This is a genomic window from Rhodanobacter lycopersici, assembly GCF_040812335.1.
Lineage (GTDB): Bacteria > Pseudomonadota > Gammaproteobacteria > Xanthomonadales > Rhodanobacteraceae > Rhodanobacter_A > Rhodanobacter_A lycopersici.
This window is the reverse complement of record NZ_JBFOHK010000001.1, coordinates 682,929-795,148: the sequence shown is the minus strand read 5'-3', so window position 1 is coordinate 795,148 and position 112,220 is coordinate 682,929. Positions and strand designations below refer to the sequence as shown.

The window sequence follows — 112,220 nt, the reverse complement described above, 5'->3', positions numbered from 1 at the left end:
CGCGACGTGCGCGACGTGGTCGTGCGCCAGGCCGAAGGGCAGGGCGTGCGCCTGCTGTTCGATCCCGAGCACAACCTGGAGCAGCGCATCCTCGACGAGCAGTTCGCCGCGGACTGACCCGCCTTTTCTCCCTCTCCCCTGCAGGCAAGACTGGGTGAGGGGCGGCTTTTCGTAGGAGCGCACCCTGTGCGCGATTGATTTTGCTCCGATCGGAACAAAAAGCCATCGCGCACAGGGTGCGCTCCTACACAAAACCAATCTCACGCTGTGCGCGTGCCTTGCGCTAGATTGCCCCCATGTCCGAATCCACCGTCCACGCCCCCGCCTCCGCCACCGACAACCGCCTCGTCGTGGCGATCTCCTCGCGCGCGCTGTTCGACCTCGGCAACAGCCACGCGCTGTTCGAGCGCGAGGGACTGGACGCCTACCGCAGCTTCCAGATCGAGCACGAGGACGAGATCCTGAAGCCGGGCGTGGCCTTCCCGCTGGTGCAGAAACTGCTCGACCTCAACAAGCTGGCGGGTGACGTGCCGCCAGTGGAGGTGATCCTGCTCTCGCGCAACTCAGGTGACACCGGCCTGCGCATCTTCAACGCGATCCAGCACTACGGCCTGGAGATCAGCCGCGCCGCCTTCACCAGTGGTGCGCCCACTTCCGACTACATCGCGCCGTTCAAGGCCGACCTGTTCCTCTCCGCCAACGCCGAGGACGTGGGCCGCGCGCTCAAGGCCGGTGTGGCGGCGGCCACCATCCTGCCGAGCGTCGCGCCGCCGCGGATGAGCGAACAGCTGCGCATCGCCTTCGACGGCGACGCGGTGATCTTCGGCGACGAAGGCGAGCGCGTCTCGCGCGAGGAGGGGTTGGAGGCCTTCCACCGCAGCGAGACCGAGCATGCCGCCGAGCCGCTGTCGGTCGGTCCGTTCCGCGGCTTCCTCACCGCGCTGCACCGGTTGCAGGCTGCGTTTCCCGCGGAGAACTCGCCGATCCGCACCGCCCTGGTCACCGCGCGTTCCGCGCCCGCGCACAAGCGCGTTATCCTCACCCTGCGCCGCTGGGGCGTGCGCATCGACGAAGCGCTGTTCCTCGGCGGCCGCGACAAGGGCCCCTTCCTCGACGCCTTCGGCGCCGACATCTTCTTCGATGACTCGCCGGCCAACGTGGAATCCGCGCGCAAGCACGTGGCCACAGGACATGTGCCGCACGGGGTGAGCAACCACTGACTTCAGGGCACCGGATGGCCTTTGCTGGCCGTCCAGATCGCGTACCAGTCTTCGGTATCCAGCGAAACGTTCAGTGCGGCGACTGCCTCGCGCAAGCCGTCAATGCGGCCCGTGCCGGTGATCGGGCGTGGTCGCGAAGGATGGCGCAGCACCCAGGCGTAGGCCAGGGTGGCGAGGCTGGTGCCGAGGCGTGCGGCGATGGCCTCCATTTCGGCGCGCACGCGCACGGCCTGTTCGTCCTCGCCGGTGAACAGGCGGCCGCCGGCCAGCGGTGACCAGATCATCGGACGCAGGCCGAGTTGCTGCGCCTGGTCCAGCGTGCCGTCGTCCAGCGCATCCATCTGCAGGGGCGAGAGTTCGAGCTGGTTGGTCGCGAGCAGGTGGTACTGGTTGAGCAGGGCGAACTGGCTGGTCGAATGATTGGACACGCCCCAGTGTGCCACCTTGCCTTCATGGGTGAGCGCCGCGAACGTTTCCGCCAGCGCGGCGGCATCCATCAGGTAATCGGGGCGGTGGATCAGCACCAGGTCCAGCTGTTCGGTGCGCAGCTTGCGCAGCGACTGCTCGACCTGCGCGCGCACGTAGGCCGCCGAGGTGTCGTAGTGATTCACCCGGTAAGGGCGTTGCGCCGAACGCAGGCGGATGCCGCACTTGCTCACCAGTTGCATGCGTTGGCGCAGCGCCGGGGCTGCCTGCAGTGCCTCGCCGAACAGGGCCTCGGCCTGGTAGTCACCGTAGATGTCCGCGTGGTCGAAGCTGGTGATGCCCAGTTCCAGCGCCTGCTCGATCCATCGCACGCGCGCCTGCACGGACAGGTTCCAGCTGGCGATGCGCCACAGGCCGGCGATGATGGGGGAGAGTTCCAGTGCGGATGAGGCGCGGGCGATCGTCATGCTTGGCTCGTTCGGGGATATGGCCCGGCCATCATGCAGCATCGAAACAAAGCGCGGAATGGGCGTGGGTCGGTGAGTCCGAAGGGGTGATTCGCTCAGTCGTTTCGGGTGACGCCTGTCACTGGTTGCGCCACGGGCCGTGTCCTACCGTAACGCCATCTTGGGGAGGATAACGACGATGACGGACAACGAAACGAATACCGGAACGAACACTGTTGCGCGGCATAGCCATCGCATCATCCCGGCACTGCTGGTGGTTGGAGTGGGCGTGATCTTCCTGTGCGGCAACCTGGGCGTGCAGTTTCCCTTCCTCAACTGGGCTAACTGGTGGGCGTGGTTCATCCTGCTCGGCGCGGTGTGGCCGCTGTCCGAGGCCTGGGAGCGCTACCGCACCGTCGGTACGGTGGATGGCGCGGTGGCGCACTCGCTGCTGAACGCACTCGCCATCGTGATGGTGGCGGTGATCTTCATCCTCGACCTGTCCTGGGGCACGTGGTGGCCGCTGTTCGTGATCTACGGCGGCGTGTGCATGCTGGTGCGCGAGCCCCGGCGCCGGGACAGGAACGAGGTGCGGTAATCTCGCTGTCTCCCTCGTTCCATGCCACTGGAGTGCCGGTGCTGATTGCCGTCCTGACGATACTGTTCATCGCCAGCTTCATCCGTTCGGCTTTCGGTTTCGGCGAGGCTCTGATCGCGGTGCCGCTGCTGGCGTTTGCGATGCCGGTGGATACGGCGGCGCCGATTGCCGCACTGGTTTCGATCACGGTGGCGATCGTGGCCATCGCGCAGGACTGGCGGCACATCCATTTCCGCAGCGCGGGCCGCTTGTTCCTTGCCACCGCGGTAGGCACGCCGCTCGGCCTGTGGGCACTGCACGCGCTGGACGAGCATCTGGTGAAGATGGTGCTCGGTGCGGTGGTGATGGCGTTCTCGGTGTTTGCCCTGATGCGCCATCGGCAGGCGGCATTGCACGACGACCGTCATGCGTGGATCTTCGGTTTCGGCGCGGGCGTGCTTGGCGGTGCGTACGGCATGAACGGGCCGCCGCTGGTGGTGTACGGCGCGTTGCGCGGCTGGTCGCCGCGGCATTTCCGCGCCACGCTGCAGGGCTATTTCCTGCCGGCCAGCGTGATGACCATGGCCGGCTACGGCCTGACCGGCCTGTGGACGCCCACCGTGACCCGCGACTACCTGCTGGCCTTGCCGGCGGTGCTGGCCGCCACGCTGCTGGGCCGCATGCTCAACAGGCGGCTGAGCGGCCAGGTCTTCGTGCGTTGCCTGCACGCCGGCCTGGTGCTGATCGGTGCGATGCTGCTGTTGCAGTCGCGGGGCTGGCTGGGCGGTTAGCGTCTGGCTCCGGCCTGCGGTGCGGCGCTCAGCTGATCCGCCGACCAGCCACCGCCCAGGTCGCCGATCAGCGACACCGTGTCGAGCAGGCGCTGCTGGCGCACGTTCAATGCATCCTGCTGGGTGCTCAGCTGGGTGGCGCGGGCGGTGGCCGCGGTGGTGTAGTCGACGGTGCCGGCCTGGTATTCGTTGAGCGCGATCTCGGCACCGCGGGTGGCGTCGCGCACGGCGTCGTCGAGCACGCCGGCCTGCCGGGTGAGGATATGCAGACCGGAGAGGTCGTCCTCCACGCCTTGCAGCGCAGTCAGTACGGTACCTCGGTAGTTGGCCACCGCGGCCTCGTAATTGGCCTTGGCCGCGGCGACCTCGCCATGGCGTTCACCGCCATCGAACAGCGTTTCGCCGACGTCGGCGCCCAGCGACCAGACATGGTTGGCCACATGCAGCAGGCCTGCCAGCGGCGATTGCGAGAAACCGTCCGCGGCCGACAGCGAGAGGCTAGGGTAGTAGGCCGCCACGGCGACGCCGATCGCGGCGTTCTGGGCGGCCATCTGGCGCTCGGCGACGGCGATGTCGGGCCGGCGCTGCAGCAGGGTCGAAGGCATGCCCAGCGGCACCCCGGGCAGCGTCGGCAGCGTGCCGTCGTGCGGAATCTGCAGATCCTCCGGATTCTTGCCGACCAGCACCGCGATGGCATGGACGTACTGCGCGCGGGCAATGCCCAGCGCGAGCAGGCTGGACTGGGCGTTCTCCAGCTGGGTGCGTGCGCTGATCAGGTCGGAAGGCGGCACGGTGCCGGCTGCCGCCTGGTTGCCCACCACGCGCAGGTACTCCTTGAAGGCGTCGACGGTCTGCTGCAGCAGGTCGATGCTGGCGTCGGTCACCCGCAGCTCGATCACCGCGCTGGCCAGCGCGGTCTGTTCGGACAGCGTGGCATTGGCCAGGGTGGCCGCGCTGGCCTGCGCGTTCGCCTTGTTCTCCTGCAGGGTACGGCGCACCTTGCCCCACAGGTCCGGCGCCCAGCTCACGTTGCCTTCCAGCGAACCGGAGGTGCTTATCGGGCTCAAGCGGCTTGCGCCGCTGCTGGTGGTGCTGGTGGCGCCGATGGCCGAGCGCTGCCTGTTGCCCGAGCCGCTGATGCCGATGGTGGGGAACAGCGCGCTGCGCGCCACCTGCACCTGGGCCAGTGCCGCCTGGTAGTTGGCGTAGCTCTGGCGCACGGTCTGGTTGGAAACCGACACCTGCGGTTCCAACTGGTTCAGCAGCGGATCGTTGAACATCGTCCACCAGTCGCCCTTGGGCGCGGCCGCGGCCGGCGCGGCCGCCGTCCAGCCGGGCAGGGGCTGGTACTGCGCGGGCATCGCCACCGCCGGGCGGTGGTAGTCCGGGCCGACCATGCAGCCGCCGAGCAGCAGGGTCAGCGTGGCGGCCAGCATGCCGCGGGGATGGGTCACGCGGGAGAGCAGCTTGGTGTTCATGCGCTTGCGTCCGATCGGTTCCACGGCAGGGTGGCGGACCACGCGGCGAGCCTGACGCGCACGCGGTCGAAGTAGAGGTAGATCACTGGCGTGGTGTACAGGGTGAAGACCTGGCTGAGGATCAGGCCGCCCGCCACGGTGATGCCCAGCGGCTGGCGCAGCGAGGCGCCCTGGCCGATGCCGATGGCCAATGGAACGGCGCCCAGCACGGCGGCGGCGGTGGTCATCATGATCGGGCGCAGGCGCACCACGGCGGCGTCGTGAATCGCCTTGCGCGGCTCGTAGCCTTCGTCGCGCTGCAGGTGGATGGCCACGTCGATCATCATGATCGCGTTCTTCTTGACGATGCCGATCAGCAGGATGATGCCGATCATCGCGATCACCGAGAACGGCGTGCCGAAGATCAGCAGCGCCAGGGTGGCGCCGATGCCCGCGGAGGGCAGGGTGGAGAGGATGGTGACGGGGTGCACGGTGTTCTCGTAGAGCATGCCCAGCACGATGTACACCGCCACCAGCGCGGCGAGGATCAGCAGCGGCATGGTGGACATCGACTGCGAGTAGACCTGCGCCGCGCCCGCGGTGGCGCCGCGGATGGACGCCGGCATGTGGATGGCCTGCTCGGCCTGGTCGATGGCCAGCAGCGCCTTGCTCAGCGAACCGCCTGGCGGCAGGTTGAACGAGATGGTGGTGGCGACCAGCCCGCTCTGGTGGTTGACCTGGGTGGGCGTGTGGTCGCTGGTGTAGGTGGCCAGCGCCGGGAACGGCACCATCGTCTCGGTCGCCGTGCTGTCCGCGCTGCCGCTGGAGGCGCCGCCCCTGGCGTTGGCGATGGCGTTGGTGAGCAGGTTGGCTTCGGCGTTGGCATTGTTCGCGTTGGTGCTGGAGGCCGCACCCGACGAGGCGGTGACCGCCGACACGGTTTGCGTCGCCTTGACCAGGTTGCCGGACATCTGCGTCTGCTCGGTACCGCTGGCGACGCCGGCCGTGCCGCTGAAGCGCATGCGGTCGAGCATCTGCGGGTACTGCCAGTACGGCGGCGCCACTTCCATCACCACGTAGTACTGGTTCAGCTCGTTGTACACGGTGGAGACGGTGCGCTGGCCGAACGCGTCGTACAGCACGCTGTCGAGCTGGGTCGGCGTGAAGCCGTAGCGCATCATGGTGGCGCGGTCGAAGTTGATGTCGATCTGCAGGCCATGCTGCTGCAGGTCCGAGTTCACGCTGGTGAGCTGGTCGCGGTACTTGCCCAGTTCGTCCACCAGCTTGGGCACCCACTGGTACAACTGGTCGGCGTCGTCGCCGGTCAGCGTGTACTGGTATTCGGCGGCGGACTGCCGGCCGCCGATGTGCAGATCCTGCGCGGCCTGCAGGAACAGGCGCGCACCGGTGATCCGGCTGAGCTTGGGCCGCAGGCGTTCGACCACCTGCGCGGCGGAGATCTTGCGCTCTGCCAGCGGCTTCAGTTCCACGAACACGCTGGCGCTGTTCAGCGAACGGCCGCCGGTGAAGCCCGCCACCGAGGCTACCGCCGGGTCCTTCCCCACGATGGATTGCAGTTGCTCCAGCTTCTGTTCCATCGCCTGGAACGAGATGCTCTGGTCGGCGATGACCGAGCCCATCAGGATGCCGTTGTCCTGCTCCGGGAAGAAGGTCGAGGGCAGCAGCTTGAACAGCACGACGTTCAGCGCGATCAGGCCGATCAGGGTGAGGCCGACCAGCAGCGCATGGTCGAGCACGGCGGTGAGCGAACGCGAGTAGGCCTGCTTGAAGCGCTCGAATTGCCGCTCGTACCACAGCGCCCAGCGTGCCTTGGAATGCAGGGCCTTGCGGTTGAGCACGAACGCGGCCAGGGTCGGCGTGATGGTGAGCGAGATCACCATCGAGAACAGGATCGCCACCGACAGCGTCACCGCGAACTCGTGGAACAGCAGGCCGATGATGCCGGGCATCAGCAGGATCGGGGTGAACACCGCGATCAGCGACAGGCTCATCGAGATCACCGTGAAACTGACCTCGGCACTGCCGCGCATGGCCGCCTCGCGTACCTCCATGCCCGCTTCCACGTGGCGCACGATGTTCTCCAGCACCACCACCGCGTCGTCCACCACGAAGCCGGTGCCTATGGTCAGCGCCATCAGCGACAGGTTGTCGATGCTGTAGCCCATCAGGTACATCGGCCCGAACGTGCCGACGATCGACAGTGGCAGCGCCACCGCGGGAATCAGGATCGCCCGCGGCGACTGCAGGAACACGAACACCACGCCGATCACCAGCAGCACCGCGATGAACAGCGTGCGTTCGGTGTCGTTGACCGCGCCGTGCACCGACACGGAACGATCCAGCGCGACGTCGGCGTGGATGCCTGCCGGCAGCGCCGCCTCGATGGACGGAAGCACATCCCTGATCTCGCCCACCGTCTTGACGATGTTGCCGCCGGGGCGCGGGAACACGATGACCAGCACCGCCGGCTTGCCGTTGTAGAGGCCCATGTTGCGGATGTTCTCCGCCGAATCCTGCACGTCGGCCACGTCGCGCAGCAGCACCGGCGCGTTGTTGCGGTAGGCCACCACCAGGTCGCGATAGGGAGCGGCCTTGCTGATCTGGTCGTTGGAGGTGACCTCGTAGCGCAGGCCGTTCTGGTCGATGTGACCCTTGGCGCTGTTCGCGTTCGCGGCGCTGATCGCCGCGCGCACGTCCTCCAGGCCGATGCCGTAGCTGTTGAGCTTGTCCGGCTGCAGCTCCACGCGCACCGAGGGCAGGGCGCTGCCGCCCAGGGTGATCTCGCCCACGCCGTCGATCTGCGACAGCTGCTGCTGGATCACCGAGTCGGCCGAATCGTAGAGCTGGGCGCGGGTCAGCGTGTCCGAGGTCAGCGCCAGGATCATGATCGGCGTGTCGGCCGGGTTGTACTCGCGATACGTCGGATTGCCACGCAAGGTGGAAGGCAGGTCCGCACGTGAGGCCTGGATCGCCGCCTGCACGTCTCGCGCGGCGCCGTTGATGTCGCGGTCCAGGCCGAACTGGATGACGATCCTGGCCGAACCGACCGAGCTGGTCGAAGTCATCTCGTTGACGTCGGCGATGGTGCCGAGGCGCCGCTCCAGCGGCGCGGTCACGGTGGAGGCCATGATGTCCGGGCTGGCGCCCGCCATGGTGGCCTGCACCACCACTACCGGATAGGTCACGTTCGGCAGCGGTGCCACCGGCAGGTGGAAATACGCCAGCAGGCCGGACAGCAGGATGGCGACCGCCAGCAGGGTGGTCGCCACCGGTCGCCGGATGAACAGGCCGGGGATGCTCATACGCGTTCACCCGCTGCTTTACCCCCTCTACCCTCCGGGGAGAGGGTCGGGGTGAGGGGCCGGTCTTGCGCAGATGCCTGTACGCAGCGTCGACGCATCGGCCATGAACCTGCATTTAAGCCATGCGGGGCATGGCCAGCCCGGCCCCTCACCCCAGCCCTCTCCTCGCTCCTCAAGGCTGCGGCCATCCATGGCCGCTCCCCGCGTGCCCCAAAGGGGAGAGGGGGATGATCATGGCGGGTGGGGGCGCGCGCGATCACGCTTCACCACCTTCCGCTTCCAGCGCCGGCGCGGGCCGCAGGCGCTGCGCCAGCCGGTCGAAGAACAGGTAGATCACCGGCGTGGTGAACAGGGTCAGCAACTGGCTGAGCGCGAGGCCGCCGATGATCGCCAGGCCCAGCGGGCGACGCAGCTCCGAACCGGTGCCGGTGCCCAGCAGCATCGGCAGCGCGCCGAGCATCGCCGCCAGTGTGGTCATCAGGATCGGCCGGAAGCGCAGCAGCGAGGCCTCGAAGATCGCCTCCGCCGGCGGCTTGCCGTGCTCACGTTCCGCCACGAGGGCGAAGTCCACGATCATGATCGCGTTCTTCTTCACGATGCCGATCAAGAGCACGATGCCGATGATGCCGATCACGTCCAGGTCGGCGCGGGCGACCATCAGCGCCAGCAGCGCACCGATGCCGGCCGAGGGCAGGGTGGAAAGAATCGTCACTGGGTGGATGAAACTCTCGTACAGCACGCCGAGCACGATGTAGACGGCCACCAGCGCGGCGATCAGCAGATAGACCTCGCTGGACAGCGAATCCTGGAAGGCTGCTGCCGCGCCCTGGAACGAGGATTCGATCGAGGACGGCAGGTGCGCCGCCTGTTCGGCTTGCGTGATCTCGTCCACCGCCGTGCTCAGCGAGGCGCCCTGCGCGAGGTTGAACGAGATGGTGGTGGACGGGAACTGCGCGAGGTGGCTGACTACCAGCGGCGACTTGCTCACCTGGATCTGCGCGATGGCGCCCAGCGGCACCTGGCCGCTGCTGCTGGTCTGGCTTGGCAGGTACAGGTTGCCCAGCGATTGCAACGTGGGCAGGCTCTCCGGCTTGGCCACCAGGATCACGCGGTACTGGCTGGACTCGTCGAAGATCGTCGAGACGATGCGCTGGCCCAGCGCGTCGTACAGCGCGTTGTCGATGGTCGCCGCGGTGATGCCGTAGCGCGCCGCCAGCTGGCGGTTCACTTCCACGTTCACGCTGAGGCCGTTGTTGTTGAGGTCGCTGGTGACGTCGACAATGGACTTGATGTTCTTCATGCGCGAGAGCAGGGCCGGCACGTATTGCTGCAGGGCGGCCTGGTTCGGGCCACGCAACACGAACTGGTACTGGTTCGGCGACACCGTGGTGTCCAGCGTCAGGTTCTGCTCCGGTTGCAGGAACAGCTTGATGCCGGGCACGTTCGCGGTTTCCTGCTGGATGCGGCGCGCGATCTGCTGGGCGGTTTCCGAGCGATCGTCGCGCGGCTTCAGGTTGATCAGGAAACGGCCGTTGTTGAGCGTGATGTTGGTGCCGTCGATGCCGACGTAGGAAGTGAGGCTGGTGACCTCGGGATCCTTGAGGATGGCCTCGGCCAGCGCCTGCTGGCGCTCCACCATGGTGTCGTAGGACACCGAGTTGTCGGCGGTGCTGATGCCCTGCAGCACGCCCACGTCCTGCACCGGGAACAGGCCCTTGGGGATCACCACATACAGCACGATGGTCAGCGCCAGCGTGGCCAGGAACACCAGCAGCGTGGTGGTCTGGTGCCTCATCACCACGACGAGGCCGCGGCGGTAGGCGTCCAGCAGCTTGTCGAACAGGCCTTCGCTGATCCGCTCGAAGCGGCTGGGGTGGCGGTCGTGCTGTGCCTTGAGGATACGCGCGCACATCATCGGCACCAGGGTCAGCGACACCACGGCGGAGAGCACGATGGTGACTGCGAGCGTGACCGCGAACTCGCTGAACAGGCGCCCGATCACGCCGCCCATGAACAGCAGCGGGATCAGCACCGCGATCAGCGACACGGTCAGCGACAGGATGGTGAAGCCGATCTGGCCGGCGCCTTCCAGCGCGGCTTCCAGCGGCGTCCTGCCTTCCTCCAGGTAGCGCACGATGTTCTCGATCATCACGATCGAATCGTCCACCACGAAACCGGTGGCGATGATCAGCGCCATCAGCGAGAGGTTGTCGATGGAATAGCCGAGCTTGTACATCACCGCCAGCGTGCCGATCAGCGATACCGGCACGGAGATGCTCGGGATGATGGTGGCGGGCAGGTTGCGCAGGAACACGAAGATCACCAGCACCACCAGCGCGATCGCCAGCACCAGCTCGAACGCGGCGTCGGACACCGAGGAGCGGATCACGCCGGTACTGTCGTTGACGATGCTGATCTTCATGCCGGCAGGCAGGGTGGCTTCCAGCGCGGGCAGTTCCTGCGTGATGCGATCCACCGTCTCGATCACGTTGGCGCCCGGCTGGCGCTGCACGTTGAGCACGATGGCCTGCGTGGTGTTGTACCAGGCGCCCAGTTCCTTGTTCTGTGCGGCCTGCGTCACGTGGGCGACGTCGCGCAGGAACACCGGCGCGCCGTTCTGGTAAGAGACCACCGTGTCGAGGTAGCCCTGCGGGTTCTGGATCTGGTCGTTGCCGTTGATCGTGTAGTCCAGCTTCGGGCCGTCGAAATTGCCCTTGGGCTGGCTGACGTTGACGTTGGCGATCAGCGAACGCAGGTCGTCGATGTTGAGGCCGTAGGCGGCCAGCTTGTGCGGATCCGCCTCGACGCGAACCGCCGGCACGTTGCCGCCGGCGGCGCTGACCAGGCCCACGCCGGGCACTTCGGAGATCTTGGTGGCGAGGCGGTTGTTGGCGGCGTCCTGCAACTGGGGCAGCGACATCGAGTTCGAGGTCACCGCCAGCGTGAGGATGGGCTGGTCGGCCGGGTTCACCTTGGCGTAGGTGGGTGGCGCGGGCAGGCCGCTGGGCAGCAGGCTGTTGGCGGCATTGATCGCCTCCTGCACGTTCTGCTCGGCCACGTCGAGGTTGAGCGAGAGATCGAACTGCAGCGTGATGACCGACGCGCCGGCGGAACTGCTCGACGTCATCTGCTGCAGGCCGGGGATCTCGCCCAGCTGCACTTCCAGCGGCGCGGTCACCGTGGTCGCCATCACCATGGGGCTGGCGCCGGGGTAGAAGGTCTGCACCTGGATCGTCGGGTAGTCCACGTCAGGCAACGAGGACACCGGCAGGAAGCGCACCGCGACCAGGCCCACCAGCACCATGGCGATCATCAGCAGCGCCGTCGCCACCGGACGGAGCACGAACGGTCGAGAAATGTTCATCGCTTGTGCGCCCGCCGCTTACGAAGCCGAACTGTCGGCGGACGCGTGCTTCTTCTTCCAGCCGGAGTGCCGTTTGCCCGCCGTGGACGACGGCGCTGCCGGTGCGCTGCCCGCGGCGGCCGGCTGCGCGCCGGCGAGCTTGATCCTGGCGCCATCGCTGAGGCGGTCCGTGCCGTCGGTGACCACGGTCTGGCCGGCGGCGAGGCCGGACAGGATGACGGTGTTCTTGCCGTCGCTGGGGCCGAGGGTGACCTTGTGCACGGAGACGGTATTGTCGGCATTGACCAGATAGACGAAATCGCCCGGCGCGCCGTTCTGCACGGCCGGGGTCGGCACCAGCACCGCGTTCTTCAGCGTATCCACCAGCAGCTGCACGTTGACGAATTCGTTGGGGAACAGCGCCTCGTCGTCATTGGGCACCGTGGCGCGCAGCGGCACCGTGCCGGTGCCGGTGGCCATCTGGTTGCCGATGGCATACACCGTGCCGGTGGTGATCTGCTTGCTGTTGTCGCTGTTGTAGATCGCCACCGGCAGCTTGGCGCCGGCGCCGAAGCGCTGCAGCACCCGCGACAGCGCGTTCTGCGGCACGGAGAACTGCACCGTGGTCGGCTTCATCGTGGTGATGGTCACGATCCCCGGCGAACTGGACGCGGTGACGTAGTTGCCGGGATCGACCAGGCGCAGGCCCACGCGGCCCGCGACGGGGGCGGTGATGTGGCAGTAGGCAATGTTCAGCGCGTCCTGCGCGATGGCGGCCTGGTCGGCCTTCACCGCCGCCTCGTCCTGCTGCACGGTGAACTGCTGGTCGATGAAGGTCTGCTCGGCGATCGATTTCTGCTGGTGCAGCTGCGCATAGCGGGCCAGGTCGGCCCGGGCCTGCGCCAGGCTGGCCTGGTCCTTGGCGAGCTGCGCCTCGGCCTGCTGCTTGTCGATCTCGTACTGGCGCGGGTCGATCTGGGCGAGGAACTGGCCCTTGGTGACATCCTGGCCTTCCTGGTAGCCCACCGCGGTGAGGTAACCGCTCAGCTGCGGCAGCACGTTGACCGTAGCCGTCGGCGTCACCGTGCCCAGCTCGTCGAGGTTCTCCGGCATGTCGCCGAGGGTGGCGGTGGCCGTGCCCACCACCTGCGCGGCAAAGCCGCCCCGGGTTTTCTTGCCGCCGAGCAGGTGGAGCACGATCAGGGCGATCACCACCGCCAGCACGATGCCGACGATCAACAGGTGGCGTTTCGGGCGGCGGGGTGGGGTGGAGCGCGAAACATTGGCATTCATGTGCCATCTCCAAACGATTCATGCCGTCGTTCATACGACGGGCCGACCGCGCCTCATCAATTTCTTGCGATGCGGGTGTCGACCAGGCCATGCCGGTCGCGGTCGGGGCAAAAGTCAGATCGCCTTGAACGATTCACTGGCGGCAGGGTTGACCTGTCGGGGCGTGACTTCCGGCAGGGCGGCGTCGGCTGCGGTTCAGCATGACGCGTCTGTCGTGTGGATGCCATTGCAACCGGATGACACATGTCGCGTCACGGGATGGTGATGGCCGCGCCTGCACCGGCGCTCAGATGATACGCATCCGCTTCCACCAGTTCGTGACCTGCTCCTCCCGCACCAGCGTGAACAGCCCTGCACCCAGGATCAGCACGATGCCGACCAGCATCGGCCAGTCGAGGTGGTCGCCGAACAGCCAGTAGCCGAAGCCGATCGCCCACAGCATCTGGCTGTACTGGGTGGGCGCCACGCGGTTGGCATGCGCGAGCCGGGTGGCGTACATCAGCAGCACGCCGGCCAGCGCGGCGAGCAGGCCGTAGCCGGCCAGCAGGCCCCATTGTGAAAGATCCGGCCACACGAAATGGGGCAGCATCAGCACGCCGCCGGCCACCAGCGGACCGATCACGCCGGCGCCGTACAGGCTGATGCGTTTCTCGTCGCCGCCTGCCATGCGCAGCGCCACCATCGACAGCGCCGCCGCGATGCCGCACAGGATCGCCGCCAGGTGCCCCAGTCCAAGCACGCGAAAGCCGGGGCGCAGCACCACCAGCACGCCGGCGAAGCCCACGAGCACCGCGGTCCAGCGCCGCCAGCCCACGTGCTCCTTCAGCAGCAGCACCGAGAGGATGGTCACGAAGATCGGCATCAGGAAGATCATCGAGAACACCTCGGCCATCGGCAGCAGGGTGAACGCGGTGACCGAGCAGATGTTGCCCACCGCGCCGGCCAGCGCCCGCGCCCACCACAGCTTCGGGCGGCGCGCGGCGAAAACGTCGTGCCAGCGGTCGTCCTTGTCCATGATGAAGGGCAGCGCGGCCAGGCCCAGCGCCGCGCCGATGCACACCGATTCGTACGGTGGCACGCTGCCGTGCAGGGTTTTCACGAAGGCGTCGCTGATCGCGTAGGCCGCGAAGCTGGCGAAGCCCAGCAGCACACCCTTGATCATGGGTTTTCCGTGGTGGGGAAGGGACGGGGCCGCATGATCGCACGGCGCGGCTGCTGCGCCCGGCCATGACCGGCACGGGGTACCCCGGGTAGAATACGGGGTTTCCCCGTCCGCCACTGGAACGCACATGGCTGCTGCCCGCCTGAACCCGCTCGACCTGTACGACGTCCGCTCGCTGCTTTCCGACGAGGAGCGCATGGTGCAGGACACTGTCGGCCGCTTCGTCGATGAAAAGGTGTTGCCGATCATCGGCGACTGCTTCGACCAGGCACGTTTCCCGACCGAGCTGATTCCGGAAATCGCCAGCCTCGGCCTGCTGGGCGCCACCATCCCCGAGAAGTACGGCTGTGCGGGCATGAGCGGGGTGAGCTACGGCCTGATCTGCCAGGAGCTGGAGCGCGGCGACTCGGGCCTGCGCAGCTTCGCCTCGGTGCAGAGTTCGCTGGTGATGTACCCGATCTACGCCTACGGCAGCGAAGAGCAGAAGATGGAATACCTGCCGCAGATGGCGGCGGGCGAGATCATCGGCTGCTTCGGCCTCACCGAGCCGCACGGCGGTTCCGACCCGGCAAACATGAAGACCCACGCGAAGAAGGACGGCGGCGACTGGGTCATCAACGGCGCCAAGATGTGGATCACCAATGGCAACCTGGCCCACATCGCGGTGGTCTGGGCGCAGACCGACGACGGCATCCAGGGCTTCATCGTGCCGACGGACAGCAGGGGGTTCACCGCGCAGCAGATCCACAAGAAGATGAGCCTGCGCGCCTCGGTCACCAGCGCGCTGTTCTTCGACAATGTGCGTGTGCCGGATGCGAACCGCCTGCCGAACGTGAAGGGCCTGAAGGGGCCGCTCGGCTGCCTCACCCAGGCGCGCTACGGCATCACCTGGGGTCCGATCGGCGCCGCGCAGGCCTGCCTCAAGGAAGTGCTGGACTACAGCGCCGAGCGCATCCTGTTCGGGCGTCCGCTTTCATCGAACCAGGCCATCCAGCTCAAGCTCGCCGACATGGCCCGCCGCATCACCACGGCGCAGTTGCTCTCGCTGCAGTTGGGCCGCCTGAAGGACGCCGGCGCCATGCAGCCCACCCAGGTCTCGCTGGCGAAGTGGAACAACTGCCGCATGGCGATCGACATTGCGCGCCAGTGCCGCGACATCCTCGGCGGCGCCGGCATCACCACCGAGCACGGCGCGATTCGCCATGCGCTGAACCTGGAATCGGTGATCACCTACGAGGGCACCGAGACCGTGCACGAGCTGGTGGTGGGCCGCGAACTGACCGGCATCAACGCGTTCTGATCGCCACTCCCTCTCCCCTCCGGGGGAGAGGGCTGGGGTGAGGGACGGGTCTCGCGGCAGCCTTCATGCGAAGCATGCTTCGAGCGGGAGTCATCGCAAGAGTGCCCCCTCATCTCGATCCTCTCCCCGAAGGGGAGAGGAGGTAACCCCCAGCTCCGGCCACCGGCAAGGCATTGTGCTTCCCGATATGTCGATCACCGACATCCGCATCGAAACCGACCGCCTGATCCTGCGCCCGACCCGGCCGGAGGATTTCGAGGGTTGGGCCGCGCTGATGGGCGACGAGGAGAACTCCCGCCACATCGGCGGCCCGCAGCCGCGCGCCGTGGCCTGGCGCGGTTTTCTTTCGATGGCCGGCGCCTGGGCGATGCAGGGCTATGGCATGTTCTCGGTGATCGAGAAGACGAGCGGTCGCTGGATCGGCCGGTTGGGGCCATGGTGCCCCGAGGGCTGGCCCGGCACCGAGGTGGGCTGGGGCCTGTTGCGCGAAACCTGGGGCAAAGGCTATGCGACCGAAGGCGCGACCGCCGCGATCGACTGGGCCTTCGCGCAGCTGGGCTGGAGCGAGGTGATCCACACCATCGTGCCGGACAACACCGCTTCGCAGCACGTTGCCCGGCGACTGGGTTCGAGCCTGCTCGGGCCTGGCCGCCTGCCCGAGCCGTTCCAGGAGTTGCCGGTCGAGATATGGGGCCAGAGCCGCGAGGCCTGGTTGCGCCGCCGCGCATGAGCCATATCCCGCCCGCGCTGTTCGTCGCGCTCGCCGAGCTGGTGCCCGAGCTGCACGTGCATTGCGTCGAGCCGTGGTGCCTGATCGGCAGCGCCGCGGCGCGCCTGCTCGGCGCCGAGGTGAGCGTGGCCGACGTCGACGTGCTGGTTTCGCGCGCCGATGCCGAAATGCTGGCGACACTGTGGGCCGATCGCCGCGACGCCACGCATGCCCCGGTCGACGACGGCCGCTTCCGTTCGCACTTCGCCCGCTTCCACTTTCCCGGCATGCCGGTGGAGGTGATGGGTGGCCTGGAACTCGACCAGGGCGACGGCTGGCAGCCGGTGTCGCCGGGCCGGCTGGTGCTGGCCGGCCTGCAGGGCATGGCCGTGCCGGTGCCTGCGCTGGACGACCAGATCCGCATCTTCGAATCCTTCGGCCGCGACAAGGATCGCGACCGCGCCACAGCGCTGCGCCAGTTGCGCCAGCCTTCCGTGCTCTCCATCGTTTCCTCTTCCTGACGGCCACGAGCCGCTCCTACCGAACCGACATCGCCATGACCACCACGCCCGCTCCCATCGCCGCCCGCCACAAGGGCTTCAACCGCGCCGAGATCGTCGATCAGAACTTCACCGAGTTCGTGCAGCAGTGGCAGGGCGAGGCGCGCACCGCGCCGCGCGACGATGCGCCGGTGCTGCCGGGCAGTGCGCTGGATGCGCGCGGTTTCCGCGAACTGCTGGAATCGCAGCTGATCTCGCGCCACCTCGACCTGATGGCGCGCGTGCTGCGCGTGCAGAACAAGGTGTTCTACACCATCGGTTCGAGCGGCCACGAAGGCAACGCGATGGTGGCGCGGCTGACGCGCCATACCGACCCGGCCTTCCTGCACTACCGCAGCGGCGGCTTCATGGCCGAGCGTTTCCGCAAGTTGCCGGGCATGGACCCGGTGATGGATTCGGCACTGAGCTTCGCCGCGTCCAGCGAAGACCCGGCCTCCGGCGGCCGCCACAAGGTGTGGGGCAGCAAGCCGCTCTGGGTGCTGCCGCAGACCTCCACCATCGCCTCGCACCTGCCCAAGGCGCTGGGCACCGCCGTCGCGATCGATCATGCGAAGCGCATCGGCCACACGCTGCCGATTCCCGAGGATTCCATCGCCATCTGCTCGTTCGGCGACGCCTCCAGCAACCACGCCACCGCACAGACCGCGTTCAACGCCGCGGCGTGGACGGCCTACCAGAAGCTGCCCGCGCCGGTGCTGTTCGTGTGCGAGGACAACGGCATCGGCATCTCGGTGAAGACGCCGACCGGCTGGGTGGCGAACAATTTCCAGCATCGCGCCGACCTCGACTACTTCTTCGCCGATGGCCTCGACCTCGCCGAGGGTTACGCGCAGGTGCAGCGCGCGGTGGAGCATTGCCGCGGCACGCGCCGGCCCACCTTCCTGCACGTCAGGACCACCCGCATCATGGGCCACGCCGGCACCGACTTCGAGATCGAATGGCGCAGCATCGAGGAACTGGTGGCGCTGGAAGCCACCGATCCGCTGCTGCGTTCGGCGGCCATCGCGCTGGAGTCGGGCCTGTACACCAAGGCGTCCTTGCTTGAACTCAACGAGGCCATCCGCAAGCGCTGCTTCGCCGCCGCCGAGGAAGCCGACCGCCGCCCGAGGCTGGAGCGCCTGGACGACGTGATGAAGCCGCTGGCGCCGTACACGCCGGCTGCGGTGAAAGCGGAGGCCGAGCGCGCCGACTACGCCGAGGCGCGCCTCAAGGCCTTCGGCGGCGAGGCGAAGCTGCCGGAAAACCAGCCGCCGCGGCACCTGGCCATCCAGATCGGCCAGGCCTTGCACGACGTCATGGCAAAGTACCCCGAGTCATTGCTGTTCGGCGAGGACGTGGCGCAGAAGGGCGGCGTGTACACGGTGACCAAGGGCCTGCACAAGGCGTTCAAGAACACGCGCGTGTTCAATACGCTGCTGGACGAGACGGTGATCCTCGGCCTCGCCCAGGGCTACGCCAACATGGGCATGCTGCCGATCCCGGAGATCCAGTACCTCGCGTATTTCCACAACGCGGGCGACCAGATCCGCGGCGAGGCGGCCAGCCTGCAGTTCTTCTCCAACGACCAGTACCGCAATCCGCTGGTGATGCGCGTGGCCTCGCTGGGTTACCAGCGCGGCTTCGGCGGCCACTTCCACAATGACAACTCGATCGCCGCGCTGCGCGACATCCCGGGCCTCGTGGTCGGTTGTCCTTCGCGCGGCGACGATGCGGCCACCATGCTGCGCACGCTTACCGCGCTGGCCAAGGTGGACGGCCGCGTCTGCGCCTTCCTCGAACCCATCGCGCTGTACATGACTAAGGATCTGTACGAGGCCGGCGACGGGCAATGGCAGTTCGCCTATTCCGCGCCGGGCGAGGCGATGACCTTGGGCGAAGGCCGCGTCTACAACGAGAAGGCGAAGGACCTGGTGGTGTTCACCTTCGGCAACGGCGTGCCGATGGCGCTGCGTGCTGCGCGCACCATCGAGCAGGAACTGAAGTGGAAGGTTCGCGTGGTCGACCTGCGCTGGCTGGCGCCGCTCAACGATGCCTTCATCGCGGCACAGGCGAAGAGCGCCAAGCGCATCATCGTGCTGGACGAAGGCCGCAAGAGCGCGGGCGTGGGCGAGGGCGTGATCACCGCCATCGTCGAGGCCGGGCTCGGCGCCACGCCGCTGGAACGCGTGGTGGGTGCCGACACCTTCACGCCACTGGCCGGCGCGGCGTTCCTGGTGCTGCCGGGAGACGCGGACGTGGTGGCGGCGGCACGCAAGCTCGCCTGACACCTGCCTGCCTGCTGTGGGCCGTAGGAGCGGCTTCAGCCGCGATTCCGCGCGCCTCGGTCGCGGCTGAAGCCGCTCCTACGCTCGTCCGGTAGTCGCCGTCAGCCTGCGAAGCCGCCTTCGTCGAGGAATGCCTGTTCCCCGGCCGTGGTTTCGCGGCCCAGCACGGCATTGCGGTGCGGGAAGCGGCCGAAGCGCACGATCACGTCGCGGTGAGTGCGGGCGTATCGGGCGTAGTCGTCCAGCCCCTCGCACAGCGCCACCGAACGATCCTGGTCGGCCAGCGCCTCGCTGTGCTCGAACGGCAGGTAGAAGAACACGCGCAGCGCCGGATCCACGGCACGGTCGTGGCCGCGCGTCACGGCTTGCCGCGCGAAGCCCAGCGCCAGCGGATCGGTGGCGAACATGTGCGCGGTGCCGCGGAAGGCGTTGCGCGGGAACTGGTCGAGCAGGATCAGCAGCGCCAGCGCGCCTTCGGCCTCGTCCAGCCAGTGGTCGAGTTCGCGCCGCGCAGCGGCCATGTGCGCGTCGTGGAAGCGCGTGATGAAGACACGGTCGAACGCTTCGTCCTTGTCGAACCACTTGTCGGGACCTGCCTCGCGCCAGAAGCGGACGATGTCCTGAGGCTGGCAGCTGGGGGTCATGGCGGGCTCCTCGATGGCGACGATGCTCCATCGTCGCACAGTGCCAGTCGTCATCCTCGCGCCGGCGGCCGGTGGTGTTAAGTTGGGGAAGTCCCCGACCTGCCGCAGGTGCCAGTCATGTCCGTCGCTCCGTCCGTGCGTCCGCAACCCGTCCGCCGCCATGTCACGGCGCGCCTCGCCCTGGCCGTGTCGCTGGCGCTCATGGCCGGTGCCGCCGGCGCGCAGGTGTCGCGCAGTGCGCAGGTGCCGGCGCCGCAGGACACGCCGTATCCGGGCACCATCGCCATCCACGTCGATGCCAGCGACACGCGGCAGGGCATCTTCCGCGTGCACGAGACCATCCCGGTCGAGGCCGGCCAGCTGACCCTGCTGTATCCGGAGTGGATCCCCGGCAACCACTCGCCCAGCGGCCCGGTCGCGATGCTGGCGGGGTTGAAGCTCAGCGCCAACGGCAAGCCGGTGGCGTGGACGCGCGACAAGTACGACGTGTATGCCTTCCACCTCGACGTGCCCGCGGGCGTCGCCAGCCTCGATGCGGATTTCCAGTACCTGTCGCCGCGCCGCGACGGCTACGAGATGACCGACCGCATGCTGATGCTGGAATGGGACAAGGTGTCGCTGTATCCGGCCGGCCATTACTCGCGCGACATCACCTTCGCGCCCAGCGTTACCCTGCCGCAAGGCTGGCAGTTCGGCAGTGCGCTGGAGACCAGCTCGCAGTCCGGCGACAGCACCACCTTCAAGCCGGTGAGCTACAACACGCTGGTCGACTCGCCGATGTACGCGGGCCGCTACTTCAAGCGCGTGGACTTGAATCCCGGCGGCAAGGCGCCGGTGCACCTGGACGTGGTGGCCGACGAGCCGAAGTACCTGGAGATGACGCCCGAACAACTCAGGGAACACCGCGCGCTGGTGACCCAGGCGGTGAAGCTGTTCGGCTCGCACCACTACGACCACTACGACTTCCTGTTCTCGCTGTCCGACGAGCTGGCCGGCAACGGCCTGGAGCACCACCAGTCCAGCGAGGACGGCATGGGTGCCGACTACTTCACGGCGTGGGCCGACAACGCGCCCAACCGCGACCTGCTGGCGCACGAGTACGTGCACTCGTGGAACGGCAAGTTCCGCCGCCCGGCCGACCTGTGGACGCCGAACTTCAACGTGCCGATGGGCGACTCGCTGCTGTGGGTGTACGAGGGCCAGACGCAGTACTGGGGCTTCGTGCTGACCGCACGCGCCGGCCTGTGGACGCCCGAACAGTTCCGCGACGGACTGGCGATGGTCGCGGCGAACTACGACCGCAACCGCCCCGGCTTCCAGTGGCGCACGCTGGAGGACACCACCAACGACGCCACCGCTGCGCACCGTTCGGCGCTGCCGTACCGCAGCTGGCAGATGAGCGAGGACTATTATTCGGGCGGCCAGATGCTGTGGCTGTCGGTAGACGCCAAGCTGCGCGAGCTCACCCATGGCAGGAAGTCGCTGGACGATTTCGCACAGGTCTTCTTCGGCGTGGACAACGGCAGCTTCGTGACGAAGACCTATACCTTCGACGATGTGGTCGCGGCGCTCGACGGCGTGGCGAAATACGACTGGGCCGGCTTCCTGCGCGCCCGCGCCGACGCGCTGGATCCGCCGCTGCTGGACGGCCTTGCCGCCTCGGGCTGGAGGTTGGTCTACACCGACCAGCCCAGCACCTACGAGAAGCAGTACGACAGCCGGCCGGAATCCTCGCGCCACATGTACAACTTCGCTTGGTCGATCGGCCTGACCGTGGACAAGCAGGGCGGGATCAACGACGTGCGCTGGGGCGGTCCCGCCTTCAAGGCCGGCGTCAGCACCGGCGCCACCCTGGTGGCGGTGAACGGGCAGGCCTATTCGCGCGACGTGCTGAAGGAGGCGATCAAGGCTGCCAAAGGCGGCAGCGCGCCGATCCGACTGCTGCTGAAGTACCAGGGCAGCCTGCAGACCGTGCCGGTGGACTACCACGAGGGCCTGCAATACCCGCACCTGGAACGCATTGCGGGGACGCCGGATTACCTCGACCAGATCATCGCGGCGCGGAAGTAGCACTTGCCCCCGCTCTCCCCGCCGGGAGAGCGGAGAGACGCACGCTTGTACATGGATTGGCCGGGACTCCCGCATGGTCGCCACGCTCGCCGCTTCGAACGCCTCGCCCCCACCGCTCGGCCAGTTGCTGCGCGAATGGCGCGCGCTGCGCAAGCAGAGCCAGCTCGACCTGGCGCTGGCGGCGGACATGTCCACGCGTCACCTGAGCTGTATCGAGACCGGCAAGGCCAGGCCCAGCCGCGAGGCGCTGGCGCGCATTGCCGCCACGCTGGACATGCCGCTGCGCGCCCGCAATGCGTTGCTGCTCGCGGCGGGTTACGCGCCGGAATACGCCGAGCATGATTGGGCCGCGCCCGCGCTGGAGCGCATGCGCCACGCGGTGGAGCTGATCCTGGCGCAGCAGGAGCCGTATCCCGCCTTCGTGCTGGATCGCCAGTGGAACGTGCTGCTGGCCAATGGCGCTGCGATGCGCGTGAACCGCCTGCTGATGGACGGCCGCGAAAGCCGCCACGCCAACCTGCTGCACCAGGTGTTCGACCCCGCGGATTTCCGCCCGGTGATCGTCAACTGGCCCGCGGTGGCGGAGAAGTTCCTGCACCACCTGCACGCGCAGATCGCGGCCGCGCCCACCGACCCCGTGCCGCGCCGTCTGCTGGCCGAGATCGCGCGCTATCCCGACGTGCCCGCGCCGGGCGCCCTGCATGAGGGCGCGGCGCCAGAGCCGGTGCTCACGCTGGAGTTCCGCAGCCGAGCGGGCACCCTGCGTTTCTTCGAAACGATCACCACGTTCTCGATGCCGCACGACGTGACCCTGCAGGAACTGCGCATCGAAAGCGCGTTCCCCGCGGATGCACAGACGGCCGGGGTATGCGCACGGCTGGCGCGGGAATACGCGGCGGCTTGACCCGCGAGGTCATGGACGCGGGGCACGGTGCCGCGCAGGCTGGCGCCTCTCCCCCATGCCGGAATGACCCATGCCTCTGCGTCGTTTGTCCTCTTGCCTGCCCATCGCCGTGGCCTTGATGGCCGCCGCGTGCGTTGCGCCTTCCGCCAGTGCGGCGGACGCCACGCCAACCACGTCAACCAGCGCGCCGGCGCATCGCCTCGACTGGCTGGCCGGGCGCTGGAGCGTGCGCCAGTCCTTCTGGGCCGATTCGGCCAAGGCGCCAACCATCGATAGCGGCAGCGCCGTGTTCACCGCGGTGCTCGGTGGCCAGCATCTGCGCCAGGAACTGCAGATCGACTCGGTCAAGCCCTTCCGTGGCCTGGGCTACTTCGGCTACGACGCGGCCGCCGGCCGCTACGACAGCCTGTGGATGGACGTGAATTTCGGTGGTGTGGTGGTGGCGCACGGCGATTGCGAGGCGAACGGGCGCGTCTGCAGCTTCCGCGGCGCGATGTCCGGCCAGCGCGGCGCCACGGTGCCGGTACGCGAGGTGATGGAGATCACCGACGCCGACCATTTCAGCTACGCCTATTACGAACGCCACGATGGCCGCGAGGCACTCACGGTGAAGCTCGAATACACGCGCCTGAAATAGGCGCGTGCGATCACGCCGTCGCGCCGGGCTCCGCGCCCCCGCCGCCACCGGGGTTCCAGTGGAATACCTCGTCCAGCCGCTTGCCGAACACGTCGGCGATCCGGAAGGCCACCTCCAGCGAGGGCGAGTAGCGGCCCTGTTCGATCGCGGCGATGGTCTGGCGCGTGAGGCCCACGCGCCGGCCCAGTTCGGCCTGGGTCATGTCCTGTGCGAGGAAGCGCATCAGGCGCACGTCGTTGGTGAGTGGCTCAGTGGGCAAGGCGGGGCATCCTGCGGTAGCCCGCCACGATCAGCGCATAGCGCACCGTCTCGGCCAGCACGATGGCGAGCAGGGCGGTGTTGGTGAGCTTCCAGCCGCTGTCGCTGAAGGGCATCACCACGCCGACCACGATCATGCCGGTCAGCATCACGAAGTAGGCGGTGCGGGTGGCGCGCCCGTCGATGGCGCGGTCGCGCTCGTCCAGCAGCAGCGGCTCGCCGCGCTCCTGCCGCTTCATCCACAGCAGGCCGGCCACGTAAGCGATGGCGTGCACGCCGGCGACGACGGCGAGGCAGGCGATGCGCTGCTGGAACGTGGTCAGCCAGTTCGGCCAGACGCCTTGGATCAGGAAATAGACGAGGTAAGGCGGGCACTGGCTCCACAAGGTCAGCCAGGCGCGTTTTTCCAGCGACGACATGATGCTTCCCCTTGAGTTCGTTGTGACGAACATAATGTTCTGTATTTTTTACATCATGTCAAGACAAATATTCTTTCACCGCTGATTCGCGGTTGGTGGATGCGGCTTGGAATCGGCTCATGCTCAGGCGTGACGGGCGAGCACCACGTGGGTGGCCGCTGCGGTGGCCGCATGCTCGACCACGCGGAAGCCCAGCGCCGGCAAATCCAGTCCCGCGAACAAGGCCTCGCCCCGGCCCAGCAGCACCGGGGCGATCGCGAAATGCAGCTCGTCCACCAGGCCTGCCTGCAGGTACTGGCGCACCGTGCTCACACGCCGCCGCCGATCTTCACGTCCTTGCCGCCAGCCACGGCACGCGCCTGCGCCAGTGCCGCCTCGATGCCTTCGGTGACGAAATGGAAGGTGGTGCCGCCGGCCATCGGGATCGGTTCGCGCGGGTGCCGGGTGAGCACGAAGGTGGGCGCGTGGTAGGGCGGGTCCTCGCCCCACCAGCCTTTCCAGCCGTCGTCCGGCCACGGCCCGCGCTGGGGGCCGAACATGTTGCGGCCGAGGATGAAGGCGCCGAAGCCGGCCATGGCGCGCACCGCGTAGGCGTCGTCGACGTCCTGCGCGCCGCCGGGCTGGCCGGTCATCGCATGGAACGCGCGGGTGCCGAAGTACCACTGGAACAGCTCCTTACCGCGCTTGCCCAGCGGGTCGTCCAGGCTCTGCTCGACGCCAGCGCCGAAACCGTCGAGGGACAGCGAGAAACCGGCGACGCGAACCTTGCTCATGGGGATACCCGGAGTCGATGGCTGGTGCGCTTTGTATCGCGTACGGCCTTCCGAAGGCAAAAGGGCGGGTTTGCGGAGTGCTCCGCGGCTTGTCGATCCGCCATCACGCCGTTCGTCGTCCAGACGAGCGCCGCATGCCGCGGTGTCGATACCCACAGGAGACGACGTGATGCGATTCCTTTCGATGGTGCGGATCAACGAACGCGCCGGCCAGAAGCCCAGTGCGCAATTGATGGAAGACATGGGCAAGTTGATGGCCGAATTGAGCGCAGCCGGTTCATTGCTGGATACCGCCGGCCTGCAGCCCACGGCCGCAGGCAAGCGCATGCGGCTGTCGCGTGGCCGGCAGACGGTGGTCGACGGCCCCTTTACCGAAACGAAGGAGGTGGTGGCCGGCTATGCGATGTTGCAGGCCGCTTCGATGGACGAAGCGCTGGAAATCACCCGTCGCTTCCTTGCCGTGCATGGGGAGGAATGGGAAATCGAGTGCGAGGTGCGGCAGGTGATGGAGCATTGCGCCGAGGCGGCGTGAGCCGCTGCCATCATCGCTCGACGAGGCGTTTCAGGCGTGCCAGCGCCTGGTCCCATTGCGCCGCGATCGCATCCAGCGCGCGGCGCGCCTCGGCCAGCCGCGACGGTTCCAGTTCCCACTGCCGCTCGCGTCCCTGCCAGCTGTCGCGCACCAACCCGGCATCCGCCAGCACCTGCAGGTGCTTGGTGACGGCCTGGCGGGTGATCGCGGTGCCGGCGGTGAGCTGCGCGATCGACAGCGCGCCGCCGGCACACAGTGCGGCGAGCAGGCGCAGCCGGGTCGGGTCGCCGAGCGCGGCGAACACCGGCGCGCTCTTCTGCCAGGCAGGTTGCTTCGGCATGGCGTGCTCAGTGCAGGGCCAGGTAGTTCTGGATGTTCCGCATCTGCTCGTCCCAGCCGCCGCTGTTCATGCGATACGCCTCGGCACGGCGCGCCAGCGGGATGCGGTCGAAACCGGATTCGACGAGGTGCAGCAGGATGCCATCGGCATGGTCTTCCAGCACGAATTCCACCAGCGTGGTCGGTTCCTGCGAATAGTCCGCCGAAGGGTCGACCGCGTAGGGGTGCCAACGATATGCGAACAGGCGCTCGGGTTCGATCCGCTCGATCTGCATCTCGCACACCAGGTGTTCGTAGCCGGGGTAGGTGATGTGGCCGCAGGCGGTTTCGCCGGCGACGAAGCGCTGACCCTTGAGGTTCACGCCGAACCAGTCGCCGAAACTTTCGGCGTCGACCAGTGCGTGCCATACCTTGCTGCGTGGGGCCTGCAGCAGGATCTGCCGTTCGATGCGGTCGGTGCTCGCGTTCATGTGGGTTCTCCCATGTGCGACAGATTGCAACCAATGAGTTGCATATTGCCGTCGTGTCCGGAGAAATGCAACTTCTTGGTTGCCTGATTGGAACGCGGAATCAGGCCTGAGCCTCCACCGGCCGCACCCGCAGGCCGGCCATGTGGCGCAGTGCCACCAGCATTGCGGCGAGTCCCGCGGCGGCGCCTACACCCAGCGCCCAGCGCGGGCCGAAGTGGTCGGCAATCCAGCCGACGATGGGGGCGCCGAGCGGCGTGCCGCCCATGGCGACGGCGATGCGCAATGCCATCACGCGGCCGCGCATGGCCGGCTCCGTGGTGAGCTGCATCAGGCTGTTGGTGCCGGTGGCGAACACCAGCGCGGCGAGGCCGGTCAGCACCAGCGCGGCAGCGAACAGGCCTTCGTTCGGCGCCAGTGCCGCCAGCGCACAACCTGTGCCGAACACGGCCGAAGCCGTGCACAGCACCGCCATGCCCGGCTGGCTGCGATACGCGGAATAGAGCGCACCGCACACCGATCCGATCGCGAACGCGGAGGTGAGCAGGCCGTATTGCCCAGCGCCGCCATGGAACGCGGTAAGCGACATGGTGGAGATGAAGATAGGGAAGTTCAGGCCGAACGTGCCGATCAGGAACAGCATCACCAGCACGGCCATCAGGTCGGGCCGTCGCCATACGTAGCGGAAGCCTTCGGCGCCGCCACCGGTGGCGCCGAGCGGGCTGCGTTCGTCGTCGTGCAGCTGATCCACGCGCAGCAGTGCCAGCGAGGCCAGTACGCCCGCGAACGAGGCGGCATTGATCAGGAATACCCAGCCGCAACCCACGGCGGCGATCAGCAGGCCGGCCACAGCCGGGCCGATCATGCGCGCCGCATTGAACGAGGTGGAGTTGAGCGACACCGCGTTGGCCAGATAATCGTCGCCCACCAGATCGTTGACGAAAACCTGCCGCACCGGCGCATCGAACGCGGAGACGCAGCCGAGCAGGAAGGCGAACACGTACACCTGCCACAAGGTGACCACGCCGGTGACCGTCACCAGCCCGAGGCCAAGCGCCAGCAGGCCCAGCGAGGCCTGCGTGGCGATCAGCAGCTTGCGGCGGTCGAAGCGGTCGGCGGCATAGCCGCTCCACGGCAACAGCAGCAACTGCGGGCCGAACTGCAGGGCCATCACCACACCCACCGCGCCGGCGTTGTCGTGGGTGAGGATGGTGAGCACCAGCCAGTCCTGTGCCACCCGCTGCATCCACGTGCCGACGTTGGATACCAGTGCGCCGCCGGCCCACACGCGGTAGTTCCATATGCGCAGTGAAGCAAACATGCCGGAGCCGTTCGTGCTCACATGCGCTCCGGCGCATTGCCGCCGTTGAAGCGGCCGAAGTGGCGCGCCGTGCAAAGGCTCAACAGCAACGCGCCGGCAAATGCCGTGGCCATGCATGCGGTGTCGTGCGTGTCGAAGTTGCCGACGTGCGCCAGCAGCCCGTAACCGAGCGCGAGATTGAGGAAGCCCCACCACACGTTCGTCATCGAAGACGAGAGCCCTTCGCCGCGCGGCCTGGCGAAAGGGCTCTGGAACGCGCGTCCCATCAGGCCGCTGACTGCATGGGGCACGGCATTGGCGAGCAGGGCCCCACCGAAGAACCACGACACGAAGTGGAGCCAGGGCATGAGTTGCTTCCTCCTCAGCTTGCGAGCAGGTCGATGACTTCGGCCGTGCTGCCGGTTTCGCCCAGTCGCGGGAAGATGCGCATGACGCTGTTCGCGTGCGCGTCGGCGTTCATGTCGGTCATCGCGTCGGTGGCGAGGCTGACGTTGTAGCCCAGTTCGTAGGCCTGCCGCGCGGTGGATTCCACGCCGATGCTGGTGGCCACGCCGACGATCACCACCTGCGTCACGCCGAGTTTCTGCAGGTGTTCGTGCAGGTCGGTGTGCGCGAACGCGCCCCATGTGCGCTTGGTGACGAGATGGTCACTCGCCTGCGCATCCAGTTCGGGAACCAGTTCGGCCCAGTCCGCCGGCAGGTCGCCCATCCGCTTCGGTTGCTCGATGCGACCCGGCGCGCCGCCGGCCACGTTCACCAGCACCACGGGCGCACTGTGCCGGCGGAAGGCTTGCGTGATCTCCACCACGCGACCGATCACGCCAGCCATGGGATGCGCGCAGGGCAGCTGGACGATGCCTTTCTGGATATCGATGACGATCAGGGCGGTCTTGGGATCGAGCGTGGTCAGTGCCATGGGTGGGACTCGTCGTGTTTGAAAAGGGGAGGCGGTCAGCCTTCGGCCAGCCGTTTGAGCAACTCGACGCCGCGTGCGAGGGCGTCCTGTTCATGGGCGTCGAAGCGCTCGCGGATGGCATGGAACAGCCAGTCCTCGCGCGCAGCCCGGTTGGCGTTGATCTTCTCGTGCGCCAGCCGCGTCAGTGAGAGCAGGATGCGTCGCCCGTCGCCGGGATCGGGCGCGCCGCCGACCAGGCCGAGCGTCTGCAGATCGGCCACCGTCGTGCCCATCGATTGCGGCCTGACGTTCTCGGCGCGCGCCAGCTCGCTGACCGTGGTGGTGCCTTCGCGATCGAGATGGATCAGCACCGCGATCTGCGAAAGCGTGAGTCCTTCGATGCCGACCTTTTCGCGCAGCAGTCGCTTCAGCCTGCCGACCAGTGCCCGCAGTTCGCGGGCGGTTGCCTGGGCCTGGGCGATGCGGGGGTCGGGAAGGGCGGTCTTCATGGTGGCGCATGCTACGCCATGTGCAGGAAAACTGCAAAGGTAAACTTCATATTTGTGCGATCATTGGACATGCGTCGTTACACAGGCCGGTTGATTCCAAAACTTATTGGTTTAGTATTTCCGGCCTTGGCTGCCTCACGGCAACCGGCAACACGCGGGAGACAGGCATGAATGCTGTGGCACAAGCGGCGAGCGACGACATCCTTGTCGTGCGCGGGCTGGACAAGGTGTACCCGGGCGGTTTCCAGGCCCTGAAGCGCATCGACCTCGAGATCCGCCGCGGCGAGATCTTCGCCCTGCTCGGCCCCAACGGCGCCGGCAAGACCACGCTGATCAGCATCATCTGCGGCATCGTCAATCTCGGCGCCGGCAGCATCACGGTGGACGGCTACGACGTGGTGCGCGGCTGGCGCGCCACCCGCTCGCTGATCGGCCTGGTGCCGCAGGAACTGAAGACCGATGCGTTCGAGACGGTGTGGAACACGGTGCGTTTCAGCCGCGGCCTGTTCGGCAAGGCGCCGGACGATGCCTACATCGAGCGGCTGCTGCAGGAGCTGTCGCTGTGGGACAAGCGCGACAACAGGATGCTGATGCTCTCCGGCGGCATGAAGCGGCGCGTGATGATCGCCAAGGCGCTGTCGCACGAGCCGCAGCTGCTGTTCCTCGACGAGCCCACCGCGGGCGTGGACGTGGAGCTGCGCCGCGACATGTGGGCGATGGTGCGGCGCTTGCGCGAGAGCGGCGTCACCATCGTGCTCACCACGCACTACATCGAGGAGGCCGAGGAAATGGCCGACCGCGTGGGCGTGATCAACAGAGGCGAGCTGATCGTGGTGGAGGAGAAGGCCACGCTGATGCACAAGCTGGGCCGCAAGCAGCTGCGCCTGCAACTGCACGATCCGCTGGACGCGCTGCCCGCAGCGTTGGCGCAGTACAAGCTGGAACTGGCCGCGGGCGGCAACGAACTGGTCTACAACTACGACACCCAGGGCGAGCGTACCGGCATCACCGCGCTGCTGGCCGACCTGGCCGGGGCCGGCATCCGCTTCCGCGACCTCAGCACGCGGCAGGACACGCTGGAGCAGATCTTCCTGCAACTGCTGAAGGAGGGCGCATGAACTGGTACGGCATCCGCGCGATCTACCGTTTCGAAATGGCCCGCACCGGGCGCACGCTGATGCAGAGCGTCGCCTCGCCGGTGGTCTCCACCTCGCTGTACTTCGTGGTGTTCGGCTCGGCGATCGGATCGCGTATCACCAGCGTGGACGGGGTCAGCTACGCGGCCTTCATCATCCCCGGCCTGGTGATGCTGTCGCTGCTGATGCAGAGCGTCTCCAACGCCTCCTTCGGCATCTACTTCCCGAAGTTCGTGGGCACCATCTACGAGGTGCATTCCGCGCCGCTGTCCTTCCTGGAGATCGTGCTGGGTTACGTGGGCGCGGCGGCCACCAAGGCGATCATGGTGGGCCTGATCATCCTCGCCACGGCGCGCCTCTTCGTGGACTACTCCATCGCGCATCCGCTGGCGATGGTGACCTTCCTGTTGCTCACCACGGTCACCTTCAGCCTGCTTGGCTTCATCATCGGCATCTGGGCGGACAACTTCGAAAAGCTGCAGGTGGTGCCGTTGATGGTGATCACGCCGCTGACCTTCCTCGGCGGCAGTTTCTATTCCATCCGCATGCTGCCGCCGTTCTGGCAGAAGGTGACGCTGTTCAATCCGGTGGTGTACCTGATCAGCGGCTTCCGCTGGAGCTTCTACGGCCTGGCCGATGTCGGCGTGGGCATCAGCCTCGCCACCACCCTGGGATTCCTCGTGTTGTGCCTGGCTGCTGTATGGTGGATCTTCAAGACCGGGTACCGATTGAAGGTTTGAGTGCGGCCGCTCCGTACTGAACGATTCGGCCGTGTTCGAGTCGAACTTTCATCGAGACGACAGGCGTGGAGGTGGATGGTGAAGTACCGGCGCAAATCGGGCAGCGGCGGCTGGGTGCCGGCGGTGATCGCGGTGGTGGCCATCGTCGCGGTGGGTGCCTACGTGGCGTGGCGCGCCACCCAGCCGAACGCGAACGCCGGGCCGACGCCGGCATCCTCCGCGGCCACTGCCGCAAGCGCGCCGGCGCCAGCCTCGGCGGCCAGCATCCGGCACCCCATCGCGCAGGCCGAGGTGCCGGCATCCGCGTCCACCGCGCCGCTGCCCGCACTGGGCGACAGCGACGCCAGCGTGAGTTCGGCGCTGTACGCGATGGGCGGCGAGGGACTGAAGGGGGTGTTGCTGCCGCAGCAGGTCGTGGGCCGCATCGTGGCTACCGTCGATGCACTGCCACGACACGCGCTGGGCAGCAGCTTCATCCTGCCGCTGCGGACGCCGCGCGGCGCGTTCCGGAGCGGCGAGACCCAGGGCATCCTCACCGCCGACACGCACAACGCCGAGCGCTATGCGCCCTACATGGCCATCGTGCAGCACGCCGACCCGAAGGCGCTGGTGTCGTGGTACGTGCACAGCTACCCGCTGTTCCAGCAGGCCTATCGCGAGCTGGGCTACCCCAAGGGCTATTTCAACGACCGGCTGATCGCGGCGATCGACGACATGCTGGTCGCACCCGAGCCGGCGCAGCCGCCTGCGCTGCAATTGGTGCAAGGGCGTTACCTCTACGTCGATCCCACGCTGGAATCGCTGTCGGTGGGGCAGAAGCTGATGCTGCGACTGGGAGCGGTCAATGAGGCACAGTTCAAGGCGAAGCTGCACGCGATTCGCGCACTGTTGACGGCACACCCGTCATCGACCATGCCGTTGCACTGAAGGAGTGTCTCCCACGCATGTCGCGGATTCAGCCGGTCCTGCACGACTGCGCACGTCGTGCATCCTCGTCGGCGCGCCGGGAATGCGTCCCTGAAATCCAGGACACCAGCACAGGTGCTTCCACGGGAGGGTGCTTCGTGGTCGGCGTAGCGACAGTCTTTCCAGCAAGCATCCATGCGACCCGGCGGACTCCACGTTCCACTGCGGAGCGGGTCAGCGGCATATGCATGCTTCACCCCCTCGACCACCCCTGCGTGGCCGTAGGCAGCACTTTAGCGGTATCCAAGTCGTGCGCGCAAATACTTGCGACGAGGTGAGTTCCGGTTCGCATATTGCGGCGCATCATCATTGCAGCTCGTCACGCTTCAGCCCGCCGCGGAAGGTCGGTGCAAAGAACGGGGATTCCCGCTCCAGGCGCACTCTACACTTCACGGACGCAAGGGGTTTTCTCGTCATGCGTTGCAGCGCGAGTGATCCATCAGCCGGGCCGGCCGAAAGGGTCTGGCGACTGTTTCTTGCTCTTCTGCCCGATGAGGACGTGCGCAGGGCACTGGCGCGGGCAGCGGTCGAGGCAGGTATGCCGCGGGATTCCCGACTGCGCCAAGTGAACCCGCGGCGCTATCACGCCACCATGCACTTTCTTGGCGGACATTCCTCACCGCGGCCCGATCTGGTCGCGGCGGTGGAGCGGGTTGCCGGCAGCGTGCACGGCATGGCGTTCGACTGGAGGCTGGATCGCCTGCGCAGCTTCGGTGGACGCCACCCGCCGCGCGTGTTGTGCTGCAGCGTGCCGCCGGAGGCGTTGCAGCGGCTCTGGCGGCAATGGCGCGAGGGGCTGCTGCAGGAAGTGCCTGGCAGCGAGCTGGACGAGTGCTTCGTGCCGCACGTCACGCTGGCCTATGGTCGCGTGCTGCTGCCGGAAAAGGCGGTGTCGCCAGTGCACTGGCCGGTACGCGAACTGGCGCTGCTCGAGAGCCGGGCAGGGCAGCGCGACTACCGCACGCTGGCCAGCTGGCCGCTGCAGCAAGCCTGAGGCCGGCATGCGTCACTCGTCATGGACGCGGCGCATGGCGAACGGGTGCACAATCGGCGTCCCCTCGCTGAAAACGGAGTTCGTCATGCGTCCGACCGTTCTTGCCGCATTGCTTGTGCTTGCACCCCCCACAGCAGCCTCCGCCATGCCTGCCGTGCAATCCGGCAGCCAGGCCGTACCCGCCTACGTTACCGCCGCGATCAATGATCCTGCCCGCGCCGCCGATACGAAAGATGACGCGCGCCGCCAGATGGCCGCGGTAATGACCTTCGCCCAGGTGAAGCCGGGCGAGAAGGTGCTGGAGCTGGTGCCTGCCAGCGGCTACTGGACGCGGGTCTTCAGCGCCATCGTGGGGCCGCATGGCCACGTCTACACCGTATGGCCGGACGAGATGGCGAAGTACTCGGCCAAGAGCTACGCGAACTGGCAGAAGCTGGTGGCCACGCCGCATTACGCCAACGTCAGCCTGCTCAAGCAGCCTGCAGCCCAGCCCAGTGCACCGGCCAAGGTCGACCTGGTGTTCACCGCGCAGAACTACCACGATTACCATGATCCGTTCATGGGTCCGGTGGACATGGCGAAGTTCGACAAGGCGGTCTTCAACGCGCTGAAGCCCGGTGGCGTGTTCGTGGTGATCGACCACGTGGCTCCGGCCGGCTCGGGCCTGGCCGACACCAACACTTTGCATCGCATCGATCCGGCGGTGGTGAAGCAGGAGGTGGAGGCTGCCGGCTTTGTGTTCGACGGCGAGAGCGATGCCTTGCGCAATCCGGCCGACCCGCACACCGTGAAGGTCTTCGATCCGTCGATACGCGGCCACACCGACCAGTTCATCTATCGCTTCCGCAAGCCGAAGTGATTGGTTGCCGGTGGACGCACGCGGCCCAATCACGGACGTGATTGGCCGGGCCTGGCGAGTCTGGGAAGTGCAGGAAAGCGTTTTCCAGACTTTCAGGGGCAAGCTCTGCTCTGGGGCAGGTGTATGCGGCGAGCTACCATGACCGCATGCTCCCGCTGCACTTCGACAACACTTTCATCCGCGAACTCCCCGGCGATCCATCCGACGCGCCCGGTCCGCGCGAAGTAACCGGCGCCTGTTACTCGCGCGTCATGCCCACGCCGGTGGCCGCGCCGCGGCTGCTTGCCCGTTCGACGGAGATGGCCGCAGCGCTGGGCTTTGACGCGGACGAACCCGCGAGCGACGGTTTCGCGCAGGTATTCGGCGGCAATGCACTGTTGCCGGGCATGCAACCCTGGGCGGCGAACTATGGCGGCCACCAGTTCGGCGTGTGGGCGGGCCAGCTTGGCGACGGCCGCGCGATCTCGCTGGGCGAAGCGGTCACGCCGAGTGGCGAGCGCTGGGAGTTGCAGCTGAAAGGTGCCGGACCGACACCGTATTCGCGCGGCGCGGACGGGCGCGCGGTACTGCGTTCCTCGATCCGCGAATTCCTGTGCAGCGAGGCGATGCATCACCTGGGCATTCCCACCACGCGTGCGCTGTGCCTGGTCGGCACCGGCGAAGAAGTGGTGCGCGACATGCTCTACGACGGTCACCCGCGCGCGGAACCGGGCGCCATCGTCTGCCGCGCGGCGCCTTCCTTCGTCCGCTTCGGCAGCTTCGAGTTGTCCGCTGCGCGCGGCGACACGGCACTGTTGCGGCAATGGGCCGACTTCACGATACGCCGCGATTTTCCCCATCTCGCAGGACAGGGCGAGAGCCTGTACGGCGACTGGTTCGGCGAGATCTGCACGCGCACCGCGCAGATGATCGCCGGGTGGATGCGGGTGGGTTTCGTGCACGGGGTGATGAACACCGACAACATGTCCATCCTCGGCCTCACCCTGGACTACGGTCCCTATGGCTGGATCGACGACTACGATCCGGACTGGACGCCGAACACCACCGACGCGTTGCGCCGCCGCTACCGTTATGGCCAGCAGCCGGACGTGGCGTGGTGGAACCTGTCGCGGCTCGCCGCCGCGCTGGCGCCGCTGTTCGGCGACATCGCGCCGCTGCAGGCCGGACTGGACCGCTATGCCGCCGCCTATGCCGAGGCGGATCGCGCCAACACCGCCGCCAAGCTCGGCCTTGCTGTCTGCCGCGACGGAGACATGGCGCTGATGCAGTCGCTGCAGGCCCTGCTGCACGAGGCCGAGGTGGACATGACGCTGTGGTTCCGCGGCCTCATCGATTTCGATCCGCGGCGCCCTGCACTGCAGCCGCTGCACGAGGCGTTCTACGACGAGGCGAAACGGCACGCGAACGAGCCATCCTGCATGGACTGGTTGGCGCGCTACGCCGCCCGCCTCGCCGATGATCCGCTGCCCACCATGGAACGCCGCGCCCGCATGCGCGCCGCCAATCCGCGCTACGTGTTGCGCAACTACCTCGCGCAGCAGGCAATCGCGCGCGCGGAGCAGGGCGATTGCAGCGGAATCCACGAGTTGCTGGACGTGCTGCGCCATCCATGCGACGAGCAAACCGGCCGTGAGGCCTTTGCGCACAAGCGTCCCGATTGGGCACGGCACCAGCCCGGCTGTTCGATGCTTTCGTGCAGTTCGTGAACGCGGTTCCATCCGGCCGGCTTGTATCGGCGCAGGGATGGGGGGAGGCATCAACCGGGACAAGGCGATGCGCATCGTGAGTGGGGGCACGCGGTCTTTGCGGCGACCATGATCGCCCCCGGCACCCTTGGCGTGGCCAGGGGTGATTTCGCCGCGATATGGCAACCCGTGCCCGCGACCTGCCATGGCCCATTGTGGAGAGACACGGACGACGGCCCATGGTGAATGCGGCAGCTCCTGCCGGTCGCGACGGTCAGGCTGCAGCCTTGCGTCCGCGCACGATCCACACCCACGGAAACATCCGGAACTCGGGCCACGAACGCTGCACGACGAGACCCGCCTCGCGCAGGGTCTGCGCGTAGAGGGCGGTGCAGCGGAAATCGAGCAGGGCGACCTGGCCGCCAGGTTTCAGCACGCGGGCGATCTCGCGCACGGCCTGCTCACGGTCGGTTTCGGTGGGCAGGTTGTGGATGGCGAGGCTGGAGACGACGGTGTCGAAGCTGGCGTCGGCATAAGGCAGCTGGCGCATGTCGCCGGTATCGATGCGCACGCGCCCGGCCACGCCGGTCAGCTCGGCGTTGTGGTGCGTGGCTGCGGCGGCGTTGCCGCTCTGATCGCGCGTGCTCCACAGGTCGATGCCTGTGGCGTTGCCGTGCGGCAGGCGCTGCGCGGCCTCGAGCAACAGCAGGCCGCGTCCGCAGCCTACGTCCAGCACCTGTTCGTCACCACGCAACTGCAGCGATTCGATCATCCCGCGTACCACCCGGCGCTTGCCGTGCAGGCTGCTCAGCGTCATCAGGATCGCCTCGGCGCACAGCACGAGACCGGTGCAGCGCATCGTCCACATCAGGGGCGGAACCAGGGCGAACCAGCCGGTCAGGCTGACGAGCAGCAGCAGTGGGCCGCCGATGGCGAAGCCCAGTACCAGGCCCGGTGCGTCGATACCGAAACGCGGTTGGTCGGACGCGCGGTTTTGCGTGTTTTCCCGGATATTCCCCTGCATGTCGCGTCCTCGCTGCGATGACCCGATCATCTTCCCGGTGCGTGGGCGCAGCGATCCAGTGACAGCTGTCATGCCGATGGGGTGTGCCGCCGCAGCCGGCTCACGAGATCAGGAAACAAGAAACCGCCCACCGCATGAGCGGCGGGCAGCAGAAATGCAGGACATGTCTTCAGGGATGCGGATCAGGCATGCACCGCCGTGCCGTGCGCGTCGTGGCTGTCGTGATGGTCGCCCAAGCTCAGCACGATATGGCCGGTACCGGCATTGATCGTTTCCGCGGCAGAGATGTAGCCACCGATCAACGCAGTGATCAGGCCGAGATAACCACCCAGCATGGTGAAGCCGTTGGCAGCGCTCCAATCGGCGACGGCCAGCGCCAGCAGGCTCAGCCACACACCCAGCATGAACAGGTTGCGCATGGTGCCGGCGTGCATCGAACCCAGCCAGATCCAGAACCCGAACACCGCCCAGACCAGGAAATACCAGCCCATGTAGCCACCGGCGTTGTCGCGCATCATGTCGTTGCCGCTGGCATGGGCGTGCATGGCCCAGGTCCACCAGAACGCGCCGAAGCCGAGGAACATCAGCATCTCGATCGTGCGCCCCCGGAAGAATTCCATCAGGCCGGCCAGCGCCATCACGGCGCCGCCGAAGGTGAAGGCCAGCATCATGTCCATGTGGGCCGGTGCGGCACCGAACCAGCCGGCATTGAGCATGCTCACCATCCATAGCGTGAGCGCGAAGCCGGCGTACCCCAGAGTCGAGGCATTGGCAGTTTTGTCAGTCATGGCGACCTCCATTCGTGGGAAGGAGAACAGTCGCCCCGATGACACGCGCGCCAAGGGAACGGCTGGCGCCAACGGTGTGCTCTCGCGCGTCGGCGCGGATCGCCTGTCGGTAGGCGATCTCTTGGACAACGGCGGTGCAAAATGATTCCCGGAATGAGCTGGATCTGCGTCGATTTCCGTCCCTGCACAAAAGAACGGGACAGTTCACGCGAGTCTGCCAGTCCAGTCCCGCACGCAGACGGGACTGGACAGCGCCGGTCAACCGGGCCGGCGCGCGCCCAGCAGCACCAGCACTTCCTGCGCGCTGCGGATGCGCTCGCTGGCGCCCGGCAGATCGAGGGTGACGCGCAGCTTGTCCTGGCCGTCCAGCTTGTACACGCGCGGCAGGCGCTGGATCAGCTTGATGATCGCCATGGGATCGACCTCCGGCTTGTCGCGGAAGGTGATGCGTCCGCCGTTGGCGCCGAAGTCCAGCTTGCGGATACCCAGCGGGGTGGCCATCAGCTTCAGTCCGGACAGCGCGAACAGGGTCTTGGTGGGCCCGGGCAGCAGGCCGAAGCGGTCGATCATCTCCACCTGCAGGTCACGCAGCGCGTCCTCGTTGCGGGCGCTGGCGATGCGCTTGTAGAGCGTCAGGCGCGTGTGCACGTCGGGCAGGTAGTCGTCGGGGATCAGCGCGGGCAGGTGCAGTTCGACTTCGGTTTCGTGCTCGCTGGACAGGTCGAAGTCGGGCACCTTGCCGCTCTTCAGCGCGCGCACGGCGCGGTCGAGCAGTTCGGTGTAGAGGCCGAAGCCGATCTCCTGGATCTGGCCGGACTGCTCGTCGCCCAGCAGCTCGCCGGCGCCGCGGATTTCCAGGTCGTGCGTGGCGAGCGTGAAGCCGGCGCCGAGTTCCTCCAGCGAGGCCAGCGCTTCGAGGCGCTTCTCTGCATCGGCGGTGATCGCCTTGCGGTCGGGCACGATCAGGTAGGCGTAGGCGCGGTGGTGCGAGCGGCCCACGCGTCCGCGCAGCTGGTGCAACTGGGCCAGGCCGAAGCGGTCGGCGCGGTCGATGATGATGGTGTTGGCCGTCGGGATGTCGATGCCGGTCTCGATGATCGTGGTGCACACCAGCACGTTGAAGCGCTGGCGGTGGAAATCCGCCATCACCCTTTCCAGCTCGCGCTCGGCCATCTGGCCATGGGCCACGCCGATGCGCGCCTCGGGGATCAGCTCCTCCAGCTCGCGTGCGGTGCGCTCGATGCTCTCCACTTCGTTGTGCAGGAAATACACCTGGCCGCCACGCTGCAGCTCGCGCTGGAACGCTTCGCGGATGGTGGCCGGATCCCACGCCGAGATGAAGGTGCGCACGGCCATGCGGTGCGCGGGCGGCGTGGTGATCAGCGACAGGTCGCGCAGCCCGCTCATCGCCATGTTCAGCGTGCGCGGGATCGGCGTGGCGGTCATGGTGAGCAGGTCCACTTCTGCACGCAGCTTCTTCAGCTGTTCCTTCTGGCGCACGCCGAAACGCTGTTCCTCGTCCACCACGACGAGGCCGAGGTTCTTGAACTTGATGTCCGGCTGCAACAGCTTGTGCGTGCCCACGATCACGTCGATCTGACCATCGGCGAGCCGTTTCAGCGCCTCGTTCACTTCCTTGCCGGACTTGAAGCGCGACAGCACGTCCACCTTCACCGGCCAGTCGGCGAAGCGGTCGGCGAAGTTGCGGTAGTGCTGCTGGGCGAGCAGGGTGGTGGGCACCAGCACCGCCACCTGCTTGCCGGCGGTGGCGGCGGCGAAGGCGGCGCGCAGCGCCACTTCGGTCTTGCCGAAGCCCACGTCGCCGCAGATCACGCGATCCATCGCACGCGGCGCGGCGAGGTCGCGCAGCACCGCGTCGATGGCCTGGTCCTGGTCGGGCGTTTCCTCAAACGGGAAGCTGGCGCCGAACTCCTCCACCAGTTGCCGGTCGATGGACAGCGACTCGCCGCCGCGCGCCTCGCGCTGGGCGTAGATCGCCAGCAGCTCGGCGGCCACGTCGCGCACCTTTTCTGCAGCCTTCCTGCGCGCACGCTCCCAGGCATCGCCACCCAGCGAATGCAACGGCGCCAGTTCCGGCGCGGTGCCGGAGTAGCGGCTGACCAGGCCGAGCTGCGCCACCGGTACATAGAGCTTGTCGCCCTTGGCGTACTCGATGACCAGGAATTCGCCCTCCATGCCGCCGAGTTCCATCGACAGTAGGCCCTGGTAGCGGCCCACGCCGTGGTCCACGTGCACGATGGGCGAGCCGACGGAGAGCTCGGTGAGGTCGCGGATGATCGCGTCGGGATCGCGCGCCGCGCCGCGCCGCCGGCGCCGCTCGGTGCGCACGCGCTCGCCGAACAGCTCGCGCTCGGTAAGCACGGTGAGTGCGGGCCTGGTCAGCGCGAAGCCCTGCTCCAGCGGGGCGATGGTGATGGCGAAGCGCGCAGCTTTCGCTGTTGTAGGAGCGGCTTCAGCCGCGATTCGCGGCATGCCGGTCGCGGCTGAAGCCGCTCCTACGGGAGAGGGGGCGTCGGCAAGGAAGGCTTGCCAACCATCGACGTTCTCCGGCTTCAGCCCCGCACTTGCGAGTGTTTCCAGCAGCGCCTCGCGCCGCCCCGCCGAATCGGCGGCGACCAGCACGCGGCCGGGGTAGTTCTCCAGGAAGTGGCGCAGCGAGGTGCCAGGCTCCTCGCCCTTGCGGTTGAGTGGAAGCTCCGGCGCAGGTTGCGTGCCGGTGTCCATCGCGTGTGCATGGCCGGGCTCCACCACCTCCACGCGCAGGCGCCGGTTGAGCTGTTCGCGCAATTGCTCGGGCGACAGGTACAACTCGGCCGGTGGCAGCACCGGGCGCTCGATGTCGTGGGCGCGCTGGTCGTAACGGTCGCCGGTCTGCGTCCAGAAAGCCTCGCTGGCTGCGCCTGCGCCTTCACCGAGCACGAACAGCGCGTCGTCGGCCAGGTAGTCGAACAAGGTGGCTGTGCCCGCAAAAAACAATGGCAGGTAGTACTCGATGCCGCCGGGCGTGACGCCTTCCTTCATGTCCTGGTACAGCGGGCAGCGGCGCACGTCGATGGGGAAGCGCTCGCGCAGAGCGTTGCGGAAGCCCTTCGCCGCGTCGTCGGTGAGCGGGAATTCGCGCGCGGGCAGCAGTTCCACCTTCTCCACCGGCTGGGCGGAGCGCTGCGTCTCCGGATCGAAGCTGCGGATGGAGTCGACCTCGTCGTCGAACAGCTCGATGCGGTAGGGCTGGTCCGCGCCCATCGGGAAGATGTCGATCAGCGCGCCGCGCACGGCGAAGTCGCCGGGCTCGGCCACCTGCGGCACGTTGCGGTAGCCGGTCGCTTCCAGCCGGCGCTGCTCGGTGGCGAGGTCGAATTTCTGCCCCTTCGCCACCACCAGGCCGGAGCCGGTGATGTGCGAACGCGGCGCGATGCGCTGCATCAGCGTGGCCACCGGCACCACCAGCACGCCGCGCTTCACGCCGGGCAACCGGTACAGCGTGGCGATGCGCTGCGAGACGATCTCCGGGTGCGGGCTGAACACGTCGTAGGGCAGGGTTTCCCAGTCGGGGAAGTGCAGCACCGGCAGGTCGCCGGCGTAGATGCGCAATTCGTCCTCCAGCGCCGAGGCGCGCTGGGTGTCGCGCGTCACGGCCACCAGCAGGCCCGCATGCGAACGCGCGGCTTCCGCCAGCAACAAGGCGCGCGACGAGCCGTGCGGTGGCGTCCAGTAGCGACGCTGTTTCGGGGTGGTGGGAAGCGGGGGATGCGGTATCGGGGCGGGCATGGATTCGTCGGCGCTGGTGGCGCGAGCGTCGAACCGCGCCGGGAAAGCGGCCAAGTGTAGCGCGCTGCGCAAGTTTGGCTTTTCTTCCTCTCCCCGCCGGGACGCGGGGAAGGGCCATGGATGGCCCTGCTTTCCTCGCTCCCCAAAGCCGAGCACATCCTTGTGCTCTCTCCGCGTGGAGGAGCGAGGAAGAGGATCGAGGTGAGGGGTGGGTGCTCGCGGAAATGTCACCTGCGAAGCTCGCTCCGGCTTTGCGTCGAGGCAACCATGGCCCTCACCCCCAGCCCTCTCCCCGGCGGGAGAGGGGGCAGTGCGCTACAGCCGCAGCGTGATCTGCGCCGTGCCCGGCTCGTCCATCATCAGGCGCCGGGTGAAGCCCAGCTCGCGGCACAGCTCCAGCATCGGGCGGTTCTCCAGCAGCACATAGCCCCAGATCTCGGCGAGGCCGCGGCGGCGGCAGTCGTCGACCAGGCGCTGCATCAGCAGCGCGCCGAGGCCGATGCGGCTCCAGTCGTGTTCCACGATCACCGAGAACTCGGCGCTGTCGGCGGCCTCGTCCACGTAGATGCGGCCCACGCCGCGGATCTCGGCGGGGCGGACCGATTCGTCCATCAGCACGAGGGCGGTTTCGCGTGCCGGATCGATGTTGCACAGGCGGTGTGCCATCGGTGCGGGCAGTTCGGACATCGCGTGCAGGAAGCGGCGGCGGATGTCCTCCGGCGACAGCCGGGTGAAGCAGCGCTGCAGTGCCGCGACGTCATCGGGCTCGATCTCGCGCAGCCACAGCCCGCGGCCGTCGCGGCTGCGTACGCGCTCACCGTGGGTGGTGTGTACGGCGAGGGCGGAGGCATAGCGTTCGCGGCTGCGCGGGGGCAGCGGCGGATGCGGAGTGGTCGAACGCAGGCTGGCGGAGATCATTTCAATACTTGAGCGTATTGTGTGCGGTGCAGCATGATCCGATTCCAGCCTGGATACAAGTCCTTGCGCCGGTTTGCCGCAGTTGCGCAAACGTCATGGCTCAGGATCCGCCGCCGTCCATTGGCTTGCGCGGCCGCTTCGGGCCGGGCGCGGAATGCGGGCCTTGCGCCGCGTCGATCGCATCGATCCAGCCCGCCCGCGCGGCCGGGAAGGCATCGGCATAAGGCACGTAGGGCTTGATGTCGAGGATGGGCGTGCCGTCCAGCAGGTCCACGCCGCGCACACGCAGTGCGCGCTGCTCCACGGCGATCAATTCCACCGCGGACAATCCGAGCGCATTCGGCCGGTGCGGCGAGCGCGTGGCCAGCACGCCGCGCTTGCCACCGCCGCGCGGCGGCCGCACCTGCGGCTTCCAGCCCTCGCTGCGGTGGAACACGAACAGCAGCCAGATCCGCTCGAAGCCGGCGAGGTCGCGAAACGCCTCGGCCGGCAAGCCGTCCACGAACTCGATGCGCGCCTCCGCCTCGGCGCCCGTCTCGGTGCCCGCCACCACGGTCGACTGATGCGGCGCGTCGATGCGCCGCGCGTACGGCGAGCGCACATGGGCGATGGGGTGGGCGGTGAAGGGTGCGGAGTGCGACGTCGGCATGGTCGGGCATGCGAGCCGTGGTCTGGGAGTGGCAGTCATTGTAGTGGCGCGTGTCCGTTGGCGTGGCTTTCCCCGGTGGACCTTATTTCGCGCGTGCCTTGCGCGTGCGCCGCGTGGCCGTCGCCTTTGCTGCACTTCCGCCGTTCGCCGGCCGCTGGTCCATCACCATCGTTCCCGGTATGTGCTGCCTGCCCCAGCGCACGAACGCGAGCAGCACGTCGCCGAGGGCCTTGCCTTTCGGGGTAAGAGCGTAGGCGTAGCGCACCGGGCGCTTCTGGTAGGGCGTGCCGGTGATGATGCCGGCCGCCTCCAGGCGTCGGAGGCGCTCCGCGAGAATGTTGGTCGGGATGTGTTCCGGCGAGTCTGCGAGTTCGCCGTAGGTGCTCTTGCCGTGCAGCAGGTCGCGCACCACCAGCAACGACCATTTGTCGCCCACGATGTCGAGCGAATTGGCGACTGCGCAGGCAGAGCGTGCGAAAGGCTTGGCGGTGCTCATTCTGGCGGTTCTCCGTGGCAGGACGGCTAGTTACTTGCATTATGCAAGCTATAAGGCTAGGGTGGCTACAAACTTGCAGAATGCAAGTTACTTGAGGAGACGTTCATGTCAGCCACAGTTCTTCCGCGCCCGGCCGGGTCGCAACCCGCGGGGGCTGGCGGCATCCACCCGGGAGTCATTCTCGCCTTGGCCGCATGGTTCGTGCTTGTCGTGTTGCTCGGTGTATCCGGTGCTTTTGTCGGGCGTCCCGGGCAGCCGCCGGTCGCCATCGCCATCGGGGTCGGGGCGCCCCTGCTGCTGTTCTTTGCGTGGCTGCGGTATTCGCCGTCGTTCCGGGCGTTCGTTCTCTCGCTCGATCTGCGCCTTATCACGGCCATGCAGGCCTGGCGATGGGCCGGCCTGGGTTTCCTGTCGCTGTACGCACACGGCGTGTTGCCGGCCATGTTCGCGCTGCCGGCAGGTCTCGGCGACATGGCGGTCGGTTTCGCAGCACCATGGATGATCCTCGCTCTCGTGCGTCGCCGTGACTTTGCCGCGAGCCGGGCATTCGTCCGCTGGAATGTGCTCGGCATGCTCGATCTTGCCATGGCCATCACGCTTGGAACCTTGAGTGCCAGCCCGTCCACGGGAGCCCTGGGCGAGGTCACGACCGCCCCGATGGCAACGTTGCCGCTGCTGGTGATCCCTGCGTTTCTGGTCCCGCTGTTTCTGATGTTGCACACCGCGGCCCTGATGCAGAGCCGGCTCATCGCCCGCAGCCGGGATACGTAGGAAGCGCGGGAGTGGCGGTCAGCACAGGTGTGTGCCAAGCGCATCGGATCGGGCCCGAAGGCTGTACCGGCTTGACTGGCGGTCATGCTGGCGCCGGCCGCAGAGCCGTCACGAACCCGGCGACTCCATTTGGGGTTTCGCGCAGCTCAGCGAATGCCGACGCCCACGCCTACACCGAAGCCGATGTTGGGATGCCCGCTGCGCATTTCTTCGGCGGTCCATACATGCGACTGCGCCACGCTTACCAGCGGGAACACGTAGTCGGCCTCGCCGACCTTGCCGGCGCGACTGCCGTCGAGTTGGCCGTCGACGGTGATGGGGGCGCCGGCGGGATAGTTCATCGGTTCGGCGTAGCCGGGCAGCAGGGCGATAAAGCGGCCGCTGCCGCCGGCGCTGAATTTCGGCCGCTGCGAGGAGTCCAGCGGGTAGGCAAGGATCTCGATCTCACTGTGGTCGGGCAGGTTGCGCACATCCACCACGCGGCCGCCCCAGATCACCTGGCCGTGCATGTATTGCTCCGGCGTCTGTGCCACCTGCATCGGCGTGGCGGCGATGGCGCCGGGCGCGATCTTGTAGATCGGCGCGGGTGCGCAGGCGGCGAGGCCGAGCAGCAGGGCGGGCAGGGCGACGCGGGCGAAAATGGCGGCATGGCGCATGGCGGGCTCCAGGATCGTGTGATGGCCTGTGATCGCAAAAACGAATCGTGAGCTTAGCGGCGGCGTGGCGTCGGGGGGAGGCGAGCCGGTTTGGCCGGAGCGGCAGTGGATTCGGTCGCCAGCCAGTCCAGCTTCCACTCGGCAGGACGCTCCTGTGCGAGCAGGCGTGCCAGCGCACGCAACGGTTCGCGCAGGGTTTCGTCGAGCTGCCAGGGCGCGTTGATGATCGCCATGCCGGAACCGTTGAGGCGCAGCGGCGAGTCGTCGCCGTGCACCAGCAGTTCGGCGTGCAGCACGCGCCTGGCGCCGCAGTGGGTGAGCCAGCGCAGGAAAGGCTGCACCTGGCTGCGTCGCTTGACCGGATACCACACCGCGTAGATACCGGTGGGCCAACGCTGCAGCGCTTCCTTCAATGCCTGCTCGATCAACCTGTACTCGGCCTCCTGCGCCTCGTAGGGCGGGTCGATCAGCACCAGGCCGCGCTTTTCCTTCGGCGGCAGCAGCGCTTTCAGCGCCTCGTAGCCGTCGCGTCCATGCACGTGCATGCGCGCGTCGCGGCGGAACAGTTCGCGCAGCCGCGCGGCTTCCTCCGGATGCAGTTCGCACAATTGCGCGCTGTCGATCTCGCGCATGGCCAGTGCGGCCTGCAGGGGCGAGCCGGGATACAGCTTCAGGCCATGCTCGTTGCCGGGCAGGGCCAGGATGGAGTCCAGCCAATGGCGCAACAGCGGCGGCAGCGCGGCGGCATGGGCATCACCGCCATGCAGGTCGGGAAACAGCAGGCGGGTGATGCCGTCCTTGTATTCGCCGGTCTTGTCAGCCTCGGCACCGTCCAGCGCGTAACAGCCGCTGCCGGCGTGGGTGTCGACCACGCAGAACGGCGCGGGCTTGAGCTTGAGCGCCTCGATCAGCGCCAGCAGCACGGCGTGCTTCAGGACATCGGCGAAGTTGCCCGCGTGGTAGGCGTGGCGGTAGTTCATGGCGGCAGCCGTGGGATGGCGCACAAGTATAGGCTGCACGCGCTGTGCAGGCCGCATGAAGCCAACTTCAGGGTTGAGCGGGCGTGGAGCGCATCGCTATGCTCGTGGCATGAGTCGTTTGCCTCTCCGCCAACTGCGTCGCTGCCGCCTGCTGTTCGTGCTGGCCTTGTGCGCGTGGATGGGCTTGGCCGGTTCCGTGTTCGCCCATGCTGATTGCTGTGCCGGCATGGGTGGCATGACAGGTGCGATGACGATGACTCACCATGGCGGCGCGCCGGCACCGCTACACGCGGATGGTGTGCATATCGATTGCGCCTGCGCACACATGACGGTGGCGCTGCCGGAACTGACTGCGTCCATCGTGCCAGTACGTCTTGTCGTGGCGACGTGGCAGGCATGGCCTGCCGCCGCCTCCAAGCTTCCCCACGCACCACCCCTGCGGCCACCACTGGCCTGAATCCTCCCGCTCATGCCGATTCGTTCGGCTGATCGCCTGCCAGCCGCAGGCCCGTTGCCGCGTGCGCGGCGATACCGAGCGGAGTCCCGTGATTCCGCGCAGGAGTGAAGGATGAACAGGCAGGATCCGCGCGACGTGCAGCTGTCGCGCCGACGTTTCGTGCAGGGCCTCGCGCTGGGCGGCGTGGCCGCCGGGTTGGGCTTGCGCGCCGGCGCCACGCTGGCACAGGGTGCCGCGGTACGCCATGAATTGCGCGGCACGCATTTCGAGCTGTCCATCGGCGAATTGCCGGTGGACTACACCGGGCGCAAGCGCCCAGCCACCGTGGTCAACGGCCAGTTGCCCGCACCGCTGCTGCGCTGGCGCGAGGGCGACACGGTGACGCTCAAGGTGACCAACCGCCTGTGCGTGCCCAGCTCGATCCACTGGCACGGCATCCTGCTGCCGTTCCAGATGGATGGCGTGCCCGGCATCAGCTTCCCTGGCATTGCGCCGGGCGAAACCTATACCTACCGCTTCCCGGTACGGCAGAGCGGTACCTACTGGTACCACAGCCATTCCGGTTTCCAGGAGCAGACCGGCCTGTACGGCCCGCTGGTGATCGAGGCCGCCAGTGGCGAACGCTTCCCCACCGATCGCGACTACGTCGTGATGCTCAATGACTGGTCCGACGACGATCCCGGGCACATCTTCGCGACGCTGAAGCGGCAGGGCGACTACTACAACTTCGCCATGCCCACGGTGCCGGATTTCTTCCGTGACGCGCGCGAGCACGGGCTGGGCCAGGCGCTCGCCCGGCGCAGGATGTGGGAGCGGATGCGCATGAACCCGACCGACTACAGCGACGTGTCGGGGCATGCCTACACCTACCTGATGAACGGCCATGCGCCGGCCGGCAACTGGACCGGGCTGTTCAGGCCCGGGGAAAAAGTGCGGCTGCGTTTCATCAACGGTTCGTCGATGACGTTCTTCGATGTGCGCATTCCTGGCCTGAAGATGACGGTGGTCGGCGCCGACGGCCAGGACGTGGAACCGGTGCGCGTGGACGAGTTCCGCATTGCCGCGGCCGAGACCTACGACGTGATCGTGGAGCCCGGGGAAGACCGTGCCTATACGCTGTTCGCGCAGTCCACCGACCGCAGCGGCTACGCCCGCGGCACGCTGGCGCCGCGACCCGGCATGCAGGCGGAGGTGCCCGCGATGGATCCGCTCGTCTGGCTGGGCATGCGGGACATGATGGGAGCGATGGGAGACTCTTCCCTCTCCTCGCGGGAGAGAGTGCGGGCAGGGCGTGGCGTTGCCGGTTCCACCGAACCCGCACCCCCGGAAGAGGGGGTGCGGCATGCCCGCACGGAATACCGCAACCCGGGCGTGGACATGCACGTGGACATGCCCCGCAGCAACCTCGACGACCCGGGCGCCGGCCTGCGCGGCAACGGCCGTCGCGTGCTCACCTACGCCGACCTGCACACCCTCGGCGGTTCCATCGACCCGCGCGAACCCGGTCGCGAGATCGAGTTGCACCTGACCGGCAACATGGAGCGTTACATGTGGTCCTTCGACGGCGTGAAGTTCGCCGACGCAAAGCCCATCCATTTCCGCGCCGGCGAGCGGCTGCGCATCGTGCTGGTCAACGACACCATGATGAACCACCCCATCCACCTGCACGGCATGTGGAGCGAGCTGGAGAGTCCGGCCGGCGGGTTCCAGGTGCGCAAGCACACCGTCAACGTGCAGCCGGCGCAGCGCGTGGCCTATGGCGTGACGGCCGATGCACCGGGGCGCTGGGCCTACCACTGCCACATGCTCTACCACATGGAAGCGGGAATGATGCGCGAGGTGGTGGTGTCATGACCCGGAACCGATCGGTCACCGCCACCGCCTTGCAACATTCGCTGTGGCTGGCCGCCGGGTTGTTGGCCGCGTCAGGCATGGTCGCCGCCCAGACCACGCCGGCCTCGGCCAGCAGCTCGGCCACGATGGACATGGGCGCGATGCCCGGCATGGGCATGGGCCACGGGAGCGGCATGTCCATGCCGGCTGCGTCCACCAGCGTCCCCCAGCCCGCCACTGCGGCGAAGGTCCGCAGGCACCATCGCACGCCAACCGCGAAACCCGCGCACCACATGCCTGCCATGAGCCCCGGTGCCATGGCGCCCATGGACACCATGCCCGGCATGGCCCATGACGCGATGCCGGAGATGTCGCCGCCGGCCGCAGCCGGCAGCGTGCAGGACGCGAATTCCCGCGCGATGCCGGGCATGAGTCCCGACGCGACAAAGGCGATGGACCATGACGCCATGTCCGGCGTGGGCAGCACGCCGCACGGCACCGATACGATGGGCCACATGTCGATGGGCCCCATGCAAGGCGGCAAGCCGCCGCCCGCGGCGCGCCGCTCCGACTATTCCGACGGTATCGGCTACGGCTCCATGTCCGGCATGGACATGCGCGACAACGCGTCGCTGGGCATGCTGCTGTTCGACCAGCTGGAGGCGTTCGACGGCAGGGACGGCAACGGGCAGGCCTGGAACGTGCAGGGCTGGTATGGCAACGACAGCGACAAGCTGTGGGTGCGCAGCGAGGGCGGGCAAAGCCGCGGCCGCATCGGGGACGGCGATGTCGAGGCGCTCTGGAGCCATGCCGTCGCGACGTTCTGGAACACGCAGTTCGGCGTGCGCCAGGATCTGGGCGATGGCCCCTCGCGCTACTGGGCCGCATTCGGTATCCAGGGGCTGGCGCCGTACTGGCTCGACCTGGAGGCCACCGGCTACGTCGGGCCATCCGGACGAACCGCGGCCTGCCTGCGTGTGGAGTACGAACTGCTCTTCACGCAGCGGCTGATCCTGCAGCCGGAATTCGAAGTCAACGCCTATGGCCAATCCGATCCGGCCCGGCGCCTCGGTGGCGGTTTGTCCGATGCCCAGTTCGGCCTGCGCCTGCGCTACGAGATCCGCCGGCAATTCGCGCCTTACCTTGGCGTGGTGTGGACACGGCGTTTCGGCGGCACGGCCGATTTCGCCCGCGACGACCGCCAGGCCATCTTCGACCGTCAGTGGGTAGCCGGCGTCCGCATCTGGTTCTAGGGGAACCTCGACATGAAACGACACATCAAACACCACGGCCTGACCGTCGCCGCGGTGCTCGCGATCCTGGCCGCGGGCGCTGGGATCTTCGTCTACTCAGGCATCTACGACATCGGCGCGGACGACCATCACACCCGACCGGTTTTCGCCGCCCTGCAGGCCTTGCGCGACCGCTCGATCCGTCTGCGCTCGGAGGCCATCAAGGTTCCCGACCTCGACGATCCGCAGCTGATCCTCAAGGGCGCGGGCCAGTACGCCGCCATGTGTACCGGCTGCCATCTTGCCCCCGGCATGGGCGATTCGGAGTTGCGCATGGGCATGTACCCGCAGCCGCCCGATCTTTCCAGGATGCATGTCGATCCGAAGCAGGCCTTCTGGGTGATCAAGCACGGCATCAAGATGAGCGCGATGCCTACCTGGGGCATGGCCGGCCACGACGACCCCACCATCTGGAGCATGGTGGCCTTCCTTGGGAAGCTGCCGGGCATGACGCCGGCGCAGTACAAGGCCATCGTGGCCAAGGCGCCGCCGGACGACGACATGGACATGGGGCACGATCACGCCGACGCCGGTCATCCCGGCATGGACGACATGCCTGGAATGGCCGGTACGGCAGGATCCCGCCCGTTCAGTAAGCCACGGTGATGCGGCGGCGCGGGGCGTCGTCTTTCTCGATGCGGTCGAGCAGGGCGACGGCATAGTCGGCCACGCTGATGCGGCTGGCACCGTTGGCGTCGGTCAGCAACCGGTCTCCACCGATGCGGTAACGACCGGTGCGTTCGCCGTCCTCGATCAGCGCGGCGGGGCTGATGTAGGTCCAGTCGACGGGCGAGGCACTGGCACGGAAGGTCTCCAGTGCGCGGCCCTGGGCCTCGGCCTCGGGCCTCCATGCCGCCGGAAAGTTCGGGTCGTCGAGCACGCGTACGCCCGGCGAGGTTTCCAGGCTGCCGGCGCCACCCACCCACACGAGGCGCGGGACGGCCGCCCGCGGCAACTGGTCCAGCAGGACGCGCGCGTTGGCGGGCAGGCTGTCCGGGTCGCCGTCGCGTCGTGCGGACAGGCTCGCCACCGCTGCCGCACTGGCGTGCACGACATCCAGCCAGGTTTCCGGCCGCGCCACGTCGCCGGCGACGATCCTGAGCCTGTCGTGGCGGAGGTCGAGGCGGCCCGGATCGCGCACGACGGCGGTCACTTCGTGGCCGCGCGCCAGCGCTTCGTCGAGGATGGCGCGGCCGAGGTGGCCGGTGGCGCCGAACAGTGCGATCTGCATGGAAGGTCTCCGGTGGATGGGGAACGGAGCACAGCATGCGCCAGGCCACCGATCCGATAAATCGACGACGATGCAATTCACTGTAAAGTAGGGATTGACAGTGGAGAGCGCTCGTGGGCGAGGTCAATCTCAACCGGCTGGCGGTGTTCGTGGCGCTGGTGCGCGCGGGCTCGTTCACCGCGGCGGCGGAACAGCTGGGCCAGACCAAGGCGATGGTGAGCCAGCACCTGGCGCGGCTGGAGCGCGAACTGGGCGTGACGCTGATGGTGCGCAGCACGCGGCGGATGGCGCTGACCGAGGCCGGCGCGGTGTTCCACGCCGACTGCGTGCGCATCCTCGGCGAAACCGAGGCGGCGATCGAGCGCGTGGGCGAGAACCGCGAGACGCCGCGCGGCACGTTGCGCCTCACTGCGCCGGTGAACTACGGCGCCATGGTGGTGGCGCCCGCACTGGCAGGCTTTCTGCGCATGCATCCCGAGGTGCGTGTCGAGCTGGTGCTGGACGATGGCATCAGCGACCTGATCGGCGGCCGCTTCGACCTGGCGATCCGTGGCGGCCCGCTACGCGACTCCGGCCTGCGCGCGGTGCGCCTGGCCGGCTTCCGCCAGTTGCTGTTGGCGGCGCCGTCCTACCTCGCCGCGCGAGGCCGGCCACGCCGTCCGCAGGAGCTGGCGCAGCACGATGCCATCCTGCTCTCGGTGCTCAGCTCGCCCGCCCACTGGACCTTCGCCGCACGCAACGGCACCCGGGCCCGTGTGCGCCTGATGCCGCGGGCCCTGGCCGACAGTGCGGCGGCGGTGCACGCCATGGCGCTGGCTGGCGCCGGTGTGGCGGTGCTGCCCGATTTCATGGTGGACGCCGACCTCGCCGCCGGCCGCCTGGAACGCCTGCTGCCCACGCAACGCCTGCCGGAAGGCAGCTTCCACGCGGTCTATGCCGGCCTGCATGCCCCGGCCAAGGTACGCGCCTTCATCCATCATCTGCGCCAGGTCATCGCCGGCAACGCGGACTGAATTTCTGCAGTAGCCAAGGGATAGCCGGTGCCTGAAAGCCGCTGCAGGCGGGCAGGCTGGCGATCCCGCCAGCCGCAGATGCTTACTCCACGATGTTGTGGCTCTCGGTAGTCCCCAGCAATTCCGGCTGCTCGGCCGGACGCTGCCTGCGCCCCAGCAGCGGATGCGCGAACACCGCCACGAGGATCACCGCCACGCCACCATAGAACCAGCCATCGAGCTGCCGCTGCTCACCGAGCAGCAGCATCGCCAGCACGATCGCGTAGACCGGCTCCAGGTTGGTCACCATCTGCGTGCCGAACGCGCTCAAATGGCGCAACGCCACCAGCGCCAGCGCGAACGGCAGCAGGGTGCAGCCGAAGGCCAGCGCGAGCAGTAGCAGCGCGTCGTGCGTGTCCGGCAGCACGAAAGCGGCGCCCGTGTGCGGCAGCAGCGGCGCCAGCAGGGTGAGGAATGCGGTGCCGGTGCCCAGCTCGATGCAGGTGACGGTGAGCGGGTCGCCGTGTTCCACCAGGCGCTTGTTGAGCGAACCGAACAGCGCCACGAACAGCGCCGACAGCACGCCCACTGCGATGCCGAGGCGCATGCCGTGCGGCACGCCGTCCACCACCATCGCCACCCCCGGCACCACGGCCGCGCCGACCAGCAGCTCGCGCGGATCGAACCTGCGCCTGGCGATCCACGGTTCCACGAAGGCCAGGAACACCGGCCCCAGTGCGATGCAGGTGGCGCCCACCGAGGCGTTGGCCAGCTTGATCGCGGCATAGAAGGTGAGCCAGTGCAGCGACACCAGCACGCCGATGCCCGCATAAGCCCAGCGCAGCCGCGCCGGCATCGCGCGCAAGCCGCGCCATACCCGCGGCATCAGCAGTAGCGCGGCGGTCACCAGCAGCATGCGCCACCACACCAGCGGCAGTGCGGGCAGGGTGATCAGCTTGCCGAGGATCGCGGTGAAGCCCCACAACAGCACGCAGAAGTGGATCTGCAGGCGGGCCTGGCTGGTGGCTTGCATGGAGATACATCGATGGGAGACGCGGCATTCTACGTCGCACCCGTCTGAAAAGTGCGGCCAGGGATGGCCGCCCGTTTGATTCTCGCGATCAGGGACGATTGCAAGGATCAATGAGTAGTGCAGCCAGGGACGGCTGCCCCTTTGACTTTCGCGATCATGGACGATCGCAAAGAGAAAGACTCAACGCCGGGCCGGCGTGCGCATCTGCTGCAGGATCGTGGTGCAGGTATTGGCGTTGCCGGTGTCGTGGCTGGGGACGACCAGCGCCAGCAGCGCGGCCGCCGGTGCGGCAAACACGCCCAGCGCCACCGCGCCGGCGCCGCGCGCCAGCAGCGGGCCGGTGTGCACGCCCACGTCGGGTTGCTTGAACGTGCCGCGCACGTACAGCGGCGAGCGCAGCGACAGCACGCGGAAGCCCTTGGTGTGGGGCGTCACATCCAGGTCCATCTTCTCGTCGGCGAAGTTCACCGTGCCCTTGACGTCGATCAGCGCGTCCTGCGTGTCGAACACGAACAGCCGCGTGCGGAACAGGCCGTCCTGCGCCACGAGGTCGCTGGCGGCGCAGTCGATCTTCACCGTCTTGTCGCCGAACAGCTTGCCGAGCACGATGTTGCCCACGTTGAGGCCGGCCATTTCCAGCAGGTTGCGGCTGATCGCGCCGTTGTCCATCAGCAGCTTCAACTGGCCGCTGGCCGTGCCGAGCAGGGTGGCGACGGAATTGCCGCGCGCATCCAGCGCGGCGTCGCCGTTGATCTCGCCGAGGCTGGTGCGCATCGCCGCGAAGCTCTGCGACAGCTGTTCGATGCGCAGGCGGCGCACGCCCAGCTTCAGCGTGCCGCGCATCGATGCGGCACTGCCGTCGAGGCGCAGCATGCCGTTTACCTGGCCGCCGGCCACGCCGAAGTGCAGCGGGTCCAGCGTGAGCACGCCGTCATCCATCACGAGGTGCGTGGACAGCGACTGGATCGGCAGCGACGGGCCGTGTTCGATGCGCCCGGCGGAGAAAGTCACGTCGGCATCCATCGCCTTCCAGCGGTCGGTGCGGAAGGCTTGCGTGGGCAGCACGCGATCCGATGCGGCGGGTGGCGGCGCGGTGGTGCTGGAACCGCCGCCGCCGACCAGCGGCGCGAGATCGGCGAAGCGCAATTGCGTGGCCTGCACCTTGCCACTAAGCCTGGGGCGTGCGCCGCCGGTGACGTAGTCGACGTCGCCGGCGAGGTCGCTGCCGCCCACGTGTGCGCGAAAGCCGTGATAGCCGAAACGGCTGCCGTTGCGTCCCAGCGTGGCGGTAAGGCGGCCGCGGGTGGCATAGGGTGGTGTGTCGGGCAGGGTCACGCCGAGGATGGGGTAGAGCTTCTCCATGCTGGAGCCGGCGAGCCACAGGTGCAGGTTCAGTGCGCCTAGGTGCAAGGGATCGGTGAGCGTGCCGGCCAGGGCGATGTGGGTATCGCCGATGCGCAGCTTCGCCTGCAGCGGGAACGGCTGGTCGGACTGCTGCAAGGCCAGTACGGCACCGATCCTGCCGCTGCCATCCAGTGGCGCGCCCTGGTAGCTGCCCTTCGCGGTCCAGGCGAACTGGTAGCTGGATTTTCGCGTGGCTGCGTCTTCGGACTGGCTTTGCTCGTCGTCCTTGCCCATCGTCCTGCCGGCATCGCGCCCGGCGCTGCTGATCGCCTGTGTGCGCGCATCCGCCGTCGCCTGCGCCATGATCTGGTCGTAGGGAATCGCCTGCTGCAGCGGCTCGATGTGTGCGGCTATCTTCACGCGGCCGACGGCGTCGTCGAGTGCGATCTGGCCGGCATCGAAGCCGATGGCGCCGAGATCCACCGTCCATGCGGAAGGCGTGTTGCCCTGTGGCAGATTGAACGTCCAGTTGGCGCGGCCCCGTGCGTCGCGCTCCAGATCCACGCTGGGATTCACCAGTTGCAGGGTGGGGATGCGCACGCGGTGCTGCAGCAGATCCAGCGGCGAGAGGCTGAAGCGCAACGCATCGAGATGCGCGAATTGCGGCTGCTTCGCCCACGCCGGGTTCGCCACGGAAATGTCCTGCGCCACGATGTGCGGCCATGGCACCCATGCGCGCCAGCCCCGCGATTGCGGCTCGCGCATCCACTGCACGCCGAGGTCGCCGTTGATCGCGAACGGACGGCCGATCGCCGTGCTGGCCTGCGCGTTGATGGTCGGCTTCAGCTTGTTCCAGTTGAACAGGGACAGCGTGATCACCAGCGCCGAAGCCAGCACGATGGCGAGCGTCACGGGCACGCCGATGATCCATGCCAGCAGCTTGTGCCTGCGCCTCATGCGCGTCTCCTGTGATCGGGCCAGTGATGGCGATGTGCCATGGCATAACCGATGGCATGGCAAGGTTTCGTGGTCGCGAAGCCTCGCCGCTCACCGCGCGTTCACTTGCGGCGTCAGGTGGATCAGTCGTCGCCGTCTGTGCCGGCCTTCCAGTAGCCGCTGGCCTTGATCCAGTCCTTCGGCACGCCGTGCTGGTCCAGCCACTGGCGCATGGCGCGGGCGCGGCCCGATTCGGCGGCGATCCAGTAGAAGCTGTCGCCTTCGACGGCGGGCAGCTGGTGCAGGGCGCGTTCCAGGCGGGCGCTGTCCGCGGCCGGTTCGCCGTTGCGTTCGAACCAGCGGATGTCGGCATCGGCGCGCGAATGCAGCGGCTGGCGATCGGCGGTTTCGGGGACCTCGATCAATGCGGTGACGCGTGTATCGGCGGGCATCTCTTCCAGCCAGCGGCCGATCGCGGGCAGGGCGGTTTCGTCGCCCACCAGCACATAGCGGTCGAAGTCGCCAGCCACCACGAACGAGCCGCGCGGGCCGCCGGCGCCGAGACGCTGGCCGGGTGCCGCCTGCGCAGCCCACTCGGAGGCGGGGCCGTCGCCGTGCAGCACGAAATCGACGACCAGCTCGCCGCGCGCGGCATCGTGGCGGCGCGGGGTGTAATCGCGCATCGGCGACGGCTCGCGGCCGGTCGGGAACTCCGGGCCGTTCGCGCCCAGCGCGGGCAGCACCAGTTCGCCCTTGCGATCGGGGAAGAACAGCTTCACGTGGTCGTCGGGTGCTGCGCTGTGGAAACCGCGCAATGCGGGGCCGCCGAGCGTCACCCGACGCATGTGCGGGGTGAGGCGCTCGACGCGCAGCACGTCGAGCGTGCGCAGCACGACCTCGTGGCGCAGGCGCTGGTGGGCATGAGGGGCCATCGTGGTTACCTCGTGGGGAGCGGGCGCTGGCGATGGCTGGCGCGTTGGGGAACCGCCGCGAAGCGGCGGCTTGAGCGGTTCAGTCGTGCGGCTGGCCGGTGGCGACCTCGCTGGCGGCGCGCTGCAGGATCGCGGCCACGCGTTCCGCCTCGGCCTTGTCCCAGCTCGTGCGCATCAGCAACGCATGCTTCAGCGCGTGCATGGCCTTGCGCACCGCCATCGGCGCGGCCATCTTCGCCGCCATGCGCGCGCTGTGCTCGGTGCGCGAGGTCGCGGCGTCCACCGCGGCGCGGTTCTCGTGGAGGAAGGTGCGGCCCGCATCGGTGATCGCGTACAGCTTGCGGTTGCCCGCTTCGCTTTCCACGCGGGCGTAACCCATGTCCTCCAGCATGGCGAGCGTGGGGTAGATCGCGCCGGGGCTGGGCGTGTACTGGCCGTGGAACATCTCCTCGATGGTGCGGATCAGCTCGTAGCCGTGGCGCGGCTGCTGCTCGATCAGCCCCAGCAGCAGCAGCTTGAGGTCGCCGTGGCCGAACATGCGGCCGCCGCCGCGTCGGCTGCCGCCGCGCAGTCCATCCCAGCCGCCGAAGGCGTCGCCGCCGTGATGCTCGCCGAACGGGCCGTGGCGGCCAGCGTAAAAGCCGTGCTCACCTTCGTCCATGACGAAGCCATGGCAGCCGTGGTGACGGTGTTGGGCGAAGCGGTGGAACAGGTGGTGCATGCGCATGACACACTCCGATATATCGAATTGGTGAATTCAAGATATATCGAAAGTATGTCGTTAGCAAGAGCGGGTAATGCCTCGCTCTTGTAGGAGCGCACCCTGTGCGCGAAAGCTTTTGCTCCGATCAGAGCCAGAGCCATCGCGCACAGGGTGCGCTCCTACGGGCGGCGGATGCGCCAGACCCAGGCCGGCGGCAGGTTGAGCCAGGCGCCGCCGATGCGTTCGGCCTCCAGCCCCAGGCGCTGCCGCAGTGCACGCGGTACCGGACAGCGCAGGCCGTAGGTGAACTGGTAGAGCGCGCCACCTTGTTGCAGCTGGCGCTCGAACACGCCTTCGATGATGGCCGCGACCTTGTCGGCCGGGATCGACAGCAGGGGCAGGCCGCTGATCACCGCACTGGCGCGTTCGTCGCCGAACAGTGACGACGACCGCCCCAGCCTGGCCGCATCCATGCGCAGCACGCGTGCATGCCGGTAGCGCTGCGCCAGCGTGCTGGCCAGCACCGGATCGGTTTCCACCAGCACCAGCCGGTGTCCCGGCAGGCCGCGCTCCAGCAGGGCCCGGGTGAACACGCCGGTGCCCGGACCGAGTTCGATCACCGGACCGTGCGCATGATCGACATGGGCAGTCATCAGTCGTGCCAACGCGGGACCGGACGGTGCCAGCGCGCCTACGCTGCGCGGATCGCGCAGCCAGGCTCGCAACAGGTGCATCGTATCGTTCAAAGACATGGGTGACGGACCGGTCGACGCATGGAAACCACCATAACCGGAACGGCCAGGCCGGATGTTCGGATACGGTTACGCCGCGGTGTCCGTCGTCACACACAAGGCGCCACCGGTTTGCTGCCATCGCGCACCGGAATGCCGGCGTCACTTTCGCGGGAATGCAGGGGAGCCCCGTGTCTTGCGAAAACGCGGAGCGCCCACTCCCCCAATGGAGGCAAGCAGATGAGAGATCGTGAGCGGCCTCTTACATTGGTTCTTGTTACAGCGGCTTCCCATCCACCCGCACCGGCGCGTGGATATCGCAGATGCCCAGCTTGCCCACCGGTGTGGGATAGAACGCGTTGTGGCCATGGCGCGCGGCATCGATCAGCGCGACGAAGGTGGGACTGCCGGTGCGCAGCACCTGGATCCGTTCGCGTTGTGCAGGAGGCAGGTCGGCGGCCAGTTTCACCGACGCGAGGGGCGTGCGTTCGCCGGCCTTTTCGTAGAAGCCCATGGGCCCGCTGCCGCGCGGCAGCGCCGACAGATACTGCATGCCCTGCAGCACGCGGCCGGCCACCGCCAGGTTGTGGTCCAGCCGGCGTGGCGCCTGGCCGATGACCGCGTACAGCGCGCTGCCGTTGCCGCTGTCGGGCGGCACGTCGCGCGCCACGCCGACCATGCCGTAGCACTGCACCAGCCATTCCTTGCCATGAGCCGGGTCGCGCGCCACCGGGAAGCCTCCGGAGAAGCCGACCTGCGGTGCATAGATGTCGCCGTCGGGCAGCGGCGTCCACGCCTGCTTCGGATCGATCGGGCGAGTGAATTCCGGCGGCAGGGTAGCCTTGGCCTTGCCCAGCGGATGCATCTTCGCCTTGTCGCCGCCGTCGTCGCCGTTCGGGTCGTCCCACTGGGTCACGAAGTTGTCCTGCACGCGCACGATGCCGAGGCCGTCGAAGTAGCCTTGGCGTACCAGGGTGCGGATGTTCCGCGCATGCAGCGGGGTGAAGTCCGGCGCCAGCTCGATCACCACGCGGCCGGCGGGCAGTTGCATGTAGAGCAGGTTGGCCGGGTCGGGCGTGCGCCATTCGGAAGGCTTCGAGGCCGCCAGCAGTTCCTGTGTGGTGGGCGTGGGCTTGTCCTGCGCGGCGAAGGCCGATGCCGCGGCGAGACCGAGCGCCATCGCGACGGCGGCGGCAAGATGATGGCGCATGGTGGTCTCCCCGGATTGTTGGCGTCGCGGCACGTTAGCAGGAGCTGCCGGGTCGTGCCCGTGCTACTTGCGGAAGCGCACGAAGGCGCGTTTGGCCAGGTACAGAAGATGCCCGGTGAAGCCGGCATCCTGGGCCTGGCGCAGCGCGGTGTTCTCGGCGTAGAGCAGGCGGATGTGCCCGTCGCGCTGTTCGATCAGCTGCCTGATCTCGGCCACGTCGCTGCGCGTCAGCGCATGTCCTTCGTCCAGGTGCGCCGGCAGCTGGCGGTTCACGTAATAGGTGGTGTGGCGCGGTGCCGTCTCCGCGGCGGGGCGATCCTTCGTGTAGAAGTACAACGCGACGGAACGGCGCGTGAGTCCGGCGTGCTCCGGCGGCAGCCCGATCCGGTCGAAGGCGTGCCAGGAGCGCTCCGAGGTCTCGAAGATCACGCAACGGTTGAACGCAGGCGCCACCGAACGCGCGGGTCGCGCGTCGGCGTGCGGGTCGCGGAACAGTTCCAGGCAACCGCCCCACCGTGCATCCCATTCCGGGTTGAGGTAGACGATGAGGTTGAGCCGCCGGTGCCAGCGTTCGCTGGGGTGGTAGTTGAAGTCCACATGCGGGTCCAGGCTCATCCCGTTGCGGTTCTCGTGGGTGCCGCCGCCGAGATACCACGGGTCGTAGATCAGACCGTCGATGCCGGTGAGCCGGCCCACCGCCGCCAGGAATCCGGGGCTCTGGATCGCGTCGTCGAGCTGCTGCCAGACCGGGCCGAGCTGGCGGATCTTCGCCAGCGTGGACTTGCCGCCCGGCTTGCCGTCGTCGCCCACCGCATTGCCGCGCTCGAAGGCGGGGAAGTTGTCCAGCAGCGCCGCGGCGAAATCCGGTGCCAGGAAATCGTCGATCACCACGTGGGGGAACGGCGCTGCCGAGGTAAATTCGGCCCTGCAGTTGTCCGCGGACTCCAGTACGCGCGGATGGATGATCGAAACTCCCGACGAACCCTGCATGTGTCTTCCCGGCGACGAATGGCGCGCCATTCTACTTGGCTTGCAGGTGTGCGTCGGCAGCCGCGGATGGACTTACCCCCTTTCTGGGGCGTGGCTGCCGGGGCGCCGCTTCTTCCACGCGTAGCCGATCCCCAGCAGGACGAACCACACCGGGCTGGCCAGCAGGGCGGCGCGGGTGTCGGACTGCAGGCAGAGCAGCACCAGCACGAACACGAAGAACGCCAGGCACACCCAGCACATGAACACGCCGCCCGGCATCTTGTACGCCGAGTCGGCGTGCTGCTGCGGGCGCCTGCGGCGGTAGGCCATGTAGGCGCACAGGATCAGCGACCACACGAACATGAAGAGCACGGCGGACAGCGTGGTGACCAGGGTGAACGCGGTGACCAGGTTCGGCACGAGGTAGATCAGCGCCGCGCCCAGCAGCAGGCAGAAGCAGGAGAACAGCAGGCCCAGCGAAGGCACCGCCGCCTTCGACAGCCGCGCGAACGGCTTCGGCGCATGGTTCTCGCCGGCCAGGCCGTACAGCATGCGGCTGGTGGAGAAGATGCCGCTGTTGGCCGAGGAGGTGGCCGAGGTCAGCACCACGAAGTTGATCAGGCTGGCCGCCGCCGGTATGCCGGCCAGCACGAACAGCTCCACGAACGGGCTCTTGTCCGCCTCGACCAGCCGCCACGGCGTCACCGCCATGATCGCCGCCAGCGCCAGCACGTAGAAGATGATGATGCGCACCGGGATCGAGTTGATCGCCTTCGGCAGGTTGCGCCGCGGGTCGGCGGTTTCGGCGGCGGTGGTGCCGACCAGCTCGATGCCGACGAAGGCGAACACCGCGATCTGGAAGCCGGCGAAGAAACCCGACAGCCCGTGCGGGAAGAGGCCGCCGTCGTTCCACAGGTTGGCCAGCGAAGCCTTGTTCCCTGCCGGCGAGTGGAAGCCCCACGCCACCAGCGCGAAGCCGACCACCACCAGCGCGATGATCGCGACGATCTTGATCAGCGCGAACCAGAACTCCAGCTCGCCGAACATCTTCACTGTCGTCAGGTTCAGGCCGAGCAGCAGCAGCACGCACAGCAGCGCAGGAATCCACGGCGCCAGGTGCGGCAGCCAGAACTGCACGTAGGCGGCGATCGCGATCACCTCGGCGATCGCGGTGACGATCCAGCAGAACCAGTACGTCCAGCCGCAGAAGAAGCCGGCCCACGGCCCCAGCAGGTCGGTGGAGAAGTCGATGAACGACTTGTACTCCAGGTTCGACAGCAGCAGCTCGCCCATCGCGCGCATCACGAAGAACAGCATCACGCCGATGATCAGATACACCAGCAGGATCGACGGCCCGGCCAGGCTGATCGTCTTGCCCGAGCCCATGAACAGGCCGGTGCCGATCGCGCCACCGAGCGCGATCAGCTGCAGGTGGCGGTTGGAGAGGCTGCGCCTCAGGTGCTCCGGCTGTTGCGTGGATGCGGACATGCGGGCGCCATGGTCGGGAGTGAGCCGCAACCATAGAAGAAACGTCAGGTCGCCGCCAATGGCGCCGGACATGACTTCCGGCGCATGTACTAGTGTGAAGTAAACACTATGCTTCACTCCAAGCTATGAGGCAGTACGGGCAAGCGTATGGACGACATCGCCAGCCAACTGAAGAAATTCCAGAAGGAGCTGTCCACCGGCACCGTGTCGCTGGTGTTGCTGGCGGTGCTGGGGCAGTCGCGCCAGCCGCTCTACGGCTACCAGATCGCCAAGCGGCTGGAGCAGGCGGGCGAGGGCGTGCTGGCCGGCAAGCAGAGCGCGCTGTATCCGGTATTGCGCAACCTGGAGGGCGCGGGCCTGCTGGACAGCGAGGTGGAACCCTCGGTGAGCGGCCCGCCGCGCCGTTACTACCGCATCACGAAATTCGGCCGCGAGGTGTTGCGCGAGTGGACCGCCGCGTGGAACGCCAGTCGCGACAGCGTCGACAAGGTATTGCAGGGAGAACTGTGATGAATGCACCGTCCAGCAGCAGGCCGCCGCGCACGATCGCGGAGTATCTCGAACAATTGCGTGCCGCCTTGCGCGGCGCCGACCCCGCGCTGATCCAGGATGCGCTGTACGACGCCGAGGAACACCTGCGCGCCGAGCTGTACGAGCGTCCCGGCCGCGACGAGGCGGCGATGCTCGAGCACGTGGTGGAAAGCTACGGCGCCCCCGACGAGGTGGCCGAGATCTACCGCGACCAGGAGATCCGGATCCAGCGTGCGATCCGCCCGCCGCCGCCGCCGAAGCGGCGCTCGGCCGCCGGCCGCTTCTTCGGCGTGATCGCCGACCCGCGCGCCTGGGGCGCGCTGTTCTACCTGCTGTTCGGCCTGGTCACCGGCATCGCCTATTTCACCTGGGTGGTGGCTGGCCTCTCGATGTCGGCGGGCTTCTCGGTGCTCATCATCGGCCTTCCGTTCATCGTGCTGTTCTTCGGCAGCGTGCGCGGCTTGGCCCTGTTGGAAGGGCGCCTGGTGGAAACCATGCTGGGTGTGCGCATGCCGCGCCGGCCGCCGTATCCGCCGAAGCACATGTCGCTGTTCCAGCGCATCGGCGCGATGTTCACCGACCCGCGCAGCTGGAGCTCGATGTTGTACGCGCTGCTGCTGCTGCCGCTGGGCATCTTCTACTTCACGCTGATCGTGACCTGGCTCGCCGTCTCGCTGGCTTTCATCGCCGCGCCCGTCATAAAGCTGGTCGCCGTGTTTGGGCATTGGGATACCGGCACCTGCGTCGGCCTGTCGGACGGGTTCTGCGGCGGCATCGAGTGGCTGAGCGGCTGGGGCGGCGCGACCGTGCTGTGCGTACTGGGCCTGCTGCTGTTCTTCGCACTGCTGCACGTGGTGCGCGGTCTCGGTTACCTGCACGGCCAGCTCGCCAAGCATCTGCTGGTGCGTGGCGTCGAGCGGAGGGCGTAGGCGATGGAGAACGCTCTGACCTTGCTGGCCGGCGAGTGGGAGGGCGAGGAGATCATCGCCACCACGCGCTGGGGCGAAGGCGGCCCGGCCCGCGGGCATTTCTCCGCGCGACTGGATTTCGGCGGCCGCGCGCTGCTGCAGGATTACCGCGAGGAGCGCGACGGCCGTCCCGCCTTGCAGGCGCACGCCGTGTTCACCACCGGCCCCGGGCATGACGAGTACGTGCTGCACTGGTTCGACAGCTACGGTTTCGTACCCGCGCAACCGGCGCCGGGGTACTGGGACGGCGAGCGGCTGGTGTTCCTGCGCAGCTCGCCGCGCGGACAGACGCGGCACACGTATGTCTTCCACGACGGCGCCTGCGAACTGGCCCTGGAAAGCTCGTTCGACGGCGGTGTGCACTGGGAGCCGGTGATGCAGGGGCGGTATCGGCGCGTGGCGTAGCGGTCCACATCACGCCAACTGCGGCCGGTTTTCCCGAGATGCTTCCGGCGCCGCCTTGATGTGGTGCGGAAGCCTGCTTCAGCCCGTGGCAAGCCGCAACTCGCGAACCAGCCCGATCAGCGCACGCAGCCGCGCGGGCACGAAGCGCCGCCCCGGGTAGTAGAGGCGCAGGCCGTCGAACGGCGGGCACCACGGCCCCAGCACGGGCACCAGCGCGCCGGCTTTCAGTTCTTCCTCGATGAACCACTCGGAGATGAAGCCGATGCCCAGCCCGAGCAGTACCGCCTGCTTGATCGCGGCGAGTTCGTTGAGCGCCATGCGCACGGGCAGGTCCATCTGCAGCTTGTGGCCGCTCTTCTCCAGCTCCCACTGGTAGATGCCGCCGTGCGACATGTGCATGCCGATGCTCTGGTGGCTGAGCAGGTCGCGCGGGTGCTTCGGCGTGCCGTGGCGCTGCAGGTACCCGGGCGTCGCCACCACCAGCATGCGCAAGTCGCGGGTGAGCGGCACGGCGATCATGTCCTGCGGCACCGATTCGGCGAGGCGGATGCCGGCATCGAAGCCTTCCGCCACGATGTCGATCATGCGCGACTCGCTCACCAGGTCGATGTGCACCCCGGGATAGCGCTGCGCGTAGCGGCCGAACAGCGGTTCAAGCAGCAGCGATGCCACTCCCTGCGGCGCATTGATCCGCAGCGTGCCGCTGGGCGTGTCGGGCCCGCTGCCGGCCTCCTCGCCGGCACTGCGGATTTCGGCGAGCGCCGGGGCGATGCGCTCCACGTAGCGCTGCCCCGCATCGGTGAGCGCCACGCTGCGCGTCGAACGGTTGAACAGGCGCACCTTCAGGCGGGCTTCCAGCCCGGCCACCGCACTGCTCACCGCCGTGGTGGACATGCCCAGCTCCTGCGCCGCGCCACGGAAGCTGTGGCGGCGCGCGACGGCCAGGATCACCTCGAGCTCGGTCATTCCCGTGCGGCGCATGGATTGTCCTGATATACGGGATACGTCATTCGAAATAAAACGGCTTATCGGAACAATGATCCCTCCCTAGACTGTGTTGCGCAACGACCCGGCGGCCAATGCTTCGCGCGTTCCGCGGGCTACGGGTCACATCCCTGGAGGAATCGACATGCAACGCATCGAACACATCTACATCAACGGCGAATTCGTCGCGCCGCACGGCCAGGAATGGTTCGACTTGCACAACCCCAGCACCGAGCAAGTCATCGGCCAGGTCCGGCTGGGCGACGAGCAGGACGCGCAGCGCGCGATCGCGGCGGCCAAGGCGGCGTTCCCCGCATGGTCGCGCACCACGCGCGAGGAACGCATCGACGCGCTGCAGCGCATGCACAAGGCCATCGCCGCGCGCGCGGACGCGCTGATGGAAGCCATCGTCACCGAATACGGTGCGCCGGCGGCGCGTGGTCGCTGGATGGCGGCTTATCCCGCCGATGTCATCGCGCAGGCGATCGACGCGCTGCGATCCTTCGAATTCGAGGAACAGGCTGGCAGCGCGCGCGTGATCCTGACGCCGGTGGGCGTGGCCGGGCTGATCACACCGTGGAACAGTGATGCCGGTTTCATCTGCAACAAGCTGGCGACGGCGCTGGCGGCCGGTTGCACCGCCGTCATCAAGCCCAGCGAGATGAGCGCGATGCAGACGCAGATCGTGGCCGAGGCGCTGCACGAAGCAGCCCTGCCCAAGGGCGTCTGGAACATCGTCAATGGCCGTGGCGAGGTGGTGGGCGAAACCATCGCGCGCCATCCCGATGTCGCCAAGATCTCGTTCACCGGCTCGTCCGCGGTGGGCCGGCACCTGGTCGGCGCCGGCGCCGAGACGATGAAGCGCGTGACACTGGAGCTGGGCGGCAAGTCGCCCACCGTGGTGCTCGACGACGCGGATTTTGCCGCCATCATGCCGCTGGTGCTGCAGGCGGGATTCCTCAACAGTGGCCAGGCCTGCATCGCCGGTACGCGCATCCTGGTGCCGCGGCGGCGGCTCGCGGAGTTCGAACAGGTCGCACAGGCAGCCGTCGCGCAGGTCAAGTCCGGCGATCCGCGTGATGCCGATACCGACATCGGCCCGATGGTCAGCGCGAAGCAGTGGGAACGCGTGCAGGGCTACATCCGCTTCGGCATCGAGGAAGGGGCACGAGTGCTCGCCGGCGGCGAAGGCCGACCGGATGGCCTGCACGCCGGCTGGTTCGTGAAGCCGACGATCTTCACCGGTGCGAACAACCGCATGCGCATCGCACGCGAGGAAATCTTCGGACCCGTGCTCACGATCATTCCCTATGAGGACGAGGCCGATGCGATCGCCATCGCCAACGACACGCGCTACGGCTTGAGTGCCGTCGTGCTCGGCCAGGACATCGAACGCTGCGAGCGTGTGGCGCGCCGGCTCGACTCCGGCCGCGTGCTCGTCAACACGCTGGCCCACGAGCCGCGCGCGCCGTTCGGCGGCTTCAAGCACTCCGGGCTCGGCCGCGAGATGGGCCGCTGGGGCATGAGCGCGTACCTGGAGCCCAAGACCTTGCTGATGGCGGCTGTGCAGTCGTGACGCTGCTTTGTCGATCGGGCGATGGCGGCGTTGCCGGTCACGGCTGGGTGTAGCTGCGAAGCGGCGGAGTCGAGGCTTCTGGTGCGGGGCTTCGACTTCGCCCCTTTGATGCAGGGATCGTCCAGGCGGACTCGAAGGGCCCGGCAGCCACCATGACCCATGGCGGTTGACCCCGCCGGGCCCCCTTCCTACGCTCCCCGGGCGCGCCTGTGCGCTCATCGGGGAACACTATGCGTTTCCGTCGCTGCTGGCTTCCGGCTTTTCTCCTGGCGTCGCTGACGGCCACCGCCGCCGACGCGCCGATCCAGGGCTTTCCGCCCACGCTTGCTCCCGCCGACCTGGTGCTGCGCGACGCCAGCATCGCCACGCTCGATCCGCTGCAGCCGCATGCACAGGCGCTGGCGGTGAAGGACGGCAAGATCGCCGCGCTGGGCAGCGACGAGGCCATCGCACACTACATCGGCCCGCATACGAAGGTGCTGGACCTGCACGGCGCCTTTGTCACGCCCGGTTTCATCGAGGGCCACGGTCACCTGCTGGACACCGGCGACTCGCTGATGCAGCTCAACGTGGGCATGGCGCCGAACTGGGACGCCATCGTGGCGATGGTGAAGGCCGCAGTGGCCAAGGCCAAGCCGGGCGAATGGATCGTCGGCCAGGGCTGGCAGCAGAGCAAATGGGACAAGGTGCCGCAGCCCAACATCGACGGCCTGCCGCTGCCGGCCAGCCTGGACGCGGTCTCGCCGAACAACCCCGTGCTGCTCGCACATACCAGCGGCCACGCGATCTACGCCAATGCCATGGCGCTGAAGCTCGCCGGCATCGGCCACGACACGCCCGACCCCGTCGGCGGCAGCATCGTGCGCGATGCCCAGGGCAACGCCATCGGCGCCCTGCGCGACACTGCGGGTGACGCGGTGTATGCCGCCTACAACCGTTACCTCGCCAGCCTGCCGCCGCAGGAGCTGGCCGCGCGCAAGGAGCAGTCGCTGAAGCTCGCCATGCAGAACGAGGTGAGCAAGGGCATCACCGGCTTCGTCGACATGGGCGAGGACTTCAAGACCATCGACTGGCTCAAGCAGCAGGCCGGCAAGGGCTTCCCGCTGCGCCTGTACGTCAATGTCGGTGTGCTGGACGTCGCCAGCCTCGACAAGAACCTCGCCAAATACCGCACGATCGGTTTTGCCGACGACCACTTCACCGTGCGCGGCGTGGGCGAGGATGTGTCCGACGGCGCGCTGGGCACGCACAGCGCGTGGTTCCTCAAGCCGTACGACGACGCGCCGGGCGTCACCGGCAAGAACGTCACGCCGATGAGCACGCTCGCGCAAATCGCGCGCATCGCCGCGCGCGACGGTTTCCAGGTGTCGATCCACGCGATCGGTGACCGCGCCAACCGCGAAGTGCTCGACATGTATCAGCAGATCTTTGCCGAAGACCCGGCGGCACACGCGCTGCGCTGGCGCATCGAGCACGCGCAGCACCTCGCGCCTGCCGACATCCCGCGCTTCGCGCAGATGGGCGTGATCGCCTCGATGCAGTCCATCCACGCCTGCTCGGACGCGCCCTACGTGGTGCCGCACCTCGGCGAGCAGCGCGCGAAGGAGGGCGCCTACGTGTGGCACACGCTGATCGACAGCGGCGCGATGGTGCTGGACGGCAGCGACACGCCGGTGGAAGACACCAACCCCATCGCCGGCTTCTACTGTGCGGTGACCCGCGACAACGGCCGCGGCCAGCGCTTCTTCCCCGCCCAGGTCAAGACACGGATGCAGGCGCTGCGCTCCTACACCTGGAACAACGCCTACGCGCTGTTCGAGGACCATCAACTCGGCTCGCTAAGCCCCGGCAAACTCGCCGATCTGGTGGTGTTCTCAAGTAACTTGCTGACCATCCCCGACGACCAGATCCTGCGCACGCGGGTGCTGTACACCGTGGTGGGCGGCAAGGTGGTGTATCAGCGGAAGGGTGCCGAGGCGTGGCGCAGCGGGCAGTTGTTCAAGGCCATGCCGGAGTTCGCTCATGTGAATTGAGGGGGTAAGCGGTTTCCCACGGAGGCGCAGGTCGCGGCCACGGCGGCCTTCTTCTATACCCACGTGGTCACCAACCGATCGATTTAGTCGGCCGCTAAGCTCGCGGTCGAGCGGCTGCGCAAGGCCGGCGAGCAGGCCTTTACTGAACTGTGAGATGCAGTGCACACTCGGGGTGCCATACCGACCGGAGGTCGGTGGCCACAGGGGGAGTTAGATGGATCTCGGCACACCACTCACCACGGCTCAAGGCCAAATGAACGCGGTGCTGGCCGCTCAAGCAACCACGGACGCAGCCCCGGCCACGCCACCGCCCGCGCTCAACATCGGCAGCCATATCCTCGGCGACGTTACCATCGAGTACCAGACCACCCACGTTGGTCAGTAACCGTTCCAGGGAGGGAGCCACCATGCCCGATCAACTGTCGTCTCCCCACATCGGCTGCGCATGAGTGCCATGCGTCGAATCAAGCGCGCGCCGCCAGCTATCTGTCCAGCGCCTCTCGCGCAATGTGACGCATTTCGCTGGTTCTGCCGTGTGGATCGCGGGATCGATGTCATCGACGCCTGGCACCAATCACTCTCCATCAAGGCACAGGCCAAATTCGAGCGCGCCCGTGACCAGCTTAGTCAGCTGCCCTATACCCAATGGCACAAGCCGATGCCTGCCTCGTTCATCCAAAATCACATATATGTGATAAGGTTCGCAGACGAGGCTCGCAAGCAATGGCGACTATTCGGCCATGCCGACCAACCGCGGCACGGCTTTGTCCTCTCCGTCATAGCGACCGAAAAAGATGACACTTACGACCCAAGCGATGCCGGCCATCGCGCAGACTCTTTCCGCAAGCGTTGCGTCGTCGCTCCAGAGCAACATTCCTGCCATTGCTTCAAGCACGCTGGCTGACATAGCCCAATCCAAGGCCTTTGCCGCGCGCGCCGACTACCTGGCCGCCACGGCGCCGCTGGTGCAGGCGTGGGTCAGTTCAGTGGATCTATTGCGCGGCAAGACACGCTGGGTAGATCAAGCCTACCGCGAGGCCTACGCTGAGGCGGCGGTGGAGCAAGGCATTGCTTGGCAGGTGCGCATCAACCGAGAGCGCCGTGGCATGAGCCAAGCCGAACTGGCCAAGCGTATGGGCACCAAGCAATCAGCCATAAGCCGGCTGGAAGACCCCGACTACGGCGCACACTCACTCGCACAACTACAAAAAGTCGCGCGGGCCTTCGACTGTGCGCTCATCGTCAAGCTCGCGGCTTACTCTACCCTTGCCCTAGAAAGTCATCACCTATCCGAGGACGACCTGTTTGCCCCCGGCTACCAGCAAGAGTTGCAGGATTGATCATGGCCACCAAGCCCAAAAATACCGTCACGAGCCAGCCCACCGCGTCACGCAAGGTCGAATTGCAACCCACCGACATTACTCAGTCAATAGACAAACTGCAGGCTAGCGCTGCCAACATCTACGCCGATTCATTGCTACAGCTCTCCGTGGGCGGCTTTGTGTCCAAGGCCGTGGTGGGGTCTTTCAGCACCACTTCGGCCAGCGTGGCCAGTATCACCGTGCTTAACATGCCTACACGAGCCATGTTGGACATGGCCGTCAACATCCTCAATATGTTCGCCAGCCAGGGGTTGGAAGATCGCTTGGGGCAAGATCACCAAGCATTGTTTGCCGCTATCAAGCAAGTGCGCGCGGCTAAGAAACCCGCACAAACTCCATAATGCCTGCGGACCCTCTCATCTCTGGTATAGCGAGCGGATCGGTGACTTCGTGCCGTAGAGCGAGCCTCCCTGCCGACATCAAAACCAAAACAGGGCGTATTCACTTCTTGAAATGGTGCCGAGGTGGTAAAGCGAACGCCCCGCCCCTCAATAATCCCGCACATCAAGCACCACAAACCCATGCGCGCTGTAGTTGCCCTCCTGCGGCCACGCCAACGCGCTCACCGCCTCGCTGCTCGCCGCCCACGGCTCGTTGTCGAGCAGCACTTCGCAGCGCGCTTCACCATCGGCGGTACGGCGGTACACCAGGCGCAGCCAGTGCAGTTCGGGAGTCAAGGCCTCGCGCTGCAGCACGGACTCGATGGCCGCCGGCACCTGTTCCAGCACCTCCAGGTCGGTGATGTCCGCGCCGTGCAGCGTGTAAGGGCCGGTGAACACGTCCCAGGTGCGCACGCCGATCTCCCATGCTGTGTACGTCAGCTTGCGTTCGTCGGTAACGTACCAGCAGGCGGCGAGCAGCGGATGGAGCGCGCTCCGCTCGAATGCGCGCAGGGCGGCCATGCAGCCGTCCGTGCCGGTGCCGTGGCCGGCGAAGCTTTCCTCGATGCAGCGTTCCTCGCTCAGCACCACGTCGATGTCGAGGTGGCCCGGCGCGCCGGCCGCGCCTTCGTGCCACTGGGCGCGCACGGTCGGGAAATCGCCGTCGGTGGTCAGCCAGCCATCCTCGTCGACGTCGAGCTGCACGTCGTGCCTCTCGAACAGTCGCAACAGGTATTTCTGCAGTGCTGAGCTATCCATCGTCATTCCCATTCGCATTCGATTGGTTTGGGTGCCCGCGAGTTTCAACCTGAGAGCAGACCTGCAAGGCCGAAGGATGTGGCTGTCCTTCGACTTCGCTGCGCTACGCTCAGGATGAACGGTTGAGGGAGTGTCGGTTTGTCTCTGGCAACTCGCGCCAGGTCAGGTACAGGCGCAGGTCGAATTCCCGCTGGTGGTAATCCGGCAGCATGTGCTGGCACAACTGGTAGAACGCCTTGTTGTGCTCGGTTTCCTTCAGGTGCGCCAGCTCGTGCACCACGATCATCTGCAGGAACTCCGGCGCGGCGGCCTTGAACAGGCTTGCCACGCGGATCTCCTTTTTCGCCTTGAGCCGTGTGCCCTGCACGCGCGAGACTGCGGTGTGCAGGCCCAGCGCCCGTTGCACCACGTCGAGCTTGCTGTCGTACAGCACCTTGTCGATGCCCGGCGCGTTCTTCAGGTGTTGCTGTTTCAGTGCGGCCACATAGGCGTACAGCGCCTTGTCGCTCTGCACGTCATGGTGATTCGGGTAGCGCGTGGCCAGGTGTTCGCCGAGCCGCTGCTGCGCGATCAGCTGGTGCACCTTGTCCTGCAGGGCCGGCGGATACGCCTGGAGATATTTCAGCGGAGTCATCGGCGCATTCTCGCATTGCGCCGGCGCGTAAGTATCGGGTGAACGCAGTCGCGCCGATGCGAAGCCTCACCGGTAGTTGAGGTCCGGCGAAGCCAGCAGGAACGTATTCCATTCCTGCTGCGACTGCGCCTTGGCCAGCGCGCCGCGGGTGGGTTTGGAGAGATGCGGCTCGATGGCGTCGTAGTACAGCCGCGTGGTGAGCATCGGGAAACCGGCCTCGCGCGTAGTGCTTCCTAGTGGCGTGAACAGCTGGGTGTTGCCGTTGCCGATCGCGGCGGCGATGTCGAAGCGCATGGAAAGCTGGCCGGAGCCGGTCCAGCTCGCGCCGTCCAGCGGCCAGCCGTCGGGCGTGATGCGGCTGTACAGCGGTTCGCCCAGCTGGTCCAGCCAGTACACCAGCGGCAGGGCGTTCGCGATCGGCTTGCCGTCGTAGGCCAGGCGCACCGACGACACCACGAAGCGGGTGGGGTCCATGAACTGGCGGCCGCTCGTCAGCAGTTCGCGCGAATCGAACAGGGTGCGCAATACCGCGGCGATGTCGCCGTCCGTGCGCTGGAAGATCTGCGCCATGCGCGCCACCAGCACGGGCGGCGGATTGTCGGCCACGAAGTACTGCGCGAGCTGGCGGGAGATGAACTGCGCGCAGGCCGGCCGGTGCACGATGATGTCCACCGCCTCGCGCACCTCGGCATAGCCGCGGCCCCTGATGCGCTGGCCCAGGAAGACCTTGTCGCTGAAGTCGTGGCGGTACGGGTTGAACTCGAACAGGCCATGCTGCACCACCAGCGGCGCCATCTTTGCGTTGAAGCGTTGCGGCTTGCCGTCCACCCGCGCGATGCCGACGCCGGTAAGGATCAGCGCCAGCTGCTGCACGTCCTGCTGGGTGTAGCCCGAGCCCACGCCCAGCGTGTGCAGCTCCATCAGCTCGCGTGCGTAGTTCTCGTTGACATGGCCCTTGGCGTTCTGCGCGTTGTCCAGGTACTCCAGCATCGCCGGGCTTTCCAGCGTGGCCATCACCAGGTCGCGGAACTTGCCCAGCGCATGCGGGCGGATCACGCGCTGCTCGTAGTCGGCCAGCTCCCAGCGGATGCGTCCTTTGGGCGCGTACACGCTGAAGTGGTTGAGCCAGAACCACACCAGCTGCTCCTTGAGCTGGTTCGGCCCGTACACCGCCTGCAGCAACTCGGCTTGCCGCGCTTCCTGCATCAGCTGGTTGCCGTGCTGCTGCAGCGCCTTGTTGGCGGCGTCCTTGTCCGGCCCGGCGGGCATCGCCTTGAGCTGCTGCTGGGCGGTGTACAGCCCGGCAAGCAGCTGCGCCGGGGGCGTGCGGGTCGCCTCGAAGCCATGGATCAGCGTGGCGACCGGTGGCGGCAGCGAGCCATGCATGCGGTCGGCGAGTTGTGCATCCAGCAAACCTTCGCGCCCCAGCGCGCGGTAGCGCGCCACGTCGGCGCTGTCCACGCCGAAGCCATCGCGGCGCAGCCAGGTGAGGTCGTCGCGGGTGAGGCCGGCGCCCGTGGACGCCGTGCCGGAATGCGCGGGGGCATTCGCGCAGCCGGCAAGCGACAGCATCAGCAGCGCAAGCAGGGCGGCGCTCGCAGGGCGACAGATGTGTAACGGAAGCGGCAGGGAGACGAGGCGGGTCAGCTGCATGCGCCGTCAGCGCCGGGCGGGGGGCGCTTGCGGCCGAACACCGCAAATTCGCCGAGGAGTATCAGCAGCAAGCCGGCCAGCCACGCAGGCACTCGGAAGAACAGGAACACCACGAGCACGAACGACAGGTGGTTGGCATACAGGTCGGGACTGGGCGGCCCCGCAAGCGCCTGGTGGATGAACCATGCGCAATGGATCGCCATGCTGGCGGCCCAAAGGGCCACGGTGACTGTGTAGAGGCGTTGTGGCGTACGGAGAGATCGGGGCATCGGAAAACCCGGCATCCGGATCGCGCCAATCTACACCAGCTGCAAATCCCGCGGCTTCGCCTGTGGGAACACCGTCTGCAACTGACCGGCGTTCAAGCCCCACAGCCGCGCGAACAGGCCGCCAAGCACGTCGCGGTAGTCGTTGAGCACCTGGTAGTCGCGGTTCTGCAGCAGGTTCTGCTGGGCCACGGCGAGCTGTTCGCCGGCGACCCGGCCGCCGGCGACCTGGCCGCCCAGCACCCAGTGCACGGTGCCGTGGCCGTGGTCGGTGCCGTGGTCGCCGTTCTCGCGGAAGGTGCGGCCGAATTCGGAGAGCACCACCACGGTGGTGTCGTTCCAGGCACCGCCCAGCGCGTCGGCGTAGGCGGCCAGGCCTTCGCCGAGGTTCTTCAGGTTGTTGGCGAGGCCGCCCTTGGTGTTGCCCTGGTTGACGTGGGTATCCCAGCCGCCCACGTCGACGAAGCCGAGCCGGTACTGGTCGCGCATCAGGGTGGCGATGCGCTGCGTTTCCGCGGCGAAGTTGTGCGCGCTGGGCGCGCCGCGGCTGGCCGCCACCATCTCGTTGCGCAGGTCGGCGGATATGGTCTTGGGCAGGGCGAGGCCGTCGGCGGTGGCCTGGGCCAGCGACGTGCCCTTGTACATGCCGGACAGGATCGCCGCCTGCCGCTCGTTGAAATGCGCCCTGGGATCGCCCTTCAGCGAGATGTTGGGGATGTCATGCCCCGCACCCTGGAAGGAGAGCGGCAGGTTGTTGGTGAAGGCGATCGCCGGCGTGCCGGTCAGCAGGCCGGAGAGCCGAGCGAGGAAGCCGGAGCGGTAATTCGCCTCGTGACCCAGCGGCTCGCCGCGCTCGATGTGGTCCTGGGTCTCGAAGTGGCTGCGCGAGAGGTCGTTGGTGCCGGCGAACGGGATGAAGGCGAGTTGCTTCTTCTGCCACAGCGGATAGAGCGTATCGCGCACCACGGGATTGAGGCCCCAGTCCGCGTCCAGCGCCATCGCGCTGTCGGGGTTGTCCAGGTCGGGTTTGGCGATGGCGAGGGTGGGGCGCGATTCGTAATAGAAGTCGCTGCCGCAGGGCACCAGCAGGTTGTTGCAGTCATAGCCGCCGCGCAGGAACACCAGCAGGAAGCGCGGCGAGTTCGCGGGTGCGGCGAACAGGCGGCCGGAGAACGACAGCGTGGACGCGGCGGCTGCGCCGGCGGCGGCAAGCAGGAATTCGCGACGGTTCATGGTGGCACCTCAGCGATAGTTGAAGTCAGGCGAAGACAGCAGGAAGGTGTTCCATTCCATCGGCGATTTGGCCTGCACCAGCGCATTGCGGGTGGCGTCGGAGAGGCGTGGCGCGATGGCGTCGCGGTAGAGCGCGGAGCCCTGCAGGTCCGGTGCGCCGGGCGGCGGGTCATTCGCAACTTGCATGTCGCCGTCCGCGAACAGCCGGTTGCGCCCGCTGCCGATCACGCGGGCGAAGTCGAAGCGCTTGCTCATCTGGCCCGAGCCGGTCCAGCTTGCCGAATCCAGCGGCCAGCCGTCCGGTGTGATGCGGCCGTACAGCGGCTCGCCCATCTGGCGCAGCCAGTTCACCAGCGGTACGGCGTTGGGAATCGGCTGGCCATCGTAGGTCAGCCGCATCGCGGAGACCAGGAAGCGCATCGGATCCTTGAACTTGTGCCCACCCACGGCGGCGGCTTCCTTCGACAGCAGCATCGTGCGCAATACCGCCGCGATGTCGCCATCGGTGCGCTGGAAGGTGTGCGCCATCGCGTCCACGAGGGCGGGCCGGGGCTGGTCGGCTATGAAGTATTCGGCCAGCTGCTGCGAGACGAAGTGCGCACAGGCGGGCTGGCGCACGATCAGGTCCACCGCCTGCTCGATCTCCGCGTAGCCGCTGCCCTTGATGGTCTGGCCGAGGAAGTTCTTGTCGCCGAAGTCGTGCTGGTTCGGGTTGAACCGGAACAGGCCGTCGCGCACGAAGCCGGGGCGTCCGCCACCGAAGCGGTCGCCGCGCATCGCCAGCTTCGGCGGCAGCAGGCCGGCGCCGGTGAGCACGCGCATCAGCTGCTGCACGTCGGCCTGCGTGTAGCCCGAGCCCACGCCCAGCGTGTGCAGCTCCATCAGCTCGCGCGCGTAGTTCTCGTTGGTCTTGTCCTTGACGTTGTGCACGTTGTCGAGGAACACCAGCATGGCCGGGCTCTGCAACGTGGCCATCACCAGGTCCTTGAACTTGCCCAGCGCGCGCGGACGGATCACCTGCTCTTCGTAGTCGGCGGCGAACACGCGCACCGGGCCCTTGTCCGCGTACACGCTGAAGTGGTTGAGCCAGAACCACACCATCTGTTCCTTGAGCTGGTCGCCGCCGTAGACCGCATGCAGCAGCTCGGCCTGGGCGGCCTGCTGGTAGAGGTCGCGGCGGTACTGCTGGATCGCCTTTTTCGCCATGTCCTTGGCCGGCCCGGCAGGCGTGTCCTTGTACTGTTTCTGACGGCTGCGGAAATCCGCCAGCAGCTCGGGCAGCGGGGTGCTCACCACGGGAAAGGCGCGGATCTGCGCGGCCACCTGCGGCGGCAGCGCGTCGTCGCCGCCGGCCAGTTGCTCGTCGAGGAAGCGCGTGCGGCCGAGTTCGCGGTAGCGCGCCAGCGTGGCGCTGTCCAGGCCGAAACCGTCGCGGCGCAGCCAGGCGATGTCCGAAAGGCTCAGTCCGTCCACCTTCGCGGTGACGGTGGAGCTGGGCATGCGCGGCGGCATGGCCTGGCCGGCACAGGCCAGCGCCGGCAGGCACCCCAGCAGCAGGCCCAGCGCGACGCTGCGGCGACGTATCGGTGTGGCAGACATGCGTCCGTTCTCCGACGAAGGGGTCGAGGCTTCAACGCCGGAGGTGCCGGAGCGGATGACCGCGGCGTCGTGGCGCGCCGGGCGGATTCGCTGGCGATTCATCTTTCGCGGCCTCATGGCCATGGTGTTGCACCGGTTACCATGCGCATCCCGCCGGAGTGCCGCCATGCCCAAGACCTACGACCGCGCCTATTTCGACAAGTGGTACCGCAACCCCGCGCATGCGGTGGGCTCGCCGGCCGAGCTCAGGCGCAAGGTGGCGATGGTGGTGGCGCAGGCGGAGTACTACCTCGGCCGGCCGTTGCGCAACGTGCTGGACGTGGGCTGCGGCGAGGGCGCGTGGCGCGCGCCGCTGCGTGCGCTCAGGCCTGGCATCGATTATCGCGGGCTGGATGCCAGCGAGTACGTGGTGGCGCGCTACGGCCGCAGCCGCAACATCGGGCTGGCGCGCTTCGGCCAGCTCGAACACCTGCGCTTCGACACGCGCTTCGACCTGATCGTGTGTACCGACGTGCTGCATTACCTGAAGCCGGCGGAAATCCGCGCGGGCCTCGCCGGCATCGGCGAGATGCTGGAAGGCATCGCCTTCCTCGAAGTGTTCACCAGCCGCGACGACGTGGACGGCGACCGCCACGGTTTCGTGGCGCGCGCGCCTGCCTGGTACCTGCGCGAGTTCGGCAGGGTGGGGCTGCTGCCCTGTGGTTCGCACTGCTACCTCGGGCCGCGGCTGGAGCGGCACGTCGCCGCGCTGGAGCGGGCGCAATTGCCGGCCTAGCTAGAACTCCACATGCGCCCGCAACCCGGCAAACATCGCCGGTCCGCGGTCCCGGTTGTAGCCCGGGTTGCGGATCCACTGGAAATCCGGGCTGAGCGTGAGGTGGGCGAACGGCGCGTAGCTGTAGTACAGCTCGGCGATTTCCTCGTGCGCATAGTTCAGCGCGCCATCGCCCAGCACGAAACCGCTGCCACCCATTTCAAGGTATTCGCGGTGCAGGGGCGACAGTGCGTTGAGCGCGAAGCCCACGCCGATGTGATCGTCGCTGCGGCCCCAGTGCACGCCGGAGAGCTGGAAGCCGCCGTTGACCGTGCGGTCCACCTCAGTGAACACGAAGGATTCGGTGTGACCGTCGTTCCAGCCGGCGCGCATGAACAGGCCGGTGTCGCCGCCGTCGGCCAGCGGCAGTTCGCCGTTGATGACGAAGCCGAACTTGTGGCGGCCCGGGGTATCGGTGGCCTGCACGTCGGGCACTGCGCCGGTGGCCAGCGCCTGCGCGATGGCTTCGCTGTAGCTGCCCATGCGCGCGATGTTGCGGAAGGCGAGCAGGCGGAGGACCCAGCCGCCCGGTTGCGGATGAACGCTCAGTTGCACCTGCTCGCCGCGCGCGTCGGAGAGGTTGCTTTCCAGCCGCGGGCCGTTGGCCTGGTACGGCATGCGATAGACGCCGTAGCGCAGCGTCCAGGCCGGGTTGATCCAGGCCAGCATCAGGCCATCGGTGTAGCCGCGCGTGTCGGCGGCGAAGTCCCAGGGCGTGGCGTTGAACAGGTCCCAGTTCATGAACTGGGTACGCGTGCTGTCGGCGTAGCGGTTGGTGTCGAAGTCGTCGTTCACCGCCATCTTGCCGAGCTTCGCCACGAGGCGCCGCGTGGCTTGCGTGCCGGGCAGATGGTCCTGGCTGCGTTCCACGGTTTCGCTTGCGCCGCCCAGCGGCAGCGACCATTGCAGGTAGCGGCGCGCCACGTAGGCGTGGTTGCCCAGCCCGGCCACGCCCGCGCGGATCACGTCGCCGTTGGTGAGGCCGCCCAATCCGGTGGCGCCGCTGACGCCGGCGCCGCGGAACATCTCCACGTCGAAATAGAAGGCCAGGTGCCAGGGCAGCGCCACGCCGAAATAGGCGCCGAAGGTGTCCGAGCGTTTGGTGTCGCCTTGCGGGCGCAGGCTCAGCGGGCCGGAGTAGGGCGAGTGCACGCGATCCTGGCGCTGGTCGACGAAGGTGTATTGCGCACCCAGCCATTGCGGCACGAACAGCGGTGCGGAAGACGGCGCATCGTCGGCGCATGCGTTGCCTGCCAGCGCAAGGGCGCCGGCGAGCAGCAGGTACCGTATTCGTCGCGTGCGTGTCACTTGGCGCTTGTTTCCCTGTCGTGCTGGTTCTGCCACCAGCCGCCGCCCAAGGCCTGGAACAGTGCGGCGGTGTCGCTGTAGCGCGCGGCTTGTGCCTGCACCAGCATGATCTCGGTCTGCTGCCAGGCCTGCTCGGCCTGCAACACGGCGAGACGATTCACGTCGCCCAAGTCGAATTGGCGGCGATTGATGTCCAAGCTGCGCTGGGCAGCCTGCTCGGCGATCTGCGCGGCCCGCAACGCGTCGGCATCGGCCTTCAGGGCGTACAGCGTGTCGGCCACGTTCTGCAGCGCAGCGATCACCGTGCCGCGGTATTGCGCTTTCGCCGCATCCAGGGCGGCCTCGGCGGCGCGCTGCTGGTGCTTGAGGCTGCCGGCATCGAACAAGGGCTGGCTGACGTCGGCGGCGAGATTCCAGAACACCGTGCCGTCCTTGAACAGGTTTCCGATGTCCGTCGGCGCGCTGCCCGCGTTGGCGCTGAGCGTGAATTTCGGCAGGCGGTTGGCTTCGGCCACGCCTACCTGGGCGCTGGCCGCATGCAGCTGCGCCTCGGCGGCGCGCACGTCCGGGCGTTGCGCCACCAGTTGCGAGGGCAGGTTGAGCGGCAGCTGGCCGGGCAGGTGCAGGTCGGCGAGGTCGAAGGCCGGCACCTGCGCGTCGGCCGGTGCGACACCGAGCAGGGCGGCGAGCGCGTCGTTCTGCTGGTCGAGCTGCTTCTGCAGCGGCGGCAGCGTGGCCTGCGTCTGCGCCAGCGTGGCCTGTTGCGCGGCGACGTCCGCCAGCGCGAGCTGGCCCAGCCTGAGCTGGCGCTGGAACGAGTCCAGCGTTTCCTGCTGGCTGGCGATGATCTTCCGTGTGGCTTCGACCTGCGCACGCAGCCCGGCCTGCTGGATCGCCGCGACCGCCACGTTCGAGGTCAGGCTGAGCCTGGCCGCATCCAGTTCGAAGCGCTGCACGTCGGTCTGCGCGCGCAAGGCCTCCAGCTGGCGCCGGTTGCCGCCGAACAGGTCCGGCGCCCACGACACGCTGAGCTGCGCGGTGTGCAGGGTGTAGTAGTCGTAGCCCGAGGCGGCCGGGCTGGCCAGCGTGCCGGCGATGCGCTGGCGCGATACGTTGTAGTCGGCCGTCACGGTCGGGTACAGCGCACCCTTGCCGGCGGCTTCGGCCTCCTGCGCCTGCCGCAGCGCGGCCTGCGCGGCGACCAGTCCGGGGTTGGCCTTGAGCGATTGCTTGACGAGCGCATCGAGTTGCCGCGACTGGAACAGCGTCCACCACTGCGCGGGTACGTCCATGCCGGCGACGAGGTGCTGTGCATCTCCGTCCTGGCCAATGGTGGCCGGCATCGGTTGCACCGTGTAGCGGTTGTTCTTCGGCGCGTCGGGGCGATGGAAGTCGGGGCCGACCATGCAGCCGGCGAGCAGGGTCGCGCCGATCAGGGGCGCTCCGATCAGGGCCGGCAGCGTGCGGAACTTGCGTGGGATGAGTGTCTTCATGCGAACACCTGGTGGCGGCGCGCGCTGCAAGCGGCGCGCCGCGTGGCTGTCAATGGACGATGCCCTGTGCCGGTACCGAGCTGACGGCGCGTGGCGGATGGCGGCGCTCGATCCAGCTTTCCAGCGCGTAGTACAGCGCGGGCAGCAGGTACAGCGTGAGCAGGGTGGCGATGGCGAGGCCGCCCACCACCACGGTGGCGAGGCCGCGCTGCACGTCGGTGCCGATGCCGGTGGCGAGCGCGGCGGGCAGCATGCCCATGCTGGCCACGGTGGCGGTCATCAGCACCGGGCGGAAGCGTTCGGCGGCGCCTTCCACCACGGCTTGCGGCAATACCATGCCCTGCGTGCGCAGGCGGTTGATGTTGGCCACCATGATGATGCCGTTCTGCACCGCCACGCCGAACAGCGCGATGAAGCCCACTGCGGTGGCGATGTTCAGCGTCTCGCCGCGCAGGTGCAGCGCGACGAGGCCGCCCAGGGTCGCCAGCGGCACCACGCCCAGCACCAGCAGTGCCTGGCGCAGCTTGCCGAACTCGCCGAACAGCAGCACGGCCATGATCGCCATCACCATGCCCAGCACCACGATCAGCCGCGCTTGTGCGCGCTCGGCTTCCTGGAAGGTGCCGGCCCACTCGAGGCGATATGCCTGCGGGTCGTAGTGCACCTTTTGCGCGATCAGCGCCTGCGCCTGCGACACCAGTTTTGACAGCGCGAGCCGGTTGTTGTCCACCGTGATCGACAGCTCGCGCTTGCCGCCCTCGTGGGCGATGGTGCCTTCGCCGGTGCGGTAGGCGATGTGCGCCACCAGCGACAGCGGGATTTGCCCGCCGCTGGCGGTGGTGAGCGGCAGCCTGCCGATGGCTTCCACGTTGTTCGCCACCGCGTCGGACACACGCGCGGTGACGTTGTAGATGCGGTCGCCCACGTACACCTGGGTGATCGGCGCGCCGCCGATGGCGGTCTGGATCAGGCTGCTGATGTCGGACACGTTCACGCCATAGCGCGCGGCGGCGTCGCGATCCGCCGCTATCACCAGCTGCGGGATCGGCGGATCCTGGAAGATCGCCGCCTCGGTACCCGGGATGGTCTTCAGCGTGTCCACGATCTTCTCGCTGAGCTTGCGCATCTGCCTGAAGTCGTCGCCGTAGACATACAGCACCAGCGCGCTGTGTGCGCCGCTGACCATGTCGTCCTCGCCGTCGCTGATCGGCTGGCTGATGCCGATGGTCATGCCGGGCAGCTCGCGGTCCAGCCGCGACTGGAAGCGCTGCACGAAGGCGCCCTTGCTTTCATGGCCCGGCCACGTGTCGTAGGGCTTGAGCCCTACCGCCACTTCGACGTGCGAGGGCGTCCACGGGTCCGTGCCGGTATCGTTGCGGCCCAACTGGGTGACCACGTAGGACACCTCGGGGAAGGAACGCACCACGTGGCGCAGCTCGCCGGCCATGCTGCTGGCCTGATCCAGCGACAGGCCGCTGGGCATCTGCACCTGCAGCCACAGCGAGCCCTCGTCCAACGTGGGCAGGAAGGCGCGGCCCAGCGTGGCGCCCAGCACGACCACGGCCATCACCGCGAGCGCGGTGGCGAGATAGGCCACGCGCAGGTGCGCAAGCAGGCGGTCCAGACTGGACTTGAAGCCGGCATGCAGCCGCTCCAGCGGCTTGTTGTGGAACGGCTTGCGCGGCTTGCGCAGCGCGAGGTACGCCAGGCCTGGGATCAGCGTGATCGTGCACAGCAGCGCGGCCAGCAGTGCATAGCCCACGGTGAACGCCATCGGCCGGAACAGCTTGCCTTCGGCATGCTCGAACGCGAACAGCGGCAGGTAGGCGGTGACGATGATCAGCGTGGCGAAGAAGATCGGCTTGCCCACCTGCGCGGTGGCGGCCATCACGTCGGAAGCGGCCAGTTCCTCGTGTGGCCTGGCCTCGCGGCGCAGCAGGATCGCCTCGGTCACCACGATGGCGCCGTCCACGATCACGCCGAAATCGATCGCGCCGATCGAGAACAGGTTCACGCTCATGCCGGTGAGGTGCATCAGGATGAACACCGTCACCAGCGACAGCGGGATCACCGTGGCCGTCACCAGCGCCGCACGCGGGCTGCCCAGGAACAGGATCAGCACGAGGCAGACCAGGCCCACGCCTTCCATCACGGTGTGGAACACCTTGTCGGTGGTGGCGCGCACCAGGTCGTCGCGGTCGAGGTAGGGCACGATCTTCACGCCCTTCAGCGCGAGCTGCCTGTTGAGCTCGTTGACCTTGGCGTGCAGGTCCACCAGTACCGCGGACGGATTCTGGTACTTCAGCAGGTCGACGATACCCTCGACGGTGTCGGGGTTGCTGTCCTTGCCGAGGATGCCCTCGCGCACCTGGTGGCCGTAGCGCAGCTGGCCGAGGTCGCGCACCAGCACGGGCGAGCCGTTCGACTGGCTCACCACGATGTCGCCCATGTCCTTCAGCGAATGCACCATGCCGATGCCGCGCACGATGTAGCTCTGCTCGCCGCGGGTGATGCGGCCGCCACCGGCGTTCGCCGTGTTGGACGTGATCGCCTGCATCACCTGGTTCACGCTCACGCCGTAGCGCAGCAGGCTGGCCGGGTCGAGCACCAGCTGGAACTCCTTGGTGTAACCGCCGAAGTTGTCCACGTTGGCCACGCCGGGCACGGCTTGCAGCGCGGGGATCACCACCCAGTCGTTGAGCTCGGACAACTGCATCAGGTTCTGCGTGTCCGATTCCAGCGTGTAGCGGTAGATCTCGCCGGCCGGGCCGGAGACGGGGTCGAGGCCGGGCGTGATGCCGGGCGGCAGCTGCGCCTGGGCGATGCGCTCCATCACCCGCTGGCGCTCCCAGTAATCCTCGCTGCCGTCCTTGAACACCAGCGTGATCAGCGACAGGCCGAAGGTGCTGCTGGAGCGCATGTGCATCAGGCCCGGCGTGCCGGCCAGCGCGCGTTCCAGCGGCGTGGTGATCTGTTGCTCGATCTCCTCGGCGGCGAGGCCGGGCACTTGGGTGGTGACCTGCGCGGTGACGGCACTGAGTTCGGGATAGGCCTCGATGGAAAGCTGCGTCCACGAGTACCAGCCGAAGATCGCCACCAGCACGCTGACCACGAAGAACAGCGTGCGCTTCTGGAAGCAGAACTCGATGATGCGGTTAATCATTGAGCAGCACTCCGCCGGCCACCACCACGCGATCGCCCGCCTTGAGGCCCTTCAGCACGCGCGCGCCCACGTTCTCGTCGTAGCTCAGTTCCACCGTGCGGCGCTCGAACGTCCACGGCACCACTTCCACGAACACCGTGGTGCTGTCGTTGTTCATCAGCAGCGCGGACTCGGGCACGAACATCTGTGCCGGCTGCGCCACGGCGATGCTGGCGCGGGCGTACATGCCGGGCTTGAGCGCGTGGTCGGCGTTGGCCATGGCGATGCGCACCGGGTCGCGGCGGCTGGCGGGATCGAGCACGGCGCCCACCGAAGTCACGGTGCCGCGGAACACCCGGTCCGGGTATGCCGGCACGCTGGCCGTGGCGGACTGGCCCTGGGCCACCAGGCCGAGCGCGTCTTCCGGCACCTCGGCGGTGATCCACAGCTTGTCGGTGTTGGCGATGGTCATCATCGACGCGGTGGGATCGTTGACGAACGTGCCGGGCGCGATGGACAACGTGGTGATCGTGCCGGCCATGGGCGCGCGTACCTGGATGGGACGCGATCCGTTCCTGGCAGCGGCACTGCCGCCCAGCGCGGCGAGCCGCGTCTGCGCGCGCCGGTATTCCGCCCCGGCCTGGACGTAGCCGCTCTGCGCGGCTTCGAGATCCTTCACCGCCGCGCCGCCGGCCTGCTGCACGCCGCGGGCGCGGTCCAGCGCCTTGCGTGCGAGGTTCAGTGCATCGCGTGCCTTGTCCACGTCGGCATAGGCCTGGGCCATGTCGCCGGAGTCGATCACCGCCAGCAATTGGCCGCGCTGCACCTGCTGGCCCAGGTCGACATGCAGCTCGACCACACGCCCGGTGAGCGCCGGCAGCACGTTGGCCGTGTGCGCGGGATCGGCTTCGACGGTGGCAGGGAAATCCAGCTCGTGCGGCGACTGGCGCAGTTCGACCGGCGCGATCTTCAGGCGCTGGCGCAGCGGCGAATCGGCGGGCACTTCGATGCGCGATCCGTGGTGGACAAAAGCGGGTGCGGCCTCGTGCTCGGCCGCATCGTGCGAACAACCGCCGAGCATGCAGGCGAGGGCAAGGGCGAGCGTGCAGGCAGCGACGCGCGGGCGGGAAACGTGGTTGGACATGGCTTGCATCCGTGGCAGCGGGCGGGCGACGGCGGATGCAAGCGGGCGCTCAGCCGTGCATCACGCCGGGCGCCGTGGCCCGGTGGGAGGTGGATTCGTCGGGAAGGCGCCCGGACGGGGCGCGGGGGGAGGTCGACTGTCGCTCGACATCAGGAACCTCCGTGATCCGTGGCATGGCGGAGTGCATCATGCCGTGCGCAGGTGGCGGTCAGATGGCAGGCGCGCGCGAACGCGCGACGCGTTGGCGTCGCATGCAATGTTCCTGGAACAGGGAAGCGGTGAAGCAACATGGGCTCGCCTCTGCATGCGCCCGCGGCGCATGGAGGCGGCCCGTCTCCTCAGTCGAGGAAGGCGAGGGCCGACCGCAGGCGGTCGCAGGCGTTCATCGGGTTGTGCAACGCCGGCATCCGCAAGGGCTTGCGGTCACCGGCGCATCGACTGGGAATACTGTCCATTTCTCGCTGGAAGTGGCCAAGGAAGCCGACAGCCGGGCTGAAGGCGCGCGCACTGTAGTCGCGGCCCGTGAGGCTGTCAACGCGTCCGGACGGGTCGCCGCGAAGGCTGGCCTGTCGTTGCGGACAGGCACGGCGCAGCATCGCAATCCGGCACGCCATGCCGCGTCGGAAAGTGCGTCTTGCTCCGTGCCCCGCGGTTTGCATCGCCAGGACCGCGGGCCGGCTAGTTGTTGTCGCCGCTCAATATCGAACCGACGACGCCGCCGAGCAGGCCGGCACCGATGCCGGTCGACGCCGCCCGGTTGCCATCGCCCGGCAGGTATTCGGCGATCTGGTGGGCCAGGCGAGAGATCGGCAGGGTCTGCAGCCACACCGTGCCGGGGCCGGTGAGCGATGCCAGGAAGATGCCGTCGCCGCCGAAGATGGCGTTCTTGATGCCGGGCACGGTGGTGATCTGGAAGCTCACCGAGGCCTGGAAGGCACCGACGTGTCCGGGATGCACGCGCAGCGTCTCGCCGGGGGCCAGGTCTTTCTGGATGAGTTCGCCGGACAGCTCCAGCCAGGCCGTGCCGCTGCCGCTGACCCGCTGCAGCAGGAAGCCGGTGCCGCCGAAGATGCCTGCTCCCAGCGACTGCTGGAAACCCACGCCGATGGCGACCTGCGGCGTGGCGCAGAGGAAACCGTGCCGGTGCACCATGTATTCGCTGCCCGGCGCCACCGACACGGGCACGATATGGCCGGGCACCCTGGTGGCGAAGGCCACCACGCCGGGGGACTGGACGGCGCGGTAATCCGTCATGAACAGGCTGCCGCCGCCGACCACGCGCTTGAACATGCCGAACAGGCCGCCACCGCCGCCCATCTGGGTGTGGGTGGTCATCTGCACCGATGCGCTCATCCAGGACAACTCGCCGCTTTCGGCGAAGACGCTTTCGCCGGGATCGAGCTGCACTTCGAGCACCGGCATGGTCGTGCCCTGGATACGTGTCTGCATGGCGAGTTCTCCGGGTGGGGATGGGGCGAGGCGATCCGTCCGCGCGCGCAGCCGCGGTCGCAGGCTTCGATGAAGGCGCGCTGCATCCTACGCTCCCGCATCGCTGCCCGTAACTCCTCCCATCAAGCGAAAGGCCGCCTTGCGGCGGCCCTCGGCTCCCGGTGTCAACGCGTCGATACTGTGGTTATCGCGCCTTCGTGTGCGGCGCGTGGCTGGCCAGCATGGCGGCCATGCGCGTCTGCCAGCCGGCGCCGGTGGCCTTCCACGCATCAAGCACGTCGAGCGGTAAGCGCAGGCTGATCGCCACGCGTGGAGCCGCGGCCTTTGGGCGGCCGCGCAGTTTGGCTTGCAATGTTGCCGGCAACTTGGTGAACGGCTTGGCGCGGGCAAAGTCGGTGTCCGTCCACTCGGGGTTCTCGTGGTCGATCATTTCAGGGTCGGGTCGCTTGCTCATACCGCTTTACCTCACGCTTGTTCGCCTTGCGAAAACTGATGACCCGGATGCCGGTTGCGGTTTCCGCGAATACCAGCATGTGCAGCCGGCCATCCAGAAGACCCGGCGCCTGCCAGCGCACTTCGCCGCAGTCTTGACGGGTGTCTTCGATGAACAGCGCTGTCTCGAAATCGAACTCCACCGCCGCTCGAACGACAGGCCACGTTCGGCGATGTTCCGTTCGCTCTTGGCTGGGTCATAGCTGACATCCACGTGATTTAATGTATATACAAATAATCAAGGGCGCAAGTCGTGCGCAGAAAACCAAAGGCCGCCTCGCGGCGGCCTTTGGTTGCGTTGCATGGGGCAGACTGCTCAGCCGCCGCGCGAGGCGCGCTTGCGGTCGTTCTCGGTGAGGTGCTTCTTGCGCAGGCGGATTTCCTTCGGGGTCACCTCGACCAGCTCGTCGTCGTCGATGAAGTCCAGTGCCTGTTCCAGCGAGAACTTGGTCGCCGGGGTCAGCTGGATCGCATCGTCCTTGCCCGAGGCGCGCATGTTGGTCAGCGGCTTGGGCTTGATCGCGTTGACGGTGAGGTCGTTGTCCTTGGCGTGGATGCCGACCAGCTGGCCTTCGTACACGTTGTCGCCCTCGGCGGCGAACAGCTTGCCGCGTTCCTGCAGCGGGCCCAGCGAGTAGGCGGGCGTGGTGCCGCCGGCGTTGGCGATCATCACGCCGTTGAGGCGCTTGGCGATCTGGCCTTCTTCCTTGGGGCCGTAGTGGTCGAACACGTGGAACAGCAGGCCCGAACCCTGGGTGAGGGTCTTGAACTGGTTCTGGAAGCCGATCAGGCCGCGCGCCGGGATCATGTACTCCAGGCGCACGCGGCCCTTGCCGTCGGGCTCCATGTTCTTCAGCTGGCCCTTGCGCACGCCGAGGCGCTCCATCACCGGGCCCTGGTGGATTTCCTCCACGTCGACCACCAGCTGCTCGATCGGCTCCATCTTCTGGCCGTCGATCTCCTTGATGATCACTTCCGGGCGCGACACGGCCAGCTCGTAGCCCTCGCGGCGCATGTTCTCGATCAGCACCGACAGGTGCAGTTCGCCGCGGCCGGAGACGAGGAACTTGTCGGCGTCGGAACCCTGCTCGACCTTCAGCGCCACGTTGTGCACCTGCTCGCGGTCGAGGCGGTCCTTCAGCTGGCGGCTGGTGAGGAACTTGCCGCCCGACAGATCCTTGTTGCCGGCGAACGGTGAGTTGTTGACCTGGAAGGTCATCGAGATGGTCGGCTCGTCCACGGTCAGCGCCGGCAGCGCCTCGGGCGCGTCCAGCGCGGTCACGGTGTCGGAGATGGTCAGCTCGGCGATGCCGGAGATGGCCACGATGTCACCCGCCTCGGCGCTGTCCTGCTCGATGCGCTCAAGGCCCATGAAGCCGAGCACCTGCAGCACCTTGCCCTGGCGCTTCTTGCCCTCGCGGTTGATCACGGCCACCGGCATGTTCTTCTTCAGCGTGCCGCGCTGAATGCGGCCGATGCCGATCACGCCGACGAAGTTGTTGTAGTCCAGCTGGCTGATGCGCATCTGGAACGGGCCTTCCGGATCGACCTCGGGCTTGGGCGCGTGCTGCATGATCGCCTCGTACAGCGGCGTCATGTCGCCTTCGCGCACGCTCTCGTCGAGGCTGGCATAGCCATTCAGGGCCGAGGCATAGACGATCGGGAACTCCATCTGTTCCGGCGTGGCGCCGAGGCGGTCGAACAGGTCCCACACCTGCTCCACCACCCATTCCGGGCGGGCGCCGGGGCGGTCGATCTTGTTGATCACCACGATCGGCTTGAAGCCCATCGCGAACGCCTTCTGCGTCACGAAGCGGGTCTGCGGCATCGGGCCGTCCATCGCGTCGACCAGGATCAGCACGGTGTCGACCATCGACAGCACGCGCTCCACCTCGCCGCCGAAGTCGGCGTGGCCGGGAGTGTCGACGATGTTGATGCGGTTGCCGTTCCACTTGATGGCGGTGTTCTTGGCCAGGATGGTGATGCCGCGCTCCTTCTCCTGGTCGTTCGAGTCCATCACGCGTTCTGCCAGCACGGTGCGCTCGCTGAGCGTGCCGGACTGCTTCAGCAGCTGGTCGACGAGGGTGGTCTTGCCGTGGTCGACGTGGGCGACGATGGCGATATTGCGCAGGTTTTCGATGGACATGGTCAGGGCTCGGGCGATGCGGGGATCGTCACGCAGGTTTCTGAAAGGCGAATCGGTCGATTATACGCGCTTGCAGGGCGCCGCGCTCGGCTTTCTCGTCGAACGCTGCGCGGGGGCTGCGTTATGCTTGGCCATTCGCGCGTCGACGACGCATCCCCGTGCCAACGCAGAGGAATCCCCATGGCCATCCAAGTCACTCTTCAAACCAACCGCGGCCCGATCCGCCTGCGCCTGCACGATGACAAGGCGCCGCTGACCGTGGCGAACTTCGTGAACCTGGCGAAGCGCGGCTATTACGACGGCCTGTCGTTCCATCGCGTGATCGCCGACTTCATGATCCAGGGCGGCTGCCCGGAAGGCAGCGGTCGCGGCGGCCCGGGCTACAAGTTCGAGGACGAGTTCCATCCCTCGCTGCGCCACGACAAGCCGGGCGTGCTGTCGATGGCGAACGCCGGCCCGCGCACCAATGGCAGCCAGTTCTTCATCACCCATGGCGCCACGCCCTGGCTGGACGGCAAGCACAGCGTGTTCGGCGAAGTGGTGGATGCGGACGACCAGCAAGTGGTCGATGCGATCCGCCAGGGCGACGTGATCGAGAAGGTCATGGTCGAGGGCGACGCGGATGCGCTGCTCGCGTCCAAGGCAGACCGCGTGCAGGAGTGGAACGGCGTGCTCGACCAGCGCGGCTGATCGACGACCTGCATGATCCCCGCAAGCCACCGCCCCCGGGCGGTGGCTTTTTCACGCGCCGGTTACGGCAGTGACCGCATGCGATCCATAGAATCGGCAGGCTGCGCGCGGCATCGAGCGCGCGGCTTCCATCACCCCAAGGAGAGCAGCCATGTCATTACTCGGTAGTTTGCTCGGCGGCGGCGGTCAGGCCGGCGGTACGGATCTGGTGTCGTTGGCCGGCCAATTGGTCCAGCAGGCAGGTGGCGTGCAGGGCCTGGCCAGCATGCTGCACCAGGGCGGCCTCGGCGAGGCAGCGCAGTCATGGGTGGGCAATGGCGCCAACCAGGCCGTATCCGGCGACCAGCTCAACCAGGCGCTGCAGAACGGTGGGCTGGGCTCGGTGCTGCAGGAGGCGGCGGGCAGGTTGGGCATGGACCAGGGGCAGCTGTCCGGCGCGCTGGCGCAGGTGTTGCCGCATGTGGTCGACCATCTCACTCCGGATGGCCAGGTGCCGGCGCAGGGGCAGGGCGGTGGTCTCGATCTTGGTTCGCTGGCGGGGCTGGCCGGCAAGCTGTTCGGCTGAGGGTCGGACGACCCGTCCCTGGTTGAATCGTGCGGGCAGGTCGCGCCCGCCCGCACGACCACGCCTCACGAGGAGGCGCTGGGCTTGAACAGCACGTGGTAGATCGCGAGCAGGATGATCGCGCCCACGATCGAAGCGATGAAATGCACGAATCCGGTTGCGGGCCACCAGCCCACTCTTTCGCCGACCCAGGTGGCGAGGATCGAACCGACGATGCCGATGATGATGGTGACGATGAAGCCCACCGAATCCCTGCCGCCGCGGATGAACTTGGCGATGACGCCGACGATGAAACCGATGATGATGACCCAGAGCCAATGCATATCCGTGTGTCCTCATACGTGGTTGATGAAGTCCCCTGGATAGTGCGGAAGTCGCGCGTCCTGGCGACTCGTCGCGGCGCGCGCCGGCGAGGGCGTGGCAGCGGCGGCATCATGCCATCCGCAGGCAGGGCATGCATCCATGGATCGTGATGGCGCAAACTCTTGCGGAAGCCGGAGCCGCGGCACTGCCGCATGCTAAAATCGCCGGGTTTGCCGCTTCCGTTCCCCTCCCCACGAACACGAGGAAGTCATGCCCCAGCTCGCCCAGCGCGTCGGCCGCGCCAAGCCCAGCGCGATCATGGTCATCGCCGCCAAGGCGAAGCAGCTCAGGGCCGCCGGCCGCGACATCATCAGCTTCTCCATCGGCGTGCCGAACTTCCTGCCCGGCGAGCACGTGTACGCGGCCGCGCGCGAGGCGCTCAGCCATGACAGCGGCCAGTACGGCAGCAACCGTGGCGCCGAGCCGTTGCTGGATGCGTTCCTGAAGCATATCGAGGCGCTGGGCTTCACCGGCTACGGCCACGCCAACCTGTCGGTGGGTATCGGCGCCAAGCAGGTGCTGTACAACCTGGCCGAGGCGCTGCTGGACGAAGGCGACGAGATCGCCTTCGCCGCGCCGTACTGGACCACCTACCGCGACATCGCCGACATCGTGGGCGCGAAGGCCAACGTGCTGCATTGCGGCCCGGAGCAGGCCTACAAGCTCACCCCGGCGCAGCTCGACGCCGCCCTGGCGCGCAAGCCCAGGGTGTTCCTGTTCAACAACCCGTCCAATCCGACGGGCATGGTCTACACGCGCGAGGAAATCGCCGCGCTGGCCGGGGTGCTGGCGAAACACCCGGACACCTGGATCATCACCGACGACATCTACAACTCGATGGTGTTCGACGGCATCGGCTACCACAACTTCGTGTTCGCGAAGCCGGAGCTGAAGGACCGGCTGGTCTTCGTCGACTCGGTGTCCAAGACCTACGGCATGCCGGGCTGGCGCGTGGGCCTGCTGGCCGGCCCCGAATCCGTGGCCAGGGCGGTCACCACGCTCAACTCCAATCACATCACCAGCGTGCCGGAAGTGATCACCGCCGCCGCGGTGGCCGCGTTCACCGGCCCGCAGGACATCCCGCAGGCCAAGTGCGCCGAATTCGCCGCACGGCGCGACACCGTGGTCGCCGCGCTCAACGCGATTCCGGGCGTCACCTGCCCGCGGCCGCAGGGCGCGTTCTACGCGTTCCCCGACATCTCGGTGGCGTTCGGCAAGAGCCACAACGGCACGAAGATTTCCAGCGACGTGGAACTGTGCGCCGCACTGCTGGAAGCCAAGGGCGTGGCCTGTGTGCCGGGTTCGGCCTTCGGCGAGCCGCGTGCCCTGCGCATTTCCTATACCTGCCCGCCGGCTCAATTGCAGCCCGGCCTGCAACGCATCCAGGAGTTCTTCGCCGAACTCGCTTGAGGCGAAGCACGTTTTTCGAATCCCGCACGACCCATCCCGGAGATCCAACGATGAAAGCCCCCGTTCGAGTTGCCGTTACCGGTGCCGCCGGCCAGATCGGCTACGCCTTGCTGTTCCGCATCGCCGCCGGCGACATGCTCGGCCCCGACCAGCCCGTGATCCTGCACCTGCTGGAAATCACTCCGGCGCTGCCCGCGTTGCAGGGCGTGGTGATGGAACTCAACGACTGCGCGTTCCCGACCCTGGCCGGCGTGGTCGCCACCGACGACGTCAACGTCGCCTTCAAGGACGTCGACTACGCGCTGCTGGTCGGCGCCCGTCCGCGCGGCCCGGGCATGGAGCGCAAGGACCTGCTTGAAGCCAACGGCGCGATCTTCGCTCCGCAGGGCAAGGCGCTGAACGACCACGCCAAGCGCGACGTGAAGGTGCTGGTGGTCGGCAACCCGGCCAACACCAATGCGCTGATCGCCCAGCAGAATGCCCCGAGCCTGGATCCGAAGTGCTTCACCGCGATGGTGCGCCTGGACCACAACCGCGCGATGAGCCAGCTGGCCGAGAAGACCGGCAAGCACAACACCGACGTCAGGAAGATGACGATCTGGGGCAACCACAGTTCTACCCAGTATCCGGACCTGCACCACGCCACCGTGGACGGCAAGCCGGCGCTGAGCCTGGTCGACCAGGCGTGGTACGAGAGCGACTTCATCCCTACCGTGCAGCAGCGTGGCGCGGCCATCATCAAGGCGCGCGGCGCTTCGTCCGCCGCCTCGGCCGCTTCCGCCGCGATCGACCACATGCGCACCTGGGCGCAGGGCACGGCCGAGGGCGACTGGGTCTCGATGGGCATCCCGTCCGACGGTTCCTACGGCATTGAGCCGGGCGTGATCTTCGGTTACCCGGTGACGGTGAAGGACGGCAAGTACGCCATCGTGCAGGGCCTGGCGATCAACGCGTTCTCGCAGGCGCGCATCGACGCCACCAACAAGGAACTGCGCGAGGAGCGCGCGGGCGTGGAGCACCTGTTCGCGAAGTGATTTCGCACGGGCGCGTCCTTGCGGGCAGCGAAGGCACGCTAACCAGATGATCCCGCGACACCCGACGGGCCGGCTTTTGCCGGCCCGTCGTTGTTTGGCCGCAAGCAGTTCCAGGCGAAGCGGATGGCGCTGTCACGCCGCTTTTACCCGGTCCCGTGGGCACGGGAATATGCTCATGCGTCGGACGGAGGCTCGGCGGATGGCAGCGACAGTCCTAGTGTGCGGCGCGGTGTTTGACGGTCTCGGCGATGGTCTCTCGGGACCCGCCGAAATCCTCGTCGAGCATGATCGCGTGGCGGAGATCGCGCCGACGGTGGCACGGCCCGCGGGAGCGAAAGTCGTGGATCTGGCCGACCGCACGGTCGCACCGGGTTTCATCGACACGCACGTCCACCTGTGCCTCGACGGTCTGCGCCTGAAAGAGCAGGTGTTGCAGTGCTCGGCGACCAAGGCCCTGACCGGCCTGCATCTGGCGCAGCAGTACATGCGCTACGGCTTCACCACGCTGCGCGACATGGGCACGTTCGATCCGGACTGGCCGACGATCAACCTGCGCGACGCGATCGCCCGCGGCCTGGTGCACGGTCCACGGCTGTTCGTGGCCGCGCACATGATCAGTGCGACCGGAGGCCACGGCGACATGCAGGGCGCGTTTCCCTGTCATTGCCACTCGGGCCTGTCGAAGGTGGCCGACTCGCCGGGCAAGCTTCGCGAGCTGGTGCGCATGGAGCACGCGTTCGGCGGCGACTGGATCAAGACCATGAACACCGGCGGCTACATGAGCTTCGGCGACGATCCGGCACGGGTGACCTGGTTCGAGGACGAGATGCGGTGCCTGGCCGAGGCCGCCCACCAGCTCGGCCTGCCGGTGGCGGTGCATACCGGAGCGGCGGAAGGCTGCAAGCAGGCATTGCGCGCCGGCGTGCGCAGCCTGGAGCACTGCTATCTGATCGACGACGAGGGCGTCCGCATGGCCGAGCAGAATGGCGCCTTCCTGGTGCCGACCATGCAGATGACGCGCGAGGACAAGGACATGCTGCTGGCGAACCAGTTACCGCCGCAGGCGACCTGGAAGTTCAAACGCGATGTGGATGCCATCGAGATCGCCCAGCGGCGCATGGTGAACAGCCGGGCGAAGATCGCCTATGGCACCGATTGCGGCATGTTTCCCTTCAACCGCGGCATCCTCGAATTCCAGGCGATGGTGGCGGCGGGGCTGACGCCCGTGCGTGCGCTCAAGGCCGCCACCAGCGTTGCCGCCGAGCTGCTGCAATGCGCGGACATCGGCGTGCTCGCGCCAGGCCGGCAAGCCGACATCGTGGCGATGCGCGGCGACCCGCTCGCCGACATCGCAGCGACGGCGCAGGTGGATTTCGTGATGCGCGCCGGCTGCATCTACCGGAACGGGTCGTACGACCCGCTGCATTGAATCTGCACGCAGAGCATTGTCGAGGACACATCATGAGTTCACTGGTCGCCGCACTGGATGCTTCCATCGAGGCCTTGCTGCCCGAGTTGGAACGCATCTACCAGGACCTGCATCGCCATCCGGAGCCGTCGATGCAGGAAGTCCGCACCGCCGGAATCGCGGCCGACTGGCTGGCCGCGCATGGCTACGAGGTGACGCGCGGGGTCGGCGGCACCGGCGTGGTCGGCCTGCTGCGCAACGGCGTGGGCCCCACGGTGATGCTGCGCGCCGACATGGATGCGTTGCCGGTCGTGGAGGCCACTGGGCTTCCCTATGCCAGCACGGTGACCGCGAAGGACGAGGACGGCATCGAGGTGGGCGTGGCGCATGCCTGCGGGCATGACCTGCATGTGACCTGGCTGATGGGCGCGACGCGCCTGTTGGCCGAACACCGCGACCGGTGGAAGGGCACTGTGCTGGCGGTGTTCCAACCCGGCGAGGAAGTCGGTCGGGGCGCCCAGGGCATGATGGATGCCGGGATGGCCGAGCGCTTCCCGCAGCCGGAGGTCATCCTCGGCCAGCATGTGATGGTCGGTGAGGCGGGCACGGTCGGTTACCGCAGCGGCACGATACTCTCGGCCGGCGACAGCCTGAAGGTGAAACTGTTCGGCCGCGGCTCGCACGGTTCGCAGCCACAGACGGCGATCGACCCGGTGATCATGGCCGCCTCGGCGACGCTGCGCCTGCAGACCATCGTCTCGCGCGAGATCGCGCCGATCGACAGCGCCGTGCTGACCGTCGGCGCGCTGCAGGCGGGCACCAAGGAAAACATCATCCCGGACGACGCCACGCTGAAGCTCAACATCCGCACCTACGACGAAGGCGTGCGCGAGCACATGCTGTCGGCGGTGAAGCGCATCTGCTGCGCCGAGTGCGCCGCCTCGAACGCCGAGCGCGATCCGGAATTCACCACCCTGAGCAGCTATCCGCTGACCGAGAACGACGCACAGGCGACCGCGCGCGTGGTCGCCGCGTTCAAGGCGCAATTCGGCGAGCGCGCGTACGAGACGGCGCCGGCCGCGGCCAGCGAGGACTTCAGCGTGTTCGGCCGGACCTGGAAAGTGCCTTACGTGTTCTGGTTCGTCGGCGGCACCGACCCGGCGATCTACGCCGAGGCCAGGGCGAAGGGAAAGATCAACGCGATCCCGAGCAACCACTCGCCGAAGTTCGCGCCGGTGCTGCCGCGTACCCTGAAGACCGGACTGCAGGCGATGTTGTCCGCCGCCGCAGCGTGGATCGCCGGCGCCGGGGCGCAGGGATGAGCGAGGCTTTCCTGTTTTCCCTGCTCGACCTGACCGGAACCTTCGTCTTCGCGCTGAGCGGCGCGATCGCAGCCAGGCAGCGCAACCTGGACCTGTTCGGCATCGCCGCGGTGGCCTTCATCGTGGCCTGCGGCGGCGGCATCGTGCGCGACCTGTGCATCGGCGCGATCCCGCCCACCGGTCTGTCGGACTGGCGCTACATGGGCGTGTCCATCCTGGCGGTGCTGACCGCGCTGGGCGCCTATCCGCTGGTGCAGCGGCTGGCCTATCCAGTGCGCTTCTTCGACGGCATCGGCATGGGCTTCTTCGCCGTCGCCGGCGCGCACAAGGCGCTGCATTACGGCCACGGCGCGGAACCTGCGATCCTGCTTGGCGTGGTGACCGCGGTCGGCGGCGGCGTGATGCGCGACGTGCTGCTGAACCGGATACCGCTGATCCTGCAACGCGAGATCTATGCCTCCGCCGCCCTGCTCGGCGCCAGCGTCGAGGTGCTCGGCGAACGCCTGGGCTGGTCCGTGCAATGGCTGCCGTGGGCCGGCATCCTGCTCAGTAGCGGTATCCGGCAGCTCTCGCTGCGCTATCACTGGCAGTTGCCGACCTTTGCCGGCCGGCGCAGGGGGCAGGGGCCCTCCGGTTAGCTGCACGGGCGAGGTTTCGACCATGGTCGCGGTGTCCCGGACGGGGGCATGATCTAGCCTTGCAGTACCGGGACCGGAGGGCAGGCGATGCGCTACGAGGCGTTCTACCGGCAGTCGATCGAGCAGCCGGAGATGTTCTGGGCCGAACAAGCCCGGCGCATCCATTGGGACACGCCGCCGCAGCGAATCCTCGATCAATCGAGCGCGCCGTTCCGACGCTGGTTCGTGGGCGGAACCACCAACCTCTGTTACAACGCGGTGGACCGGCATCTCGCCGAACGCGCGGAGCAGCTGGGGCTGGTGGCGGTATCCAGCGAGACGGGGATCACGCGCGAGTTCAGCTATCGCGAGCTGCATCGCGAGGTGAACATCTTTGCCGCGGTGCTGCAGTCGCTTGGCGTGGGCCGCGGCGATCGCGTGGTGATCTACCTGCCGAACATTGCCGAGGCGGTGTTCGCGATGCTGGCCTGCACGCGCATCGGCGCAATCCACTCGGTGGTGTTCGGCGGCTTCGCGGCACACAACCTCGCGTTGCGCATCGACGATGCGCAGCCGAAGTTGCTGGTCTGCGCCGATGCAGGCATGCGCGCGGGCAAGGTGATTCCGTACAAGCCGCTGGTGGATGCGGCATTGAACGAGGCCTCGGCGCCTCCGCCGAAAGTGCTGGTGATCGATCGCGGGCTCGACCCGCAGATGACGCGCGTGCTCGGCCGCGACGCGGATTACGCCGAGCTGCGCGCGAAGCACGATGGCACCGAGGTGCCAGTCGCGTGGCTGGAGTCGAACGAACCCAGCTACCTGCTCTACACCTCGGGCACCACCGGCAAGCCCAAGGGCGTGCAGCGCGACACCGGCGGCTACGCGGTGGCGATGGCGATGTCGATACGCTGCATTTTCGACATCGCGCCGGGGCAGGTGATGTTCTCCACTTCCGACGTGGGCTGGGCGGTGGGGCATTCCTACAACGTGTACGGGCCGCTGATCGGTGGCGCCACCTCGCTGCTCTACGAAGGCCTGCCCACGCGACCCGACCCGGGCGTGTGGTGGGGGCTGTGCGAAAAATACGGCGTGCGCAGCATGTTCTCCTCGCCCACCGCGATCCGCGTGCTGAAGAAACAGGACGCGAGCTGGTTGCATTCACACGACCTGTCGAAGCTGCAGTGGCTGTTCCTCGCCGGCGAGCCACTGGACGAACCCACCTCGCAATGGATCAACGCGGAACTGGGCGTGCCGGTGGTCGACAACTACTGGCAGACCGAAACCGGCTGGCCCGCGATCACGCTGATGCCGGGACTGGACATGAAACCCGCGAAGCTCGGTTCGCCCGGCCTGCCGGCGCCGGGCTACAAGATGAAGGTGATCGACGAGAACAGCGGCAGGGAAGTGCCGGCCGGCACCAAGGGCGTGCTGGTGCTGGAACCGCCGCTACCGCCTGGTTGCCTCAGCACCATCTGGCGCGACGACGACCGCTACGTGCACAGCTACTTCAGCCACTTCCGCGAGCTGGTCTACAGCTCGCTGGACTGGGCGATCCGCGACGCAGACGGCTACACCTTCATCCTCGGCCGAACCGACGACGTGATCAACGTGGCCGGGCACCGCCTGGGTACGCGCGAGATCGAGGAATCCGTGGCCGGCCACCCGGCGGTGGCCGAGGCGGCAGTGATCGGCGTGCGCGACGAATTAAAGGGCCAGGTGCCGGTGGTGTTCGCCACGCTGAAGCAGGAGGCGGGGGGCGGCGCCAGCGAAGTGGCGCGCGGCATGCAGCAGTGCGTGGTGGACCAGCTCGGCAGCGTGGCGAAGCCGACGCGGGTGTATGTGGTCAATGCCTTGCCCAAGACGCGCTCGGGCAAGTTGCTGCGCCGTTCGTTGCAGGCGTTGGCTGAGCAGCGCGATCCAGGCGATCTGTCCACGCTGGACGATCCGGCGGCGCTGGAGGAGATCCGCAAGGCGCTGGAGCGGGGGCCGGATCAGGCGAGCTAGAAGGTGCGATGGGGATGGCCCTTCGACTCCGCTTCGCTACGCTCAGGGCGAATGGATGAGGTGATCTCCGTCCGTTCGCCCTGAGCGTAGGCCCGCAGGGCCGAAGTCGAAGGGCATTTGCGCAAGGTGGGCACCGCTCGCCTTGTAATAAGCCTCAAGCCGTGACCATCGCCGCTGCCGGCACCGACGTGCGGATCAGATGGTCGAACGCACCCAGCGCGGCGGTGGAGCCCGCACCCATCGCAATCACGATCTGCTTGTACGGCACCGTGGTGGCGTCGCCGGCGGCGAACACGCCAGGCAGGGAGGTCTGGCCGCGCGCATCAATCACGATCTCGCCGCGCGGGCTGAGCTCCAGCGTACCCTTCAGCCACTCGGTGTTGGGCAGCAGGCCGATCTGCACGAAGATGCCTTCCAGCGAGAGGCTGTGCATGGTGCCGTCGTTGCGATCCTTGTAGACGAGGCCGCTGACCTTCTGGCCGTCGCCCAGCACCTCGGTGCTTTGCGCGCTGACGATCACCTCCACGTTGGGCAGGCTGCGCAGCTTGCGTTGCAGCACCTCGTCGGCGCGCAGCTTGCTGTCGAACTCGATCAAGGTGACGTGGGCGACGATGCCGGCCAGGTCGATGGCTGCTTCGACACCGGAGTTGCCGCCGCCGATCACCGCCACGCGCTTGCCCTTGAACAGCGGGCCGTCGCAGTGCGGGCAGTAGGCCACGCCCTTGTTGCGGTAGTCGTTCTCGCCGGGCACGCCCATCTGCCGCCAGCGCGCGCCGGTGGAGAGCACCACCGACTTCGCCTGCAGGCTGGCGCCGTTTTCCAGTTCGATCTCGACCAGGCCGCTGGCAGATTCATCGGCCGGAACCAGCTTCGTGGCGCGCTGCAGGTTCATGATGTCCACGTCGTAGTTGCGCACGTGCTGCTCCAGCGCCGCACCCAGCTTCGGGCCTTCGGTGTAGTCGACCGAGATGAAGTTCTCGATCGCCATGGTGTCCAGCACCTGGCCGCCGAAGCGCTCGGCCGCCACGCCGGTGCGGATGCCCTTGCGCGCGGCGTAGATCGCCGCCGCGGCGCCAGCCGGGCCGCCACCCACCACCAGCACGTCGAAGGCTTGCTTGGTCCTGATCGCTGCTGCGGCGCGCGCGGCGGCACCGGTGTCGAGCTTCGCCACGATCTGTTCCAGGCTCATGCGGCCCTGGTCGAAGACTTCGCCGTTCAGGTACACGGTGGGCACCGACATGATCTGGCGGCGATCCACTTCGTCCTGGTACAGCGCGCCGTCGATGGCGACGTGGTGGATGTTCGGGTTCAGCACGCTCATCAGGTTGAGCGCCTGCACCACGTCCGGGCAGTTCTGGCAGGACAGCGAGAAATAGGTTTCGAAGTGGAACTCGCCTTCGAGGTTCTGCACCTGCGCGATGGTCTCGGCCGCCGCCTTGGACGGATGGCCACCCACCTGCAGCAGCGCCAGCACCAGCGAGGTGAACTCGTGGCCCAGCGGGATGCCGGCGAAGCGCACGCCGACGTCGGTGCCGACGCGGTTGATCGCGAACGAGGGCTTGCGCGCTTCGTTGTCGTCGCGACGCAGGGCGATCTTGTCGCTGAGCGAGGCGATTTCGTGCAGCAGTTCGTCCAGCTCGCGCGACTTCGCGCTGTCGTCCAGCGTGGCGACCAGTTCGATCGGCTGCGTGAGTTTTTCCAGATAGCCCTTCAGCTGGGCCTTGATGGCTTCGTCGAGCATGGCGAGCACTCCGGTGCGGATGGGAAAGGGGGAGAGAGAGGCTTGTGGCAGCGGCCGATGTCGGGGGGAGGGCGGCTGCGAGGGGAGCGAAGCCGGGCACGGGCCGCTGGCACAAGCATCCTCGGGGAGGGACCCGGGCGGCTGGCGCCCGGGTCCGGTGTCGCAGGTGTAGCGATGGATCAGATCTTGCCGACCAGGTCCAGCGAGGGAGCCAGGGTCTTCTCGCCTTCCTTCCACTTGGCCGGGCACACTTCGCCCGGGTGGCTGGCGACGTACTGCGCGGCCTTCACCTTGCGCAGCAGTTCCTTGGCGTCGCGGCCGATGCCGCCGGCGGTGATCTCGACGATCTGGATCTTGCCCTGCGGATCGACCACGAAGGTGCCGCGGTCGGCCAGGCCGGCATCCTCGATCAGCACCTCGAAGTTGCGGCTGATCGCATGGGTCGGGTCGCCGACCATGGTGTAGCCGATCTTCTTGATCGCGTCCGAGGTGTCGTGCCACGCCTTGTGCGAGAAATGCGTGTCGGTCGAGACGCTGTAGATTTCCACGCCCAGCTTCTGGAATTCGGCGTAGTTGTCGGCGAGGTCTTCCAGCTCGGTCGGGCAGACGAAGGTGAAGTCTGCCGGGTAGAAGAACACCACGGACCACTTGCCCTTGAGGTCGGCCTCGGTCACTTCGATGAACTGGCCGGCCTTGAACGCCTGCGCCTTGAACGGTTTCACTTCGGTGTTGATAAGCGACATCTGTGTTGCTCCTGGTGGTTGAAAGCTTGTGAAGAATGTTAGGTGGCGCCTTGCAATCAATCCAATTGATTGTTGGCATGGGTATCATTGTCTAAGACTATGGTATGGCCGGCTGCGCGATACGCAAGAGGCACTCGTCGCGGCCATGCCGTCGCGCACCGCGTCGGCCCGGCGAACGTCCTATCCCGGGTGCGCGGCCACGTAGGCTAAAATGACTGTTTTGACGGAGGCCACATGACACAGTCAGCCACTGCGGGCACCCGCTTCCGCGCCGCGCTTGCCGCCGAATCGCCGTTGCAGGTGATCGGTGCGATCACCGCCTACGCTGGCCTGATGGCCAAACGCGTGGGCTACCAGGCGTTGTACCTCTCCGGCGGCGGCGTGGCCGCCAACTCGCTGGGCATGCCCGACCTCGGCATCTCCACCATGGAAGACGTGCTCACCGACGCACGCCGCATCGTCGATGCCACCGGCCTGCCGCTGCTGGTGGACATCGACACTGGCTGGGGTGGTGCCTTCAACATCGCGCGTACCATCCGCAACTTCGAGCGCATCGGCGTGGCCGCGGTGCACATCGAGGACCAGGTGGGCCAGAAGCGCTGCGGCCACCGCCCCGGCAAGGAAGTGGTGCCGAAGGAGGAGATGGTCGATCGCGTGAAGGCCGCGGTGGATGCGAAGACCGACGCCGGCTTCGTGGTGATGGCGCGCACCGACGCCGCCGCGGTGGAAGGCATCGACGCCGCCATCGAGCGCGCCTGCGCCTATGTCGAGGCCGGCGCCGACATGATCTTCCCCGAGGCGATGAAAACGCTGGACGACTACCGCAGGTTCAAGGCCGCGGTGAAGGTGCCGATCCTGGCCAACCTCACCGAATTCGGTTCCACGCCGTTCTTCACCACCGACGAGCTGTGCTCGGCCAACGTGGACATCGCGCTGTACTGTTGCGGCGCCTACCGCGCCATGAACAAGGCGGCGCTGAATTTCTACGAGACGGTGCGCCGCGAGGGCACCCAGAAGCACATCATCGACACCTTGCAGACGCGCGAGGAGCTGTACGACTTCCTGGGCTACCACGCCTACGAGGACAAGCTCGATGCGCTGTTCAACAAGCAAGGCTGACGCGCTTGCACGAATGCCTTGTAGGAGCGGCTTCAGCCGCGATCCACTCACCGGTCGCGGCTGAAGTCGCTCCTACGCGGATGTTTTGATTTACCCCTGCATCACAGGAGACACCCATGAGCGAGCAAGTCCTTCCCAAGGCCAAGAAATCCGTGGCGCTGTCCGGCGTGGCCGCCGGCAACACCGCGCTGTGCACGGTAGGCCGCAGCGGCAATGACCTGCACTACCGCGGCTACGACATCCACGACCTGGCCGCCAAGGGTTGCTTCGAGGAAGTGGCGCACCTGCTGGTCTACGGCGTGCTGCCGAACTGGACTGAGTTGCAGAACTACAAGGCCAGGCTGAAGCGCCTGCGCGGCCTGCCGGCGCCGGTGAAGAGTGCGCTGGAACTGCTGCCGGCCGCCACCCATCCGATGGACGTGCTGCGCACCGGCTGCTCGGTACTGGGCACCGTGCTGCCGGAAAAGGATGACCACAACGTCACCGGTGCCCGCGACATCGCCGACCGCCTGATGGCCAGCTTTGGCTCGATGCTGCTGTACTGGTACCACTTCAGCCACAACGGCAAGCGCGTCGAGACCGAGACCGACGACGACTCCATCGCCGCGCACTTCCTGCACGTGCTGCACGGCAAGGCGCCCAGCGAGCTGCACGCGAACGCGCTGGACAAGTCGCTGGTGCTGTACGCCGAGCACGAGTTCAACGCCTCCACCTTCACCGCCCGCGTGATCGCCGGTACCGGTTCGGACATGTACTCGGCCATCACCGGCGCGATCGGCGCGCTGCGCGGTCCGAAGCACGGCGGCGCGAACGAGGTGGCGATGGAGATCATCGCGCGCTACCGCAGCGCCGACGAGGCCGAGGCCGACATCCGCGCCCGCGTGGAGCGCAAGGAGATCATCATCGGCTTTGGCCACCCGGTGTACACGGTGTCCGACCCGCGCAACGTCATCATCAAGGAGATCTCGCGCAAGCTGTGCACCGACGGCGGCAACCCGGTGTTGTTCGACGTCTCCGAGCGCATCGAGAAGGTGATGGGCGAGATCAAGAAGATGTTCCCCAACCTCGACTGGTACTCGGCCAGCGCCTACCACATGATGGGTGTGCCCACCGCGATGTTCACGCCGCTGTTCGTGATCGCCCGCACTTCGGGCTGGAGTGCGCACGTGATCGAGCAACGCCAGGATGGCAAGATCATCCGCCCTAGTGCGAACTACATCGGCCCCGAGGACCAGACCTACGTGCCGATCGACAAGCGTTGAGCCGCCGAGGGTTCGAGACAGCGAGGAAAGGGGCCGCAGGGCCCCTTTCCTTTGGGCAATGGACGAAGCCGATTCTCATCGGGTGTTTCGCAATGACGACGGCTGTAACGGAAACGATACAGTCTCGAGCGATTGGCGATTTCGGGCGCAACTGGTTGACCTTTCTGGAAACCTTGCCTGCGGCGACCCGTCCGGCCGCAACTGCGGCGGGAAAAGGATGTAACAGGAGCGTATCGCCTGGAATCTTCCATGCATCCACTGTCGCGAAGAGCGGTCGAATGATCTGCGTGCAATCGATTGATTCGCAAGCACTGTTTTTGAGAGCCGCCAGGCGTGGCGTGGGCGGCATGCAGTTTGCTGGGGAGGAGAGCTTGCTGGACAGGCAAAGCAAAAGCAGGGGGTCACTGTGGCATTCCGGGAGGAATCCATATGCGCAAGACTCTTCTTTACACGGCGCTGGTGCTTGGTTTGGGACTTGCCCTCCCGGCCATGGCGAACAACAACTCCAACCAGCACAACAACAACTCGTCTAACGAGCACAACAACAGCTCGGTCAACCATTCGGGCAACACCAATTCGAGCACGCATAGCTACACCGACTCGAGCACCAACACCAAGAACGTGAGCTTGAGCGATGTCGACAGCTCCGGTTTCGGGACGGCCGCGGCGGACAACGGCGGAACGGCCAGCGCCTCGGTCAGCGACGCATTCAACAAGAGCGTCGCGGTGGCCAACACCGACCTTGAAGGGGCGGTGAGCAACGTCAGGGTCTTTGGTATCGGCAACAGCGCCGACAACCTCGGCAACGCGAACGGCGCGCGTGGCGGCAATGGCGGCCGCGGCAGCGGCGGCCGTGGCGGCAACGCCAATGGCGGATCGGGCGGCGACGGCGGCAACGCTTTCGCGCACAGCGGCTTCGCCGGTGGTTCGGGTTCGAGCAGCGGCGATTCCGCGGCCGGCAGCGGCGCGTTCGGCGCCAACGGCTGGGGTTCGGGCGGTGATGCCTCGGCCAACGCCGGCCATCACGCCGGCACGGGCGGCGCCACGGGCGGCGCCGGTAGTGCGGGTGGCGGCACCAACACGTCTGGCGCGGCGACCTCGACCAGCGGCAACAGCTCGTCGATGGGTGGCACCAGCGGTGCGGTCGCCAGTGTCGGCGGCGCCGGTGGAGCCGGCGGTGCCGGCGGCATGAGCACGGGCGGTGACGGCAGCGGCGGTGCGGCAGGCAATGGCGGCAATGGCGGAACGGCGGCGGCGGATGCCGGCTCCTTCGACATGGCCAACAGCATGAGTGCCGCCGGAGAAGGCGCTGCCGGCATCACGACGATCGCCCAGAACAGCGGCGCGGCGGCGCTGATCCAGCAAGGCGTGACTGTGCAGGCCAACCTGAGCGTGGGCCATTGAGAGACGGCCATTCGACACGATGGGGCGCGCATCGCCCCATCGTGTCGGCGGTGCTGGCCGGTCGCCTTCGGCAATCGGCCGCCCCGGTCGTTTTCGATGCGCCCTATGTGAGGGAGAAGCGTCATGCCTTCGACGAGAACTGCGACAGGCGCGCTGCTGCTGTGCCTTGCGGGAACGCTTGCAGGGTTGGACGCCGCGGCGGCGCCGAATGATGCCGGCCAGCAACGGCAGGCGGCCGCGGCGACGTCTCCGGCCTACGTCGGCGGACTGGGGCAGGCGGTGAGTGCAGCGACGCTGGACAGCTACAGCGGCGGCACGAGCGTCCGCAACAACCAGAACCTCAATGGCACGGTATCGAACAACAGCGCGACAAGGGTGAACACCGGATCGAATGCGATCAGCGCAAACTCGTTCAGTGGCGCCACGGGGTTGCCGACGGTCATCCAGAACACCGGCAACAACGTGCTGATCCAGAACGGCGTCATCGTCAACGTGCAGTTCAAGCCATGAGGCAATGGCTGCCATCGCTTGCGATGCTGGTGGCGATCGCGGGCCCCGCCAGCGTGCCGGCTGCCACGGTGCTGATCAACAACGGTGCACAGCAGACCCTTGCGCTGCACCTGACCACCCTGAAGGAAGCCAGGTTCAGGAACACCATCCGGCAGAAATACGACTTCAGCTGCGGCTCCGCGGCCGTGGCCACCCTGCTGACCTACCAGTACGGCTATCCGGTCAGCGAGCAGATCGCCTTCGCGCAGATGTACGCGCATGGCAACCGCGCGAAGATCAACAAGGAAGGATTTTCGCTGCTGGACATCAAGCGCTTCCTGGAAGCCAATGGCTTCCAGGCCGACGGCTTCCATGCGCCGCTCGAGAAACTCCAGGAAGAACACCTGCCGGCGATCGTGCTGATCGAGGAAAAGAAGTACCACCATTTCGTGGTGATCAAGGGGCTGGCCTACGGGCGTGTGCTGATCGGCGATCCCGCCCTGGGCACGCGCTCGATTCCGCGCGACCGCTTCGAGCAGCTATGGAAGAACAAGCTGTTGTTCGTGATCTACAACCGGCGCGCTCTTGCGCGATTCAACACGGTCAGTGACTGGAAGGCCGCGCCGTACGCGTCGCTGACAGCAGGCGTCGACCGGCGCCCGCTGTACTACCTCACCATGCCCAAGTACGGCCCCGGCCAGTATTGAGGTGATCGTGATGAAGAAGCTGTTGAGCACGATGCGTGTGGCATTGCCGCTGTGCCTGCTGGGCGGCACGGGGATCGCGCATGCGATGGGCGGGGCGGCCGCGGGCCCGGATGCCGGAGCGTCGCGTCCGGGCGATGCAAATGCGGAGCAGGGCGCGGCACCTGCCGGTCGGCGGGCGGCCGTGGCGGATTTCGGCAAACCGGTCGACGACGCCGGGCTGGACCAGGTGCGCGGCGGGTTCGACCTGGGCGATGGCCTGGTGGCGTCGCTGGGGATACAGCAGGTCGCCTACATCGACGGCAACCTGGTGGCCTCCACCAGCATCGACATACCGAACGTGGCACAGATCACCCCGCAACAGGCGCTCAATCTGGCGGCGGCGCTGGGCAACCTGGACCTGGTGATCCAGAACGGATCGGGCAACAGCGTCGATCCGGCCACGACGGCGCAGAACGCAGCCGCGACAGCGCTGGCGCAGGGTTCGCCGGGTGGCGGCATCACGCCATCCTCGACGGGAACGGGCAGCGTCGAGGCCGCACCGGTGCAGGCCGCGCCGGCCAGCACGGTCTCCTCGTCCGCGACGATGGCCAATGCCGCGCCCGCAACGAGTGCGGCTGCCTCGGGCAGCACGGCACCCGTTTCCCTGCTGGGGCTGAACGCCGGCCTTGCGACGGTCATCCAGAACTCGCTGAACAACCAGTCGATCCGCACGCTCACCACGCTCGACGTTTCGGTGAACACCATGCAGATCCTGCGCAACATGAATCTGCAGAGCACCCTGCAGTCGGCGCAATTGCTGTCGCTGGGGCATTGAGCGGTTCCGCGCCGATGCCCGTGTCGCTTGCGGGTGCCGGGATCCACACCTTCGGTTTCGCCAGGAGCTGACATGGAACGCAAACGGTGGCTGTGGTCGGCGGGTTGTGCCGGACTCATGCTCGTCGGCGGCTGGGCTGGGGCGCAGGAGGCGCAAGCGCCGGCGTCGTCGTCGCCCGGCGACACCCCGGCGTCTTCCGCGGCGATCCGCAAGCGGCTGCAGGAACAGGATGAACGCATCAATGCGATGCGCCAGCAGATCGATGCGCAGGTAGCTCAACTTGGAGCGATGCGGAAGGAGCTTGCACAGCAGCAGGCCGACTACCGGGCCTTGCGCCATGCGGTCGGCGCGCAGGAGCTTGCGCAGCAGCGCGGCGGCAACCTGGGCGGCTCCGGCGCCAACGCATCGACGGAGCCGATGCCGGCGCCTGGTGCAGTGGAGCCGGTTGCTGCCGCACAGGAACAGACCGTCGGGCAGGCGCCGCCGACGGATACCCGTCCGCCCGAAGTCGCGCCGATCTCCAATCAGCCCGGCGTGCTGACACCCAAGGGCAAGCTCGTCATCGAGCCTTCCTACCAGTTCGGCTACTCCTCCGCCGATCAGGTCGACCTGGTCGGCTACACCGTCATTCCGGCGATCCTGATCGGCCTGATCGACGTCCGCACGGTGCGGACCACCACCCAGACCACCACGCTCACCGCGCGCTACGGCTTCACCAACCGCTTCGAGCTGGAGGTGCGCGTGCCTTACGTGTGGACGGGCAGCAACATCGTCAGCCGCGAGATCTTCACCGGGACGGCGACCAACAACGTGCTGAGTTCGAGCGGCAGCGGCCTGGGCGATATCGAGGCCACGGCGCGCTACCAGTTCAACGATGGCGGCGCGGACAAACCGTATTTCGTCGGCTGGTTCCGCTTCAAGTCGCGCACCGGCACGGACCCGTTCGAGGTGACCACCGATTGCGTGACGCGTTGCGTGGAGAACGTCACCGGCACTGGCCTGCCGTTGCAGCTGCCGACCGGTTCCGGTTTCTATTCCGCGCAGCCGGGCATGACCTGGCTGCTGCCGTCCGATCCGGTCGTGTTCTTCGGCAACCTCAGCTATCTGTACAACTTCGAGCGACACGGTGTGTGGGAGGACCTCGTGCTGGGCAGGCAGTATCTGGGCAACGTGAGGATCGGCAATGTCGGCGACGTGAGCATCGGCATGGGTTTCGCCCTGAACGACAAGGCCACGCTCAGCATCGGTTACGACCAGAGCTTTATCGGTGTCACCAAGGAGATGGGCCAGACGGTACCCGGCTCGACCAAGATCTGGCTGGGTCAGTTGTTGATCGGCGGCGCCTATCGCCTGAGTCCCACCCGCACGGTCAATTTCACGCTGGGAGCCGGCGTTACCCGCGATACGCCCGACGTGCTGGTGACGGTGCGTGTGCCAATGACGCTCTGATACGGAAGCCGGCGCCTCAACCCGGCGGCGGCCGCCGACGTCGTCGCCGCCATCCCTCCACGCAGAGGCACACGGCCAGCAGCAGTTCCAGCGCGTGCGCAAGGCCATGGTGGGCATCGAACCAGCCGCGCAGCAGGTGGTCGTGCGCGATCATGCGGCCGGCCGTCCAGGCGATCGCGCCGGTGCCGAGATAGACGATGACGGGGAAGCGTTCGACCAGCTTCAGGATCAGCGTGGATCCCCACACCACCAGCGGCACGCTGATCAGCAGTCCCAGCACGACCAGCAGCAGGTCGCCCCGCGATACGCCGGCAATCGCCAGCACGTTGTCCAGGCCCATCAGCGCATCGGCGACGACGATGGTGCGTAGCGCCGACCAGAAGCTTCCGGCAGCGGCGACCTCGTGCGGTGCGTCTTCCTGCTTCAGCAGCTTCCAGGCGATCGGCAGCAACAACAGGCCGCCAACCAGCATCAGGCCGGGCAGCTCCAGCAGCCAGACCACTGCCGCGGTAAGCATAATGCGCACCAGCACCGCACCGAAGCTGCCCCAGAACACGGCGCGCTTCTGCAACGACACGGGAAGTTTGCGCGCGGCCAGTGCGATCACGATGGCATTGTCGCCGGCCAGCACCAGGTCGAGCAGGACGATGGCCATCAGGCCGGAGAGAAATTCGGTGGGTGCCATGCGTCGGTCCCTGCGCGTAAGACTAGTGCAGCCATGACGGACACGCGCGGCCCGTCATGACTGCAAAAGTCTCGTTCGCGGCAGGACCGCTGCGGTGACCGGAGCGGTGTTCCGCTCGTGATGACGACCACCGCAAGGACACCTGATGAAACGGTGTCCGGAACTACTCCCTTTTGGGATCAGTATCCGTCCATTGTCGACGCTGTCATGCACGGCAGTCAAACCAGGGACCTTAAGGAAGAGGCCTGCACCGGCTAAAATGGTCCGTCAACACGTCTGCCGGGCGTTCATCCCAAAGGTTCCTGATATCCATGAATACCGTCTACCGCCAATCCCTCCCCGGCACGTCGCTGGACTATTTCGATGTGCGCGCGGCCGTTGAGGCGATCCAGCCGGGCGCCTATGACACGCTGCCGTATACCTCGCGCGTGCTTGCCGAGAACCTGGTGCGCCGCTGCGATCCGGCGATCCTCGTCGAGTCGCTCAAACAGCTCATTGAGCGCAAGCGCGAGCGCGATTTCCCGTGGTTCCCGGCGCGCGTGGTGTGTCATGACATCCTCGGCCAGACGGCTCTGGTCGATCTTGCCGGCCTGCGCGATGCGATTGCCGAGCGCGGCGGCGACCCGGCCAAGGTGAATCCGGTGGTGCCGGTGCAGCTGATCGTCGACCACTCGCTGGCGGTGGAGTGCGGTGGCTTCGACCCGAACGCGTTTGCGAAGAACCGCGCGATCGAGGATCGCCGCAACGAAGACCGCTTCCACTTCATCGAGTGGACCAAGCAGGCGTTCGAGAACGTCGACGTGATCCCGCCGGGCAACGGCATCATGCACCAGATCAATCTGGAGAAGATGTCGCCGGTGATCCAGGTGCAGCGCGACGATCAGGGCAGGGGCGTGGCCTATCCCGATACCTGCGTCGGCACCGACAGCCATACGCCGCACGTGGATGCGCTCGGCGTGATCGCCGTAGGCGTCGGCGGCCTGGAGGCGGAGAGCGTGATGCTCGGCCGCGCCTCGTGGATGCGCCTGCCCGACATCGTCGGCGTGGAGCTCACCGGCAAGCGCCAGCCCGGCATCACCGCCACCGACATCGTGCTGGCGCTCACCGAGTTCCTGCGCAAGGAGAAGGTGGTCGGCGCCTACCTGGAATTCCGCGGCGAGGGCGCGGCCAGCCTCACGCTGGGCGATCGCGCGACCATCTCCAACATGGCCCCCGAATACGGCGCCACCGCCGCGATGTTCTTCATCGACGACCAGACCATCGACTACCTGCGCCTCACCGGCCGCAGCGACGAGCAGGTCAGGCTGGTGGAAACCTATGCCAGGGCCGCCGGCCTGTGGGCCGACACGCTGGCGCACGCGCAATACGAGCGCACGCTGACGTTCGATCTGTCTTCGGTGGTGCGCAACATGGCTGGGCCGTCCAACCCGCACAAGCGCCTGCCCACGTCGGATCTCGCCGCACGTGGCATCGCCGGCCAATGGAAGGAACAGCCGGGCCAGATGCCCGATGGCGCGGTGATCATCGCCGCCATCACCAGCTGCACCAACACCAGCAATCCGCGCAACGTGATCGCGGCAGCCCTGCTGGCGCGCAACGCGAATGCGCGCGGCCTCACGCGCAAGCCTTGGGTGAAGAGCTCGCTCGCGCCCGGCTCCAGGGCGGTGGAACTGTATCTGAAGGAAGCGAACCTGCTGCCCGAGCTGGAGAAGCTCGGCTTCGGCATCGTCGCGTTCGCCTGCACCACGTGTAACGGCATGTCCGGTGCGCTCGATCCGGCGATCCAGCAGGAAATCATCGATCGCGACCTGTACGCCACGGCCGTGCTGTCGGGCAACCGCAACTTCGATGGCCGCATCCATCCGTATGCCAAGCAGGCCTTCCTGGCTTCGCCGCCGCTGGTGGTGGCCTACGCCATCGCCGGCACCATCCGCTTCGACATCGAGAAGGATGTGCTTGGCATCGACGCCAACGGCCAGCCGGTGACGCTCAAGGACATCTGGCCCAGCGACGTGGAGATCGATGCGATCGTGTCGTCCAGCGTGAAGCCCGAGCAGTTCCGCAAGGTCTACGAGCCGATGTTCGCGCGCACCGGCCGCACCGGTACCCGCGCCGCGCCGCTGTACGACTGGCGCGCGCAGAGCACTTACATCCGCTGTCCGCCGTACTGGGAGGGGGCACTCGCCGGCGAGCGCACGCTCAAGGGCATGCGTCCGCTGGCCGTGCTCGGTGACAACATCACCACCGACCACCTGTCGCCGTCGAACGCGATCCTGCCCAACAGCGCCGCAGGCGAGTACCTGGCGAAGATGGGCCTGCCGGAAGAGGACTTCAATTCGTATGCGACCCACCGCGGCGACCACCTGACGGCGCAGCGCGCCACCTTCGCCAACCCCACGCTGATCAACGAGATGGCCGTGGTCGACGGCGAAGTGAAGAGGGGTTCGCTGGCGCGCGTGGAGCCGGAAGGCAAGGTCACGCGCATGTGGGAGGCGATCGAGACCTACATGGACCGCAAGCAGCCGCTGATCGTGATCGCCGGCGCCGACTACGGCCAGGGGTCGTCGCGCGACTGGGCCGCGAAGGGCGTGCGCCTGGCCGGCGTGGAAGCGATCGTGGCCGAAGGCTTCGAGCGCATCCATCGCACCAACCTGATCGGCATGGGCGTGCTGCCGCTGGAGTTCAAGCCCGGCACCAACCGCAAGACGCTGGGCATCGACGGCACCGAGACCTTCGACGTGGTGGGTGCGCGCACGCCGCGCGCAGACCTCACCCTGGTCATCCATCGCAGGAACGGCGAGCGCATCGAGGTGCCAGTGACCTGCCGTCTGGATACTGCCGAGGAAGTGTTGATCTACGATGCGGGTGGCGTGCTGCAGCGCTTCGCGCAGGATTTCATCGAGGCTTCGCAGGCAGCATGACCGAAACCCCTCTCCCGCAAGGAAGAGAGGGCGATGACAGCATTGCATCGACACTGGATTTCCATGAGCCACAAGCCCCAGATCCGCATTCCCGCCACCTACCTGCGCGGCGGCACCAGCAAGGGTGTGTTCTTCCGCCTGCAAGACTTGCCCGAGGCGGCGCAGGTGCCGGGCGCGGCGCGCGATGCGCTGCTGCAGCGGGTGATCGGCAGCCCCGATCCCTACGGCAAGCAGATCGATGGCATGGGCGGCGCCACCTCCAGCACCAGCAAGACGGTGATCGTGTCCAAAAGCACGCGGCCGGACCACGACGTGGATTACCTGTTCGGCCAGGTGGCGATCGACAAGGCGTTCGTCGACTGGAGCGGCAACTGCGGCAACCTGTCGGCGGCGGTCGGTCCGTTCGCCATCACGGGTGGTCTGGTGGATGCCGCACGTGTTCCCCGCAATGGTGTCGCCACTGTACGCATCTGGCAGGCCAACATCGACAAGACCATCATTGCCCATGTGCCGATGACCGATGGCGCAGTGCAGGAAACCGGTGATTTCGAGCTGGATGGCGTGACCTTCCCGGCGGCCGAAGTGCAGTTGGAGTTCCTGGATCCTGCCGCCGAGGAAGACGGCGCGGGTGGGGCCATGTTCCCCACCGGGAACCTCGTGGACGATCTGGAGGTGCCGGGCGTCGGTACGCTCAAGGCGACCATGATCAATGCCGGCATTCCCACCATCTTCGTCGAGGCTTCCGCCATCGGTCACACCGGCACGGAATTGCAGGACGCCATCAACAGCAACGACAAGGCGCTGGCGATGTTCGAAACCATTCGCGCGCACGGCGCGCTGCGCATGGGCCTGATCAAGTCGCTCGACGGGATCGCCACGCGGCAACACACGCCCAAGGTGGCCTTCGTCGCCAGGCCGGCCGATTACGTCGCCTCGAGCGGCAAGCCCGTGAAGGCAGGCGACATCGACCTGCTGGTGCGCGCGATGTCGATGGGCAAGCTGCACCACGCCATGATGGGTACGGCGGCAGTGGCCATCGGTACGGCTGCGGCCATTCCGGGCACGCTGGTGAATCTTGCGGCCGGCGGCGGAGAGCGGCAGGCGGTGCGTTTTGGCCATCCGTCGGGAACGCTGCGGGTCGGCGCGGAGGCGATGCTCGTTGACGGTACGTGGACCGTTACCAAGGCCATCATGAGCCGGAGCGCACGCGTGCTGATGGAAGGCTGGGTGCGTGTGCCCGTGGAGTAAACCCACAGGGGAGGAGACGGTTTCCCTCTGGCATGGCGACACGGTCAGGCAACTTCGACAAGGTCCGCGTCAAGCGATAGGGTCTGTGCTTCCCATGCGATGACGGTTTTCCTGCGCGAGGAGACGAGCACCCATGAGTGCGCATGACATTCGCTCCGCCAAGCGTCCCGACCCCGACCAGCCGATGGTCGACGTCGCCAACTACGTGGTCGACTATCGGATCGACTCCACCGGGGCGTACGACACCGCGCGCTACATGCTGCTGGACTCGCTGGCTACGGCGATGATGGCGATGAAGTTTCCCGAGTGCGTCAAGCATCTCGGGCCAGTCGTGCCAGGCGCCCACCTACCGGGCGGTGCCCGTGTGCCGGGTACCAGCCACGAGCTGGATCCGGTGCAAGCCGCGTTCGCCATCGGCACGCAGATCCGCTGGCTGGACTTCAACGACACTTGGCTGGCGGCCGAGTGGGGCCATCCATCGGACAACCTGGGCGCCATCCTGGCTGTGGCCGACTACCTGGGCCGCAAGGCCGAGCGCGAAGGCGGCAAGCCGCTGACTGTGCGCGACGTGCTGGGGTACGCGATCAAGGCCCATGAGATCCAGGGTTGCTACGCCCTCAAGAACAGCTTCAACCGCGTGGGTCAGGATCATGTGATCCTGGTCCGCCTGGCCTCCACGGCCGTGGCCACGGCCATGCTCGGCGGCAACAAGGAGCAGATCACCACCGCCGTCTCGCATAGCTGGATCGACAACGGCGCCCTGCGCACCTACCGCCACGCCCCGAACACCGGTCCGCGCAAGAGCTGGGCCGCCGGCGATGCCTGCCGCCGCGCTGTCATCCACGCCATCAATGCGGTGTATCGCGGTGTGGTGGGCTACCCGTCGGCGCTGTCGGCCAAGACCTGGGGCTACTACGACGTGGCCTTCAAGGGCAACGCGTTCGAGTTCGAGCGCCCGTTCGGCAGCTACGTGATGGAAAATGTGCTGTTCAAGATCAGCTTCCCGGCGGAGTTTCACGCCCAGACGGCGGTGGAGTGCGCCATGAGGCTGCATGGCGCCGTGGCCGGCAAGCTCGACCAGATCGAGAAGGTTGTGATCGGGACCCAGGAAGCGGGCATGCGCATCATCGACAAGACCGGCCCGCTGGCCAACTATGCCGACCGCGACCACTGCATCCAGTACATGGTGGCCGTACCGCTGATCTTCGGCCGTCTCACCGCTGATGATTACAACGACGACGTGGCTGCCGACCCGCGCATCGACGCCCTGCGCGACAGGATGGTGGTCGGCGAGAACCCGCAGTTCACCAAGGACTACTTCGACCCTGAGAGACGCTACATCGGCAACTCGGTGCAGGTGTTCTTCAAGGACGGCACGTCGACGGAGAAGGTTTCCATCGACTACCCGATCGGCCATCGCAAGCGCCGCGCCGAGGGCATCCCGATGCTGCTGAAGAAATTCGAAGCGGCCATGCGCGGTCACCTGCCGTCGCACAAGGTCAAGGCGATCCTGGAAGCCATCCGCGATCCGGCGGCGCTGGATGCCATGCCGATCCAGCACTTCCTGGGCATGTTCACGCTCTGAATGCGCCT

The 112,220-nt window shown here is 67.3% G+C and carries 104 protein-coding genes and 1 pseudogene (1 of these 105 only partly in view); 51 read left to right on the top strand and 54 right to left on the bottom strand.

Annotated features, from left to right (window positions below):
* Together ABQJ54_RS03685 and ABQJ54_RS03680 are read left to right on the top strand one after the other, a co-directional pair.
* A protein-coding gene (locus tag ABQJ54_RS03685) for an NAD kinase (protein WP_367852912.1) crosses the window boundary here: on the top strand, positions 1-117 show its 3' portion. The gene continues 645 nt to the left of window position 1, outside the view; 117 of the gene's 762 nt are visible here — the last part of the coding sequence; its start codon lies off the left edge, out of view; the stop codon is at positions 115-117.
* A gap of 179 nt (positions 118-296) precedes the next feature.
* Positions 297-1,220, top strand: a complete 924-nt coding sequence (locus tag ABQJ54_RS03680; protein WP_367852911.1) for a 5'-nucleotidase — start codon at positions 297-299, stop codon at positions 1,218-1,220.
* 2 nt (positions 1,221-1,222) lie between these two features.
* Here ABQJ54_RS03680 and ABQJ54_RS03675 read toward each other — a convergent pair whose 3' ends face one another.
* Entirely contained in the window at positions 1,223-2,113 is an 891-nt protein-coding gene (locus tag ABQJ54_RS03675) for an aldo/keto reductase (protein WP_367852910.1), read from the bottom strand.
* A gap of 178 nt (positions 2,114-2,291) precedes the next feature.
* On the opposite strand from ABQJ54_RS03675, the gene ABQJ54_RS03670 reads away from it, so the two are divergent.
* Together ABQJ54_RS03670 and ABQJ54_RS03665 are read left to right on the top strand one after the other, a co-directional pair.
* On the top strand, positions 2,292-2,690 hold the full coding sequence (locus ABQJ54_RS03670) for a LiaF transmembrane domain-containing protein (RefSeq protein WP_367852909.1): 399 nt from the start codon (positions 2,292-2,294) through the stop codon (positions 2,688-2,690).
* A gap of 38 nt (positions 2,691-2,728) precedes the next feature.
* On the top strand, positions 2,729-3,460 hold the full coding sequence (locus ABQJ54_RS03665) for a sulfite exporter TauE/SafE family protein (protein WP_367852908.1): 732 nt from the start codon (positions 2,729-2,731) through the stop codon (positions 3,458-3,460).
* On the opposite strand, the gene ABQJ54_RS03660 is transcribed toward ABQJ54_RS03665, so the two are convergent.
* The 5 genes from ABQJ54_RS03660 to ABQJ54_RS03640 all read right to left on the bottom strand — a co-directional run bounded on the left by ABQJ54_RS03660 (position 3,457) and on the right by ABQJ54_RS03640 (position 14,038).
* Entirely contained in the window at positions 3,457-4,938 is a 1,482-nt protein-coding gene (locus tag ABQJ54_RS03660; protein WP_367852907.1) for an efflux transporter outer membrane subunit, read from the bottom strand. The genes ABQJ54_RS03665 and ABQJ54_RS03660 overlap by 4 nt on opposite strands.
* Positions 4,935-8,240 (bottom strand): efflux RND transporter permease subunit, encoded by a 3,306-nt coding sequence (locus ABQJ54_RS03655; RefSeq protein WP_367852906.1) that lies wholly within the window; start codon positions 8,238-8,240, stop codon positions 4,935-4,937. Before ABQJ54_RS03655 ends, ABQJ54_RS03660 begins: the two co-directional genes overlap by 4 nt.
* A gap of 256 nt (positions 8,241-8,496) precedes the next feature.
* Positions 8,497-11,604, bottom strand: a complete 3,108-nt coding sequence (locus ABQJ54_RS03650; protein ID WP_367852905.1) for an efflux RND transporter permease subunit — start codon at positions 11,602-11,604, stop codon at positions 8,497-8,499.
* A gap of 18 nt (positions 11,605-11,622) precedes the next feature.
* Positions 11,623-12,876, bottom strand: a complete 1,254-nt coding sequence (locus ABQJ54_RS03645) for an efflux RND transporter periplasmic adaptor subunit (protein ID WP_367852904.1) — start codon at positions 12,874-12,876, stop codon at positions 11,623-11,625.
* A gap of 286 nt (positions 12,877-13,162) precedes the next feature.
* The gene (locus ABQJ54_RS03640; RefSeq protein ID WP_367852903.1) at positions 13,163-14,038 is read right to left on the bottom strand and encodes a DMT family transporter; all 876 of its coding nucleotides are present in this window, start codon (positions 14,036-14,038) and stop codon (positions 13,163-13,165) included.
* A gap of 127 nt (positions 14,039-14,165) precedes the next feature.
* On the opposite strand from ABQJ54_RS03640, the gene ABQJ54_RS03635 reads away from it, so the two are divergent.
* The 4 genes from ABQJ54_RS03635 to ABQJ54_RS03620 all read left to right on the top strand — a co-directional run bounded on the left by ABQJ54_RS03635 (position 14,166) and on the right by ABQJ54_RS03620 (position 18,871).
* Entirely contained in the window at positions 14,166-15,338 is a 1,173-nt protein-coding gene (locus ABQJ54_RS03635) for an acyl-CoA dehydrogenase family protein (protein ID WP_367852902.1), read from the top strand.
* A gap of 187 nt (positions 15,339-15,525) precedes the next feature.
* Positions 15,526-16,068 carry a GNAT family N-acetyltransferase gene (locus tag ABQJ54_RS03630; RefSeq protein ID WP_367852901.1) on the top strand — a complete coding sequence of 181 codons (543 nt, stop codon included), beginning with the start codon at positions 15,526-15,528 and terminating at the stop codon, positions 16,066-16,068.
* Positions 16,065-16,568 (top strand): nucleotidyltransferase family protein, encoded by a 504-nt coding sequence (locus ABQJ54_RS03625; protein WP_367852900.1) that lies wholly within the window; start codon positions 16,065-16,067, stop codon positions 16,566-16,568. Before ABQJ54_RS03630 ends, ABQJ54_RS03625 begins: the two co-directional genes overlap by 4 nt.
* A gap of 35 nt (positions 16,569-16,603) precedes the next feature.
* A complete protein-coding gene (locus ABQJ54_RS03620) occupies positions 16,604-18,871 on the top strand; it encodes a thiamine pyrophosphate-dependent enzyme (RefSeq protein WP_367852899.1) in 2,268 nt (755 codons plus the stop codon).
* 101 nt (positions 18,872-18,972) lie between these two features.
* Here the strand turns inward: ABQJ54_RS03620 and ABQJ54_RS03615 are convergent, their stop codons facing one another.
* Positions 18,973-19,515, bottom strand: a complete 543-nt coding sequence (locus tag ABQJ54_RS03615) for a DUF924 family protein (protein ID WP_367852898.1) — start codon at positions 19,513-19,515, stop codon at positions 18,973-18,975.
* Positions 19,516-19,632: 117 nt separating this feature from the next.
* On the opposite strand from ABQJ54_RS03615, the gene ABQJ54_RS03610 reads away from it, so the two are divergent.
* The 3 genes from ABQJ54_RS03610 to ABQJ54_RS03600 all read left to right on the top strand — a co-directional run bounded on the left by ABQJ54_RS03610 (position 19,633) and on the right by ABQJ54_RS03600 (position 23,126).
* Positions 19,633-21,585: a M61 family metallopeptidase gene (locus ABQJ54_RS03610; RefSeq protein ID WP_367852897.1), complete on the top strand. Its 1,953-nt coding sequence runs from the start codon at positions 19,633-19,635 to the stop codon at positions 21,583-21,585.
* Between the two features lie 73 nt (positions 21,586-21,658).
* A complete protein-coding gene (locus ABQJ54_RS03605; RefSeq protein WP_367852896.1) occupies positions 21,659-22,489 on the top strand; it encodes a helix-turn-helix domain-containing protein in 831 nt (276 codons plus the stop codon).
* A 70-nt stretch (positions 22,490-22,559) separates the two neighbouring features.
* Positions 22,560-23,126: a DUF1579 family protein gene (locus tag ABQJ54_RS03600; protein WP_367852895.1), complete on the top strand. Its 567-nt coding sequence runs from the start codon at positions 22,560-22,562 to the stop codon at positions 23,124-23,126.
* A 10-nt stretch (positions 23,127-23,136) separates the two neighbouring features.
* Here ABQJ54_RS03600 and ABQJ54_RS03595 read toward each other — a convergent pair whose 3' ends face one another.
* From ABQJ54_RS03595 to ABQJ54_RS03580, 4 genes are all read right to left on the bottom strand, one after another.
* Positions 23,137-23,385 carry a helix-turn-helix transcriptional regulator gene (locus ABQJ54_RS03595; RefSeq protein ID WP_437343311.1) on the bottom strand — a complete coding sequence of 83 codons (249 nt, stop codon included), beginning with the start codon at positions 23,383-23,385 and terminating at the stop codon, positions 23,137-23,139.
* Positions 23,375-23,803, bottom strand: coding sequence for a hypothetical protein (locus ABQJ54_RS03590; protein WP_367852894.1), 429 nt, complete (start codon positions 23,801-23,803; stop codon positions 23,375-23,377). Before ABQJ54_RS03590 ends, ABQJ54_RS03595 begins: the two co-directional genes overlap by 11 nt.
* 123 nt (positions 23,804-23,926) lie before the next feature.
* The gene (locus ABQJ54_RS03585; RefSeq protein WP_367852893.1) at positions 23,927-24,115 is read right to left on the bottom strand and encodes a dihydrofolate reductase family protein; all 189 of its coding nucleotides are present in this window, start codon (positions 24,113-24,115) and stop codon (positions 23,927-23,929) included.
* Complete coding sequence (locus ABQJ54_RS03580) at positions 24,112-24,576, bottom strand: dihydrofolate reductase family protein (RefSeq protein WP_367852892.1); 465 nt, start codon at positions 24,574-24,576, stop codon at positions 24,112-24,114. The genes ABQJ54_RS03585 and ABQJ54_RS03580 overlap by 4 nt, the downstream gene beginning before the upstream one ends.
* A 169-nt stretch (positions 24,577-24,745) precedes the next feature.
* Between ABQJ54_RS03580 and ABQJ54_RS03575 the strand changes: the two genes are divergently transcribed.
* Entirely contained in the window at positions 24,746-25,108 is a 363-nt protein-coding gene (locus ABQJ54_RS03575) for a YciI family protein (protein ID WP_367852891.1), read from the top strand.
* Between the two features lie 10 nt (positions 25,109-25,118).
* Here the strand turns inward: ABQJ54_RS03575 and ABQJ54_RS03570 are convergent, their stop codons facing one another.
* From ABQJ54_RS03570 to ABQJ54_RS03545, 6 genes are all read right to left on the bottom strand, one after another.
* Positions 25,119-25,448 carry an ArsR/SmtB family transcription factor gene (locus ABQJ54_RS03570; protein ID WP_367852890.1) on the bottom strand — a complete coding sequence of 110 codons (330 nt, stop codon included), beginning with the start codon at positions 25,446-25,448 and terminating at the stop codon, positions 25,119-25,121.
* 7 nt (positions 25,449-25,455) lie between these two features.
* Entirely contained in the window at positions 25,456-25,917 is a 462-nt protein-coding gene (locus ABQJ54_RS03565; RefSeq protein ID WP_367852889.1) for an SRPBCC family protein, read from the bottom strand.
* Between the two features lie 100 nt (positions 25,918-26,017).
* Complete coding sequence (locus ABQJ54_RS03560) at positions 26,018-27,235, bottom strand: MFS transporter (RefSeq protein ID WP_367852888.1); 1,218 nt, start codon at positions 27,233-27,235, stop codon at positions 26,018-26,020.
* A gap of 17 nt (positions 27,236-27,252) precedes the next feature.
* Complete coding sequence (locus ABQJ54_RS03555) at positions 27,253-27,582, bottom strand: hypothetical protein (protein WP_367852887.1); 330 nt, start codon at positions 27,580-27,582, stop codon at positions 27,253-27,255.
* 14 nt (positions 27,583-27,596) lie between these two features.
* Positions 27,597-28,151 (bottom strand): isochorismatase family protein, encoded by a 555-nt coding sequence (locus tag ABQJ54_RS03550; RefSeq protein WP_367852886.1) that lies wholly within the window; start codon positions 28,149-28,151, stop codon positions 27,597-27,599.
* Positions 28,152-28,186: 35 nt separating this feature from the next.
* Positions 28,187-28,639 (bottom strand): MarR family winged helix-turn-helix transcriptional regulator, encoded by a 453-nt coding sequence (locus tag ABQJ54_RS03545; RefSeq protein ID WP_367852885.1) that lies wholly within the window; start codon positions 28,637-28,639, stop codon positions 28,187-28,189.
* A gap of 167 nt (positions 28,640-28,806) precedes the next feature.
* On the opposite strand from ABQJ54_RS03545, the gene ABQJ54_RS03540 reads away from it, so the two are divergent.
* The 6 genes from ABQJ54_RS03540 to ABQJ54_RS03515 all read left to right on the top strand — a co-directional run bounded on the left by ABQJ54_RS03540 (position 28,807) and on the right by ABQJ54_RS03515 (position 35,040).
* Complete coding sequence (locus ABQJ54_RS03540; protein WP_367852884.1) at positions 28,807-29,757, top strand: ABC transporter ATP-binding protein; 951 nt, start codon at positions 28,807-28,809, stop codon at positions 29,755-29,757.
* The gene (locus tag ABQJ54_RS03535; protein WP_367852883.1) at positions 29,754-30,515 is read left to right on the top strand and encodes an ABC transporter permease; all 762 of its coding nucleotides are present in this window, start codon (positions 29,754-29,756) and stop codon (positions 30,513-30,515) included. The genes ABQJ54_RS03540 and ABQJ54_RS03535 overlap by 4 nt, the downstream gene beginning before the upstream one ends.
* A gap of 75 nt (positions 30,516-30,590) precedes the next feature.
* On the top strand, positions 30,591-31,442 hold the full coding sequence (locus tag ABQJ54_RS03530) for a DUF3014 domain-containing protein (RefSeq protein WP_367852882.1): 852 nt from the start codon (positions 30,591-30,593) through the stop codon (positions 31,440-31,442).
* A 223-nt stretch (positions 31,443-31,665) separates the two neighbouring features.
* Positions 31,666-32,475 carry a 2'-5' RNA ligase family protein gene (locus tag ABQJ54_RS03525; protein WP_367852881.1) on the top strand — a complete coding sequence of 270 codons (810 nt, stop codon included), beginning with the start codon at positions 31,666-31,668 and terminating at the stop codon, positions 32,473-32,475.
* An 85-nt stretch (positions 32,476-32,560) separates the two neighbouring features.
* The gene (locus ABQJ54_RS03520) at positions 32,561-33,334 is read left to right on the top strand and encodes a class I SAM-dependent methyltransferase (protein WP_367852880.1); all 774 of its coding nucleotides are present in this window, start codon (positions 32,561-32,563) and stop codon (positions 33,332-33,334) included.
* A 146-nt stretch (positions 33,335-33,480) separates the two neighbouring features.
* Positions 33,481-35,040, top strand: coding sequence for a protein adenylyltransferase SelO (locus ABQJ54_RS03515; RefSeq protein WP_367852879.1), 1,560 nt, complete (start codon positions 33,481-33,483; stop codon positions 35,038-35,040).
* Positions 35,041-35,293: 253 nt separating this feature from the next.
* On the opposite strand, the gene ABQJ54_RS03510 is transcribed toward ABQJ54_RS03515, so the two are convergent.
* The 6 genes from ABQJ54_RS03510 to ABQJ54_RS03485 form a co-directional block, all read right to left on the bottom strand.
* A complete protein-coding gene (locus ABQJ54_RS03510) occupies positions 35,294-36,043 on the bottom strand; it encodes a class I SAM-dependent methyltransferase (RefSeq protein WP_367852878.1) in 750 nt (249 codons plus the stop codon).
* A 182-nt stretch (positions 36,044-36,225) separates the two neighbouring features.
* Entirely contained in the window at positions 36,226-36,843 is a 618-nt protein-coding gene (locus ABQJ54_RS03505) for an acetate uptake transporter (RefSeq protein WP_367852877.1), read from the bottom strand.
* A 246-nt stretch (positions 36,844-37,089) separates the two neighbouring features.
* Positions 37,090-40,620 (bottom strand): transcription-repair coupling factor, encoded by a 3,531-nt coding sequence (mfd, locus tag ABQJ54_RS03500; RefSeq protein WP_367852876.1) that lies wholly within the window; start codon positions 40,618-40,620, stop codon positions 37,090-37,092.
* A 315-nt stretch (positions 40,621-40,935) separates the two neighbouring features.
* Positions 40,936-41,538 carry a GNAT family N-acetyltransferase gene (locus ABQJ54_RS03495; protein ID WP_367852875.1) on the bottom strand — a complete coding sequence of 201 codons (603 nt, stop codon included), beginning with the start codon at positions 41,536-41,538 and terminating at the stop codon, positions 40,936-40,938.
* Between the two features lie 100 nt (positions 41,539-41,638).
* Complete coding sequence (tsaA, locus tag ABQJ54_RS03490) at positions 41,639-42,187, bottom strand: tRNA (N6-threonylcarbamoyladenosine(37)-N6)-methyltransferase TrmO (RefSeq protein ID WP_367852874.1); 549 nt, start codon at positions 42,185-42,187, stop codon at positions 41,639-41,641.
* A gap of 82 nt (positions 42,188-42,269) precedes the next feature.
* Complete coding sequence (locus tag ABQJ54_RS03485; protein ID WP_367852873.1) at positions 42,270-42,683, bottom strand: winged helix-turn-helix transcriptional regulator; 414 nt, start codon at positions 42,681-42,683, stop codon at positions 42,270-42,272.
* 105 nt (positions 42,684-42,788) lie between these two features.
* Between ABQJ54_RS03485 and ABQJ54_RS03480 the strand changes: the two genes are divergently transcribed.
* Positions 42,789-43,454 carry a DUF8737 domain-containing protein gene (locus ABQJ54_RS03480; protein WP_367852872.1) on the top strand — a complete coding sequence of 222 codons (666 nt, stop codon included), beginning with the start codon at positions 42,789-42,791 and terminating at the stop codon, positions 43,452-43,454.
* A gap of 146 nt (positions 43,455-43,600) precedes the next feature.
* Here the strand turns inward: ABQJ54_RS03480 and ABQJ54_RS03475 are convergent, their stop codons facing one another.
* Positions 43,601-44,110 (bottom strand): Slp family lipoprotein, encoded by a 510-nt coding sequence (locus ABQJ54_RS03475; protein WP_367852871.1) that lies wholly within the window; start codon positions 44,108-44,110, stop codon positions 43,601-43,603.
* 53 nt (positions 44,111-44,163) lie between these two features.
* A complete protein-coding gene (locus ABQJ54_RS03470; RefSeq protein ID WP_367852870.1) occupies positions 44,164-45,090 on the bottom strand; it encodes a 23S rRNA (adenine(2030)-N(6))-methyltransferase RlmJ in 927 nt (308 codons plus the stop codon).
* 109 nt (positions 45,091-45,199) lie between these two features.
* Here ABQJ54_RS03470 and ABQJ54_RS03465 point away from each other — a divergent pair, with 109 nt between their 5' ends.
* The 4 genes and pseudogenes from ABQJ54_RS03465 to ABQJ54_RS03450 all read left to right on the top strand — a co-directional run.
* Entirely contained in the window at positions 45,200-45,547 is a 348-nt protein-coding gene (locus tag ABQJ54_RS03465) for a hypothetical protein (RefSeq protein ID WP_367852869.1), read from the top strand.
* Positions 45,548-45,658: 111 nt separating this feature from the next.
* Positions 45,659-47,401, top strand: a complete 1,743-nt coding sequence (locus tag ABQJ54_RS03460; protein ID WP_367852868.1) for a copper resistance system multicopper oxidase — start codon at positions 45,659-45,661, stop codon at positions 47,399-47,401.
* A complete protein-coding gene (locus ABQJ54_RS03455; protein WP_367852867.1) occupies positions 47,398-48,633 on the top strand; it encodes a copper resistance protein B in 1,236 nt (411 codons plus the stop codon). The genes ABQJ54_RS03460 and ABQJ54_RS03455 overlap by 4 nt, the downstream gene beginning before the upstream one ends.
* A 12-nt stretch (positions 48,634-48,645) precedes the next feature.
* A pseudogene (locus ABQJ54_RS03450) lies at positions 48,646-49,239 on the top strand (c-type cytochrome); the annotation flags it as partial.
* A 22-nt stretch (positions 49,240-49,261) separates the two neighbouring features.
* Here ABQJ54_RS03450 and ABQJ54_RS03445 read toward each other — a convergent pair.
* The gene (locus tag ABQJ54_RS03445; protein WP_367852866.1) at positions 49,262-49,903 is read right to left on the bottom strand and encodes an NAD(P)-dependent oxidoreductase; all 642 of its coding nucleotides are present in this window, start codon (positions 49,901-49,903) and stop codon (positions 49,262-49,264) included.
* 113 nt (positions 49,904-50,016) lie between these two features.
* On the opposite strand from ABQJ54_RS03445, the gene ABQJ54_RS03440 reads away from it, so the two are divergent.
* Positions 50,017-50,916, top strand: a complete 900-nt coding sequence (locus tag ABQJ54_RS03440) for a LysR family transcriptional regulator (RefSeq protein ID WP_367852865.1) — start codon at positions 50,017-50,019, stop codon at positions 50,914-50,916.
* An 82-nt stretch (positions 50,917-50,998) separates the two neighbouring features.
* Here ABQJ54_RS03440 and ABQJ54_RS03435 read toward each other — a convergent pair whose 3' ends face one another.
* The 8 genes from ABQJ54_RS03435 to cycA form a co-directional block, all read right to left on the bottom strand.
* Entirely contained in the window at positions 50,999-51,928 is a 930-nt protein-coding gene (locus ABQJ54_RS03435; protein WP_367852864.1) for a DMT family transporter, read from the bottom strand.
* Between the two features lie 180 nt (positions 51,929-52,108).
* Positions 52,109-54,229: an AsmA family protein gene (locus tag ABQJ54_RS03430; protein WP_367852863.1), complete on the bottom strand. Its 2,121-nt coding sequence runs from the start codon at positions 54,227-54,229 to the stop codon at positions 52,109-52,111.
* A gap of 122 nt (positions 54,230-54,351) precedes the next feature.
* Entirely contained in the window at positions 54,352-55,140 is a 789-nt protein-coding gene (locus ABQJ54_RS03425) for a siderophore-interacting protein (protein WP_367852862.1), read from the bottom strand.
* 79 nt (positions 55,141-55,219) lie between these two features.
* Positions 55,220-55,867, bottom strand: coding sequence for a PadR family transcriptional regulator (locus ABQJ54_RS03420; protein ID WP_367852861.1), 648 nt, complete (start codon positions 55,865-55,867; stop codon positions 55,220-55,222).
* A gap of 155 nt (positions 55,868-56,022) precedes the next feature.
* The gene (locus ABQJ54_RS03415; protein ID WP_367852860.1) at positions 56,023-56,595 is read right to left on the bottom strand and encodes a class I SAM-dependent methyltransferase; all 573 of its coding nucleotides are present in this window, start codon (positions 56,593-56,595) and stop codon (positions 56,023-56,025) included.
* A gap of 256 nt (positions 56,596-56,851) precedes the next feature.
* A complete protein-coding gene (locus tag ABQJ54_RS03410; RefSeq protein ID WP_367852859.1) occupies positions 56,852-57,784 on the bottom strand; it encodes a peptidylprolyl isomerase in 933 nt (310 codons plus the stop codon).
* A 63-nt stretch (positions 57,785-57,847) separates the two neighbouring features.
* Entirely contained in the window at positions 57,848-58,774 is a 927-nt protein-coding gene (locus ABQJ54_RS03405) for a 2OG-Fe(II) oxygenase (protein ID WP_367852858.1), read from the bottom strand.
* 72 nt (positions 58,775-58,846) lie between these two features.
* A complete protein-coding gene (gene cycA, locus ABQJ54_RS03400; RefSeq protein ID WP_367852857.1) occupies positions 58,847-60,241 on the bottom strand; it encodes a D-serine/D-alanine/glycine transporter in 1,395 nt (464 codons plus the stop codon).
* A 147-nt stretch (positions 60,242-60,388) separates the two neighbouring features.
* On the opposite strand from cycA, the gene ABQJ54_RS03395 reads away from it, so the two are divergent.
* The 3 genes from ABQJ54_RS03395 to ABQJ54_RS03385 are packed head-to-tail and all read left to right on the top strand — an operon-like array spanning position 60,389 to position 62,145.
* Positions 60,389-60,751 (top strand): PadR family transcriptional regulator, encoded by a 363-nt coding sequence (locus ABQJ54_RS03395; RefSeq protein ID WP_367852856.1) that lies wholly within the window; start codon positions 60,389-60,391, stop codon positions 60,749-60,751.
* Entirely contained in the window at positions 60,751-61,701 is a 951-nt protein-coding gene (locus ABQJ54_RS03390) for a sensor domain-containing protein (RefSeq protein ID WP_367852855.1), read from the top strand. The genes ABQJ54_RS03395 and ABQJ54_RS03390 overlap by 1 nt, the downstream gene beginning before the upstream one ends.
* 3 nt (positions 61,702-61,704) lie before the next feature.
* Complete coding sequence (locus ABQJ54_RS03385; RefSeq protein ID WP_367852854.1) at positions 61,705-62,145, top strand: DUF1579 domain-containing protein; 441 nt, start codon at positions 61,705-61,707, stop codon at positions 62,143-62,145.
* A gap of 78 nt (positions 62,146-62,223) precedes the next feature.
* Here ABQJ54_RS03385 and ABQJ54_RS03380 read toward each other — a convergent pair whose 3' ends face one another.
* Positions 62,224-63,126 (bottom strand): LysR family transcriptional regulator, encoded by a 903-nt coding sequence (locus ABQJ54_RS03380; RefSeq protein ID WP_367852853.1) that lies wholly within the window; start codon positions 63,124-63,126, stop codon positions 62,224-62,226.
* Positions 63,127-63,274: 148 nt separating this feature from the next.
* Between ABQJ54_RS03380 and ABQJ54_RS03375 the strand changes: the two genes are divergently transcribed.
* The 5 genes from ABQJ54_RS03375 (at position 63,275) to ABQJ54_RS03355 (ending at position 68,461) form a co-directional block, all read left to right on the top strand.
* Complete coding sequence (locus ABQJ54_RS03375) at positions 63,275-64,705, top strand: aldehyde dehydrogenase family protein (RefSeq protein WP_367852852.1); 1,431 nt, start codon at positions 63,275-63,277, stop codon at positions 64,703-64,705.
* Positions 64,706-64,935: 230 nt separating this feature from the next.
* Entirely contained in the window at positions 64,936-66,738 is a 1,803-nt protein-coding gene (locus ABQJ54_RS03370) for an amidohydrolase (protein ID WP_367852851.1), read from the top strand.
* Between the two features lie 214 nt (positions 66,739-66,952).
* The gene (locus tag ABQJ54_RS03365) at positions 66,953-67,123 is read left to right on the top strand and encodes a hypothetical protein (protein ID WP_367852850.1); all 171 of its coding nucleotides are present in this window, start codon (positions 66,953-66,955) and stop codon (positions 67,121-67,123) included.
* A gap of 409 nt (positions 67,124-67,532) precedes the next feature.
* Entirely contained in the window at positions 67,533-68,078 is a 546-nt protein-coding gene (locus tag ABQJ54_RS03360) for a helix-turn-helix domain-containing protein (protein ID WP_367852849.1), read from the top strand.
* A gap of 2 nt (positions 68,079-68,080) precedes the next feature.
* Complete coding sequence (locus ABQJ54_RS03355; protein WP_367852848.1) at positions 68,081-68,461, top strand: hypothetical protein; 381 nt, start codon at positions 68,081-68,083, stop codon at positions 68,459-68,461.
* 147 nt (positions 68,462-68,608) lie between these two features.
* On the opposite strand, the gene ABQJ54_RS03350 is transcribed toward ABQJ54_RS03355, so the two are convergent.
* From ABQJ54_RS03350 to ABQJ54_RS03325, 6 genes are all read right to left on the bottom strand, one after another.
* Complete coding sequence (locus ABQJ54_RS03350; RefSeq protein ID WP_367852847.1) at positions 68,609-69,259, bottom strand: DUF6348 family protein; 651 nt, start codon at positions 69,257-69,259, stop codon at positions 68,609-68,611.
* A 109-nt stretch (positions 69,260-69,368) separates the two neighbouring features.
* A complete protein-coding gene (locus tag ABQJ54_RS03345; protein WP_367852846.1) occupies positions 69,369-69,893 on the bottom strand; it encodes a M48 metallopeptidase family protein in 525 nt (174 codons plus the stop codon).
* A gap of 66 nt (positions 69,894-69,959) precedes the next feature.
* On the bottom strand, positions 69,960-71,546 hold the full coding sequence (locus ABQJ54_RS03340; protein ID WP_437343310.1) for a DUF1800 domain-containing protein: 1,587 nt from the start codon (positions 71,544-71,546) through the stop codon (positions 69,960-69,962).
* Positions 71,537-71,749 (bottom strand): hypothetical protein, encoded by a 213-nt coding sequence (locus ABQJ54_RS03335; RefSeq protein WP_367852845.1) that lies wholly within the window; start codon positions 71,747-71,749, stop codon positions 71,537-71,539. Before ABQJ54_RS03335 ends, ABQJ54_RS03340 begins: the two co-directional genes overlap by 10 nt.
* A 96-nt stretch (positions 71,750-71,845) precedes the next feature.
* On the bottom strand, positions 71,846-73,045 hold the full coding sequence (locus tag ABQJ54_RS03330) for a DUF1501 domain-containing protein (RefSeq protein ID WP_367852844.1): 1,200 nt from the start codon (positions 73,043-73,045) through the stop codon (positions 71,846-71,848).
* A 9-nt stretch (positions 73,046-73,054) separates the two neighbouring features.
* The gene (locus tag ABQJ54_RS03325) at positions 73,055-74,644 is read right to left on the bottom strand and encodes a DUF1800 domain-containing protein (protein WP_367852843.1); all 1,590 of its coding nucleotides are present in this window, start codon (positions 74,642-74,644) and stop codon (positions 73,055-73,057) included.
* 166 nt (positions 74,645-74,810) lie between these two features.
* Here ABQJ54_RS03325 and ABQJ54_RS03320 point away from each other — a divergent pair, with 166 nt between their 5' ends.
* Positions 74,811-75,419, top strand: a complete 609-nt coding sequence (locus ABQJ54_RS03320; RefSeq protein ID WP_367852842.1) for a class I SAM-dependent DNA methyltransferase — start codon at positions 74,811-74,813, stop codon at positions 75,417-75,419.
* On the opposite strand, the gene ABQJ54_RS03315 is transcribed toward ABQJ54_RS03320, so the two are convergent.
* From ABQJ54_RS03315 to typA, 9 genes are all read right to left on the bottom strand, one after another.
* The gene (locus ABQJ54_RS03315) at positions 75,420-76,766 is read right to left on the bottom strand and encodes a carbohydrate porin (RefSeq protein WP_367852841.1); all 1,347 of its coding nucleotides are present in this window, start codon (positions 76,764-76,766) and stop codon (positions 75,420-75,422) included.
* Entirely contained in the window at positions 76,763-78,259 is a 1,497-nt protein-coding gene (locus tag ABQJ54_RS03310) for an efflux transporter outer membrane subunit (protein WP_367852840.1), read from the bottom strand. Before ABQJ54_RS03310 ends, ABQJ54_RS03315 begins: the two co-directional genes overlap by 4 nt.
* Positions 78,260-78,308: 49 nt before the next feature.
* Complete coding sequence (locus tag ABQJ54_RS03305; RefSeq protein ID WP_367852839.1) at positions 78,309-81,422, bottom strand: efflux RND transporter permease subunit; 3,114 nt, start codon at positions 81,420-81,422, stop codon at positions 78,309-78,311.
* On the bottom strand, positions 81,415-82,545 hold the full coding sequence (locus tag ABQJ54_RS03300; RefSeq protein WP_367852838.1) for an efflux RND transporter periplasmic adaptor subunit: 1,131 nt from the start codon (positions 82,543-82,545) through the stop codon (positions 81,415-81,417). Before ABQJ54_RS03300 ends, ABQJ54_RS03305 begins: the two co-directional genes overlap by 8 nt.
* 338 nt (positions 82,546-82,883) lie before the next feature.
* On the bottom strand, positions 82,884-83,141 hold the full coding sequence (locus ABQJ54_RS03295; RefSeq protein ID WP_367852837.1) for a hypothetical protein: 258 nt from the start codon (positions 83,139-83,141) through the stop codon (positions 82,884-82,886).
* An 82-nt stretch (positions 83,142-83,223) separates the two neighbouring features.
* Positions 83,224-83,994 (bottom strand): TIGR00266 family protein, encoded by a 771-nt coding sequence (locus tag ABQJ54_RS03290; protein WP_367852836.1) that lies wholly within the window; start codon positions 83,992-83,994, stop codon positions 83,224-83,226.
* A 184-nt stretch (positions 83,995-84,178) separates the two neighbouring features.
* Positions 84,179-84,448 carry a BrnA antitoxin family protein gene (locus tag ABQJ54_RS03285; RefSeq protein WP_367852835.1) on the bottom strand — a complete coding sequence of 90 codons (270 nt, stop codon included), beginning with the start codon at positions 84,446-84,448 and terminating at the stop codon, positions 84,179-84,181.
* On the bottom strand, positions 84,426-84,629 hold the full coding sequence (locus ABQJ54_RS03280) for a BrnT family toxin (protein ID WP_367852834.1): 204 nt from the start codon (positions 84,627-84,629) through the stop codon (positions 84,426-84,428). The genes ABQJ54_RS03285 and ABQJ54_RS03280 overlap by 23 nt, the downstream gene beginning before the upstream one ends.
* Before the next feature lie 173 nt (positions 84,630-84,802).
* Positions 84,803-86,632 carry a translational GTPase TypA gene (gene typA / locus ABQJ54_RS03275; RefSeq protein WP_367852833.1) on the bottom strand — a complete coding sequence of 610 codons (1,830 nt, stop codon included), beginning with the start codon at positions 86,630-86,632 and terminating at the stop codon, positions 84,803-84,805.
* 180 nt (positions 86,633-86,812) lie between these two features.
* Between typA and ABQJ54_RS03270 the strand changes: the two genes are divergently transcribed.
* Both ABQJ54_RS03270 and ABQJ54_RS03265 read left to right on the top strand, forming a co-directional pair.
* Positions 86,813-87,322, top strand: a complete 510-nt coding sequence (locus ABQJ54_RS03270) for a peptidylprolyl isomerase (RefSeq protein WP_367852832.1) — start codon at positions 86,813-86,815, stop codon at positions 87,320-87,322.
* Positions 87,323-87,473: 151 nt separating this feature from the next.
* Positions 87,474-87,887, top strand: coding sequence for a YidB family protein (locus ABQJ54_RS03265; protein ID WP_367852831.1), 414 nt, complete (start codon positions 87,474-87,476; stop codon positions 87,885-87,887).
* 65 nt (positions 87,888-87,952) lie between these two features.
* On the opposite strand, the gene ABQJ54_RS03260 is transcribed toward ABQJ54_RS03265, so the two are convergent.
* Positions 87,953-88,210 carry a GlsB/YeaQ/YmgE family stress response membrane protein gene (locus tag ABQJ54_RS03260; RefSeq protein ID WP_367852830.1) on the bottom strand — a complete coding sequence of 86 codons (258 nt, stop codon included), beginning with the start codon at positions 88,208-88,210 and terminating at the stop codon, positions 87,953-87,955.
* A 250-nt stretch (positions 88,211-88,460) separates the two neighbouring features.
* On the opposite strand from ABQJ54_RS03260, the gene ABQJ54_RS03255 reads away from it, so the two are divergent.
* The 6 genes from ABQJ54_RS03255 (at position 88,461) to prpE (ending at position 96,045) form a co-directional block, all read left to right on the top strand.
* Entirely contained in the window at positions 88,461-89,660 is a 1,200-nt protein-coding gene (locus ABQJ54_RS03255) for a pyridoxal phosphate-dependent aminotransferase (protein ID WP_367852829.1), read from the top strand.
* Between the two features lie 50 nt (positions 89,661-89,710).
* Entirely contained in the window at positions 89,711-90,694 is a 984-nt protein-coding gene (locus ABQJ54_RS03250) for a malate dehydrogenase (RefSeq protein WP_367852828.1), read from the top strand.
* Between the two features lie 199 nt (positions 90,695-90,893).
* A complete protein-coding gene (locus ABQJ54_RS03245; protein ID WP_367852827.1) occupies positions 90,894-92,123 on the top strand; it encodes a metal-dependent hydrolase family protein in 1,230 nt (409 codons plus the stop codon).
* A 32-nt stretch (positions 92,124-92,155) separates the two neighbouring features.
* Positions 92,156-93,424, top strand: a complete 1,269-nt coding sequence (locus ABQJ54_RS03240) for an amidohydrolase (RefSeq protein ID WP_367852826.1) — start codon at positions 92,156-92,158, stop codon at positions 93,422-93,424.
* The gene (locus tag ABQJ54_RS03235) at positions 93,421-94,062 is read left to right on the top strand and encodes a trimeric intracellular cation channel family protein (RefSeq protein WP_367852825.1); all 642 of its coding nucleotides are present in this window, start codon (positions 93,421-93,423) and stop codon (positions 94,060-94,062) included. The genes ABQJ54_RS03240 and ABQJ54_RS03235 overlap by 4 nt, the downstream gene beginning before the upstream one ends.
* A gap of 87 nt (positions 94,063-94,149) precedes the next feature.
* On the top strand, positions 94,150-96,045 hold the full coding sequence (prpE, locus tag ABQJ54_RS03230; protein WP_367852824.1) for a propionate--CoA ligase: 1,896 nt from the start codon (positions 94,150-94,152) through the stop codon (positions 96,043-96,045).
* 154 nt (positions 96,046-96,199) lie between these two features.
* Here prpE and ahpF read toward each other — a convergent pair whose 3' ends face one another.
* Together ahpF and ahpC are read right to left on the bottom strand one after the other, a co-directional pair.
* Positions 96,200-97,786, bottom strand: a complete 1,587-nt coding sequence (gene ahpF, locus ABQJ54_RS03225; protein ID WP_367852823.1) for an alkyl hydroperoxide reductase subunit F — start codon at positions 97,784-97,786, stop codon at positions 96,200-96,202.
* A gap of 179 nt (positions 97,787-97,965) precedes the next feature.
* Positions 97,966-98,529 carry an alkyl hydroperoxide reductase subunit C gene (gene ahpC / locus ABQJ54_RS03220; RefSeq protein WP_367852822.1) on the bottom strand — a complete coding sequence of 188 codons (564 nt, stop codon included), beginning with the start codon at positions 98,527-98,529 and terminating at the stop codon, positions 97,966-97,968.
* A gap of 234 nt (positions 98,530-98,763) precedes the next feature.
* Between ahpC and prpB the strand changes: the two genes are divergently transcribed.
* From prpB to ABQJ54_RS03185, 7 genes are all read left to right on the top strand, one after another.
* On the top strand, positions 98,764-99,648 hold the full coding sequence (prpB, locus tag ABQJ54_RS03215) for a methylisocitrate lyase (protein WP_367852821.1): 885 nt from the start codon (positions 98,764-98,766) through the stop codon (positions 99,646-99,648).
* Between the two features lie 116 nt (positions 99,649-99,764).
* The gene (gene prpC, locus ABQJ54_RS03210) at positions 99,765-100,910 is read left to right on the top strand and encodes a bifunctional 2-methylcitrate synthase/citrate synthase (protein ID WP_367852820.1); all 1,146 of its coding nucleotides are present in this window, start codon (positions 99,765-99,767) and stop codon (positions 100,908-100,910) included.
* 429 nt (positions 100,911-101,339) lie between these two features.
* Positions 101,340-102,314 carry a hypothetical protein gene (locus ABQJ54_RS03205; RefSeq protein ID WP_367852819.1) on the top strand — a complete coding sequence of 325 codons (975 nt, stop codon included), beginning with the start codon at positions 101,340-101,342 and terminating at the stop codon, positions 102,312-102,314.
* 123 nt (positions 102,315-102,437) lie between these two features.
* A complete protein-coding gene (locus ABQJ54_RS03200) occupies positions 102,438-102,824 on the top strand; it encodes a hypothetical protein (protein WP_367852818.1) in 387 nt (128 codons plus the stop codon).
* A complete protein-coding gene (locus ABQJ54_RS03195) occupies positions 102,821-103,510 on the top strand; it encodes a C39 family peptidase (RefSeq protein WP_367852817.1) in 690 nt (229 codons plus the stop codon). The genes ABQJ54_RS03200 and ABQJ54_RS03195 overlap by 4 nt, the downstream gene beginning before the upstream one ends.
* 10 nt (positions 103,511-103,520) lie before the next feature.
* Positions 103,521-104,324, top strand: coding sequence for a hypothetical protein (locus ABQJ54_RS03190; protein ID WP_367852816.1), 804 nt, complete (start codon positions 103,521-103,523; stop codon positions 104,322-104,324).
* A gap of 72 nt (positions 104,325-104,396) precedes the next feature.
* Positions 104,397-105,773, top strand: a complete 1,377-nt coding sequence (locus ABQJ54_RS03185) for a coiled-coil domain-containing protein (protein ID WP_367852815.1) — start codon at positions 104,397-104,399, stop codon at positions 105,771-105,773.
* A 16-nt stretch (positions 105,774-105,789) separates the two neighbouring features.
* On the opposite strand, the gene ABQJ54_RS03180 is transcribed toward ABQJ54_RS03185, so the two are convergent.
* Positions 105,790-106,458 carry a TerC family protein gene (locus tag ABQJ54_RS03180; protein WP_367852814.1) on the bottom strand — a complete coding sequence of 223 codons (669 nt, stop codon included), beginning with the start codon at positions 106,456-106,458 and terminating at the stop codon, positions 105,790-105,792.
* A 311-nt stretch (positions 106,459-106,769) separates the two neighbouring features.
* Between ABQJ54_RS03180 and acnD the strand changes: the two genes are divergently transcribed.
* From acnD to ABQJ54_RS03165, 3 genes are all read left to right on the top strand, one after another.
* On the top strand, positions 106,770-109,379 hold the full coding sequence (gene acnD / locus ABQJ54_RS03175) for a Fe/S-dependent 2-methylisocitrate dehydratase AcnD (RefSeq protein ID WP_367852813.1): 2,610 nt from the start codon (positions 106,770-106,772) through the stop codon (positions 109,377-109,379).
* A 63-nt stretch (positions 109,380-109,442) separates the two neighbouring features.
* Positions 109,443-110,627 carry a 2-methylaconitate cis-trans isomerase PrpF gene (prpF, locus tag ABQJ54_RS03170; protein ID WP_367852812.1) on the top strand — a complete coding sequence of 395 codons (1,185 nt, stop codon included), beginning with the start codon at positions 109,443-109,445 and terminating at the stop codon, positions 110,625-110,627.
* Between the two features lie 133 nt (positions 110,628-110,760).
* The gene (locus tag ABQJ54_RS03165; RefSeq protein WP_367852811.1) at positions 110,761-112,212 is read left to right on the top strand and encodes a bifunctional 2-methylcitrate dehydratase/aconitate hydratase; all 1,452 of its coding nucleotides are present in this window, start codon (positions 110,761-110,763) and stop codon (positions 112,210-112,212) included.
* Positions 112,213-112,220 lie beyond the last annotated feature (8 nt).

Excerpts from the sequence above, each read along its gene's own strand:
- ABQJ54_RS03540 (WP_367852884.1), top strand. The coding sequence starts at position 28,807 with ATGAATGCTGTGGCACAAGCGGCGAGCGACGACATCCTTGTCGTGCGC.
- ABQJ54_RS03430 (WP_367852863.1), bottom strand. The coding sequence starts at position 54,229 with ATGAGGCGCAGGCACAAGCTGCTGGCATGGATCATCGGCGTGCCCGTG.
- ABQJ54_RS03475 (WP_367852871.1), bottom strand. The coding sequence starts at position 44,110 with ATGCGCCATGCCGCCATTTTCGCCCGCGTCGCCCTGCCCGCCCTGCTG.
- ABQJ54_RS03505 (WP_367852877.1), bottom strand. The coding sequence starts at position 36,843 with ATGGAGGTCGCCATGACTGACAAAACTGCCAATGCCTCGACTCTGGGG.
- ABQJ54_RS03480 (WP_367852872.1), top strand. The coding sequence starts at position 42,789 with ATGTCAGCCACAGTTCTTCCGCGCCCGGCCGGGTCGCAACCCGCGGGG.
- ABQJ54_RS03580 (WP_367852892.1), bottom strand. The coding sequence starts at position 24,576 with ATGAGCAAGGTTCGCGTCGCCGGTTTCTCGCTGTCCCTCGACGGTTTC.
- ABQJ54_RS03545 (WP_367852885.1), bottom strand. The coding sequence starts at position 28,639 with ATGAAGACCGCCCTTCCCGACCCCCGCATCGCCCAGGCCCAGGCAACC.
- ABQJ54_RS03255 (WP_367852829.1), top strand. The coding sequence starts at position 88,461 with ATGCCCCAGCTCGCCCAGCGCGTCGGCCGCGCCAAGCCCAGCGCGATC.
- ABQJ54_RS03405 (WP_367852858.1), bottom strand. The coding sequence starts at position 58,774 with ATGCAGGGTTCGTCGGGAGTTTCGATCATCCATCCGCGCGTACTGGAG.
- ABQJ54_RS03510 (WP_367852878.1), bottom strand. The coding sequence starts at position 36,043 with ATGCAGGGGAATATCCGGGAAAACACGCAAAACCGCGCGTCCGACCAA.
- ABQJ54_RS03380 (WP_367852853.1), bottom strand. The coding sequence starts at position 63,126 with ATGCGCCGCACGGGAATGACCGAGCTCGAGGTGATCCTGGCCGTCGCG.
- ABQJ54_RS03345 (WP_367852846.1), bottom strand. The coding sequence starts at position 69,893 with ATGACTCCGCTGAAATATCTCCAGGCGTATCCGCCGGCCCTGCAGGAC.
- ABQJ54_RS03645 (WP_367852904.1), bottom strand. The coding sequence starts at position 12,876 with ATGAATGCCAATGTTTCGCGCTCCACCCCACCCCGCCGCCCGAAACGC.
- ABQJ54_RS03575 (WP_367852891.1), top strand. The coding sequence starts at position 24,746 with ATGCGATTCCTTTCGATGGTGCGGATCAACGAACGCGCCGGCCAGAAG.
- ABQJ54_RS03565 (WP_367852889.1), bottom strand. The coding sequence starts at position 25,917 with ATGAACGCGAGCACCGACCGCATCGAACGGCAGATCCTGCTGCAGGCC.
- ABQJ54_RS03385 (WP_367852854.1), top strand. The coding sequence starts at position 61,705 with ATGGAGAACGCTCTGACCTTGCTGGCCGGCGAGTGGGAGGGCGAGGAG.
- ABQJ54_RS03620 (WP_367852899.1), top strand. The coding sequence starts at position 16,604 with ATGACCACCACGCCCGCTCCCATCGCCGCCCGCCACAAGGGCTTCAAC.
- ABQJ54_RS03670 (WP_367852909.1), top strand. The coding sequence starts at position 2,292 with ATGACGGACAACGAAACGAATACCGGAACGAACACTGTTGCGCGGCAT.
- ABQJ54_RS03535 (WP_367852883.1), top strand. The coding sequence starts at position 29,754 with ATGAACTGGTACGGCATCCGCGCGATCTACCGTTTCGAAATGGCCCGC.
- ABQJ54_RS03245 (WP_367852827.1), top strand. The coding sequence starts at position 90,894 with ATGGCAGCGACAGTCCTAGTGTGCGGCGCGGTGTTTGACGGTCTCGGC.
- ABQJ54_RS03285 (WP_367852835.1), bottom strand. The coding sequence starts at position 84,448 with ATGAGCAAGCGACCCGACCCTGAAATGATCGACCACGAGAACCCCGAG.
- ABQJ54_RS03260 (WP_367852830.1), bottom strand. The coding sequence starts at position 88,210 with ATGCATTGGCTCTGGGTCATCATCATCGGTTTCATCGTCGGCGTCATC.
- ABQJ54_RS03335 (WP_367852845.1), bottom strand. The coding sequence starts at position 71,749 with ATGGCGATCCATTGCGCATGGTTCATCCACCAGGCGCTTGCGGGGCCG.
- ABQJ54_RS03655 (WP_367852906.1), bottom strand. The coding sequence starts at position 8,240 with ATGAGCATCCCCGGCCTGTTCATCCGGCGACCGGTGGCGACCACCCTG.
- ABQJ54_RS03330 (WP_367852844.1), bottom strand. The coding sequence starts at position 73,045 with ATGAACCGTCGCGAATTCCTGCTTGCCGCCGCCGGCGCAGCCGCCGCG.
- ABQJ54_RS03610 (WP_367852897.1), top strand. The coding sequence starts at position 19,633 with ATGTCCGTCGCTCCGTCCGTGCGTCCGCAACCCGTCCGCCGCCATGTC.
- ABQJ54_RS03630 (WP_367852901.1), top strand. The coding sequence starts at position 15,526 with ATGTCGATCACCGACATCCGCATCGAAACCGACCGCCTGATCCTGCGC.
- ABQJ54_RS03265 (WP_367852831.1), top strand. The coding sequence starts at position 87,474 with ATGTCATTACTCGGTAGTTTGCTCGGCGGCGGCGGTCAGGCCGGCGGT.
- ABQJ54_RS03600 (WP_367852895.1), top strand. The coding sequence starts at position 22,560 with ATGCCTCTGCGTCGTTTGTCCTCTTGCCTGCCCATCGCCGTGGCCTTG.
- ABQJ54_RS03455 (WP_367852867.1), top strand. The coding sequence starts at position 47,398 with ATGACCCGGAACCGATCGGTCACCGCCACCGCCTTGCAACATTCGCTG.
- ABQJ54_RS03560 (WP_367852888.1), bottom strand. The coding sequence starts at position 27,235 with ATGTTTGCTTCACTGCGCATATGGAACTACCGCGTGTGGGCCGGCGGC.
- ABQJ54_RS03470 (WP_367852870.1), bottom strand. The coding sequence starts at position 45,090 with ATGAACTACCGCCACGCCTACCACGCGGGCAACTTCGCCGATGTCCTG.
- ABQJ54_RS03195 (WP_367852817.1), top strand. The coding sequence starts at position 102,821 with ATGAGGCAATGGCTGCCATCGCTTGCGATGCTGGTGGCGATCGCGGGC.
- ABQJ54_RS03415 (WP_367852860.1), bottom strand. The coding sequence starts at position 56,595 with ATGTCTTTGAACGATACGATGCACCTGTTGCGAGCCTGGCTGCGCGAT.
- ABQJ54_RS03340 (WP_437343310.1), bottom strand. The coding sequence starts at position 71,546 with ATGCAGCTGACCCGCCTCGTCTCCCTGCCGCTTCCGTTACACATCTGT.
- prpC (WP_367852820.1), top strand. The coding sequence starts at position 99,765 with ATGAGCGAGCAAGTCCTTCCCAAGGCCAAGAAATCCGTGGCGCTGTCC.
- mfd (WP_367852876.1), bottom strand. The coding sequence starts at position 40,620 with ATGCCCGCCCCGATACCGCATCCCCCGCTTCCCACCACCCCGAAACAG.
- ABQJ54_RS03295 (WP_367852837.1), bottom strand. The coding sequence starts at position 83,141 with ATGCTGCGCCGTGCCTGTCCGCAACGACAGGCCAGCCTTCGCGGCGAC.
- ABQJ54_RS03530 (WP_367852882.1), top strand. The coding sequence starts at position 30,591 with ATGGTGAAGTACCGGCGCAAATCGGGCAGCGGCGGCTGGGTGCCGGCG.
- ABQJ54_RS03370 (WP_367852851.1), top strand. The coding sequence starts at position 64,936 with ATGCGTTTCCGTCGCTGCTGGCTTCCGGCTTTTCTCCTGGCGTCGCTG.
- ABQJ54_RS03410 (WP_367852859.1), bottom strand. The coding sequence starts at position 57,784 with ATGCGCCATCATCTTGCCGCCGCCGTCGCGATGGCGCTCGGTCTCGCC.
- ABQJ54_RS03625 (WP_367852900.1), top strand. The coding sequence starts at position 16,065 with ATGAGCCATATCCCGCCCGCGCTGTTCGTCGCGCTCGCCGAGCTGGTG.
- ABQJ54_RS03640 (WP_367852903.1), bottom strand. The coding sequence starts at position 14,038 with ATGATCAAGGGTGTGCTGCTGGGCTTCGCCAGCTTCGCGGCCTACGCG.
- ABQJ54_RS03460 (WP_367852868.1), top strand. The coding sequence starts at position 45,659 with ATGAACAGGCAGGATCCGCGCGACGTGCAGCTGTCGCGCCGACGTTTC.
- typA (WP_367852833.1), bottom strand. The coding sequence starts at position 86,632 with ATGTCCATCGAAAACCTGCGCAATATCGCCATCGTCGCCCACGTCGAC.
- prpB (WP_367852821.1), top strand. The coding sequence starts at position 98,764 with ATGACACAGTCAGCCACTGCGGGCACCCGCTTCCGCGCCGCGCTTGCC.
- ABQJ54_RS03635 (WP_367852902.1), top strand. The coding sequence starts at position 14,166 with ATGGCTGCTGCCCGCCTGAACCCGCTCGACCTGTACGACGTCCGCTCG.
- ABQJ54_RS03680 (WP_367852911.1), top strand. The coding sequence starts at position 297 with ATGTCCGAATCCACCGTCCACGCCCCCGCCTCCGCCACCGACAACCGC.
- cycA (WP_367852857.1), bottom strand. The coding sequence starts at position 60,241 with ATGTCCGCATCCACGCAACAGCCGGAGCACCTGAGGCGCAGCCTCTCC.
- ABQJ54_RS03205 (WP_367852819.1), top strand. The coding sequence starts at position 101,340 with ATGCGCAAGACTCTTCTTTACACGGCGCTGGTGCTTGGTTTGGGACTT.
- ahpF (WP_367852823.1), bottom strand. The coding sequence starts at position 97,786 with ATGCTCGACGAAGCCATCAAGGCCCAGCTGAAGGGCTATCTGGAAAAA.
- ABQJ54_RS03390 (WP_367852855.1), top strand. The coding sequence starts at position 60,751 with ATGAATGCACCGTCCAGCAGCAGGCCGCCGCGCACGATCGCGGAGTAT.
- ABQJ54_RS03310 (WP_367852840.1), bottom strand. The coding sequence starts at position 78,259 with ATGAAGACACTCATCCCACGCAAGTTCCGCACGCTGCCGGCCCTGATC.
- ABQJ54_RS03360 (WP_367852849.1), top strand. The coding sequence starts at position 67,533 with ATGACACTTACGACCCAAGCGATGCCGGCCATCGCGCAGACTCTTTCC.
- ABQJ54_RS03355 (WP_367852848.1), top strand. The coding sequence starts at position 68,081 with ATGGCCACCAAGCCCAAAAATACCGTCACGAGCCAGCCCACCGCGTCA.
- ABQJ54_RS03525 (WP_367852881.1), top strand. The coding sequence starts at position 31,666 with ATGCATGCTTCACCCCCTCGACCACCCCTGCGTGGCCGTAGGCAGCAC.
- ABQJ54_RS03420 (WP_367852861.1), bottom strand. The coding sequence starts at position 55,867 with ATGCGCATGCACCACCTGTTCCACCGCTTCGCCCAACACCGTCACCAC.
- ABQJ54_RS03240 (WP_367852826.1), top strand. The coding sequence starts at position 92,156 with ATGAGTTCACTGGTCGCCGCACTGGATGCTTCCATCGAGGCCTTGCTG.
- ABQJ54_RS03305 (WP_367852839.1), bottom strand. The coding sequence starts at position 81,422 with ATGATTAACCGCATCATCGAGTTCTGCTTCCAGAAGCGCACGCTGTTC.
- ABQJ54_RS03650 (WP_367852905.1), bottom strand. The coding sequence starts at position 11,604 with ATGAACATTTCTCGACCGTTCGTGCTCCGTCCGGTGGCGACGGCGCTG.
- ABQJ54_RS03180 (WP_367852814.1), bottom strand. The coding sequence starts at position 106,458 with ATGGCACCCACCGAATTTCTCTCCGGCCTGATGGCCATCGTCCTGCTC.
- ABQJ54_RS03435 (WP_367852864.1), bottom strand. The coding sequence starts at position 51,928 with ATGCAAGCCACCAGCCAGGCCCGCCTGCAGATCCACTTCTGCGTGCTG.
- ABQJ54_RS03550 (WP_367852886.1), bottom strand. The coding sequence starts at position 28,151 with ATGGCACTGACCACGCTCGATCCCAAGACCGCCCTGATCGTCATCGAT.
- ABQJ54_RS03445 (WP_367852866.1), bottom strand. The coding sequence starts at position 49,903 with ATGCAGATCGCACTGTTCGGCGCCACCGGCCACCTCGGCCGCGCCATC.
- ABQJ54_RS03395 (WP_367852856.1), top strand. The coding sequence starts at position 60,389 with ATGGACGACATCGCCAGCCAACTGAAGAAATTCCAGAAGGAGCTGTCC.
- ABQJ54_RS03570 (WP_367852890.1), bottom strand. The coding sequence starts at position 25,448 with ATGCCGAAGCAACCTGCCTGGCAGAAGAGCGCGCCGGTGTTCGCCGCG.
- prpE (WP_367852824.1), top strand. The coding sequence starts at position 94,150 with ATGCGCTACGAGGCGTTCTACCGGCAGTCGATCGAGCAGCCGGAGATG.
- ABQJ54_RS03375 (WP_367852852.1), top strand. The coding sequence starts at position 63,275 with ATGCAACGCATCGAACACATCTACATCAACGGCGAATTCGTCGCGCCG.
- ABQJ54_RS03520 (WP_367852880.1), top strand. The coding sequence starts at position 32,561 with ATGCGTCCGACCGTTCTTGCCGCATTGCTTGTGCTTGCACCCCCCACA.
- ABQJ54_RS03660 (WP_367852907.1), bottom strand. The coding sequence starts at position 4,938 with ATGAACACCAAGCTGCTCTCCCGCGTGACCCATCCCCGCGGCATGCTG.
- prpF (WP_367852812.1), top strand. The coding sequence starts at position 109,443 with ATGAGCCACAAGCCCCAGATCCGCATTCCCGCCACCTACCTGCGCGGC.
- ABQJ54_RS03320 (WP_367852842.1), top strand. The coding sequence starts at position 74,811 with ATGCCCAAGACCTACGACCGCGCCTATTTCGACAAGTGGTACCGCAAC.
- ABQJ54_RS03185 (WP_367852815.1), top strand. The coding sequence starts at position 104,397 with ATGGAACGCAAACGGTGGCTGTGGTCGGCGGGTTGTGCCGGACTCATG.
- ABQJ54_RS03200 (WP_367852818.1), top strand. The coding sequence starts at position 102,438 with ATGCCTTCGACGAGAACTGCGACAGGCGCGCTGCTGCTGTGCCTTGCG.
- ABQJ54_RS03515 (WP_367852879.1), top strand. The coding sequence starts at position 33,481 with ATGCTCCCGCTGCACTTCGACAACACTTTCATCCGCGAACTCCCCGGC.
- ABQJ54_RS03485 (WP_367852873.1), bottom strand. The coding sequence starts at position 42,683 with ATGAGCACCGCCAAGCCTTTCGCACGCTCTGCCTGCGCAGTCGCCAAT.
- ABQJ54_RS03675 (WP_367852910.1), bottom strand. The coding sequence starts at position 2,113 with ATGACGATCGCCCGCGCCTCATCCGCACTGGAACTCTCCCCCATCATC.
- ABQJ54_RS03290 (WP_367852836.1), bottom strand. The coding sequence starts at position 83,994 with ATGCAGACACGTATCCAGGGCACGACCATGCCGGTGCTCGAAGTGCAG.
- ABQJ54_RS03590 (WP_367852894.1), bottom strand. The coding sequence starts at position 23,803 with ATGTCGTCGCTGGAAAAACGCGCCTGGCTGACCTTGTGGAGCCAGTGC.
- ABQJ54_RS03165 (WP_367852811.1), top strand. The coding sequence starts at position 110,761 with ATGAGTGCGCATGACATTCGCTCCGCCAAGCGTCCCGACCCCGACCAG.
- ABQJ54_RS03190 (WP_367852816.1), top strand. The coding sequence starts at position 103,521 with ATGAAGAAGCTGTTGAGCACGATGCGTGTGGCATTGCCGCTGTGCCTG.
- ABQJ54_RS03465 (WP_367852869.1), top strand. The coding sequence starts at position 45,200 with ATGAGTCGTTTGCCTCTCCGCCAACTGCGTCGCTGCCGCCTGCTGTTC.
- ABQJ54_RS03250 (WP_367852828.1), top strand. The coding sequence starts at position 89,711 with ATGAAAGCCCCCGTTCGAGTTGCCGTTACCGGTGCCGCCGGCCAGATC.
- ahpC (WP_367852822.1), bottom strand. The coding sequence starts at position 98,529 with ATGTCGCTTATCAACACCGAAGTGAAACCGTTCAAGGCGCAGGCGTTC.
- ABQJ54_RS03300 (WP_367852838.1), bottom strand. The coding sequence starts at position 82,545 with ATGTCCAACCACGTTTCCCGCCCGCGCGTCGCTGCCTGCACGCTCGCC.
- ABQJ54_RS03495 (WP_367852875.1), bottom strand. The coding sequence starts at position 41,538 with ATGATCTCCGCCAGCCTGCGTTCGACCACTCCGCATCCGCCGCTGCCC.
- ABQJ54_RS03615 (WP_367852898.1), bottom strand. The coding sequence starts at position 19,515 with ATGACCCCCAGCTGCCAGCCTCAGGACATCGTCCGCTTCTGGCGCGAG.
- ABQJ54_RS03555 (WP_367852887.1), bottom strand. The coding sequence starts at position 27,582 with ATGCCCTGGCTCCACTTCGTGTCGTGGTTCTTCGGTGGGGCCCTGCTC.
- ABQJ54_RS03235 (WP_367852825.1), top strand. The coding sequence starts at position 93,421 with ATGAGCGAGGCTTTCCTGTTTTCCCTGCTCGACCTGACCGGAACCTTC.
- ABQJ54_RS03425 (WP_367852862.1), bottom strand. The coding sequence starts at position 55,140 with ATGGCCCCTCATGCCCACCAGCGCCTGCGCCACGAGGTCGTGCTGCGC.
- tsaA (WP_367852874.1), bottom strand. The coding sequence starts at position 42,187 with ATGCCGACGTCGCACTCCGCACCCTTCACCGCCCACCCCATCGCCCAT.
- ABQJ54_RS03270 (WP_367852832.1), top strand. The coding sequence starts at position 86,813 with ATGGCCATCCAAGTCACTCTTCAAACCAACCGCGGCCCGATCCGCCTG.
- ABQJ54_RS03325 (WP_367852843.1), bottom strand. The coding sequence starts at position 74,644 with ATGTCTGCCACACCGATACGTCGCCGCAGCGTCGCGCTGGGCCTGCTG.
- ABQJ54_RS03350 (WP_367852847.1), bottom strand. The coding sequence starts at position 69,259 with ATGGATAGCTCAGCACTGCAGAAATACCTGTTGCGACTGTTCGAGAGG.
- ABQJ54_RS03605 (WP_367852896.1), top strand. The coding sequence starts at position 21,659 with ATGGTCGCCACGCTCGCCGCTTCGAACGCCTCGCCCCCACCGCTCGGC.
- acnD (WP_367852813.1), top strand. The coding sequence starts at position 106,770 with ATGAATACCGTCTACCGCCAATCCCTCCCCGGCACGTCGCTGGACTAT.
- ABQJ54_RS03365 (WP_367852850.1), top strand. The coding sequence starts at position 66,953 with ATGGATCTCGGCACACCACTCACCACGGCTCAAGGCCAAATGAACGCG.